Genomic DNA, 115,343 nt, shown 5'->3' with positions numbered 1-115,343 from the left:
TCCGACGCCGGCTTGTTGCGGCCACCAGAGGCGTGGACCATGGACATCGAGTCCTCCACCGTGATCGACTGCGGCCCCGACGCCTGTACGTCGATTTCGGTGCGGCCGAGGCACGGCAGGATCAGGGCGGCACGGCCATGGATGAGATGGCTGCGGTTGAGCTTGGTGGAGACGTGGACGGTCAGGTCGAGCTCACGCAGCGCGGCCTGTGTCGCCTGCCAGTCAGGAATGGCCGCGGCGAAATTGCCGCCCATCGCGAAGAAGACCTTCACTTCGCCACCGATCATCGCCTCCAATGCGGTCACGACGTTATGTCCCGGCGCAGATGGCGGCTTGAACCCGAAACGGTGTTCCAGGCGTTCGAGGAAGTCCGCTTTGGGGACTTCCGTGATGCCGACGGTACGGTCGCCCTGCACGTTGGAATGACCGCGAACCGGGCAAACGCCAGCGCCTTCACGTCCCACATTGCCCCGCAGCAGGGCCAGATTGGCGATCTGCTGCACGTTATGCGCGCCGCGCTGGTGCTGCGTGATGCCCATGCCATAGACGAGGATGGCACGCTCCGACTTCATGTAGGCATTGGCCGCATATTCCATGTCCTCGCGCGTCAGGCCGGACTGACGTTCGATCGCGGGCCATTGCGTGCGCTTGAGATCGTCGATCAGCGCTTCGATGCCGACGGTATGCCCGCGGATGAAATCCCAGTCGAGGATCTCCGGCTGATCGGCGGCACGCGCGGCCTCGTCCGCTTCCACCAGGATCTTCATGATCCCCTTCAGCACCGCGACGTCGCCGCCGATCCGCACCTGGAAGAGTTTTGAGCTGATCGTCGTCGAGCTCAGCGTAATCATCTCGACAGGACTCTGGGGTGCCTGGAAGCGTTCCAGCGCGCGCTCGCGGAATGGATTGAACGAGATGATCGAGGCGCCGCGGCGCGCCGCATTGCGCAGGCTCGTCATCATCCGCGGGCTATTGGTGCCGGGATTCTGGCCGAAGATGAAGATGCAGTCGGCCTTGTCGAAATCCTCCAGCAGCACGGTGCCTTTGCCGACGCCGATCGATTGCGGCAGGCCGACGCTGGTCGCCTCGTGGCACATGTTCGAGCAGTCGGGAAAATTGTTGGTGCCGTATTCGCGCACGAAGAGCTGGTAGAGAAAGGCGGCTTCGTTCGACGTCCGCCCGGACGTATAGAACTCCGCCATGTTCGGATCCGGCAGCGCCCTGAGCTGGCGGCCGATCATGTCGAACGCATCGCTCCACTCCACCGGAAGATAGCGGTCGGAGGCCTTGTCATAGGCCATCGGATGCGTGAGCCGCCCGACCATTTCGAGATCGTAGTCGCTCCAGCCTGCCAGCTCCGTGACGGTATGCTCGGCGAAGAACTCGGGCGTACAGCGTTTCGACGTCGCTTCCCAGGCGATCGCCTTGCCGCCATTCTCGCAGAACTCGAACGACGAGGTGTGCTTCGGATCGGGCCAGGCGCAGCCGGGACAATCGAATCCCTGCGGTTGGTTCATGCGGCTCAAGGTTGCCGCGCCCTTCACCGGCACCCGCTGCACAAGAAGGGCCTCGCTGAGCGCCTTGAGAGCGCCCCAGCCGCCGGCGGGCTCACGATAGGGACGTACCGATTTCCTGGTCATCTGAGATATCTCTCGACGTGACAATCCTCGTGCCAGTTAAGGAGCGTTGCGGCCAAACCGTCTTTTCAAATCGGATTTCGAATTTCTCAATTGCACAGGTTTGCCCCCAGGCGCGATCGCCGCCCCTCACCAAAACCGGCAGTGCATTCCGGAAAAAGGATCATCGTTCGCGGAAGCTACGCCGGCAGGGCGAAACTAGGTTTGAACCCCGGAGCCTCGACGCGATGAAGGCTCGAGATGCATTTCAGGAGCGACCAACATGATTTCACGACGTGATTTGCTGGCTGTGTCGGCGGCAGGCGCCGCCATGGTCAGCTCCAGCGCGCAAGCCGCAACCTTCGGCAATCCGGACGAGCCGCCGCAGGGCGCCATGAATGCCAAGAGCCCCGGAAGCCTGAGCGATCCCGGACCGCAAAATCCGGCCCTCGCGAAGCAGTTTCCATCGGCGCAAACGCCGCCGGCGACGGACGTCGGCGGTCTGCCGATGAACTGGGCCTCGTTCAACAACGCGCCCAGGCGCATCCAGAATGGCGGCTGGGCCCGCCAGGTCACGGTCGAGGATTTCGCGATCTCGAAGGAGATCTCCGGGGTCAATATGCGGCTGTCCGCCGGCGGCATCCGCGAGCTGCATTGGCACCAGGCGGCCGAATGGGCGATCATGACCTACGGCAGCTGCCGCATCACGGTGCTCGACGTTCAGGGCCGCCCCTATGTGGCCGACCTCAAAGCCGGCGATCTCTGGTACTTCCCGTCGGGCGCGCCGCATTCCCTGCAAGGACTTGGTCCCGACGGCTGCGAGTTCGTGATCTGTTTCGACGACGGCCACGCCAATGAGTTCAATACCCTGCTGGTGACGGACTGGTTTGCCCACACACCTCCGGAGGCGCTGGCCAAGAACTTCGGGGTGCCGGCGGAAACCTTCGCCAAAATTCCCCTGCACAATCTCTGGATCTTCCAGGGCACGGTGCCCGGCGATCTCGCCGCGGATCGCGCTGCTGTTGCCAAGCATGCCGAGGCACCGCCCTACCCGTTCGTCTACTCGCTGGGCAGTTCCGCTCCGGTCAAGGAGAGTTCCGCCGGGAGCATCCGCGTCGCCGACAGCACCAACTTCAAGGTGGCGACCACCGTCGCGGCAGCGCTGGTGACGATGCCTCCGGGGGCTGTCCGGGAGATGCACTGGCATCCGAACGCGGATGAGTGGCAGTACTACATCAAGGGCAAGGCGCGGATGACGGTGTTCGATACCGGTCCCAACGCGCGGACGACGGATTTTTCCGCGGGCGACATCGGCTATGTTCCGCGCAATCTCGGACACTACGTCGAGAACGTCGGCGATACCGATGTACAGTTCGTCGGCGTATTCCGCGCGCCGCGTTACGAGGAGGTATCGCTCTCCAACTGGTTGGCACACACCCCGCCCGGGCTGGTCGCCCAGCACCTCAATATCGATGAGAAGCTGATCGCGCAGTGGCCGGACACCAGTCCAGGCGTCATGCCGAAGTCCTGAACGACAAAGGCGCCGAAACCGGCGCCTTTCCTTTTGCTGTCAGTAGTGCGCCGACTCGGACGTAAACTTGCCCTTGAAGACGCGGAAACCGGTCGCGACGTAGATCAGCATCAGGGGAAAGATGAAGAGGCCTTCGCCCCAGAACATGAAGGCCAGGCTGGCATGAGGCGCGGCAGCCTCATCGATGGTGATAGCGAATGGCACCATGTAAGGCCAGAACGAGAGCGCCAGCGTCCCAAATGCCGATACGAAGATCAGCGAGACCATGTGGAACGGCCAATAGTCGTCATGCCGCAGGATGCTCGAGGCGAGCATGCAGGCGGCCCCCGCGCCGATCGCTGGAAAAACGAACAGATAAGGCCGCTCGATCCAGCGCTGCAAAATCGGCAGGTGATGCAACAACGCGTGGCTGAAGACGATGATCAGGAACAGCAGAACTCCGGTCGCCAGCACGGGGATCTGGCTCCGCGCCAGGTCGCGAACAGCGCGACCGCGCTTTCTCACCAGCCAGCACGCCCCAAGCAGCGAATAGCCGAGACATAGGCCGACACCGCACAAGGCCGAGAACACGCTCAACCAACCGAACACCCCGCCGGCATAGTGGCCATCCGCGACGGGCAGTCCCTGTACGAGCGCGCCAACCATCACGCCCTGCATGAAGCTTGCGACCAGGGAGCCGACGCCGAAGCTGAGATCCCAGATCCAGCGCGAGCGCTGCGACTTGGTCCGGAACTCGAAAGCGACCCCGCGCAGGATCAAGCCCAGCAGCATGAAGATCACCGGAAGGTAGAAGGCCGAGAGCACGGTCGCATACACGAGCGGGAACGCCCCCCACAGGATCACACCCGTCACGACAAGCCAGGTCTCGTTGCCATCCCAGAACGGCGCGATCGCACCCAGCATGGCCTGCCGCCGCGGCTCGCTGTTCGGCAGCAGGAACAATATTCCGACGCCGAGATCGAAGCCGTCGAGCAGGAGGTAGATCAGGATGCTGATTGCCAGTAGAGCAACCCAGAACGTCACCATCGTCATTCTCCTGCCGGCGCATAGTTGCGGCCCGCGAGCGGCGGCCGATCGGCGAGCGACATCGGCCGATTGGGCGCGGGGATGTGCAGGGGCTTACCGCCGAGCCCCGCCGGACCGGCACGCAGCAGCCGGTAGATGTAATGGGTCCCGAACGAGAAGATGAAGGCATAGACCGCAACAAACAGGATCAGCGAAGCCGTCGCGGCAGACGCGGTCAGGAACGGCGTCACCGCATCGGCGGTCCGCAACACGCCGTAGACCGTCCATGGCTGGCGCCCTACTTCCGCGGTGTACCAGCCCGTGAGGATCGCGACCCACGGCAGCGGAAAGCTGAGGAAGATACCCCAAAGCAGCAGACGGCTCCGCTCCAGACGGTGCTTGCGGCCGAGATAGGTCCCGAGCCAGGCCAGCCCCAGCATCACGAAACCGCAGCCGACCATGACGCGGAAGGCGAAGAACGGGATCACAACCGGCGGCCGGTCCTGCGGCACGAAGCTGGTCAGACCCACCTCCTTCGAGGTCAGACTCATGCTACCGATGATGCTCCCGAGGACCGGAATCGATATGTCGTATTTGTTCGATTCGGTGCCGGGATCCGGAATCGCGATCAGCACCTCCGAGGCCGGCTGCTCGTCATGCCAGCGGGCCTCGATCGCGGCGAACTTGGCCGGTTGATAATTGTGGACGTAGTCACCGACGAGATGACCGATGAACAGCTGGACCGGTAGCAGGACGGCCGCAAGTGCAAGGCCCATGCGCAGCATCACATGCGCCTCGGCGTGATAGGTGCCCCTCAGAAGATACCACGCGCCGGTTGCCGCTACGCAGAATGCGCCGGTCAGATACGAGGCGAGCAGCATGTGCGGAAACCTGACCCAGACCACCCGGTTGAAGATGATCGCCATCCAGTCGTCGGGTACGAACTGGCCATTCTGCAAGACGTATCCGGTCGGTACCTGCATCCAGCTGTTGTTCACCATGATCCAGAACGCCGAAAGCGTCGTTCCGAGCGCCACCATGGCGGTGGAGAACAGATAGAACCAGGGTGGCACTCGGCTCCGCCCAAAGACGAGAATGCCGAAGAAGCTGGCCTCCAGCATAAACGCGGTGAATGTCTCGTACGACAGAAGCGGCCCCTGGATCGGCCCTGACATCTTCGACAGAACGCTCCAGTTTGTTCCGAACTGGAACGCCATCACCACTCCCGATACGACGCCCATGCCGAAGGCGACGCCGAATATCTTGAGCCAGAACTCGAACAGGGTCCGGTAGACGGGCTTGCCGCTGTACAGGCGCAGCGCCTCGAGCACTGTGAGCCAGGCGGCAAGGCCGATGGTGAACGCCGGAAAAATGATGTGGAAGGAAATGGTGAAGGCGAATTGTATCCGCGACAGGAGAAGGGCCGTGGGATCCATCGGAAGCTCTCCTGTCCGCTCAGGCCCGCTTCGCAGCCAACGACACCCCTGCAGCGGGGATCTTGTCGACCTTGAGAACCTCGGCGGTCGCTGCACGAATCTGGCGACACAGATCCGCGTCATCGATCAGCGACACGCCGTAGGACGGGATGATCTGCTTCAGCTTCGGCAGCCAGGCGCTTGCCGTCAGCTCACCGGCGAAGCACTTCTCCAGGACGTTGATTGCGATGAACGCCGCGGTGGAAGCTCCCGGCGAGGCACCGAGAAGCGCGACCAGGGACCGATCATCGGCACCAATGAGCTCGGTGCCGAACTCGAGCAGTCCGCCACGCTTGACGTCCGGCTTGATGATCTGAACGCGCTGGCCCGCGACTTGCAACCGCCAGTCCTTCGGATCTGCGTTCGGGAAATACTCGTCGAGCGTCGCCAGGCGGTGACCTTCGGACTGCAGCACCTGACCTATCAGATATTCGGTGAGATCGAAATTGTCGCGTGCCACCGAAAGCAGCGGCTCGACGTTGGCGGGGCGAATGGACTCGAACAGGTCGAGCAGCGAGCCGTGCTTGAGAAACTTGCTCGAGAAGCCCGCATAGGGGCCGAACAGCAGCGAGTGCTGACCTCCGATCACGCGCGTATCGAGATGCGGCACCGACATCGGCGGTGAGCCGACCGCGGCCTTGCCGTAGACCTTGGCATGGTGACGCTTGTTGATCTCTGGATCGTCGCACCGCAGCCAGATCCCGCTGACCGGAAAGCCCGCGTAACCGCGCCCTTCAGGAATGCCGGATTTCTGCAGCAGCGGCAGCGCACCGCCGCCGGCGCCGATGAAGATGAACTTCGCACGGACCGAGCGCGTCTCGCCGCTGCTGGTGTCGCGCACCTCGATCCGCCAGCGGCCATCCTGCTCGCGGACAAAATCGGTGACGCAGCTCTTGTAGTGAACGGCGCAGCCGGACTGGCTGACCAGATGACGAACCAGAAGATGAGTTAGCGAACCGTAGTCGACGTCGGTGCCGGTGATGATGCGCGTCGCGGCTACGGGATCGTCGCCGGTCCGGTCCTCCATTACCAGCGGCACCCATTCTGCGATCTTCTTCGGATCCTCGCTGTATTCCATACCCTCATAGCAATGATGGGCAGTCATCGCCTTGAATCGCTTCCGGAGGAAGGCAACGTTGTCGGCGCCGTGTACGAAGCTCATGTGCGGCACCGGATGAATGAAGGACCGCGGATCGGCGATCGCTCCCTTCCCGACCAGATAGGACCAGAACTGCCGGGACAGATCGAATTCAACATTGACCTGGAGCGCCTTGGAGATGTCGATGCTGCCATCAGCCCGTTCCGGCGTGTAGTTCATCTCGCAATTTGCAGCGTGCCCGGTACCGGCATTGTTCCAGGCGTCCGAGCTTTCGAGGGCGCAATCCTCCAGAACCTCAAACATCTGGATCGCGAGCGACGGCTCCAGCTCCTTGAGAAGGACGCCGAGCGTGGCGCTCATGATACCTGCGCCAATGAGTGCGACGTCGAGTTCGCGATCGGAAGTGCCTTGCATGGGAATTCTCCTCGTTCGATGTCCCTGTGATTGTTCGATCAGGCCTGGGGCTGCTGCCGCTCCTTTGCGCGGAACGGCACGGGCGCGCCCGGTCGCAACACCGCGTAGGCGCGGCGCCATGACGAATCGTCGGTCAGCGTCCAGCTGTGCCCAGAGCCCGCGGTATCTTCCGCAAGCAGGATGTTGCCGGGGTGAAGCAGGAAGTGCTCGCCATCACGCGTCTGGAAATCGAGCGTTCCACTTAGCGTAATCACCAGCTGGCGGACCGGCGCTGTGTGCCAGGAGAAGGCGCCGCCGGATGCCGTCTCCTGAAAGGAGATGGTGACGACATCGGCCTTGTTGCTGAGCGCGTCGCCCCGCGCGCCGGGCTCCAGCTCGATGACCCCTTCCTCGAAATGAGAGTTATTGTCCTCTCCGGTCCATAACCGCACACAACGGATCATGAATTCTCTCCTGCCGCTCTTGCTGTACTGCTCGCGCGCGGACGCATCGCATCCACGTGTCAGCTTGCCGGTGTGCCGATTGCGCGAGGCGCCTCTACTTCGGCGACATAGGGTTTGACCATCTTCGCAGGATCGACGACGCGGTCGAACTCCGGCTCGGTCACGAAACCGAGCTTCAGCGCCGCCGATTTCAGCGTGAGATCGTTGTCCATGGCGTAGTGCGCGATCTTTGACGCCTTGTCGTAGCCGATCACCGGCGCCAGTGCGGTGACAAGCATCAGCGACCTCTCCACATACTCCTTGATCTTCCTGAGGTTCGGTCTCGTGCCCTCGACCAGGAATTTCCGGAAATTCGTGCAGCCGTCCGTGAGAATGGTGATCGATTGCGCGATGTTATGGATGATCAGCGGCTTGTAGACATTCATCTCCAGATAACCGCCGGCGCCGCCGAACCCGACGGCGACGTCGTTCGCCATCACTTGCACCGCAATCATCGTCAACGCTTCGGCTTGCGTCGGGTTGACCTTGCCCGGCATGATCGACGAGCCGGGCTCGTTCTCCGGAATGAGCAGCTCAGCAAATCCCGCGCGCGGGCCGCAGGACATCAAGCGGACATCGTTCCCGATCTTGTACAGCGAGCCTGCGAGCGTGCGCAGCGTACCCGACAGCTGCACCAGTGCGTCATGCGCGCCCTGTACGGCGAACTTGTTCGGTGCGCTGACGAATGGCAGTTTCGTGAGCCGCGCGATTTCAGCCGCGACGGCCTCGGCAAAGCCCGGGGCTGCGTTTATGCCTGTGCCGACGGCTGTACCGCCGAGCGCTAGCCGGAATACGCCTTCGAGCGCGTGATCGATCCGTGCCAAACCGTCCTTGAGCATGCCGGCGTATCCCGACCACTCCTGCCCCAATGTCAGCGGGGTGGCATCCTGCATGTGGGTGCGGCCGATCTTGACGATGCCGTCCCACTCACCTGCTTTCGCCGCGATCGCATCGTGCAGCGCCTTGACCGCTGGAATGAGGCGCTGCGTCACGTTTACGGCGGCTGCGATGTACATCGCGGAGGGAAAGCTGTCGTTCGACGACTGCGACATGTTGACGTGATCATTCGGATGGACCGGGTGCTTGCTGCCGAGCGGAGTGCCGGCAAGCTGGCAGCACCGGTTCGAGATCACCTCGTTCACGTTCATGTTGAACTGCGTGCCGCTGCCGGTCATCCAGACATGCAGCGGGAACATGTCATGATGCTGTCCTGCAAGAATCTCGTCGCAGACGTGAACGATCAGCTTGTGAAGCTTGCCGTCGAGACGGCCGCCTACGCAGTTGGCATTTGCGGCCGCCTTCTTCAGGATCGCGTAGGACGTGATCATCTCGCGCGGCATCAGATCCTTTCCGATGCTGAAATGCTCGAGCGAACGTTGGGTCTGCGCTCCCCAGAGCTTGTCGGCAGAAACACTAACTTCGCCCAAACTGTCCGTTTCTGTGCGGAGGTCGTTCATGCTTGCCTCTCTTGGCAGTTGATGCGGGAGACGCGCTCTGCGCCGCTGGCGAACTTACGCGCCGCGCTTGGCACACGCTTCCGCGAACGAACGTCGTTTTGTCGAATGGAATGGTGGCGCCCCACAGGGCGATGGTGAAGGCCGGATGGCTCAGTTCCTGCGGCACCGGCGGCGGCAGAGCCCGAGCACATAGGTCGACGATGCGATCGGCAGCACGAGACTCACCGCCTCAAACCGCATCGTGACCCAGCCTCCGGCCGCGGCCCCCAGCAGGAACATCAGGCAGAGCGTGAGCATTGCCGGGCCGCCACGCGTCGCTTCGCTGCGCGGCATCGCAGCGAACTGGTCGATTGCGCGCAGCATATTTCCGGTAACAGTGACCGAAAGATATTTCCAGCGCTCGACGTGCCGGAAGCTCGCAGACTGCAGCGCGGCGCCGAAAGCAATCCCGACGATGGCAACCGGCTCGGCGACGCAGTGCAGCACGAGCATCACCATCATCACGCCCAGGCAGACGATCTCCCCCGCAAGACAAAGCAGCGGCGCCCGGAGCCGGGTCGCCAGCAATGCGCCTGCGAGAAAGGCGAGTATCGGGAGTGCGTGGTGAGCAGCCTGGTGCCATTGTCCCGACGCGGCATACATTCCGAAGAAAACCACATTGCCGGTCTGCGAGCTCGCGAACACACCGCCCAGCGAAAGCCAGGTATAGGCGTCGAGGAAGCCGCCCGACAGGCTCAGAAAAGACGCGACGAGAAGCGACTGCTCGGGACCGTAGCTGCCGACCAGCGCTTCGGATTCCGGCTCCGGAGACGTGGCTTCCATCGCCATTTGTGTGAGCTCACCAGATCAGCAGTCCGCGCCGGGTGCGACGTTCTCAGGCAGGAGGATGCGATGCGGGTGCGTGAAGACGCCATATCCATCGTCGCGCGCGATCGCGAGCAGTGTGATTCCCGCCTCATCCGCGGTTCGGATCGCGAGCGTGGTGGGCGCCGACACCGCGATCACGACCGGCACCCCGATCATCGCCGCTTTTTGCACCATCTCGACCGAGACGCGGCTCGTCAGCAGCACGGCGCCTGCGGAGGCCGATTTCCGATAGCGCACGATCGCCCCAGCGAGCTTGTCGAGCGCGTTGTGCCGGCCGACGTCTTCCCTGACAGGACCGATGCCGGTGCGAGGATGCCAAAATGCCGCCGCATGCACCGATCGCGTCTGCTGGTTCAGGATCTGGAGCGGAGCCAGCGCCTGCATGGCAGCCAGCATGTCGCGGGCGTGAAACGCAATACCCCCCTCAGTCACGCGCGACGGCGCCCGGCGAGCCTGTTCGAGACTTTCGATGCCGCACAGCCCGCACCCAACCGGGCCGCTCATGGCCCGGCGCCGTGCCGCCAGCGACGCGGCGCGGTCGCCATCGAGCCACATCCGCACTTCCAGGCCGATCTCGCTCGGGATCACCTCGATGCTTCTGATCTCGCTCGCATGCTCCACGATGCCCTCTGTCAGGGTGAAGCCAATGCCGAAATCCTCGAGGTTGTCGGGCGTCGCCATCATCACGGCGTGGGTCGATCCGTTGTAGCTGAGCGCAATGGCCGTCTCCTCCGCGACCAGTCGCGACGTCGCGACGGCGCGGCCGTCCCGCCAGGCGATCTCCTGATGCGGCGCAAATGTCGTTCCCGTCATCATGGCTCACACCGTCGCCGGCTGGCCCGAATGCCTGGTGGCACGCATCCTGAGTGCCAGTCCGAATGCGATCAGCCCCCACCCCTGGAAGATCAAGTCGACCACCAGCATCGCGCCGAGCAGCCACAGGCCGATCGCGGGCCAGGTGGCGACCAGCAGGATGCCGACGCAGAACGTCAAAACGCCGGCGGCCACGATCCAGGGCCAGCCCGTGGCAGGCCTCATGTGGAAGCCCGCCCATGTCCGCATCACACCGGCAGCAATCAGGAAGGCGCAGACCACGAGGGACAACGTGAACGAGGCCAGCAGCGGGTCATAGAGAATGATGACGCCGGCAGCCGCATAGACGATACCCGCGAGCAGCCAAAACAGAAAGCCGCGCAGGCCACGCACCGAAAAGGCATGCACGATCTGAAAGAGGCCGGCGGCCGCCATGGTGGCCCCGATGACCAGTACGGAAGCCAGAGTGGCTGCCATCAGATTTGTGGATGCGATGCCGCCGAGGATGAGTTCGCCTACTCCCAGCGCAACGAACCAGCCCCATTTCCCGGTGATGGCGTGGATGGCGCGTCCGAGCGACGCCTTCGTGTTCGACGTGTCCGTCATGGCTTGACCCTCATTTCGCACGACCGGTTCTTCGGGCCGCGAATGGGGCCAGCCTAGGAAACCCGGCTCCAGTCATCTTTCGCGTAAGCGATCGATATTGCCCATCTGCACGATGCCGCGCCGGGTGCGACCGAGAATTGCTTGAGTACGACGGGCAGCCCGTTTGCCGCGCGTCATCGGCGCGCTTGCGGGCTGCCTCGGCGTCGATGCCATCTGTTGAAGTCCGCTTACGCCTCACGCGGGATATTCACGACAGTACGCGTCCCGTTCGTTCCGCCGCCGAAGTCGATCGTTCCATTCAAACTGGCGGCAAGCGCCTCGACGATGGAGCCGTTCCTTTCCGGATACGTGCTGTCGGATGATCCGCTATCCGCGATGCAACACACGATCGACGTGGCCGTTGGCCACACTTCGAGATGAATGGCGCCCACTCCCTCGTGGAAAGCGTTCCGCGCAGCGTTTGTGGTCAATTCAAAGATGATCATACCGAGAAGCCGGCATCGTTCGGAGCTCATCCTCACCGGATGGAGCAGCAACGACAGCACAATGCCCTCACGCTCGAGCCTCGAACGGCTGATCGACCGGCACAAATGGTGGAGATAGGCGGCCAGATCGATCGTCGTGGTGTATTCCGGCATCTGGAGTGAGCGGCAAACTTGCGCATGGCTCTGCAACCGCTCCTGCACCGAAGCGAGGCTCGCCCTCGCTTCGGCGCTGTCGCAGCTGTTTGCCGCAACCGAGACCAGGTTGATCGCGGATGCCAGCTCATCGTCGAGCTCGTGCGAGAGCTCGCGCAACACCAGGCCGTTCTGCCACGATGCCGCCATCCGGCAACAGGTCCGACGGGCCGCTCATCCTTCACTCGTCTCCCTGCCGGACGACACACCTCGCATTCAGGGGTTCGGGCCTGTCCGGCCAGCCTCGTAGAGGAACCAAATGCGCCGCTCCGCCTCATCGATCCAGTTTTCCAGGAGGCTCGCGGTCGCGACGTCACCATATTCGTCGCACAGCTCATGGACGCGGCGCATTTCCCGCGTCAGTTGCTGATTGTCGCCGCGCAGCTCCGCCAGCATGTCCTGCGGCTCGACATATTCCGCATCGTTGTCGAGAATACGTTGCTCGCGCGCGATATGACCGATCGAGCGAAGCGTCGTCCCGCCGATCTTTCGCGCGCGCTCGGCGATGTCGTCGGTCATCGCGAATATCTGCTCGGCCTGCTCGTCCAGCATGAGGTGATAGTCGCGAAAGTGGCTGCCCGACACATGCCAGTGGAAATTCTTGGTCTTCAGGTACAGTGCGAAAACGTCCGCCAGCAACGCGCGCAGCGCGGCGGGAACGTCGCGGTTCGCATTCGGTCCCAGATCTGTCGGACTTTGGAGTTCTGCTCTGGTCATTGTCGGTATCCTTGTTGGTGGTTTGGAAACTCTAGCGGCGTGCCGGACGTATGGTCTTTCGGAGCCGAAAGGTCATTTCCAGATTGCACGCGCGATCGCCAACCGGCGCGCGCAGCGCTCTCATTCCGCGGGCGTCGTCTCCTGCAGCGGTAGCAGGGCCATCTTCTCGAAGATCCCATCGCGCCGGACCAACGCATGGAACATCCCTGCTGCGAGGTGCAGCAGCACCAGCGCGAAAAACGCAAATGCCAGATAGAAGTGAGCGTTCCAGAGCAGCGTGTGCAGGCCGTCGCTCAGCGGCAGCAGTGCGGGAATTTGTATCCCGCCATACAGGACGACCGGATAGGCCGCCGCCCACAGCATTCCAAGGCCGAGCAACGGCATGATGATCATGAGCGCGTAGAGCGCCTGATGCGACAGTGCCGCGCCGAACTTCGTCGCTCTCGGCAGATCGGCCGGCAATGGCGGGGCGCCGTAATACAGCCGCAGCGCCAGACGGATCAGGACGAGGACCAGGAGAGCAACGCCAAGCGTCTTATGGATGAGGATCAGCGGCAGGTATTTCGGCGTGACGGTCGACACCATGCCCACGCCGATGAAGAGCATGGTGAAGATACCGACCGCCATCAACCAGTGCAGCAGCCGCTGGAGCAAGGCGAAGCGATGGGGCTCGTTGGTCATGGCTTGACGACCTCGTTTCGTGGATAGTCTTCGGCTTCCGCCGTGCGCAGATCATAGGACTTGCGGTAGACCGATGAACGCGCGGCGGGGAACGGGTCGTCCGATACCCGGATGCCCGGCGGCAGGACGGTCGGATCGAAGTTGATGTCACGGCAAGGGCCATCCCGCTCAGGTTCGATCCGTTGCACGACCAGCGTTCCGACCTGAACCGTGCGGCGGCCCTGCGGCCACGCCTTGCTTGGATCGGCCGTCGGATCGCCCGGATCGGCCACGGTGATGAGCATGGTCCAACGCTGCGAGCCGGCTGTCCGAACCCGCTCCGTGATCTCTTGCTCGAGAAAATCCGGACCGCGCTCGTCAAGCTCGGCTTTCGAGATCGGAACCGGCTCGGCCGACGGCAGCAGCGACCATCGCACGGCGTGCTCGGCGCCGCTCGCATTGGTGAAGATGAAGCTGTTGAGGCCGTTATACGGCTCCTCCGCATAGCTGCCGGTCCAGGGCGCCGTCTTGGCCCAGCTCGCGAACGCGGCAAACTCGGGATTTGCGCGGGCAAACGCCTTCATCGCCTCGGGATCCTTGCTGCCGGAGGCCAGCAGCAGATCGTGAAAGGCCTGGGGCGTGGAAACCGCGAAGACCGGCGGGNNNCCGCCACTCCTCGCCTTCTGCGGGCGAGATCATGAGCCCCAGGCCACGCACCCGGACCGTCGCATCCACCGCATTAGGGTCGGCCGTACCGAGATTGAAGCGCCCAAGGGCCGGGTACCGGCCCTGCGCGAAGACCTTGGCGCGGGAAAGCTCCACCCCGTTTCCATTCGCCTCGAACACGCCGGTAAAGCAGATTCCCTTTGCATGATTTCGCCGGTGCCCGAGCGGCGCGAGCGCCTCAATCATCCGTTCCGGCGTGAGACGCCCAGGTGAAAGCCAACCAGCCGTGTATGCAAAGGCGACAGCGCCACCCCCGAGGACAGCTGCGATCAGGACGAGCAATCCAAGGCTTGACCGCGGTAGATTGCCTAACTGCTTCATTCTGTCTCCTTATGATGCACGTACCGCCCGTGATCGGATGCGCGCCCGATGTTCGAAAGGCATGGTCTCGCTGTAGCCCGCTTCCACGGCGACTATCTTCCCAAACCTGTCGCCGATTTCGGGAAGGCACGGCGGGCATATGCGAGCCGCGGTTCGAGCCCGTGGTAGGCAGGTTATTCCCCGTGGGTCGGGCCTTCTCGAAAAGATTCGTGCGTTTTGGAAATCGCTCGCGACGAGCGAAAGACCCGCCCTGCCCCGCGTCTTATTCCGACGACTCCTGGCTCAACGCGGCGCGGACAACCGCGAGGCGAGGCGGTTGTGCCATACCGCACAACTATTTCCAGAGGGTTTGGAATGCGATTGGGAATCGAATGGGCAAAGTGATCATCGTCACGGGGGCTGCGAACGGAATCGGAAGAAGCGCCTGCACGGAACTGGCGCGGGCGGGCCACACGGTCTACGTCTCAATGCGGGAAACGAACGGGCGCAACGCGCATCACGTCGAGGAAATCAGAGCCGATGCCATCAAGGATGGCATCGATCTGCGCACGATCGAGCTCGACGTGTCTTCCGAGACGTCTGTCAATTCGGCCATTGACACCATCATCGACGAAAATGGCCGGCTCGACGTGGTCGTGCACAACGCCGGTCAAGTCGTCTACGGACCGGCAGAGGCCTTTACGCCGGAGCAGCTCGCCGAGCTTTACGATACCAACGTGCTTAGCACGCAGCGCGTCAATCGCGCGGCATTGCCGCAGTTGCGTAAGCAGGGCCAAGGCTTGCTGATATGGATTACGTCCAGCAGCGCGCGAGGTGGCTCGGTGCCCTTCCTGGGCGCTTATGCTTCATCAAAGGCGGCCGTGGACGCATTGGCATTGAGCTACGCCGGTGAGCTCGCGCGCTGGGGCATCGAAACGACGATCGTCGTTCCCGGCGCTCTCGGTCCCGGCCACTATGTTCGCTCAGGCAGACCGCTCGATACCATCCGGGCGGAAGAGTACGCGGACGGTCCGACCGCCGATGTGAGCGAAATCGCACTCTCGGGCCTCGCGGAGCTTTCGCCCCGGGATCCGGCCCCGCAAGACGTCGCACGCGCAATAGCGAACGTCGTGGATACGCCGTTCGGGCAGCGACCGCTACGGGTTCATTTTGGACCGGACGATGACGGGGCTGCAGTCGTCGATGTCGTTGCGGATCGGGTGCGAACGGAACTGCTCCGCCGGATCGGGTTAGCGGATATTCTCAAACCGGCAGACATCGGATAGACTGAGGCAAGCGCTCCTCTCAGTCACTGAACTGCAGTTCAACAACCGATCGAGCAGAGTGTCTCGCTCGGATATGACGATACATTCCTCGCGCCTGAGCTCTCGGATCTGCGGACAAATGTGGCACGCGCGTCACATGCGGGTGATCTTTACCGCCGTAATGTCGGCTGCTATGTTTGAGACTGCCGCTACGTTCTCACGTCTTGGCGTGCTCCCAAGCCTTTGAACGTTACAGGTCGGCCGTCGGCTCGATATGCCCCAAATGGACTCTCGCGATCAGAGCAGCAGCATCTCGGCTGTGGCTGGATCATCCGCCGGCGAAGTCTTCGCGTTTGGGCCGTTTCATCTGGATGCAACGCAGAGGCGGGTCGAAAGGAATGGCAGACCCGTTCAATTGTCGGCGCGCGCGTTCGACATTCTGCTTGTCCTGATCAAGCAGGCAGGCACTGTCATCAGCAAGAGCGATCTGATGACCCGAGCATGGCCTGGCGCCGGAATCGATGAAGGCAGCCTGCGCGTACATGTTGCGGCACTTCGCAAGGCGCTAGGAGACGGCAATGGGGGAGCCAAGTATCTGAGCACGGTGTCCGGGCAAGGCTACTGCTTCACCGGATCGGTCTCGCGACTGGAGCCAGTACGGCCCACGCCGGTCAAATCCACTCACGTGCACCACCTGCCGACGCTTTCCCAGCAGGTGGTGGGACGCGAACAAACCATTCAGGAGATATCCGAGAAGCTGGGTATCCAGCGTTTCGTCACCATCGTTGGTCCCGGTGGCATCGGCAAGACAACGGTCGCTGTCTCCGTTGGCCGCGCCCTGATCGAGCAATTCGCCGGTCAGGTTCACTTTCTGAGCCTCGGCGAGATCGGCGATGCGGCTCTCGTGCCGGGCATGGCGGCATCGGCCTTTGGGCTGCCGGCGCGATCGAATGATCCCTCGGGCAGTCTGGCGGCATTCCTGCGCGACAGGCGAATGCTGCTGATCCTGGATTGCTGTGAGCATGTCATCGAAACGACGGCGGCGCTGGCCGAACGGCTCTACAAAGAGGCGCCCGAGCTGCACATCCTGGCCACGAGCCGTGAGCTGCTGCGGGTCGAGGGCGAGCACATCCATCGCCTGCTGCCCTTGACGATCCCGCCGGAAAACGCCGCACTGACCGCTGCGAGCGCACTCACCTACCCCGCCGTTCAGCTCTTCGTGGAACGCGCAATTGCCGCAGGCGGCGAGTTCGAGTTGACCGATGCGGACGCTTCCGACGTCGGCAATCTCTGCCGCCGTCTCGACGGCATCCCGCACGCCATCGGGCTTATCGCCGGCCATGTGTCCGCATATGGCGCCAAAGCCATGACACAACTGCTCGACGGCCACTTCAATCTGCTGTGGGAAGGGCGACGCACCGCGTTGCCCCGACACCGGTCGCTGCGCGCGACCATCGAATGGAGCTACAACCTTCTATCCGAGCGCGAACGGGTGGCTCTCAGTCGGCTATCTGTTTTCGTTGGCGGCTTCACCCTGGAGGCTGCCCGAGCGATCGCCGGCACCGAGGAGACCGGCGACGAGACGACCATGGCTTGTCTCGACAACCTCCTCGCTAAGTCGATGCTTGCCTTCGACCAAGGCTCGCAATCGAATCGCTACAGGCTTCTGGACGCAACGCGGGCCTATGCGCAGGAGAAACTCATTGTCAGCGCCGACGCCGAGATGGCGTCACGATGCCACGCCTCCTACTTTCTGAATCTACTCGAAAAGATGACCGGCGATCCGGGCGGCAACCTTTCGTCGATTGCTGATCAGTTCGGCAACATACGAAGTGCGCTGACGTGGTGCTTCTCGGATCAAGGAGACCGCAAGACCGGCGTCGCGCTTGCTGTGGCATCAATACCGCTGTTCTTCAAGCTGTCACTCTTCGGTGAATGCCAGCTCTGGGTCACCCGTGGGATCGAAGCTCTCCATGACACGGGGGGAAGTGTCAGGCACGATCTCGCACTTCACGTCGCGCTCGCGTCGGCCCGGATGGTCACAGGACAAATCGACGAATCGGGCGTCAATTGTCTCAACCGGGCGGTCGAGTTGGCCGAAAAACTCGGCGATGTTCCCCGGCAACTTCGTCTGATTGGCCGGTTGCATTTGCTCGAATTGCTTGTCGGCAATTTTGACGATGCACTGGGCACCGCGAGGCGTGGCGAAACGATTGCCATCGCCAGCAAGGATTCAGCTTCGGTGGCGCGCATGCGTCTATTGCTCGGCACTTCCTGCCACTATCTTGGCGACGTTGCTGCGTCTCGCTCGCACATCGAAGCGGCGTTGTTGCATCCGAGCCTAGAAGGCGACGTCCGTGGTGGGCCTACGCCTGAGTATCCGGGGCGTCCCCAAATCACGCTTGCTCGCATCCTATGGCTTCAGGGATATCCCGATCAGGCCACAGCAACGGCGCGCCGGGCCATATCCGATGTGATCGCCATCAATCATCCGGTCATGCTGTGCACGGCCCTGCCCTGGGCATTCGGCGTTTTCATTTGGAATGGAGAGGTGGATGTGTGCGAAGAATACATCGACCGGCTCCTCGTCGAGACCCGCAGGAATAATCTCGCTGCCCTCCAGATGGTAGGCGAGGCCATGAAGGGGATTGCGCTGCTGGCTCGCGGCGAAACAAGCATTGGGTTGGCTACGCTGAACGGCTCAGTCAAGAAGCTGCAGAGCCAGCGTTACGGCTCGGCGGCCGGACTTTGCGTGCCGCTCACGGAAGCTCTGGCGGCGGCAGATCGTGCAGATGAAGCGCTCGATACAATTGACGTGGCGATTACCCGGGCTCGGCATCGCAACTTCATGGTAGAGATGCCCGACATGTTGCGGGCAAGGGCGGAAGCGCTGATGCGCAAGGACAAGCCGGATCTTTTGCAAGCGGAACGGAGCTTCGTGCAATCGGTTGACTTGGCCCGACAACAGGGGGCGCTCGGTTTTGAGCTGGGTGCGGCGATCGGCCTTGCAAAACTCTGGCAGCGACAAGGCCGCCGCGACGAAGCACACGACATGCTTGCGCCAATCTATGGGCGGTTTACCGAAGGCTTCCAGACGCGCAGCCTGGCAGAGGCCAGGGAATTGCTCACCGAGTTGGACGCACCGCGTCAGGGCTCGCTCGCCGCCAAATGATCCACTTCGTCCTCACCGATCCGACCGCGCTCGCTGCCTTACCTACTCGCGCGTGAGCCCCATCGACTTGATGACGGGCGCCAGGCGCGCCAGTTCATCCTCCGCCAATTGCTGGAATTTCTCCGGACTGGAATCGACATCCGGCTCCATGCCCTGCGAGCGGTAGGTCTCCTGCAGCGCCGGATCGGCCATCGCGGTGCGGGTTGCCGCGGATATGCGATTGACAATTTCGTCCGGGGTCGCTTTGGGCGCAAAGAGGCCGAACCATCCGGCGTATCCGAGGTCCGGCATGCCAGCCTCGAAGACAGTCGGAATGTCCGGCGCGCCGCTCAACCGCTTCTGGCTCGTCACGGCGAGCATGCGCAGCTTGCCGACACGGTGCAATTGCACGAGGTGACTCGATACGACGGCGATCATGGCCGGGATCTGACCGCTGATGAGGTCGTTGGTCGCGGGCGCCATGCCCCGGTAGGGAACGTGGACGATATCCAGAGCGTTGCCCGATCGCCGCTTGAACATCTCGCCGACGAGATGATTGCCGGTGCCGACGCCCGGAGTGCCGTAGGAAAGCGTGCTGGGATTGGCCTTCGCATAAGCGGCCAGCCCTTGCAGGTCCCTGACCGGCAGCGATGGATGCACGACGAAAGCAAGCGTGCTGGTGATCAGGCGATAGACGGCCCGGAAATCACGAACCGGATCATAGGCAGGACGCGCCGAGGACAACGGAATCATGACCTGGGTGCTGCCATTACCGAGCAGGAGCGAATAGCCGTCGGGTGCGCTCTGGGCCACCATGGCGGCGCCGACCGCGCCGCCCGCGCCACCTATGTTCTCGACATAGATCGGCCCGAGCAGCGATGCGACCCTGTCGGCCCAGGGCCGGCCGATCTGGTCGCCCGAGGCACCCGCCGCATACGGGATCACCAGGCGGATGGGACGGGAGGGATAGTCATCGGCGCTTGCGCCGCCGGGCCATGCGACCAAGGCAGCAAGGCGCGTGGCCGTTGCGAGAAGTTCTCGCCGTGACAGAGGATTCATTTCGCGCATTATTCAGGGACCTGCGCTGACGATCTTACAGCAACGCCGCGCGAGGAGATATCGCTCAGGGGGCGAACTGCATTGCATCGATCGGACGACAAGAGCCGTCGAGCAGTCCGCCGCAATCCGATATCCGTGACATCGCTCCTGGATTTCCCGCCACAACAGTTGCTGACCTGTCGGACGCATCGGGATGGGGCGCATGGGACGGTGCGCGCGCGGCGGCGAAGAAGATGGAGATCGCGATCGCGACCCCGCAATTGCGTATGACGGCAAGGAAGAAGCGGGACACTGGTGCCTCCATGTCGCTTCACTGATACGCCGAAACAACAAGCAGGTCGTTCGAAAGCGCAGCATTTGTTGTCTGTACGCATGGAATTGGCGCCTGGATTCGCAATCCGTCCGAGGTCGCTCCTGCGCGTGGGTCGTTTCGCATCTGGCAGCGGGACGCCGTGCAATCCGGATAGAAGGGCGCGGAATCGAAAGACCCGGCCAGCAAGCCAAGGCATTCTGATCCCGGCAATGAGACACCCGGGCCAACGCGCCCACCGCGGCGCGGCCAGGATACAAGGAGCGGCACGGTGAACAAGTTGCGGAACGTTCTGGAGCACGGGGGGATGCGGCGCTCGACGAGGCCGCACGCGCATCCGATTGCATGGGTCGGATGCTGCCCCCGGGGCATCCGCCGTTCCAACCTACCCGGACGATAACTGCTTCATCATCGCTCGCGCGCGTCTTAGATCTGATGTCTCGAAACCTTCGGTGAATTGACCATATACGGACGTGAGTATGCGGTGAGCCTCGTCAGGACGATCCTGGCTGATCCTCAACCCTGCAAGACTGATCGCAGTCCTCAGTTCCCAAGACAGCGCACCTTGGCCGCGCGCAACCTCGGACGCCTTGTCGAGGGCCTGTTCGGCGGCCGCGACGGAGCGATGTGCGCCGGCCCGCAGCAGCAAGTCACCCTTGATGCGCAGAAGCTCGGCTTCGTACCAGCGCTCGTCCCTCGCATCGCATCGCGAAAGTGCCTCGTCGATTGTGGCAAGTCCCTGTGACACCTCGCCGGCCTCGCCGAGGCATGCCGCCAGTTCGCCAAGAGGAAGCAGGAAGCGCGGCAGGTAGCGAGCCTCGCCCGCCAGTTCAAGAGCCTTGCGCAGCGCGGCGAGTCCAGCGGCGACGGCGCCGCGTCGTGCTATCACGACCCCCCTGAAGGCGTGCGCCCAAACATTCCAGAGGCGGATCGGATGACGCTCGGTGTGCTCGATCAGCAAGGTACAATAGCTCTCCGCCGCGTCGAGATCACCGGCAAGGAAAGTGATCGGGCAAGCGCCCTGGCCCAGCACGCTGCAGAATGTCAGAGCATGACCGCTCGCACGGCCTTCCTCGACGTTGCGCGCGACGACGCCCAATGCCCGATCCGCGAGCCCGAGCAGCCAGAGGATGCGCGCGTGGAAGTAATGCGCCGAGGATCGCAGGTCGAACCGAAAACGGACGACCTGCGGCTTCGGCGCCAGATCCGAGAGACGGGACAGGGTCTGCCCGATATGATGGTGCGCGAGCTTCTGGTCGCCGAGATAATGCAGTGTGGTCGCGAGCAGCCGGTCGGCCATCATGCGATCGACGGAATTGCTGGAATCGGCCACGACGTCCGCGAAACGGTGCGCGAATTCGAGCGCCTTGCGGAACTCGCCATTGTTGAACTGATCGATGCACTGTCCCCAAAGCGCACGCAACCGGTAGTCGCTGTCGCCAAGCTGCTCGGCGAGCCGCAGCGTCGTCGCCCAGGCAGGACCAGCCTCGCGAGCCCGACCAACGCCATACATCAGCGACCAGCCACGCGCGGCGGACAATTGCATGCGCAACCGCGACGCGTTGGCGGCCGCATCGTCGAGGCTCGCCAACGCCAGCTCGGTACGCTCGCGGCATTCGGCAAGCAGCGACATTTGCACCCATAGCGGGATGGCCACGGCCGTCAACGCCGCTCCGATCTGCCCGTCTCCGCCGGGCGAAAATGCCCAATCGAGGCTGGTGCGCACATTGTCGATGTGCCGGCCATAGATGGCGAGCCACTCGGGCTGCGGTTTGAGTTCGCTTTCGCTCTCCGCACCGGCGAAGAACCTGCAATAATACTCAGCCTGGCGGCGGGCTGCGTCGGGATATTCTCCACTGGCTCGCAACTTCTCCAATGCATAGGCGCGCGTCGTATCCAGCAACCGATAGTATGGATGGTCGCCGCGAATGTCGGCGACGACGAGCGACTTGGCCACCAGATTCGCAAGCTGGCCGGTGACGTCGCTCACGTGCTCGCCGGAAACCGCAATCGCGGCGTCCAGCAGAAACTCTCCGGCGAATATGCTTAGCTGGCGCAGAACCCGGGCCTCGTCCTTCGGCAGCAGGTCGTAGCTCCAGTCGAGTGTCGCACGAAGCGTTTGCTGCCTGGGCAGCGCGGTGCGCCGACCGGTCGTCAGGAACTTGAACCTGTCGTCGAGAATCGCGGCAATCTTCGGCGGAGTGAGCATCACCGCGCGCGCGGCGGCAAACTCGATCGCGAGCGGAATACCGTCCAGCCGCCGGCAAATGGCCGCAACAGCTGCAAGGTTTTCCTCGTCCATCGCGAAGCTGGAGCCCAGTGCCCTCGCCCTGGTCAAGAACAAATCCGCCGCGGTGTACTCGCATATGGCCTCGGGTGCGAGGCGAGGTTCGGGCGGCACGCTCAACGTAGGCACACGATAGACATGCTCACCATCAATGCGCAGCGCTTCGCGACTGGTCGCAATGACGGTCGTCTGGGGGCAGCGACTGACGATCGTCTCGGCGAGCTTTGCCACTTCATCGACGACATGCTCGCAATTGTCGAGGATGAGCAGAAGTTGCCGGGCGCCGATGGCGCGCGCGACTGATTCCGACGAAATCTCCTCCCCTTCCAGCTTGATCCCCAGCACACCTGCAACGGCCGAAGGGACGAATGCGGGATCGGAGAGCGAGGCCAGTTCGATCAGCAATCTATCGGCGGCGAACCCGGCCGGCAGCGACCTGGCCGCCTGTAGCGCAAGCGCCGTCTTGCCGATCCCGCCAGGCCCGACGAGGCTCACAACGCGATAGGCTGAGACGAGCTCGCACAGATGCGCAATCGCTGTGCTGCGGCCGATAAGATCGAATGATGCCGTTGGAATGTTGGTCGACGGCAGCAGATCGGGTGCGGCAGATTGTAGCGGCGCACCCATCTGCCGAACCCGCCATGCTCCGTTCAGCCGGTAGCCACGTCCGACCGTTGTTCCCAGCATGTCACGATCGGCTCCAAGGGCCTTGCGGATGGCTGCAACATGCACGCGAAGGGCGCTGTCCTCGACGAAAACGCCGCGCCACACCCTTTCCGTCAGGTCGTTCTTGGAGACCAGCTCGCCCCCCGCTTGAACCAATTCCGCAAGGATTTCAAAGGCTCGCCCGCCCAGCGGAACGGGCTCACCCATGGAGCGCAACTCTCGTCTGGCAAGATCGATTTCCCATCCCGCGCTAGCGTAGACAGGACGCTGGCTTGACCCAGCTATCATGGGATAGCCCCAAGTCGTTTCTAGATTTTGCACGTAGTTTACCACCAAGCCTTTCAACAAGCGCAAGTCGCCCAAAAGACGGAGACGACGGACAAATTCGGGCCGATTTGCCCGGCGACGACATCGCCGAGCCGAGTGTGATCCCCGAACGGAAGCCGCTGCGTTGGAATGCGCGACGCAACAATCAGCGGTTGTGCTCATGATCGGGGGGCAGAACGTCAACGAGTGTGACGGGTGGATCAAGGCGGGGCGGTCGCCTCAACAGCCGCGACAGATCGATCCGTCCAGCATCTTATCGAGCCGCGCGTCGTCGCCGTCGATGGTCGGGTCCGTACCGAGCGGCGGCCCACGCATGGCGTGTCCACCAATGCCAGACGACGGCAGCGCGGTGCCCAGCGAATTCGTTCCCGGCGTAGCTGCACTCGTCCCGAGCGTCCCTCCGCTTTCCATCGACATGTGTGATCCTGAGCCGCCGCGGGCGAACGCAACGCCAGAAACCGCAAGACAGGAGACGATGCAGAAAATCCTAAGCGGCCTCATGGCTCAAACTCCGGGTGCTACGGCTTGCTGCAGCTAGAGCCGGCTGCGCGCTTTGGCCATGCACAATCGCGCGAGCAATCATGACAACCGCGACACGATCCAGGGCTCGACGCTGCACAACGCAACCTTCATGTCGCTGCGACTCCTGCCTTCGAAATTATTCCCCGATCTCGCAACAGTGATGAAGGTCCTGGTCGCGCAACAGTGACGAAGACCCACCGGCGATCGGTCCACGAATGCCTATATAGCCAGTGATAGACAACAACCCTGCGAAACGCCACCGACCGAGCAGCGATCATCGCCACGGCGACTCTCCGCACACAGCAAGCAATGGAGAATCGCTATGAGTGCATTCAATATCCTGATCACCGCGACTTTGATCTCAACTGCAACGATCTCGTCCGCTTCAGCCGCATGGTCTTTCGCGGATCAGGAGCCCGCAGCTTTTGCATCGATGTATCCCGATCGCGACGTGCTGAACGGCGGTGCGTTGACGCCGGCGGGCCGGATGGGCCTCGAGCGCCCCGGTGGCGCCGCACCGGTGTTCACCCGGCAACACGCCTACCACAGCCACCAACGCCGCTGACCAGGGGTGCCGCAGTGATCGGTCCGCTGCTCGATGGACACGCGGATGGGACAACGCTCTCATCCGACTAGCTGCAAGCCAGGCACAACTTCGTGCAAAGACGAAAATGATCGTTCGATTGATACTGCCGATCCGACGCGTGCGTACACACCTTCGTCGAGCAAGCCGCGACTATTTCCCGGCTTCACTTTGTCAAGGAGACGTTCGATGACTACACTGAAGCTCTTGTCCGCCGGACTGATCGTTGCCGCCACGCTCGCATCCCCCGCGATGGCTCGCGAAAGCAGCAAGCACCTGCGGCACACCACGGCCAACGCCTACGCGTCGGCTCAGCGCACTCCAACCGCTTCCAAGAGCGGCTGCGTCCGGGCGCCCGACGTCGGCTCGTATGCAAGTGCCCCCTGGCGCCGGCCGCCCTGCGAGCCCACCTCCGGCTACTGAGCTCGCAAGGCTGGAAAAGCCTCCTGGGGCGCAACGCAGACGTTGCCACGATCGGACCAGGAACGTTCGACGGACTGAAGGCTCTTCTGTCCTGCGCATGGAAGGGAGAATGGCAGCTTCCTCTCAAGCAACCATTCTTCCGACCAGGCAACAAAGTGCCCCACTCATGCGACGGCTTGCCTAACCGAGGCCTCCGTCGACCTGGAAGCACTGGCGCGTGATGCGCTGGCTCTCGTCGGATGCGAGGAACAGCGCCATGCGGGCGATGTCGTCGGGCGTCAACGCGTCGGGGATGGCCTGGCGCGACCGAAGCTCGCCGATCTTCTGCTCGTCCGGAAACCAGAGCCGGCGCTGGCGCTCCGTGATCACCATGCCGGGCGCGATCGCGTTGACGCGGATGCGGTCGGGCCCGACCAGCCGGGCAAGCGAGTTGGTGAAACCAACGATCGCCGCCTTCGCCGCCGCATAGGCAGGCAGCGCCGGCGCGCCGCGCATCCATGCCACCGACGACATGTTGATGATCGAGCCGCCGCCGCGCGCCTGCATCTGCGGCACGATCGCCTGCGCCGCGAAGAACACATGCTTGAGGTTGACGCCGATCATCCAGTCGAATTCGGCTGGCGTCACCTCCGAGAGAACCTGGCGTTGATCGTTGGCGGCGTTGTTGACGAGAACCGCGGCATCGCCAAGAGTTCCCCGGACCTGCGCCATCGCGGCGCGCAAGGCATCGATGTCCAGGAGGTCGCACGGCACGAACAGCGGCGCAGAGCCGGATGCGTCTGCCACCTCCTCTACCAGAGCCTCGCCTGCCTCGGTATCGATGTCGACGAAGGCGATGCGGGCCCCTTGCGCCGCGAAGGCGTGCACGAAGGCCGCACCAATGCCGCTGGCGCCTCCGGTGATCAACACCACACGGCCCGCTAGGCCGGAATAACTCGTCTCAGTCATGCGATCAGCCGCTCAGTCTCGGGGTCGAACAGGCAAATTCGGCGCGTGTCGAGCGCGAAGGCCGCGGACGCACCGGGCGTGGGCCGGATATCCGGCGTGATGCGCGCCATCGCAGGCTCACCGCCAAGGCGCAGCAACACGATCGTCTCGGCACCGGTTGGCTCAACCATCTCCACTGGCGCATTGACGATGATGGGGGCATCGCCGGCAAAGACCCGGCTGCCCTCGGCAATGCATTCGGGCCTGATCCCAAGCACCACCTCACGGCCGACAAACGGGGCCGCCGCATCGTATCCCCGCAAGCGAAGCCGAACTTCATCCGGCCGCCCCGCGCCGATCACGACCACCGGCCCGCCATTCTCGGCCTCGAGTCGTGCCCGCATCGTGTTCATCGGCGGCGAGCCCATGAACCGCGCGACGAACAGATTGGCCGGATAGCGGTACACGGTGTCGGGATCGGCGAATTGCTGCACCTCGCCCTGATGCATCACCGCGATCCGCGTCGCCATCGTCATCGCCTCAACCTGATCATGGGTGACATAGACGATGGTGGCGCCGATGCGCTGATGCAGCCGCTTGATTTCCATCCGCATCTCGACGCGCAGCTTGGCGTCGAGATTGGACAGCGGCTCATCGAACAGGAACAACAGGGGATCGCGCACCAGCGCACGCCCCATCGCAACGCGCTGACGCTGGCCACCGGAGAGCTGCGACGGCTTGCGGCCGAGCAGCGGCTCGATCTGAAGCAGCTTGGCTACATTCGCGACCGCCTTCTCCTGCTCGGCTTTCGGCACATGACGGCATTCCATGCCGAAGGTGATGTTCTGGCGCACTGTCATCGACGGATAGAGCGCGTAGGACTGGAACACCATGGCGATGTCGCGGTCCTTGGGCGGGACATCGTTGACGATGCGTCCGCCGATCTCGATCGTTCCGTCGCTGGCGCGATCGAGCCCGGCGACGATGTTGAGCAGCGTGGATTTGCCGCAGCCGGATGGCCCGACCAGCACGGTGAACTCGCCGCTCTCGATGTCGAGATCGATCCCCTTCAGCACCTCCAGATTGGCGTAACGCTTCGACAGGGCGCGAATGCTTAGTGCTGCCATGACAATCCCATCATTTTACGGCCCCGGCAGTAAGGCCGCGCACGAAGTACCTGCCGCCGAGGAGATAGATCAACAAAGTGGGCAGAGCTGCGATGATCACCGCAGCGCTCTGCACGCCGTGCTGCGGGATATCTGCGATTGCGGCGGATAGCGCGATCAGCGCGGCCGTGACGGGCTGCTGTTGGCCGGTCGTAAATGTCACGCCATAGAGGAACTCGTTCCAGATGTGCGTGAACTGCCAGATCACGGTGACGATCAAGATGGGAGACGAGAGCGGCAGAATGATACGCCAGAAAATACGAAAGAACCCGGCACCATCGATGCGCGCGGCCCTGATCAATTCATGCGGAATGGCGACATAGTAGTTTCGGCAGAACAGTGTGGTGAAGGAGAGCCCCTGGATCGTGTGAATCAGCACGAGACCCGCGAGCGTGTTGATGAGACCGATGTCGCGCAGCACGATGGTCCAGGGAAGCAGGCGCATCTGCTGGGGAAGGAAGAGGCCAAGCGTCACGATGCCGTAGATCCAGCTATCGCCGCGAAAACGCCAGAGCGACACGGCGTAACCGGCAATCGCACCAAGCATGGTGGAGATGATCGTCGCGGGAATCGTGACGAGCGCGGAGTTCAACATGTACGGCCGGATGCCGGCGCAGGTCTCAGCGACGCAGAAACCGCTCCAGGCAGCGGCGTAGTTACTCCAGGCCCATTGTTTCGGCCAGCCGATCATCGAGGCCTGCGCGATCTCCTCGTTGGTACGGAGCGAGTTCAGCACGACAACAGCCAGTGGCGCGAGATAAGCCGCCGCGATCAATGAAACGACGAGATAGATCAAAATTCGGCTCGGCGCGAAGGTTCGGTCACGCATGGGTTGCCCGCCGGAAATAACGCCACGCCGCATACGGCAGCAGCACCGCGAGAAGGATAAGCAACATGAGCACAGCCGCCGCCGCCCCCCGTCCGAGCAGGCCGCGCTGGAACATAAGGTCGTAGACGACAAGGGCCGGCAGCTGGGTCGCGATTCCGGGCCCGCCGTTGGTGAGCGCGCGGACGAGGTCGAAGGCCGAAATCGCGAACTGCAGCTGGACGACGACGACGGTTATGGTGATCGGCCACAGCGTCGGCAAAATGACGCGCCGGTAGATTCGGATCGGTCCAGCGCCGTCGATCTGCGCGGCCTTGATAATGTCGGCGTCGACGGACCGAAGGCCGGCAAGGAAGAGCGCCATGGCAAAGCCCGAAGATTGCCAGATCGCAGCGATAACGATCGTCCAGATTGCCATGTCGCGGTTGACCAGCCAGTCGAACCGGAAGGAGGTCCAGCCGAGGTCATGGACGAGCTTCTGGATCCCAATGCCAGGATTGAGCAGCCAGCTCCAGACCGTGCCGGTGACGACGAACGACACCGCCAGGGGGTATAGGAAGATGGATCGCAGCACGTTCTCGCCGCGAATGCGCTGATCGAGCAGGATCGCAAGCACCAGGCCGGTCACCAAGCTTAGCAGCACGAAAGCACTGCCGAACAGCAGCAGATTGTCGAAGGCGATCTGCCAGTTCCGCGACGCCATGACCGCAGTGTAGTTGCGCAAACCCACCCAGCCCGAGACCGGAACAAGAGTGGACGGCGTGAACGAAATCCAGATCGTCCACAGCGAAAACGAAACGAGATGCGCGGCGGAGAATAGCAGCGGCACCCAGATCATCAGATACTCGGGCAGCCGGCGCACCACGCCGGAAATCGCCGGCCGGCCCGGCCGCGTTGCTGTAGAGACGGCGTCGGTCAACGCGCGCCCTCGACGGCTTCGGCGAGGCGGGTGACCGCCTGCTCCGGCGTAATCGTCTTGTTCTTCACGTACTCGGTGATCACGTCGATCATCGCTGCGGTCAGGCCGTTTTCCTGCGCCATGTTGTGCGCGAGGCTCAGCACGGCCTGATTGTTGGCGACAGCGTCCTTGAGCGCGCTTGCGGTTCGCCGTTGACCGTCCGACCAGCCGGCACCAGAGAGGTCGACATCAGTGCGAACGGGTATCGATCCCGTGATCTGCGAATACATTGTCTGGATCGCCGGATCCATGACGAGCTGGGCCATCAACGTCTGACCGGCCTGCAGGTCGGGCTCGCTGCGCTGCCAGAATATGAAGGCATCGGCATTCAACAGGAAGACCGGCTTGGTATTGTCGCTGGGGCCCGGCGCGATCATGAAGTCGTCGAACTTGAAACCGGCGTTGCGTAATACGCCTTGCGCCCAGCCGCCCATGATCATCATGCCCATGTCGCCGTCGACGAAGCGCTTCAGGTTGGTGGCGTAGGGTTGGGCGCCGACGTTGGGGTCCATCCAGTCGGCGATCTTGCGCACCTGTGCGAAGGCAGCTTTTATCTCGGGGCCTTCCAAGGCCTTCTTGTCGAGATCCATGATGGCTGCGCGGTATGAAGCGGGACTGATGCCGGCGAAAGAGGCCTCGAATTTTTGCCCATCGTCGGGGCGGGTGCCGCCGTTGGCGATGGGATAAGTGATTCCGCCCGCCTTCATCTTTTCGGCAAGGTCATTGAAGTCAGCCCAAGTGACGGGGATCTTGTCGGCCTTGGCTTTGTCCATCGCGCGTTTGGAGAGAAACAGCATGTTGGTGCTGTAGATCTGCAATGGCAGCGCAATCCACTTGCCCCCCGGCTTATGCAATCGTGCAAGGTCTGGAGCGACAACCTTTTCGTAGCCGGCGGAAGCGACAACAGCGTCGAGATTGACGGTTGGGGCAATCTTCGACCAGGCCGCAATCTCGGGGCCCTTGAGTTGCGAACATGCCGGCGGATCGCCGGCTATGATCTGAGCGCGTAGCTTGTTCATCATCTCGGTGGTGAACCCGGGGACGGGCGAGTGCTGCCAAATCCCGCCCTTCTCCTCGAATTTCTTCCCGAGCGCCGTGATGGCCGCCCCATCGCTGCCTGCGGACCATTGCGAGATCGCGGTCAGGCGCGGCTTGACTGCTCCTTGCGCACGGGCAAAGGCCGGCAGTGCGAGCGCGGCAACAGATCCAGCGAGCAGACGGCGCCTTGTTGTTGTGATCGGCATGACAAGTTCCTCCCGGGTATGAACTTCGCAACGCGAAACCGCACAGCTTCAGGGCATCTCAGGCAGCCTCCGTCGAGGCGGCCGGCATGCCGCCGCGGCAGGCAAAACAGAACGCGGCGAACGCCAGCGCGGCTCTCGGATCGTTGCCGTTCGACGGCGGCACGAAAGCGAGCGACACCTGCGCGAGCTTGCGGCCGCCGAGCAGGCAGGCATCGATGCCGTCGACGAGCGCCTTGCGATCGTCGTCCGCGAGAAGCGACGGCCAGCCGGAGATGGCAACGCCACCACAGGGCTTTACGTTCAGCGTGTTCCCGATCGCAAGGCCAAGCCGGTACAGGCGGTGCCGCAACTCCTGCCGCACGCGGGGCGAAATCGGAATCGCCATGACCCAATCGCTGCCGAGCTGGAGCAACTCCGGCTCGGGCACGCCGAGAAGCCCGGCCAGTGCGGGAAGAGACGTATAGGCCTCGACACAGCCGTCATGGCCGCAGCGGCAACGCGGCCCTCCCTCGCCGAACACCATGTGGCCGAGCTCAACGGGCTGCAAGGCGTCAGCCTCGATCGCATCGTCCACCCAGGCGCCAGCAACGCCCTGGCCGACGAAGACGAACAGATGCGTACCGCTGAACGGATAATCTTCCGTGCGGCAGCGATGAAACGTGGCATGGGCTACGACCGAATTGGTGAACGTGACCGGCACGCCCGCTAACAACTCGCCAAACATGCTGCGCATGCGCCCGACATCGCAGGGAATGATGGGATTTCCAGATACGCTCAACCGGCCAAGGCCGGGGACGGAGACACCGATCTGCGACAACCTGATCCGGCGTCGCCGCGTCCAGTCGTGCAGCAATGTCAGCGCCTCGAGAAACACGCGGCCGACGGATTCGATGGTCGGTGCTTTCGGCAGCGGCAAACGCTCGGTGTAGTGCAGTTCGCCCGACATGCTGCCGACACCCACACTCAACCGCTGACCGTTGAGCTCAATGGCCGCCAGCGCCACGGAACCGTCGAGGGATACGAGACCTGTCGGGCCGCCGAAGTATGGCGCAGGCCGCCGGACCTCCTCGATCAGCCCTTCGGCCTTCAGGTCAAACAGGATGCGCGACAGGCTTGCCTCGGACAGGCGCACTGCCTTGGCCAAAGGTGGCCGAAACATGCCGCCCGATTGAAGCAGATGCCCCAGGATGGCCGCACGCGTCTGCCGCCGACTTCTCGGCTGCTCAGACATTTCCGTCCCCGTCATCATTCTTACTTAGTGTAAGAATGTGCGCGCAGAGCATTTCGCCTGTCAAGGCATTTGCAGGCTCAATGCAGGAACCTGTTATTGTGCGCGGCAGCAAGATCTGGGCGCGGACTCATCAGTCAAAGCCGCCGCCTCGTTGCGCTCGATTCCGCGGCCTGTTTCGCCAGCTTCGAGAGCGGCCGCCGATGCAGGCGACGTGGCATTCGGCCAGCTGAGTGCGCAGGCATAGCCGGCTCCCTCAAGGATAGAGCTTTCCCGGGTTCATGATCCCGTTTGGATCGAGCGCGTTCTTCACAGCCTTCATCAGGTCAACGCCCTCGCCATGTTCCGTCTGCATGTGCACGATCTTGTGCAGCCCCACGCCGTGTTCGCCCGAGCAGGTTCCGCCCATGGCGATGGCGCGGCGCGCGGTGCGGAAGGCGAGCGCCTCGGCACGTTCGGTCTCGTCGGCGTCGCTGGGATCAAAGAGGATGCCGAGGTGGAAATTTCCGTCGCCAACATGGCCCACGATCGGCGCGGTTAATCCGGACGCGACGATGTCCGCCTTGGTCTCCAGCAGGCAGGCCGGCAGGGCCGAGATCGGCACGCAGGCATCGGTTCCCATGTTGGCCTTGCCGGGCGCGAGCGCCCTCACCGCCTGATAAGAATTGTGGCGCGCCTTCCACAGCCGGGTCCGGTCTTCGGGCCGCTCGGCGAATTGAAACGCGCCGCCACCGTGATCTGCGGTGATCGCCTGCATCGTCTCGACGTCCTCGCGCACGCCGTTCGGCGATCCCTGGAATTCGAGGAACAGCGTCGGCGTCTCCTCGTAGTCGAGCTTCGAGTAGCGGATTGCGGCACGCATCTGAACTTCGTCAAGCAGTTCGATGCGCGCCATCTTCAGATTGGACTGGAGCGCCATCACCACGGCCGCGACGGCCCCCTCGAGCGAAGCGAACTGGCAGACGGCGGCGACGGTCGACTCCGGCACGCCGTAAAGCTTGAGCTGAATTTCCGTGATGACGCCGAGCGTGCCCTCGCTGCCGACGTAGAGATGCGTGAGATCGAGACCGGCGGAGGTTTTGCGCGCGCGGCTCCCGGTTCGCACGATACGGCCGTCGGGCGTGACGACGGTGAGGCCAAGAACGTTCTCGCGCATCGTGCCATAGCGCACCGCATTGGTGCCGGAGGCCCGCGTCGAGGCCATGCCGCCGATCGAGGCGTTGGCGCCGGGATCGACCGGAAAGAACAGGCCGGTGTCGCGGATATGCGCGTTCAGGGCCTCGCGCGTCACACCTGCCTGGACACGGCAGTCGAGCGAGTCCGGCGAAACCTCTAGGATCTCGTCGAACCGGGTCATGTCGAGCGACACGCCACCGGCAAGCGCGGCGAGTTGGCCCTCCAGTGAGGACCCTGCGCCAAAGGGCGTGACCGGCACCCGATGCTCGTTGCACAGCGCGAGAACGAATGCGACCTCTTCATTGGTCTCGGGGAAGACCACGAGATCTGGCATGCCGACCGCCGGCAGGCCTTCGCCATGGCTGTGCTGATCAAGAACGGCCTGCGAGACCGTCACGCGCGCACCCAAGCGTTCGGCGAGCCGCGCGCGCACATTGGCGATGGTTTTGGGTTTCGGGCGCGGCAGGGCGTGGACGTTCATGTCGGCCTCCGTTGTAAGCCTGCCTCCATCTGCACCACGGCAGTCCGTCTTTCAAGCGGCGACGGCGGCAAGCAGGCGGGAAAAGGCGAGCATGCCGGGATCATCAAGGCCGACCGTCTTGTCGCCGAACATGCGCGCGCGGCCAAGCTTGTTGGGCCGGTCGCGGTACGCATCAAGCGTGTCGCGCGCCTCCTTCCGCGCGGCCGCGACGACCTCCTCGCGCGTCCTACAAGGCATCACAGCAACGGCCACGGCATCGATGATGTCGACGATGGTCTTGTCCCCGAGCTTCGCGCCCCCGCGCGCCATCATCTGGTCGCGGACAGATGCCAACAACCCGCCGAGCTCGTCCCATCCGATCTCCCCTCGTCCCTTCGTTGCCTTGGCGAGCGTCATCATTGCAACCGTGACCAGGGTTCCCAGGCTCGATCCGGTGCCGCTGGCGCACGCTTTTGCGCAGGCCTGGAAGACGAGGCCAATGTCATTCTCCCGCGCGGGAATGGCGGCAGCAATGGCCTCGAACAGGCGGCGCAGCATGACGCCGGTGTCGCCGTCGCCCATCCTGCCGTCCGCAGCGTTTAGCTCGTCCTGTGCGAGCGCGGCCGCGTCCCTGGCGCGGAGCGCGGCATGGCGCAACGTATTCGCCGTGATCGACACGTCACACCCTCCAGAACGGACAGGCGCAGGGCGCAGCCAACAGCTTTTCGCGCTCGGCATCGAGGTGGATCAGGCTGATCGAAAGCCCAGCCATCTCCATCGACGTGACGTAATGCCCGACCAGCGGTCGCACGATGGTCAATCCCTCCTTCTTGAGGAGCGCTGCGACACGGCGATAGACGATGAACAATTCCTCGAGCGGCGTCGCGCCGAGGCTGTTCACCAGCACCGAGACGCGCCCCGACGGGCTGGCGACCGGATCCGCAAGCAGACGCCTGACCATTTCGTCGGCGACGTCATCAGCCGAGCGAAGCTTGTCGCGCCAGATGCCGGGCTCGCCATGGATGCCCATGCCCATCTCGATTTCATCAGGTCCGATCTCGAAGGTCGCCTTAGCCGCGCCGGGAATCTGGCAGGGTGACAGTGCAACCCCGATCGTTCGGGCGGCATCAACGGCAGCCTGAGCCGTCGCGGTCACCTCTGCAAGGTCGGCGCCCGTCTCAGCCTTCGCGCCTGCGATCTTGTAGGCATAAATGATTCCCGCAACGCCACGCCGCCTGGTGCCCTCCTCCGGAGCCGCCGAGGCGATATCGTCGGTGCCAAGCACGGTCGTGGTTTTGATTCCATCCATCTCGACCATTTCGCCTGCGAGGTCGAAATTCATGCGGTCGCCGCCGTAGTTGCCGTAGAGCCGCAGCACCCCGCGCTCACCGTCGGCGGTATGGATCGCCTGCACGCAGGAATCGACGGATGGTCCTGCGAAGACATCGCCGACGGCGCAAGCGTCGAGCAGCCCCTCGCCGACATAGCCGGTAAACAGCGGCAGATGCCCGGCCCCGCCGCCCGAGACGATGCCGACCTTGCCTTTCCTCGCTCCACCGGCGCGGCACACGACGCGTCCCTCGTGAACCAGCGAGGGATGGGCCGCGACGAGCCCGGCGAGCATCTCATCGACGAAGGCGTCGGGTGAATTCATCAGCTTCTTCATTGCAGAACTCCAGCGACTAAAACGCCAATGCCGTGCCTGCCCGCGACGTCGCCTGCGATCGGGGGCATTGAATTGGTCGGCCGGACTACTCCGCGGCCTCGCCATGACCGAGATAGGCGCCCATCAGCCGCGGATCGCGCGCAACCTCGGCGGCGCTTCCCTCCGCGACGATGCGTCCCGAGCTCAGCACATACCCGCGATGCGCGACGGAGAGCGCCATCCGAGCGTTCTGCTCCACCAGCAGGATCGCAGTCCCCTGGCGGTTGACCTCGACGAGCTTGCCGAACATCTGCTCGACCAGGAGCGGCGCCAATCCAAGCGAGGGCTCGTCGAGCAGCAGCAGGCGCGGGCGGCTCATCAGCGCGCGCGCAATCGCGAGCATCTGCTGCTCGCCACCAGAGAGGGAGAAGGCGAGCGATGCCGACAGACGCTTGAGGTTGGGAAAGAGTTCGAGCATCTCCTCGATCAACCCCGCGAGCTCGGCGTGCGACCGTCCATAGGCGCCGATCTTGAGGTTCTCGATAACGGTCAGGCCGCCGAACAGCCGCCGCCGTTCGGGAACGAGCGCAAGGCCCATTCCAACGAGACGCTCGGTCGGCTCCCTGATCACCTCATGACCGCTGAACCGCACCGAGCCGGATGCCTGCGCCAGGCGCGAGATCGCCTTCAGCGTCGAAGACTTCCCGGCCCCGTTGTTGCCGAGCAGCGTCACGAACTCGCCGACGCCGACCTTGAGCGACACCTGTCGCACCGCTTCGATGTCGCCATAGCGGACGAGAAGATCGACGACCTCGAGCAATGGCGCGCCGGTGCCCTCACTGGCGCGGCCAACCTGCTCATGCAGCCCCTCCTCGCGATCGGCGCGGCCGAGATAGGCCTCGATGACGGCGCCGTTGCTCTGGATCTCGGCCGGCGCGCCCTTGGCCAGGACCTTGCCGAAATTGAGCACAGTGATGCGGTCGGCGAGTGTCATCACCACTTCCATCTCGTGCTCGATCAGGAGGATCGTCATGCCGCGCGCATGCATCTGGCGGATCACCTCGATGAGGCGCGCTGTCTCGGCGTGGTTGAGGCCGCCATGCGGCTCATCCAGCAGCACCAGACGTGGCTCCAGCGCGAGCGCCTTGGCGATTTCCAATAGACGCCTTTGCCCCTGCGGCAGCGAGGCGGCATTCGCGTCGGCAACATCGGCGAGCCCGACGAACCCGATGATCTCCTCGACCCGACGCGCGTTGTCCTGGTCAAAGCGCCAGGGATGCGCCCGTCCGTGTCGCGCGGCGAGGACATTCTGGCGCACCGTCATCGAGCCGAACAGGCGGGTGTTCTGGAACGTGCGTGCCAGCCCCATCGCCGCGAGCTGATGCAGCGGCTTGGAGGTGACGACAGTGCCTTCGAAGCGCACCTCGCCAGCGGTCGGGGCGTAGATGCCGCTGATGACGTTGAACAGCGTGGTCTTGCCCGACCCGTTGGGACCGATCACGGCATGGATCGTGCCCCGCGCGACCGCGAGCGACACGTCGTCAAGCGCGGTCAGGCCGCCGAAGCGCTTGGTGACACCCGAGAGCTCAAGCAGCGCGTTCATGATGCGTCACATCCGATCGTGCATAAGATTGGCCGCGCCGCCGCAGACTGCGAAACGCGGAGAGAACGAGTCCGGAGAGACCGGCGGGAAAGAAGGTGATCACAAGGATGACCATGACGCCGAAGACGGCGAAGTAGTATTCCTGCATGAAGCGCAAGAGCTCGGGCACGAAAGTGTAGAGGATCGCGCCGAGCACGGCGCCAAGGGAGCTGCCGAGGCCGCCGACCACAGCCATCGCAAGATAGGAGAAAGTCGACTGCCAGGAGAACACGTCCGGGCTGATATAGCCGCGCAGCAGAACGTAGCAGATGCCGGCGAGACCGCCATAAGCCGCCGAAATCACGAACAGCATGATCTTCAGCCGCGAGATGTCGACGCCGATGGCCTGAGCAGCGAGGGGATCGTCGCGCAGCGCGCGGATGCGCAAGCCCAGCGGTCCGTTGGCTATCCAGACCTGGAGCAGATAGGCGCAGGCGACGATCGCGAGCAACACCCACAGCATCTTGTCGTTTTCACCGGCGAGCCCGATGCCCGGGATCGCGGTGATGCCGTTGGCACCGTTGGTCAGCCCCTCCCAGTTCACCAGCAGCCGTTCGACGATCAGTGCGAAGGCAAGCGTGCACAGCGCGAGATAATGGCCCTTCAGGCGCAAAGTCGGCCAGCCCAGCGCCATCCCCACCATGGCGGAGAGTGCGATGGCGCCCACCGCCGCGACCGGCACTGGCAAGCCGGCGGCCTGGAGCAGCGTGAAGCCATATGCCCCGATACCGAAAAACGCGCATTGCGCGAGCGACATCTGACCGCCGAAGCCAAGAATGAAATTGAGCCCGAGCACCAGGAGGATATTGATCAGGGTCACATCGGCGACCTGGAGATAGTACAACGACAAGGACCGCGGCAGGATCAGGCCACAGAGGATCGCAGCACCAATCACCACGATGGCGAGTGTGCGCATCGTCAACATGCTTCCGTCGGCAGTCATCACGGACGCTCCAGTTCGAGTTCGCCAAAGATCCCCTGCGGACGGAACATCAGGACCGCGATCAGCACGCCGAACGCGATGACGTCGATATATTCCGACGAGATGTAGAAAGAGCCCGCCGACTCGATGACGCCGAAGATCAAGCCGCCGACGAGCGCGCCGGGAATCGAGCCGAAGCCGCCGAGGATGGTCGCGGCGAAGGCACGGAGCGAAAGATTGACGCCCATATCGGAGGACACATACGACAGCGGAGCGATCAGCCAGCCCGCCAGAGCCGCCAGCATGGTGGCGTAGGCAAAGATGAAGGCGATGATGCGGGCGGTGGGAATGCCCATCAGCCGCGCGGCCTCGGCATCCTGCGCGGTGGCGCGCATCGCGCGGCCGAGCGCGGTATGCTGGAAGAGCGCATGCTGGATCGCCATCATGACCGCGAGCGCCGCCAGGATGACGAGATACTGCGCGTAGATCGTGGAGCCGAACAGATGCACGGACGTCGTGCCCAGGGGGCCGGCGAAATTCAGCGGCTGCGGTCCCCAGATGATCACGGCGATGTTCTGGAGTGCCATTGAGAGGCCGAGCGTCGCCACGATCGCCGACAATTGCGGCGCGTTGCGCAAGGGGTGGTAGATGCCCCAGGCGAGCGCGGCGCCGAAGATGCCGAGGATCACGAGCATTGTGATGAGGTTCAGCCACAGCGGCATCCCGAGCCGGTTGGCGAGCCAGCCGACCGAGACGAAGGCTCCGAGCATCACCAGGTCGCCCTGGGCAAAATTGACCAGGGAGACCGCGTTCCAGATCAACGTATAACCGAGCGCCACAAGCGAGTAGGCCGCGCCGACCGCCAATCCCACCAGCACGATCTGAACAAACGTCTGCAACATCGCATGATCCCGTCAGGCTGCCCGCCGCCGGAAGTCCGGCGGCGCGGCGCGCTCATGAGCTGCTGATGACCTTGACGATCTCCGGCTTGCCGCGGGTGACCTTGGTGATGATGCCGGAATGAGTCATGTCGCCGTTGTCCGTCCAGCCGTAGCGCGTGACGATACCCTGGAAGTCGCGGATCGCGGTCAGCGCGCGCTGAATTCCCTCGCCTGTTATCGGATCGGCCTGCTGCATCGCCGCAATGATCAGCTTGGCCGCATCGTGATAGACCGTGGCGTAGAGCTCGGGCTCATCGCCCGGATAGGCCGCGGCATAGAGCTTCTTCCAGCTCTGCACGCGCTCGTCCGGATTGTCCTTCACGAACTCGCCGATCGCCATGCATCCGTCGGCGCCCTCGCCGGCAAGGCCGAGGAAGATCGGCTGCGAGAACGCCGTATTGCCGGCGATGCCGAATTTGACACCGAGCGTCTTGCTCTGCTTGGCGATCAGCCCTGCCGGCTGATCGTCGGTCCAGACGATGATGCCGTCGACGCCAGCCTGCTGGAAGGCCAGGATCTGTGAGGTGTAGTCCTTGGTCGCATCGGTGTGGGCCTGCACCAGCACCGGCTCGACATTGCGCTTGGTCAAGGACGCTTTGACCACCGCAATCCCGGACTGCCCGAAGGCGGTGTTGACGTAGCCGAGCCCGATTTTCTTCCATTGCAGATCTTCGGTGACGTATTTGACCAGGAGGTCCGCACCGATCGCGTCGTTCAGGCGCACGCGAAACACCCACGGGCTGCCCTGCTGGGTGACGACCGGTCCGGTCGCACCGGTCAGGCACGGGATCTTGTATTTGGCCAGCAACGGCACGTTCGGCAGGATGCCGGGCGTGTAGTGCGGCCCCACCAGCGCCACGACCTCGTCCTGCGTCGCGAGCTTGGTGACGGCATTGGCCGCCGCGGTCGGGTTCGGTCCGAGATCGTCGGCGATGCGCACTTCGATCATGCGTCCCTTGATGCCGCCCTTGTCGTTGACCTGCTTCACCGCGATCGCAACGCCGCTCTTCATCCACTGGCCGTTCTGGGCGAACTGGCCCGTCATCGGCCCGGATATGCCGATGCGGATGGGATCGGCCGCCCGTGCACGGCTAAGGATCGCAGGCGTGGCAAGTGGCGCGAGCGCAATGCCTTTGATCAAACTGCGTCGAGAGAAGCGCAAGGGATGGAGCATGGCTGTTTCCTCTGTGAGTTTTGCGATACCGCCTCATCTCGGGCGACTGGTTGTGCGAGCAGGATCGGCTCAGTCGTCGGAGCCGAGCGGACGGAGACCGAAGACGCAGGCGGTCGAGAGGAGCGCCATGGCAACCATGTAGCCAGCGACCCAGGAGGCTGAGCCGTACTCGGCGAGCAGCGCGGTCGCGATCAGCGGCGAGAGGCCGCCGCCGAGGATCGGGCCGAGCTGTTGCACCAGCGAGAGGCCGCTGTAGCGGATGCGCGCCGGGAAGAGCTCGGAGAAGTAGGCGCCTTGCGCGCCATAGACCGAGCCGTGGCCCAGCGCGAGGCCGAGGGCGATCGCAAGCCAGATCATCCCGGTGTGACCGGTGTTCAGCATCTGGAAGAACACGAGCGCGAGCGCGACCTGGAAGAGCATGCCGCCGAGATAGACCGCACGACGCCCGATGCGGTCCGACAGAGCACCGAACAGCGGCAACGTCAGACACTCGAGCGCGCAGCCGACGAGCACGCCGTTCAGGATGGTCTGGCTGGGCAGCCCGAGCTTGGTCTTGCAATAGGTGATCGCGAACACGGCATAGATATTGAACAAACCGCTCTCGGCGACCTTGGCACCAATGCCGAAGAGGATGTTACCCGCATGATTGCGGACCGCCTCGACCACCGGCACGCTGGCAGCCCCCTCCTCGTTGAGCACGCGCTTGAAGGCCGGCGTCTCCGATATCCTGAAGCGGATGAAGACACCGATGCCAACGAGAACGATCGAAAACAGGAACGGAATCCGCCAGCCCCAGGCGAGGAAGTCCGGCTCGCTCATTGAGGTGGACAGGATGCCCAAGAGAGCAATCGGGATCAGGAATCCGCCGGGCACGCCAATATGGACGAGCGAGCTGAAGAAGCCGCGGCGGTCGGCGGGCGCATGCTCGACCGTCATCACCATGCCGCCGCCATACTCGCCGCCGATTCCAATTCCCTGCAACAGCCGCAGCCCGATAAGGCAGATCGGCGCGAGCACGCCGACCTGCTCGTAGGTCGGCATCAGCCCGATGAGGAAGGTGCCGAGGCCCATGATCAGGATGGTGAGGAGCAACGCTGTCTTGCGGCCGACCCGATCTCCGAAGTGACCGAACAGAACGCCACCGAGCGGCCGCGCGCAATAGCCCACGAAGAAGGTCGCGAAGGCAAGCAGCGATCCGACCAGAGGATCAGTGCTCGGAAAGAAGATCTTGTTGAACACGAGCGCGGTCGCGGTCGCGTAGAGCGTGAAGTCGTAATACTCGATCATGTTGCCGATGGCACTCGCCACCGCAACCTTTCGGATGTCGCTCGACTCCTGAATCCTGTCCCGGCCCTTCGCCTGCCCCTCGATCGAAGCGGCCGCCCGGTCCGCCGCTCCACCGGCCCCGATAGACCCAACCATTCCACTCATGACGCCGTCCTCCGCTTGGGCAGGGCGAGACCCCTGCCTCGGACTTTTGTCCGTATTGCGGACAACAAGATCAGCGCATCATCCCATCTGTCAAGAAGATTCTTCGAGCCATCCATCGTCTCGGCTACTGAATCCATAGGACTTGGTAGCGCGTTTCGTCGATCGCGCTTGACGTCGCTCGCGCATTTGTCGTATCCAATGTTCACATTACGGACAATCAAAGGAGGATAACGTGCCAGCAAAGATCACCGGGATCATTCCGCCCCTCACGACCCCGTTCGATCAGAACGGCGACATCGACGAGAAGGCCTTCCGTCGCCAGGTGAAGTTTCTGATCGACAAGGGCGTTCATGGCGTCTGCGTCGGCGGCAGCACCGGTGAGGGCCACACGCTGACGGCCGACGAATTCCGTCGTCTGATCGAAGCCTGCGCGGAGGAGCTGAACGGCAAGATTCCGCTCGTCGCCGGCATCATCGCCAATTCGACTCGCGAGGCGATCGCCCGCGCCCGCGCCATCGAGTCGGTCGACGTCGCCGCGCTCCAGATCACGCCGGTGCACTATCTCTTCAAGCCGGACGAGGATGCGACGGTCGGCCACTTCAGGACGCTCTCCGAGTCGGTCAAGCAGCCGGTCATCATCTACAACGTCGTGCCCTGGAACTATCTGAGCCCGGCGCTGCTCCTGCGCATCATGAACGAGCTGCCGGGCGTGATCGGCGTCAAGCAGAGCGCCGGCGACCTCAAGCTGATGGCCGATCTCCTGCTCGACGTGCCGGCAGGCAAGGTGGTGCTGACCGCAGTCGACGCGCTGCTCTATCCGTCCTTCGCGCTCGGCGCGCATGGGACGATCGCCGCCAATCCGGCTGCGGTGCCCGGTGCCTGCGTCGCGCTCTGGAATGCCGTCCAGCGCGGCGACCACGCGACCGCGCTCGAGATCCACAAGCGCCTGTTGCGGTTCTGGAACACGATCGTCGGCGACAACCTCCCGGCCTGCGTGAAGCACGCCCTGACCCTCCAGGGATCGCCGAGCGGCCTGCCGCGGCAACCGATGCCGGCGCCGACCAGCCGGCAGAAGGAGGCCATCGCGGCGGCACTCGAGCCTCTNCTCGAGGTCGAAGGCGGCGAGAGGCTGGTCGCGGCCGAGTGAGCATCCGACGATGGGCGCGGCCGCATTGCCGCCGCGCCCGATTCCGTCTAAGTCGGGTCTGGATCGCGTCCCGCGCCTCGCGCGGACGCGTCACCCGGAAGGTTCCGACATGACGAGCGCCGACGGCAGTCGACAGAGCGTGAAGTCACTCTTCAAGATGCTCGAGGTCCTCGAGGCTTTCTCCTCGGCCGACCCCGAGCTGAGCGTCGTTGAGATCGCGCGGCGCACCAGCCTGCCCCGCACCACGGTCCATCGCATCGTCGACAGCCTGCGCAGCGTCGGCTTTCTGGAGCAGGACGCCAGCCGGGACCGCTACCGTCTTGGCCTGAAGCTGTTCGAGCTCGGCGGCAACGCGCTGACCAATCTGCCGCTCTATCGGGAGGCCCCGCCCTTCGTCGACACGCTTGCCAAGCTCAGCGGTGAGGACGTGCATCTCTGCATCTTCGACGGCGCGCAGATGGTCTTCGTCAATCGCTTCAACCAGGTCGCCCGCCCCCACAACACCGTCATCACGATGGAGGCCTCGCCCTGCCACTCGACTGGCGTGGGCAAGGCAGCGCTCGCCTTCCAGAGCGAGGCGGTGATCGACCGCGTCATCCGCGCCGGCCTCGCCCGCTTCACACCCAATACGATCGTCGACCCAAAGCGCCTGAAGGCCGAGCTCGCCGCAATCAGGTCTCGCGGATATTCCGTCGATGATTGCGAGCACGAACCAGAGCTGCGCTGCGTCGGCGCGCCGATCCGCAACAGCGCGGGCCGAGTCTTCGCTGCGATCAGTGCGAGTGGACCAAGCCGGCGGGTGACGCCCGAGCGGGTGCCGGAGCTGGCACGGACCGTGATGACCCATGCCGAGCAGTTATCGATCCGGCTTGGCTATCAACCTGGTCCACAAGGTCGACCGGCCGAGCCTGCGCCCGAGCGCCAGGTCCGTTCCGGCCGTCGACGAACGGCTCGCCCCGTGCGGGGTGAAGAACGCGCTCGATCATAGGCTGCGCGCAAACGCGTCCATTTGCATGCAAAGTGTTGCGGCTCGGCGGTGAGGCCGAGGATGCCGCTCGCTGTTTAAGCGAAGGTTCGCGCTAACCGCTCTTCAGGGCCGTCTCGCTCAGCACGCGCGCGATCTTCAGCACTTCGGGAAGACCGGTCTTCTCGAAGGACTTGATGTCCATGCGATTGGCATCGACGGTCAGACTGATGCCCGCGACCACCGACCTGCCCTTGTCGAAGACCGGCGCTGCGATGGTCCGCAAACCATAGGCATTCTCGCCATCCGATACCGCGAAGCCCTGCTTGCGGACCTGCTCCAGCCGCGCGAGCAGCGGCTTCAACCCCGTCAAGGTACGCTCCGACAGCTTGATCCGTTCGCTGGCCTCGAGACGCCTGATCTGCTCCTCCTTCGGCAGGCCGGCCAGCATCACGTGCCCCAATGCCGAAGCGTAGGCCTTGATCCGGCTGCCGGGCCGGCGATCGATCTTGTGCCGGTCGAGCCCGGCGGTCACTCGCGCGAGATAGACGACGTCGCTGCCATCAAGCACACCGAGCGAAGCGGCATCGCCGAAGGTAGGCACCAGCTCGCGCAGCAGCGGCTCCGCCTGCCCCCGCAGATTGCCGGCGGAGAGCGCCGTGTAGCCGAGATCAAGGCAGGCCAGGCTCAGGCGGTAGCGGCGCGTCTCTTCGATCGCATGGAGGTAGCCGAGCTTGACCAGTGTCTGCACCAGGCGGAACGTGGTGCCGCGGTCCATACCGGCGCGCGATGCAATCTCGGTGATGGTCAGCTCAAACTCCTCGGGCGTGAAGCTCTTGAGGACCGCAAAAGCCTTGCCCACCGAATTGACGAAGTTCTTGGGATTGTCGGCCGGAGCCGCGGTCTTGGCCAATTCTGCAAACTCACGTTGTTCGGGCGGAGCTCTGGGGCTAGGCGCGAGGCAGATCCCGCATTGCCGCCGCGGCCGGCATTGGTAGCAGACGCGACGATTCCTGCGAAACGGAATTCCCCCTCGCTTGACGCAAGCCGGCGATCGCCCTACAAACCAAGAAATCAGCAACAAATGTTCGCATTCCGATCAAATTGGGCGGAATGGCTCATCGGAGGAGCCCGTGGACCTTCATCCCAAAGGCGTGTTCTGTGCGGCGCTGACGCCGCTCAATGCGGATCTGACCCCGGACCTCGGCGCTTTCGCCGGTCATTGCCGCCATCTGCTCGACGAAGGGTGCGACGGCATCGCGCTGCTCGGCACCACCGGAGAGGCCAATTCATTCTCGGGCGCGGAACGGAGGGCGCTGCTCGAAAGCGCCATCAAGGCCGGGGTCGCGCCCTCGCAGCTGCTGCCCGGGACCGGCGTCACGGCGCTGACCGAGACCATCGAACTGACCCGCCACGCCTTGTCGCTCGGGGTCACAACCGTGGTGATGCTGCCGCCCTTCTACTACAAGGACATTTCCGACGACGGCGTCTATGCCTGCTACAGCGAGATCGTGCAGCGCATCGCCGATCCGCGCCTCAAGGTCGTGCTCTATCACATTCCGCAGATGTCGCATCAGCCGATCTCGCACGCGGTGATCGCGCGGCTGCGCGCGCAGTATCCGGAGGTCTTCGTCGGCATCAAGGACTCCTCCGGTGACTTCGCCAACATGACGGCGATGATCGAGAAGTTCCCGGGTCTTGCCGTCCTCGCCGGCGCGGATCCGCTGCTGCTGCCGCTGCTCAAGAAGGGCGGCGCAGGCTGCATCACCGCGACTTCGAACCTGGTCGCGCGCGATCTCGCCTATGTGTTCCGTCATTTCAACGGCAGCGATCCGGCCCTCGAGGCAGCGCAAAACCGTATCATCAAGGCGCGCGAACGCGCATCGCTGTTCCCGCAGATCGCATCGCTCAAGGTGCTTCTCGCCCATCAAACCGGCCATAATGGTTGGCGCAGGGTGCGGCCGCCGCTGTTGCCGCTGCCGCAGGAGAATATCGACAGACTGCTCACGGCCGGCCCCGCACTTAAGGAAACCGCCTGATGGATGCGACCGACGATCGCTTGCTGGACAATCTCGCAGCGGTGGTCGGCGACCGTCACGTCATCGCGCCCGGCCACGACCAGGACGCCTATGTCGTCGACTGGCGCGGCCGCTATCGCGGCCAGGCCCGCGCCGTGGTCAAGCCCGGCTCGACGCAGGAAGTCGCCGGCGTCGTGAAGCTTTGCGCCGAGCGCGACATCGCCGTCGTCCCGCAGGGCGGCAATACCGGCATGTGCGGCGCCGCGACGCCGGATTCCGGCCCGCGTAACGTCGTGATCAGGCTCGACCGGATGCGCCGCATCCGCAACGTCAGCCCGCTCGCCAATTCCATTACGGTCGAAGCCGGCTGCATTCTTGCGGAGATTCAGGCCGCGGCGGCCGCGGCCGACCGCTACTTTCCCTTGAGCCTCGGCGCGGAAGGCAGTTGCCAGATCGGAGGCAACATCTCGACCAATGCCGGCGGCACCGCGGTGCTGCGCTATGGCCCGACCCGCGAGCTGGTGCTCGGGCTCGAAGCCGTGCTGCCCGATGGCCGGGTGTTCAACGGCCTGCGCGCGCTGCGCAAGGACAATACCGGCTACGATCTCAAGCAGCTCTTCATCGGGGCGGAAGGCACCCTCGGCATCATCACCGCGGCCGTGCTGAAACTGTTCGCGCCGCGGCGCAGCTCGGCGCTGGCGCTTTTGAAGTTGCAGGACGTCGAGCAGGCGTTGCAGATAATGCAACGGCTACGGGGCACCGTCGGCGACCGGCTCGCCAGCCTCGAGATCATGTCGCGCGGCCAGATAGAGGTGATCGCCGAGACCATACCGCATGTCACGATCCCGTTCGCGCTCGACACACCCTGGTATCTCATCGTCGAGCTCACCGACGCGCTCGCAGGCGTTGACCTGCACGCGCCGCTAGAGGCCGTCCTGGCGCAGGCGTTCGAAGACGGCGTGGTCCAGGATGCGATCGTGGCGTCGAGCGAAGCGCAGGCCAAGGCGATCTGGGCCGTACGCCACAGCGTCTCCGAGGGCAACAAGCGGAGCGGTTACGTGGTGTCGCATGACAGCGCCGTTCCGCTGGAACGGCAGGCCGCATTTGCCAGCAATGTCGAGCGTAGGATCATGGCAGCGGTGCCACACGCGCGCGTCGTCATGCACGGCCATATCGGCGACGGCAACATCCACATCGTTGCGATCCTCGATCACGCCCGCTGCCGGGATGCCAAGCAGACGGCGGCGCTGGTGCGCGAGATCAACGAGATCGTCGACGACGAAACCGCCGCGCAAGGCGGCGCGATCAGCGCCGAGCACGGCATTGGCATCACCAATCGCGGCCGGCTCGCGCGGGTGACTGATCCCCTCGAGATCAAGCTGATGATGCAGATCAAGGCCCTGCTCGACCCCGCTGACATCATGAACCCTGGCAAGATCTTCGCGGACGATTAGAATCGCCAAGATGACATCCCTACGCCTCCTTGCCGACGATCTCACCGGCGCGCTGGACACGGCCGCCGAGTTCGTCGGCCTGTGCGGGCCGTTCGATGTGATTTGGGCCGAGGCGCTGTCGTGCGCCCCACCCTCATGCCTCGCGATCGATAGCGGAACCCGCGAACGCAGCCCCGCCGACAGCGTCGCCATCGTGGAACGGCNCTCGCGCCGCTGCTTGGCGGCGCCGGGATCGCCTACAAGAAGGTCGACAGCCTCTTGCGCGGTGCATGGGCGGCGGAACTCGCCGCAACCTTGCGCGCTGGAAGCTGGAAAGCCTGCATCGTTGCGCCCGCCTTCGCCTATCAGGGACGGCGCACGAGGGGCGGCCAGCAATACGCGCTGGAGCAGGATGGCCGCTGGTCCCCCGTCGGCGACACGCTTGCCGCGCAGCTCGCCGCACAAGGCCTTGAGGCGCGCACCGGACGCTTCGATGCGCCTCTGACGGAAGGCATCCATGTCTTCGACGCCGAGAGCAACGCCGATCTCGAGCGTGTGGTCGGGATCGGCCGACAGGCACCCTTCCCGGTCCTCTGGTGCGGCAGCGGCGGTCTCGCCGGCGCCCTCACCCGCGGCCATTCCGCAATCGCACCGCAGACACTGCGCGCGCCGGTGCTGGGCTTGTTCGGCTCGGATCAGGCAGCGACCGCGGCGCAGCTCGACGCCTGCGGTCCCGCCGTCGTGACGCTGAAGGACCAGGACACCGACAATGCCGCCATCGTCCGCCGCAAGCTGACGCATGATGGTGTGGCAATGGTGCGATATGAACTCGCGGCCGGCCTGTCCCGCGGCGAAGCGGCAAACCGAATTGCGCGTGAACTCAACTCGCTGACATCGGCGCTCGACCCGCCGGGCACGCTGATCGTGGCGGGTGGCGAGACCTTGAAGGCGGCCTGCCTCGCGCTCGGCGCGAACGCGCTCAAGGTCACCGGGCGCATCGTCCCCGGCCTTCCCCGCTCGCTCCTGCAAGGCGGGCGCTGGGACGGCGTCGAGGTCATATCGAAATCAGGCGCCTTCGGCGCGCCAGACCTCTGGCGACATCTGCTCCAGGAAAATCATCTGCTCATCGAGAGACACGCCTCATGACCGCTGCTCGCCATCTTGCCATCACCATGGGCGACCCCGCCGGGATCGGTCCGGAAATCATCGTCAAGGCCTGCCAGCGCCTTCGCTCGCGCATCGATGCCGGCGACTTGCGCCTCATCATCATCGGCAGCGGCGGCGCGCTGAAGGATGCAGCTGCGCATCTGCAGACCGCGATCGACATTCCCGAGGTTCACGCCGACGATGCCGACTGGCCCAATCTCTGCTTCCTCCAGGCCGACGCCGAGGGCGAGCCGATCCGCCCCGGCGTGCTGTCGGCGGACGGCGGCCGTTTCGCGTTCAAGGCGGTCGAGCATGGCGTGCGGTTTGCGCAGGCCGGCCGCATCGGTGGCATCGTCACCGCGCCGCTGAACAAGGAAGCACTCAACAAGGCGGGCTATCACTATCCGGGTCACACCGAGATGCTGGCCGAGCTGACCGGCGTGAAGGGTTCGGTGATGATGCTGGCCCACGGCAACATGCGCGTCAGCCATGTCTCCACCCACGTCGCGTTGCAGGACGTGCCGAAGCGGCTGACGCCGGAGCGGCTGCGCTACGTTATCGATCTCACCGACAAGGCGCTCCGCGGACTCGGCCTCAAGCAGCCGAAGATCGCCGTCGCCGCCCTCAATCCGCACGCCGGCGAAGGCGGGCTGTTCGGCCGGCAGGACATCGACGTCTCCGAGCCGACCATCGCGAAAGCCGTTGCCGATGGGCTCAATGTGCTCGGGCCCATTCCCGGCGACACCGTTTTCGTCAAGCTGCGCGCCGGCCAGTATGACGCGGTCATCGCGATGTATCACGACCAGGGCCACATCCCGGTCAAGCTGCTCGGCTTCGAGGTCGATCCCGCGACTGGCCGCTGGCAGGAATTGTCGGGCGTCAACATTACGCTCGGCCTGCCGATCATCCGCACCTCCGTCGATCATGGCACCGCCTTCGACATCGCCGGCAAGGGCATCGCCAATGAGCGCAGCCTCATCGAGGCAATCGAATATGCCGAGCGGCTTGCCGCTGGCGCTCCGCGGGCGTGATCGCACGCAGCCATCATCACACCTTCGGAACAAGACAGCATGAACACCCTCGCTGCCCGCATCGAACTCATCCAGCCCGAGATCGTCGCATTCGGCTCCGGAACGATCGCGCGCGTGGCGCAGTTCGCGCGTGAGAAGGGCGCCAGGCGTCCGCTCGTCATCGCCGACGCCTTCAACGCCGCGCGTGTCGACCTGCTCGGCCTGCCCGGCGACATCAGCGTGTTCGGTGAGGTCAAGCCGGAGCCGGACATTCCGAACCTCGAGAAGGCGCTGGCGGTCGCGAAGGCGGCCGGCCCCGATCTCGTCGTCGGCTTCGGCGGCGGCAGCGCCATGGACCTTGCCAAGCTCGTCGCCGTGCTTGGCAGCGGCCGGCAGAAGCTTGTCGATGTCGTCGGTCCCGACAAGGTCGAGGGGCGTGACGTGTTTCTGGTGCAGGTGCCGACCACGTCGGGCACCGGCAGCGAGGGCGGCATCCGCGCGCTGGTCACCGACCCCGCCACCGAGAACAAGCTTGCGGTGCAAAGCCGCTTCATGCTCGCCGATCTCGCCGTGGTCGATCCCGACCTCACCATGACCGTCCCGCCACAGGTCACCGCGGCAACCGGCGTCGACGCACTTGCGCATTGCGTCGAGGCCTTCACCAGCCGCAAGGCGCATCCCGCCATCGATCTCTATGCCGTCGAAGGCATCCGCCTCGTCGGCCGTTATCTCCGCCGCGCCGTGGTGGACGGTTCGGATCGCGAGGCGCGCGCGGGCCTGTCACTGGCCTCGCTTTATGGCGGCTTTTGCCTCGGTCCGGTGAACACCACTGCGGGGCACGCGGTCGCCTATCCGCTCGGGACGCGCCACCATATCGCCCATGGCCTCGCCTGTGCGCTGATCTTTCCGCACACGCTTGCTTTCAACATGCCTGCGGTGCGCGACAAGACCCGCGAGGTGCTGAAGGCGCTCGGGCTCGAGGCGCCCGACGATCCGCGCGCAGCATTCGATACCACCTACCGCTACTGCGCAGATCTCGGCGTCGAGATGCGGCTCTCCGCGCTCGGCGTGCCGCGCGAGGACCTTGCAACGATGGCAACCGAAGCGCACGCCATTCGCCGCCTGCTCGACAACAATCCGCGCGATCTCGGCAAGGACGAGATCCTTGCCATGTACGAAGCCGCGTTCTGAACGGCTTGCGCGATTATCCAAGCGATCATAACAAGGGAGAGATCATGAAGCTCAGGGCTATTCTGGCGGCAGCGTCGCTATGCGTGATGACGGCGATCGCGCCGGTGCAGGCGCAGGACACTTATCCGAGCAAGCCGGTGTCGGTCATCGTGCCGTTTTCCGCGGGCGGAACCGCAGACATCTTCGCGCGGATGGTGTCATCCCACCTGCAAAAGAGCTGGGGCGGCACGTTCGTGGTCGAGAACGTCGGCGGCGCCGGCAGCATTCTCGGCGTGACGCGGCTGGCGCGCGCGGCGCCTGACGGCGCGACGATCGGTCTTGCCAGCACCTCGGCACTGTCGATCAACCCGACCCTGTATGGCGAGAAGCTGTCGTACCGGCCCGACAAGGACCTGATCCCGGTCGTGCAGATCAGCGTCGTGCCCAACGTTTTGGTCGTCAACCCGAACAAGCTCAAGGTGAAGTCGGTGCCGGAATTGATCGCCTATCTCAAGGCCAATCCGAACAAGGTCTCGTTCGGTTCGGCCGGTGTGGGCACCTCGCAGCATCTCGCCGGCGAGCTGTTCCAGCAGATGACGGGAACGCAGATGGTTCACGTGCCCTACAAGGGATCGAGCCAGATGCTGACCGATCTATTGAGCGGCCAGATCGACCTCGCCTTCGACAACGTGCCGCTGCTGCTGCCGCAGGCGAAGGAAGGACATCTCGTCATGCTGGCGACCGCAACGCCGGAGCGCGCCGCCTTCGATCCGCAGCTACCCGCGATGAGCGAATTCCTTCCGGGCTTCGAGGCCGTAGCCTGGCACGGCTTCCTGGTGCCGGCAGGCACTCCAAGGCCGATTGTCGACAAGCTCGCGGACGAAATCCGCAGCTTCATGAAGCAGCCGGAGACGGTGCAGAAGATGGCCGAACTCGGCGCCATCGCGGTCGCGAAGGACCCTCAGGAATTCTCCGCCTACATCGCCTCGGAAACGCAGCGCTGGAAGAGCGTAATCGACAAGGCCGCAATCAAGCTCGACTGACCGGAGCGTACCGGGTTGCCCGCATCTTGCAGCGTCGCAGCAACGTCAACCCGGTACGCACCAGGACGCGCAATTGCGCAGACTTATGCCATTGGTCACTTCGAGAGAGCGGCAACGATGGCGTTCAGCCGATCAAGTGTCGGATGCTGCTTTGATCGCAGCAGATTGAAGTCGAGGTGCTCCTTCTGAAACATCGAGAACAGCGTGACACCGGCTGCATTTGTTGCGAGCGCGTAATCCACAAGAAAAGCGGCGGCAATTTCAGTGAGGTTGCCACGGTACCCCACCTCGTGAAGACCACTTAGGATCTCCTTTTGCGCATTAATTTTCGTGGCTAGCCGTTCCAGGCTAGAAAATGATCCGTATGTTACGAAGGTTCTTCGGCGAGCATGCTCCTTCGACTTCTGAAGATTCGGCTCGAGTGGGTTATTGGCGATCTGCACCAGCCGATATGGCAGTGATTCATCGAGATCTCCTATTGCGGCCTCGCAATTTCCCGCGATCGAAATGGCTCGGGCCTTCCCATCCCGGACAACGCGCTCGACCGCCCGAACGATATCCTCGCGCACAATTTCCTCGATCGCAGGTCGATGTAGAGCAAGCACATCGACATAGTCCGTGCGAAGGCGCCTTAGACTCTCCTCGACACTTGTCCTTATCAGCTCCGCTGACAGCGGTACCTTGATTGGTTTTGGTCGCACTCCCGAGACCTGCTTTTGGAGCCCAGGAAATATCGCAAGGGAGGCTCGCGCGATCGGCTTCAGTAATCGCATGGCGGCAGAGGTATTGGCCGGGCGCATGCCAACCTTTGTGCAGATGTAAACGCTGTCGCGTTTCTTGGATGCAAATTGGCCCCAGATCGACTCAGCCATCCCATCGCCATATGAAGGCGCCACATCGTACCAGGTTATTCCAGCTTCGTACGCGCGCTCGAGCGCTTCAATGCCCTTGCGAGCTCCAATACGCCCACCAAGCGAAGCGCAGCCAAACCCGATGCTGGATACGCTTGTGCCGAGAGCTTCAACACAGACCTGCTTCATCGCAAACACCCGCAACCATGCTGGCTTGCGTCCGATTGGACGACGCCGGACCTCACACTCATCAATTTCTACCCCGAGCCGTCAAGTTGGATGAAGTTGCCCTGAAAACCGTCATGCAAATGCATGATGACGGCGTTCGTTCGAGCATCATACGTTGCTGCGCGGCACAAAGTCCTTCAAGGGACACTTGTCATATTACGGCGAGACTCTGTGTTCGCGAACGCAACTGCGCAGAGAGCCGGCGCTGGGAACCTCGGCGATAGGGCTTACTGTCGAGGAGCGCACTTTAGATGAAAATAACAGGGTTCGCGATCGCCGGGGCAACGCTTGTATCCGCAGGCAAAGGAGCGCCCGCTTGCAAAGCCTGGTCAGAAGCGCACTGAACGGTTTGGTTCCGCCCGACCGCCGATATCGTCTTCGCAAGGCGCTGGGTCTGACGGAGATCTGGTGCCGGGTCGTGATGAATCAGGAGGTCAAGAAGTTCATCCAATCGCTCGATTGCTCTCGATTGGATGTGCTCGAAATCAGCGGCAAACGCGAGGATGATTTCAATTTCCGTTCTTACCATGTGGCCGAATATCCCGAATACGATATTTGTGCCGGCCCGCTCGCGTCGGAAAGCTTCGACCTGGTGATTGCCGAGCAAGTGTTCGAGCACATCAAGCATCCGGATCGAGCTGCGGTTCACGTGTTTCAGATGTTGAGGCCGGGCGGAACTTTTGTGATCACCACTCCGTTTCTCGTGAAGATTCACCCGACTCCGCTGGATTGCTTCCGCTGGTCTCAGGACGGGCTCCGGATTCTTCTGGAAACCGCCGGGTTCTCGGTATTGCAGACTGGCTCCTGGGGCAATCGTCAGTGCCTGATGACAGACCTCAAGCCAGACATACGATGGGCCTACTACATTCCGGCGATCCACAGCTTGAAGAATGATCCCCAGTTGCCGATTTCGGTTTGGGCTTTTGGAAGGAAGCCTTCACTCCAGGGATCAACTGGTTACAACCCCAGAGCGGACGAGAGCTAGGCGAGCAGTGAGGTCGGCATACCAACAAGATCCCGTGCGCCCTTCGGGTGGAAACGGCTTCACAGGGTGGCTTCGAACGATTTCCGCTGCTCGCACGTCAGGTCCAACCCGTGCTTTGTCAGCTCTCCGGAGGCACGGCGACCAAGTCACCCATTCGGTTTCCGTGCAATAGGGTTTCGCGCTCATGGAAGTTCCTCCAGTCATCGCGCTCTTTTGTCCAATGGCGTAGTGGCTGGGCCAAGCTAGTTTACAGTGATTGGTCGCACCTCCTCTGTCTCAACACATTTTTGATTGGAACTACCGGTGTCACTGCGCACGGAATCAATTGCGAGCGATGTTCTGGTGACGGGAGCAGCTGGATTCATCGGCTTCCATGTTGTGCGTCAGCTACTCGACGAGGGGCGGCGGGTCATCGGCTTGGATAGCATCAACAGCTACTACGACCCCGCGCTGAAGCGCGCTCGCCTCAGAACCCTGCGCGACCAGCCGGGCTTCTCCTTTGTGCAAATCGATCTCGCTCACCGGTCGGCAACGGCCGAGTTGTTCGCAAAACATCGTTTCGCGACGGTAATCCATCTTGCCGCACAGGCTGGCGTTCGGCATTCGATCGACCAGCCGCACGCTTATGTCGATGCCAACCTCGAGGGATTCATCAACGTCCTGGAAGGCTGCCGACGTCACGGCTGTCGTCATTTGATCTACGCGTCATCGTCGTCCGTTTACGGCGCCAATACCCAATTGCCATTCTCGACGCGGCACAGGACCGACCATCCCATGAGCTTCTACGCCGCGACAAAAAAAGCCAACGAACTGATGGCCCATTCCTACAGCCACCTGTACCGACTTCCGGTTACCGGCTTGCGATTCTTTACGATCTACGGCCCATGGGGCCGGCCCGACATGGCCATGTTCCTGTTTGCCGATGCGATCGTCAAAGCCCGGCCGATCAAGCTGTTCAACGATGGCAGGATGCGTCGCGATTTCACCTATATCGACGACGTCACCCGCGTCGTCTCCCGGTTGATTGACCGTGTTCCGGACGATAACCGGAATGCCGCGAATGCGCCGGCCAAGATTTACAATGTCGGCAATCATCGCCCGGAAGAGCTGATGCACGTCGTCGCCTTGCTTGAGAAGGAGCTGGGACGAACGGCTGCGAAAGAGATGCTGCCGATGCAGCCCGGAGATGTTCCGGAGACATTTGCCGACGTAAGCGACCTGATGCAGGATACCGGGTTTTCACCGTCCACACCGATCGAGACTGGCATCCACAATTTCGTCGCCTGGTATCGGAACCACTATAAGGTTTGACTGCCAAGAGATGACGGCGTCCCGCATATGCGCTTCGACATCCGGCTACGCTTCACACGTGGTCTTCAAAGCAGACCGCGCAGCCCGCTCTGAGCCAACATCACACTCGCGACTTCGAAGGGCGACCTGTGCGGAAGAAGACCGCGGCCCCGGCGGGGGCAATGGGATTGGCAAGGCCGGGGCCGCAATGGTGCGCCGAAGTGGGCTCCGTCGGCGCAACACGATCGTAGTCATTGAGAAGCAACTGTCCATTTCATTTCGTGATCGTGCACGTCAACGTCGGAGTACCCAACAATGATGACGGCCCTCCCTACAATAGCGGCTTGCTGTGCGCCCCACTGTGATGCGATGACACGATCGTGATCCATAGGGACTCGCTGCAGTCATCGGAATGTTGCGTTATCCGGAGACGTCAATGCCGCGGTATTTCTTTCACATTCACGACGGCGGTTCAGTGCTCGATGACGTCGGACTGGAGCTGCCTGACATTTCCGCCGCACGGACGGCTGCGATTGAACTGAGCGGCGAGATCCTCAAGAGCGACCTGATGGGGCCATTCTTCGATCATCTAAGCTGGCAGGTGCAGGTCAGCGACAGCCCCGACCTGGGCGGCCGATCACTGTTCGTCCTTCAGTTCTCGGTCGCGCAATAAACGGAAGCGAACGCTGCTTTGCCGGCATCGGCGAACACCCAATACGTCAAAGACGGTTGAGCGAGCGTGGTGACGACGACGGACGCGCGTATTGCGCTGCAATCTGGCGCGCGATGATCTCAAGGCTCCCCGTCTGCCGGACTCACTCCAGTCTGCGACGGTTTGTCCTCATTCTGCGAGATGGCGAGGGCCGCGAGCGCCGTACGATTGCTGATTTCCAGCTTCTGGAAGATGTTGTGCAGATGCACCTTGATGGTGCCGTCCGCGATGCTGAGCCGGCGCCCGATTTCCTTGTTGGACAACCCCCGAGCGACCAGCCGCATGATCTGCCGCTCACGCTCCGTCAGCACCGTCAGCGCGCTTTCCGAGTTCGTGTTGTGCTCGCGAGGAGCGGCCTGATCCGTGGACAGCGGCGGAACAACCTTATGACCGCTCGCGATCTGTCGCAGGGATTGCACCAGGACTTGGCCCGTTGCTTCCTTCAGAAGGACACTGTGACCCGCAGGGGAGCCTGGCAAGACGAGATCACAATCTTCGGTAGCAGCGAAGAATACCAAATGCGTCGACCGATTTTCCGAATTCCCGAGCGGAGCATTCTTCAGCGCAGTCAGCTCGGGCATCGCTGGATCGAGGATTGCAATGTCGGGCGCTAGAGTCCGAATTGCCTCGATGCAGCTGGCTGCATCGCCACAGGATGCAACGATCTCGAAATCGGATTCCGCACCGAGCAAATTCGCGAGACCTTGCAGAACCACCGGATGCCGGTCTGCAATCACTACCCTCGCACGACGCATCGGGCGCTCCTCAACCTGCCGCCCCCAATTATCGAAACTCCCAGCGTCCGCCCCTGCTGCTCCAATATCGAGGGACTACCACAATTTTCCAACAACTCAAAAGAAGTCAATTCCGCGAGCAGAACACGTGTGAGGCAAATGAACGCACTCTTGCACTACAATATACGCCAAGTCCGCCGGACCGAAGCGTCCGTATGAATCCGGTCCTCAGAGGCCATTATCGGCAATGAGCCGAGTAGCCGAACGAGCGCTCCCATCGCCATTTCCGAAATATGAGAATGGCGACGCGACAAGGGTCCCGCAGAGGGCGCGGGAAGGTTCCCGCATAGATTGTGCCAACTGGCGCACAAAGAGCAACAGGGCCGGCAACGTAAGGTTAAAATTGCGAGCTCACCTCGCTCAACGGTGTGCATACACCACTGGCAAGAGCCCCCCCTTTGCCGAGCTCATCACCCGGACGGCCTATAACGAAAGGTATATAGGGAGATCGAAAAATCGAATCTAACATTCGGCAAACGTTAAGAAAATATTAACCCCTGGAATCCTGCCAATTGACCGTTGCTCGCCAAAGGAGTTGCGATCGAGCCAGTCGCTTTTTGACTCCTGAGGCATTGAGGAAACAAGACCAGCCGGACAACGAACGCTCGTCGTTCTTCGATGCAGCCAATTGGAAGACTCGTTCTTTTTCACTGAGTTGTTCATTCATGTAGTGTCATTTGCGTTGGTCGCGGAGGGTGAAATGAGGAGGCGGCAATCTAGCGAAACCGTTCTTATTGGAAAAAATATTCTGATTAGAGAAGGAATTTCACGAATACTGCATGCGGCAAATTTCCATATCCTGACATCCGTCTCAAGCACAGATGAACTGCCAAGCACACTCCAAGCGCATCAGCTTCTGTTTTTGATCGTGCACAACGGCGACGAGTTCGATGTGGCGCTTAAACACGTCGGATTTGTGAAGGAGCGCTATCCTGACGCCCGCATAGCGATCGTCTCGGACCACTATCGGCCAGACGAACTGGTCTCGGCATATCGAGCCGGCGCCAGTGGCTATTTCGTCAACGTCAATTCCTGCGATGCCTTCATCAAGTCCATCGAGCTCGTGACGATGGGCGAGACGGTCTTCCCGCCGGCATTTCTGTCCTTCGTGCTTGGTAGCAATCGCGATCATGAGCATGAGATTGCGGCCTTGAACGAGGACCGACCCGACATCCTCCTCGCGCCGGAGGAACGGATAGCGCCTCATCTGTCACCGCGCGAGAAGGCAATCCTGTCCTGCCTGATCGAGGGCAATTCCAACAAGTGCATCGCGCGAAAAATCGATATCGCCGAGGCCACAGTGAAGGTTCACGTCAAGGCGATCCTGCGTAAAATACGGGTCCAGAACCGGACACAGGCCGCGATTTGGGGAATGAACAACGGATCGCTGGTACGGGCGGCCAATGGGCACGCCCTGGCCTTGGCCGTCGATCCGACTGGTCTCAAGCTTTCGCGAGATGATGGCCGGAATCATCAACCAGCTGGCGTCTCCGAATTGGATCAGCCTGGCTGAGTACCTCGAGTGCTGAGAATCGCGGGGCCTCTATTTACTTGCGATCTCTGATCGATCGTGCGGGGCACGCGCGACCGGCATCAATCCAACGACTTGCGTTCGTTGTCATTGATGTGGTGGTCGGCGCGTTGCACTTGACCGCTCCACCGCGCCCGATCGAGCCGTGCTGGAATGTTGGTCAATCAAGATCACAACTCATTCGGCAAACTCACTAATGTGTCACGAGGCATCTCCTTCATTCAGATGATGCGCGTTTGGAGCCAGCAGTTAGAAAGCACTGTCGCAAAAAAGCTCCTTGGTCCCAGCAAGAGCTCGGCAGCCGGCCAGGTGCGAACATCACCTCAGCTGTTCGCTGGTGGGACGACGTCAGCCGCCTGGCTTGGTGTGGAACGTGATGAAGATGCCCCTATCCATCTACAGTCGAATTGCCTTGGCTTGCAGCGCGCTTGCCATGCTTGCATTGGCAGGCATTGTCGCCGCAGAGACGCTTGCCAAATCCAAGCTCACTCCAGCCAGCAACATGAACCTACCCGACTATCTGGTCCCGGTCATCGACCCCGACACGGGCGCCACGATCGTCCGGGTGACGACCCCAGGCCCATTGGGCGCCGGCTTGGCTTGTCAACGTGCCTACTGCACTCACCGATATTCGAGTGCACAGGCATGGAACGCGGACCAAAGCCTGCTTCTGATCGCCAACGGCTGCAACGGACTTTGCTTTCTCGATGGGCAGACCTACGCCCCGCTGTTCCGTCGGCAGCGCGAGGATGAGTGCGAGTGGCACCCGCGGGACCCTGATCGGATGATCTGCGTGATCGGGCGCAAGATCTCGCTCTGGACGCCGCGAACCAACGCCGAAGAGGTCGTCTTGATAGCCGAGGGCTATCGCGGTCTTCAGTTCGGACCAGGCAAGGGTAATCCCTCCCGGGATGGTCGGCGCATCGCTGTGCGAGGCACCAGGGCGGACGGCGCCGTCGTCGCATTCGCGTTTGACCTCGTGAGCCGACAGAAGTTTCCGGATATCGAGGTCGGGAAACTGCCTGGGCGAGATGGTGTGTGCGAGATATCTGCGTTGGGCAACTACGTCAGGTGCAGCCGGTGGGTAGACGGAAAGGATGAAGCATTCATCTTTACTGTCGCGGGCGATCTGGTGCAGAGCTGGACCGAGCATCATCGTCCCAGCCATGGCGACATGACCGTCGATTCCGACGGACGCGAGGTCTATGTCGGAATCAGCAAATCCGATCCTGACATATACCACGTGATCAAGCGCCGGCTGGATGACGGGGTCGTTACCGCCCTTGCTCCGCGCGGTGAGGCCTCACACGCGTCGACACGCGCGATCCACCAGCCCGGCTGGGTATTTCTGAGCTATGGCGGCGACCCCGCTGAGATAGCGCAGCTACCCACGTTTGCGCAGTTCGCTCGGGAAGTCATTGCCCTGCGCATCGACGGCAGCGGCGAGTTCCGGCGCATTGCGTACACACGCAACGTGCCGCACAATTATTGGAGCGAGACGCACGCTTCGCCGTCTCCGGATGGATCGCAGGTCATATGGTCAAGCAATTGGGGCGTAGCGGGCGGCCCCGTGTTCGACTTTGTAACGCGTCTTGATCGGCCCGGTCAGACCAGCGCGCTATCCAGATAGCCGCCGGCGATGGCTTCCTATTACAAGTGACCGGCCCGAGCCAGTGAGGTTGCCCCCGGTGAACTTGTCCGAGCCCGGATGGCTAGGTTGGCTGCCCTTATAACCGACGGGCGCAGGATCTGCATCGCGTCCCGGACCGTCGCTCCCAAGGGCTGCTGACGGAACCTTCCGCGCAGCCGGGCAACCCGCAATGCACGCACCACCGTCTCGGGATCGGGAAGGCCTTGCTTGTCCTCGACAAGGCTCCAGGTGAGTTGCTTGAGATCCAGGGTCTCCTGGTCAATTTGCGGGAACGATTTGGAAGCCGTGATGCTCGCGTGGCTCGTCATGTCGTAAAAGATCAGACCGTCGTCTATCGCCACCATGTCGCCGTGACAGGCCAGGTCAACGAAGAACAGCTGGTCGACGCCCCACCTGATCGACTTGTAGTTTCGCATCAGACAACCGGCTTGGATGACCCTGCTGTTGACCAGGAGGGTCGACGGGACAATCCCAAGCAATCGTGTCTTGCCTACCAAATAGAGATCAGTGAGGCATTGCTGGCTCGAATACAGCGTAACCTGCCCTCCCCGCCGGTATCTTATANNGTCCTGGACCAGGTGGGATGTGGAGGTCATGAACGCAGCGGCGGGGTACGTCCTCGCCATTTCCGCGAAAGTCTCGAGCGATCCCGGCGTGAGCCAGTCGTCGTCATGCAGCACTTTGATCCAGTGCCCACGGCCTGCGAGCATTGCGTTGTTTGTGTTCTCCACCTGACCTCGGCCTCGGCGGTTCTCGACAATTCGAATGCGCGGGTCAGTGCGCGCATATTCGGACAGGATCGGCCAACTCGCGCCTTCCGGGCCTTCGTCATCGCTGATTACCAGCTCCCAGTCGGAGAATTCCTGCTGCAGTACGCTTTCGACGGTACGGCCCACCGTATCCGGACGGCGAAAGGTTGGTACCGCCACCGAAATAAAGGGACGGGATTCCGACTTTCGGAGGCTGCCTGACTGGTCAATCTGCAACAGTTCCATTCGCTCTTCCCTCGGATTTCGAAGCAACCGTACCCAGGGCCGGCATACCCGGCCGGCAAAGAACGGACCGCAGGCGCTTTTCAATGGAACACCCGGCTCTCGTGAACGCGGCATTGTTTTGGCTCGACGAAAAGGCCCGAACCCCGTCGCGTTGCATCGGCTCCTTTTCTATAGGCGTGATGAAGGTTCTCAACACCGAGCGAACCATGCAAAACGAACGCTAGGAGCCCGACTCGGCATGGTCATCCTTCATTTACATGACGTTGGTCGCCGCAGAGCGCGACGTTTCGAAGCGGTCGGACCGATTTGGCCACATCCGAGTCCAGGTCACCGGCCTGTTAGCGTTTCTATCGAGTCATGTCATGCAAACGGAGGATGGCGAGACCTTCTGTTCAGCCTACGATCTGTCGGATAGCAAAGTCGCTTACATCGGTGACAAGCCGTTGCAGAGATTCCATCAAATGCTCAATCGCGTTCGGGAGGAGCCTGACAAGGCCCGTTTCCTGCTATCGCGCGCACTGTGGGTGACCGGATTGTGCCGGTTCATTACCTTTGGCTTTCCGGCCGGATACAGAATGCGCTTCTATCCCAGCTCCATGTCCGCGGGGCTCTGGCGAAGGCGATCTCTTCGTTCCGAGGACGCCGATTTCGTCGGAGCCTACCTGCGGCCTGGGGAAACCTTCGTCGACGTAGGTGCGAATGTGGGCCAGCTGAGCCTGGCCGCCGCCATGAGCGTTACCAGATCCGGACGAGTCATTGCCATCGAAGCGCATCCGCGCACTTGCAAATACCTGCAGGGCAACGTTCGCCTCAATGATTTGACCATTGAGATCCACAACACGGCGATTGGAAGCACGCATGGAGAGCTGTTCTTTACGGACTTTCGCAGCGATGACATGAACTTTGCGTCCGCTACTCCGCTGCCAGGCAGCGCAACATTGCGAGTTCCAGTACACACCCTTGATTCGGTTGTCGGAGATCGGCCGGTGGATCTTCTCAAGGTCGATGTCGAGGGGTTCGAGGTCGATCTGCTCAAGGGCGCCGCGCGGACCATTGCCAATTGCAGATGTCTCTACATAGAGGATTCCGAGCTCAACCTGCGGCGTGCCGGCACGTCCCGCGCAGAGCTGTATGACCGGCTGATCAGCCACGGGTTCGCACTCTTCCATCTCAGGGCTGGGAAGCTGGAGCCGGCCTCGCCCCACGTACCGGGCCCCGACGACGACAACATGATCGCCGTTAATGCCTCCAATCTGCCGGACTTGCTCACTCGGACCGGTCTTCAGCTGGCACAGACCCCATCCCTATCGTCTGCCGTCAGCCACGCTCCATCCGCCCGACTTGCATGAGCGATGCCTCCCAGGGCCACGAGCGATGGATAAGGATGCCGGGGTTTCGTGAAATCACCGACCAGGCTTTGGGCGCAAACATCTCGCGAAGAGCAGCCCTGTTCATGCAGACAGCGTAGCGAGTGCTGCCGATATCATGCGAACGAATGATGGCGCGCGCGCCACTCCATCCTACGATTGAGACCAAGCAAGTCGCTCGCGCGTTGCGATATTGCCCTGTTCCGCAATGAATTCTGCGCCAAGGAAGCCTGTCATGGTCGCGAAAAAGGTCTCTGGTCCAACCCGGACGGGAAACCTTGTTCGCGCTGCGGCAGGCGTCTCGGCCCTCGCGATCACCGGTCAGCTCACGCTCGTCGCGACCATCCCCGTCCTCACTCGGCTTTATTCGCCTGAGGATTTCGGGATCTTCACGATCTATCTCTCAATAGTGAACATCCTCGGCTCAATAGCCGGGCTTCGCTTTGGGACCTCTCTCTACGTCGTCGAGGACAAGGCTCGCGCGCTGGTCGCGCTGAAGCTCACGCTGCTCGCAGTCTGCGCTACGGCCTCCCTTGTGCTTGGTGCAGGATACCTGTTGTCGGAAGCAACGCCAGCGCAGCTGCGACATCTTGCCTACCTCGTACCGGTCGGAATGGCTGCGGTCGGTCTTGCCGATGCAATGAATTGCTGGTGCCTGCGCTTCAATCATATCCGCGACTTCGGCATGGGCCGCCTGATCCTGCCGGCGTCGATGGCAGTGCTACAAGTGAGCTTCGGCCTCGCTCATCTCGGCGGCGATGCAATGATCCGGGCCCACATCCTGAGCCAGGTCGTACTGATCGCATTTCTCGGCACTCGCCTCCTGAAATGGGAGGACATCTGCGCCATCACGCAAGCCCCGTGGCGGGCTGTCGTGGCGACGGCGCGGCGAGAGTACAAATTTCCGCTGTTCGAGCTCCCTTCGGCCCTTGCAGGGTTCGCGATCATCAATCTCCCGGCGATCTTCATTGGTTCGCTGTTCGGCACCGCATTCGCAGGACATTTTGGCGTTGCCGCGCGTCTCGTGACCGGGCCCGTCACCTTGATCGCCTTGCCGCTCAGCAATGTCTTCGTCGCCGAGGCAAGCAAAGGCTTCGATCATCGGCATCTTCTCGGTACCGCGCACGGCCTGTTGCTTGTTGCCGCCGGATTGATCTCCATGCCGGTACTTGTCCTTGGATTTGTCTCTCCTCACCTTGTCGTTCCGCTCCTGGGACCGTCGTGGATGCCTACGGGCCAGATCATGACCGCCCTCGCGTTCATGTGTGCCGCTCAGGCCTTGTCGACGCCTATCCAGGAAGTGCCGACTCTTTTCCGCCGCCAGGAGCTGCGGCTTCTGGTCGATATATCGCGGGCCTTGCTTGTATTTGGTCCGCTCCTCATCGGCGCCCACCTTGGTCACGATCCGTTGCAGGTGATCTACATGATGGCGGCTGGGGGGGCTACCGGCTATGCCTTGGGAATTGCCGCGTCCCTGTTTCTCCTGAATGGTCGAGGCGCCCAACGAACGTCGGGCGCCACGATCAAGGAGCCTGTTTAACCCATACGCCCAAGGGAGCACGCACCGAGCTTCGCGTCCGAATTGCCAGTATTGCCAAGGCGGGTCTTGTTCGAACGCTGTCACTTCGAGGTTCGCTTGTACCGGCAGCCGGAAGGGACGTTGGACGACCTGCTCACCGGCGTCTCACGAGGACGCTTTCGAAAGACCGGATAAAATAGAGACCGAACTACATCTGGAGGACAGAAGCAGTGGCAGCGACACGATCCGAGGCAAAACAAACAGCCTCTGCGCCGCGACGAACTGCTTCATCCAAATGAATGATGAGAGGATCCTCCACGGCCTCATACTGTGCTTTTTTGACGGTTGCTCGGATGTACTCTAATGAACTTGCAGCCATTGATTGACACAAGCCAGGGTACCGCTTCTCCGCTTTCTCAGACGCCTGAGGCGGGACTTCCCGTCCTTTTCCTGCTCCCCGGGTCACTTGGTTACGGGGCCAGCCTCGCTGCTCTAACGGCCTCCCTGCGCGAGGTCGCTCGTGTCGTCCCGATCAGGTATCCGGATCTCGGGATGATACTGAAGGGACAGAACAACGTCTCTGATATGGCCGTTGCAGCGGTGGAGCAGATCAGTCGAGTCCAGCCGCGGGGTCACATACGGCTTCTCGGTCATTCTCTCGGCGGTGCCGTCGCTTTCGAGGTCGCGACGCGGCTGCTAGCCTCGGGGCGATCGGTAAAGTTCTTCGGAATTCTCGATACCAGCCTCATGGGCGAGCACAGCTCTTCCTGGGAGACGCTGACTCGTACGGTCCATCGGATCCGGAACAACCGCATCACCGCTTCGCGGATGGTCTGCCGCGCCCTCGCCAAAGTGACCGTCGCAATGGGCCGCGAAGCTGTTCTCGCCAGGATGATCGATCGCCATGCGAAGAGGCAATTCAACCTTACGCTCTTCCGGCTCAAGCAGGAACTGCAGGAAGTTCTTCGCGCGAAGGCCTACTTCCGCTGGTTGGCGGAGCCGAGGTCAATGCTGCCGATTCCTGCCATTCTGTTCCGTTGCAAGCGGAAGAAGATGCCGCAGGATCTAGGGTGGAGCCACGCATTTGCTCAAGTTGACGTCGTCCCAAGCGCAGGCAGCCACACCGATCTCGTCATGCAACCTCACCTCGCAATAAACGGTCCTCTCATTGAGATGGCCTTGTCGCAAACCTACTCGCCAGCCGAATTACCCGAACGAGAGGCGGATTGTTCCCGTGACCGCGCCAGCAACTCACAGCCGAACCGAACCAGCGTTCAGTAACGACCCGTTGGTCCTGGATGCAGCCGCGGAAGTCGCCCGCATTGTCGCGTTCTTGCGGGATCGAGTTCTTGGCGTGCTTGGCCGTCGCGGAGCAATTGTCGGTCTTTCCGGAGGAATCGACAGCTCCGTAGTCGCAGCGCTTTGTGCGCGCGCATTTGGACATACGAAAGTCCTCGGGCTGCTCATGCCGGAGCGCGACTCGTCCGCGGATGCACTAAGGCTCGGGAGCGCTGTCGCGGTGCAGCTTCGCCTTACCACGGTTGTCGAGGATATCGCGCCGGCTCTCGACGCATTGGGTGCGTACCGCCGGCAAGCAGAAGCGATTCAAGCCGTCGTGCCCGAATACGGCCCCGACTGGAAATGCAAGCTGGTACTTGGTCCGGTGCTGGAGCGCGATGGCATCAACATCACTCGCTTGACCGTGCAAGACCCGGACGGCGCAACCTCGACCGTGCGCCTTCCGCCCGACGTCTACCTGCAGATCGTCGCGGCGACCAATTACAAGCAACGTGTCCGCAAGATGACGGAATACTATCACGCGGATCGTCTCAAATACGCTGTCATAGGTACGCAAAACCGACTGGAGCATGATCAGGGCTTCTTCGTGAAGCAGGGCGATGGTGATGCGGATATCATGCCAATTGCTCACCTGTACAAGAGCCAGGTCTACCAACTAGCCGAGTACCTCGGCATCGACGAGGAGATCAGGCGACGTCCGCCGACCTCCGACACTTTCTCGATGCCGCAGAGCCAGGAGGAATTCTATTTCGCGGCCCCCTATCGATTGGCCGACATTTGCATGTACGCGGTAAACCACGGCATCTCCGCCGATGCCGTCGCCGAGGCTGTCGGTATTGCCGCAACGCAAGTGCAGAAAGTTTTCAGGGACATCAATTCCAAGCGCCGGGCAACGCGCTACCTTCATACGAGACCTCTACTCGTCGATGCAGTGATCGAGGACTAGGCGCCATGTGCGGCATTGCTGGTATCGTGGCGCTGAGTCCACACGCTGCCAGTCCCTCACGGGAAGCGCTCCTGCGGATGGTCGGGGCGCTTGCACATCGCGGGCCGGACGAACGAGGCCTGTATCGGGATGAACGCGCGGGGCTGGCGCACGCTCGGCTTTCGATTATTGACATTGCGAGCGGACAGCAGCCTCTCACCGACATCAGCGGCTCGACTTGGATCGTATTCAACGGCGAGATTTTCAATTACATCGAGTTGCGCGAACAGTTGCTCGCGCTGGGCTATCGCTTCCATACCCGCAGCGACACCGAGGTCGTCATTCAGGCCTATCGAGCCTGGGGCGAAGCGGCGTTCGAACGGATGAACGGGCAATGGGCGCTCGCCATATGGGACGCCCCTGCCCGCCGCCTGGTGTTGTCGCGTGATCAGACGGGAATCTGTCCGCTGCATGTCTGCGAGCACCGAGGCCAGCTTTACTTTGCCAGTGAGATCAAGGCGATTTTCGCAGCAAATCGGGCGATCCCTCGAGCCTTCGATCAGGTAGGCATTGACCAGACCTTTACCTTCTGGAGCGTCGTGCCGCCGCAAGGCGTGTTTCAGGGAATCAGCGAAATTGAGCCGGGCCATATCCGCACCTACGCCCGCGGCGAGGTTCGAGACCGTGCATTCTGGACGCCCCGCTATCCCAGCGGTCCCGACGGGCATTGCATTCCGTTCACCGGCTCCGTTGCGGATGCCGAAGATGCAGTGCGTAACGCACTGGAATCGGCAACGGCGTTACGAATGGTTCGGTCCGACGTGCCCGTGGGAAGCTATCTCTCCGGTGGGCTTGACAGTTCGCTTGTTGCGGCGCTCGGGAGCCGATTTGCAGGCAAGCGCTTCCAGACCTTTTCCCTGCGTTTCACCGACACCGAGTACGACGAGACCGTTTATCAGCGCCTGATGGCTCGCACGATCGGAAGCGAACACCACGAGCTCATGGTCTCGCACCAGGACATCGCCGAGGCGTTTCCCAAAGTCATCTATCACGCCGAACGTCCGATCCTGAGGACCGCCCCTGTGCCGCTGTTCCTGCTTTCAAAGCTTGTGCGCGAGCGCGGCATCAAGGTCGTTCTGACCGGCGAAGGCGCCGATGAGATGTTCGCCGGCTACGATCTGTTTCGCGAGGGCAAGATTCGTCGTTTCTGGGGACGCCAGCCAGGCTCGACACGGCGGGCCGGCCTCCTGAAGCGGCTTTATCCCTACCTCTCGCGATCGCCAGTCCATACGCAAGCGATCGCACTCAAGTTCTTCGGCCACGGCATTTCGATGCCTGATATGCCCGGCTTTGCCCATCACCCGCGCTGGCGCAGTACCAGCGCGATCAAGCGGCTGTTCTCCAACGACATGCGTGCCGCATGCTCGGGCGCGGACCCCGTCACCGAATTGCTCGATCATCTGCCGTCGGAATTCGGCCGCTGGACGCCGCTTGCGCAGGATCAGTATCTCGAGACCAGGACACTCCTTGTGGGGTACCTGCTCTCCTCCCAGGGGGACAGGATGCTTATGGCGCACTCGGTCGAGGGACGCTTTCCATTCCTCGACGGCGATGTTGTGGAACTCGCGAACTCGCTTCCAGATGCTCATAAGCTTCGCCTTCTCGACGAGAAGCACGTCCTGAAGCGTGTCACACTTCCCCTCGTTCCACCCGAGATCGTCGCCCGCAAGAAGCAGGCATACCGGGCGCCCAACGCGCTCTGCTTCGTCGGCAGCGATGCCCCATCTTATGTCAATGAAGCACTGTCTGGCACGAGCGTCCGCGCGGCCAACATCTTCGATCCGACAGCGGTCGAACGGCTGCGCACGAAGTGCCGGGCGCAGGCGGAAGCTGGCGATGGCGATCTGTCCAATTTCGACAACATGGCGCTGGTCGGCGTGTTGTCCACCCAGCTCCTGTTCGAACAGTTCGTCGCGAGCCGCCCGGAGGGGGCGCACCGCCTCAATCTCCGCGTGGATGTCGACGCTCAACATTCATCGGAGGCTTACAGCTGATGGACGACGATCCTGTGCCACTCCTGCACGATTACCTGGTCCACTCGGCACGCAGCAGAGGCGAAAAGGTCGGACTCGTGTGCGACGGTCACCGGGTCACCTACGGCCAACTCGAGGCGTGGTCGAACGCGCTCGCGCACCACTTGGCCGAGGCTGGCGTGGAACGCGGCGACCGCGTGATGATTTTCGCCGACAACACCGTTGAGGCGGTCGTCAGCTTCTGGGCCGTACTCAAGGCCAACGCGGTGGTATGCCTCATCAACCCGCTCACCAAGCGTGACAAGCTCAGCTATCTCCTCGATGACTGCCAGCCAACTGCCCTTATCACGCAGAAGCGCCTGTATGCGACGTTCAACGAACCCGCACGACACTGCTCGTCGCTGCGCCGTGTGATCGTTTCCGGGACGATCGACGACGCCGATCTGACGGCATTGCCACACGCGGTGCGATGGAACGCGACAATGGCAACCGAGCACAACGCACCGCCCGCGCGCCGCTGTATCGATATCGATCTCGCTGCCATCGTATATACCTCGGGTTCGACTGGCGAGCCCAAAGGGGTGATGCTGACGCACAGGAACATGATGGCAGCGTGTGCGTCGGTTGCTTCATACCTGAGCGTGCGCGATGATGAGGTTATCCTCAACGTTCTGCCGCTCGCCTTCGACTACGGCCTCTATCAGATGATCATGGCGGTTCGTGCCGGAGCGCGCCTCGTTCTCGAGCGCTCGTTTGCCTTTCCGGCGCAGGTTCTTCGGCGCATCGCAGAGGAGAAGATTACAGGTTTTCCCGGTGTGCCGACGATCTTCTCGACGCTGCTGCAGCTTGAGTCCCTAACGACTTACGATCTTTCGAGCATCCGCTACGTCACGAGCACCGGCGCCGCCCTACCGGTCCAGCACCTGCTGCTGCTGAAAGCTGTATTTTCCGGCGCGCGCATCTACTCCATGTACGGTCTTACCGAATGCAAACGCTGCACTTATTTGCCGCCGGAGGATCTCGACCGGAAGCCCACGAGCGTCGGGATCGCCATCCCCAATACAGAAATGTGGATCGTCGACGAGCGTGGCCAGCGGCTGGGTCCTGGCGTCGCCGGACAGCTCGTGATCCGCGGCGCGACGGTCATGAAGGGTTATTGGCGAAAGCCGGACGCCACGGCGAGAAAGCTCAAGCCAGGACCGCTTCCCGGCGAGCAGGTTCTGTACACTGGCGACTACTGTCAAATGGACGCGGAAGGCTACCTCTATTTTATCAGCCGGAGTGACGAGGTCATCAAATCCCGTGGGGAGAAAGTTGCGCCGAAGGAAGTGGAGAGCGCGTTGCTGGATATTCCAGGGGTAAGAGAAGCAGCGGTCGTTGGCGTTCCTGACGAGGTGCTTGGCCACGCGATAAAGGCGTTCGTCGTGGTCGATCAGGGACGGGCCTTCGATGAGAAGCAGATTCAGCGAGAGTGCCAGGAGCGCCTCGAAAGTTTTATGGTGCCCAAATACATCGTTATCGTGCCGGACCTGCCGAGGACGGATACCGGCAAGATCAGCAAGAGAGAGCTTATTGCCAGCTAACTCGCGGGCAGGATTTGATTGGCCTATCACCAATTCATCGGAGTACGAATACAATGACACTGGTCGTAGCACTGGACCACTGCAAGGAACAGATCCGCGCTTTTCTGGGATCGAATTTCTATATCAGCGACATGGGAGCGTTGAGCGACGATACTTCCCTGCTCGACCATGGCATCATCGACTCCACTGGAGTGCTCGAGGTCGTCGGCTTCATCGAGACGACCTTCGACATCACCGTCGACGACAGCGAGATCCTTCCTGAGAACCTTGATTCCATCCAGGGCATAGGCCACTACGTCGTTCGAAAAATTAGCTCGGCCGCCGATGCCTGACCGAACAATGGGCTCGGGGATTCCGGGCCTTTTCGCCGATGTGTCGTCCGACACGCAGGCTTCACACGATCGCCTGGCGCGACGCCCTTTTTGCGAGCCGCGCGCGCAGCATTGTTCTGCACGCCAACAGGCTTTTGCGAGTGTCTCCCCGAAAGGGGTAATCCGGCTTGCGCGGCTTTCGCATGCACCGGCGCGACAATCTTCCGTGGGCTGCCCCGCACAGCTCTCATGCAAACGCACGAAGACGCACGCGCGGTTTGCCCCTAGCTTTTTTAAAGATCGCGCATAGCGCATCCACGGTTTCGTTCAGAAGTTTAGAACACGGCATATTTTTTTCGTAACAGGAGGGTGCAGATGAAAGCAGTGGTTCAGTGCGGCGGCAAAGGAACTCGACTGCGTCCCCATACTTCCATTTTGCCGAAACCGCTCATGCCGATCGGAGCGCGCCCCGTGCTCGAGCTCGTGCTCAAGTGGCTGAGACGTAACGGAGTCAGGGAGGTCTACGTTACGACTGGATACCTGGGCCATCTGATCCGCAGCGTCTGCGGCGACGGCAACCAGTGGAATATGCGGATCACCTACACGCAGGAAGTTGAGCCTCTTGGAACGATCGGTCCGTTGTCGTTGCTGCGCGAACAGCTCGACGAGCCATTCCTGGTTCTCAACGGCGACGTGCTGACGGACCTCAATCTCAATCAATTCATCCACAATCATCGGGAAAGCGGCTCCGGTATCACCATTGCCACTTCCGTTCGAACCACGAAGATGGACTTCGGTGTGATTGACGAGACGCATGGCCGAGTGACCGGCTTTCGCGAGAAGCCCGAGCTGGCGAACCTCGTCAGCATGGGAATCTACTGTATGAATCCCACCATCCTTGAGCGCATTCCGTCCGGCGTGCCATTCGGCTTTGACGATCTGATGTTCCAGATGATCGAGGAAAAGGCTCCTGTAAGTGTATTCAAGCACAGCGGCCTATGGCTCGACATCGGCCGTGTCGAAGACTTCCTCAAGGCCCAGGATATTGCATGGGACGAGCAGTCGCCTGCGTTCGCGACCGCCGCCGCGTGACGCCCGGAACCAAGAGGAAGACAAGACATGCTGTTGGTATCAGAGCCGGCCCTGGGAGCTGAGGAGAAGGAAGCTCTCGCCGCTGTCATCGATAGCGGCTGGATCACCATGGGCGATCGAGTACGGGAGTTCGAGCAAACCTTCGCTCGCATGCATGACGCCGACGACTCAATCGCCGTCGGCTCCTGCACGGCGGCACTTCACCTCATCCTGCACGCCCTCGGGATCGGCCCTGGCGATGAAGTGCTCGTTCCGTCTCTGACGTTCGTGGCTACCGCCAACGCCGCCCTCTACGTAGGAGCACGGCCCGTGTTCGTCGATGTCGAATCGACGGCAGTTCCCTTGATGTCCTTGGCTGACGCTCACGCCAAGTGCACCTCGCGAACCAAGGCTGTGATCCTCATGCACTTTGCAGGCTACCTGGCTGATCGTGAGGCATGGCAGGCCTTCGCTCGCAGGAAGAACCTGCTCCTGATCGAGGACGCCGCGCATGCCCCTGGGGTCGAGGGGGTCGGGACGTTTGGCGATGCAGCCGCGTTTTCCTTCTACGGCAACAAGAACATGACGACCGCTGAGGGCGGCGCAATCATCACGCGAAACCGGGCTTTGAACGAAACGATCAGGCGCGCCAGATCCCATGGAATGACGAGCAACACTCGCCAGCGCCTCATCAGCCGTAGCCCGGAATACGACGTGACTCTCCTTGGGTTCAATTATCGCATGGACGAGCTGCGCGCCGCGGTTGGCCTTGTGCAGCTGCGAAAGTTGCCGGCATGGAATGACATCAGACGGCAGCTGTCGCTGCACTATCGGCAACGCCTTGCCGAGCTCTGCCCGTCGGTCTTGGTCCCCTTCGATGCTTCGTGGGTGTCAGCACACCATCTGTTGCCGGCCGTCTTGCCCGCGGCAACCGCCCGGCAGCCCCTCATTGAACAGCTCAGCAAGCACGGTATCCAGACGACCATTCACTATCCACCGGTGCACCGACTGACGTTCTACAACGATCTGTATCCGGGCACGAGCCTGCCGACCACTGAGGACTTTTCCCGACGCGAGCTCACCTTGCCGCTCCACCCGGCAATGACCGCGGCCGACGTCGATCATGTGGCGAGCCGTCTGGCCGTTGGACTTCGTGCAGGCTGTCCGGCGGAGGTCGTACAGGCATGAGCGAGATGGCGACTCCGGAATTCGCGCGAGCTGCAGCTGCACCCGTGCGCTTACGCCGCTTTGTCGACATCCTCTGTGCCGGCACGGCAGGACTCGTTCTAATGCCTGTCCTTTTGATCATAGCGCTCGCAATCTGGATCGAGGGTGGACGGCCGATTCTGTATTCGCAACTTCGTCTCGGACGGAATGGATCGCCCTTCCGCATGTACAAATTCCGGAAATTCAGAGCCGACTGCGACGATCGCGGAAGTCCCCTCACGATGATGAACGATGATCGAATGACGACGATCGGCCACGTCCTGGCTGGGTTCAAGCTGGACGAGCTGCCGCAGCTCTGGAATATCTTGCGCGGGGATATGTCCTTCGTCGGCCCAAGACCCGAGTCGCTCGCATTTGCCGACTGCTTCAAAAACGGGTTCGAAAAGATCCTCGAACATCGACCGGGTCTCATTGGACCATGTCAGGTTCTCTTTCGACACGAGAACACGCTCTTCCCACCGGGCGGCAATGTGGCAGATTTCTATCGAGACGTCCTGTTCCCCGCCAAGGCGAAGATCGACCTGGCATATTACTCGAGACGGACCGTCGCGTCCGACCTTTGGTGGGTCCTTCGTGCCGGTTGGATCAGTGTGGGAGAGCCTCTTCTCAGACGGATACGAAAGCGCCGACCAGACGATCAGACAGTGCAACACCAACAATCAGCTATTTCAGCCCGAAAGTTCTCGTGACAGAAGTGGACGGATGTTCAAATGGCTACTGACAAACGAAAAGTATTGCTCGTAGGCGGTGCAGGTTACGTCGGCTCGGTGATGACGGGCCATCTCCTCGGAAAAGGGTGGAGCGTTCGCTGCCTGGATCAGCTGATCTACAAGAACGAGAGCTGTGCCTGGCCCTATCTGATCAACCCGCAGTACGAGTTTATGCGCGGCGATGTTCGCGATCCGCGTATCGTCACTCAAGCTTTGAAGGACGTGGATGACGTCGTTATCCTGGCTGGCCTTGTCGGCGACCCGATCACAAGCAAGTTTCCGGACGAAAGTCATGCCATCAATCGCGCCGGCATCGGGTCCCTTATCGATACCCTCCGAAATCATCCCGTCGACCGCCTGATCTTTGTGTCCACTTGCTCGAACTACGGCCTCGTGGAGGAAGACACGGCAGTCGATGAAAACTACCCCCTTGCGCCACTCTCCCTTTACGCCAAACACAAAGTGGAGATGGAGCAGAAGATCCTGAGCCTGAAGGGAAAGGTTGGATTTCATCCAACGGTGCTCCGCTTTGCAACCGCCTTCGGCCTTTCCTCGCGCATGCGCTTCGATCTCACGGTGAATGAGTTTGTGCGTGAGCTCCACCTGGGAAATGAGCTTCTGGTCTTCGATCCCAAGACCTGGCGTCCTTACTGCCATGTCAGCGATTTTTCACGTGCCGTCGAGCAGGTGCTCGGCGCTCCTACCGACAAGGTCGCCTTCGAAGTCTTCAACGTGGGTTGTGAGGAGAATAACTTCACGAAATTGATGGTCGTCGAAGAGATCCTGAAGCACATTCCACGATCGAAAGTGACTTATCAGGAACGTGGTGCAGATCCTCGGAACTACCGCGTGAATTTCGAGAAGATTCGTCGAGTCCTGAATTTCACTCCTGAAGTCAGCGTTCCGCAAGGGGTGAACGAAATCCTGGCTGCACTCCGGCAAGGGCTTTTCGATCACGTCGAAGAGCAAAGGCACTTCTTCGGAAATTACGAGATCTTCCTTCCAGCCCCTCACGTTTCAGATTTGAAGAGGGCCATCTGAAAAGGTCGCAATTAGATGTCCCCGAACCGAAAAGCCACCAAGACTTGGTCACATTGAGAGTTCGTCCATGAAGAGCAAAAAGCGAGGCAAGCTCTCCGCCGTCGTCCTGCCCGGCCTATGGACGGGACTTCTTTGTCTCACGACAAGTGGATCATGCCTCGCAGCTCCTTATAAGCTCGCACCGGGCGATACCATCGAGATTGCCATCGGCGGCCTACCCGATCAACGCAATCGCACGCAGATTCAAATCGACGGCACCATTCCGCTTCCGGGAGGTGGCACTGTGGAAGTTGCGGGCCTGACTCCGGCGGAAATGCAGAGCCGCATCGAGGCGCTGCTGCAGGCCAGGATACTGCGTCAACGCCTGACTGACGGACGCGACCAGGCGTTCGTGGTCAAGCCTGGTGACGTCATGGCAAGCGTGGTGGAGTATCGGCCGGTCTATGTTTCCGGCGACGTGCTCACGCCGGGACAGCAGGTCTATCGGGCGTCAATGACCGTGCGCCAGGCCGTCGCCGTTGCCGGCGGCTTCAGCCTGCTGCGCTCTCGCGGCATGCAACCCGGCGCCACCGATCCGGCGGATCTCGTTCGGGACTATCAGTCCCTGGCCACGGAATACACCAAGGAATACTTCCACATCGTCCGAACCAGCGCCGAACTTGATGGCCGCGACACGTTCGACGCCACCCCACCGAGCGACATTTCGCTGCCCGCGAACGTGATCGCCTCGGTTGTTCAAGCTGAGAAAGATTCTCTGAAAACCTCGCAGACCGACTATCGTACGGAAGAGCGTTTTCTGGACGACGCCATAAAGCAAACGGACGCCCAGTTCGCGACCCTCAAAAAGCAGCAGGAAGGTGAAGAAAAGGGCGTGCAGGCCGACGAAGAGGAGCTCGAGCGAGTTATGAAGGCGTTCGGCTCGGGACTGCTGGCAAGTCCCCGCGTCAGCGAAAGCCGGCGCGCCCTGTTGCTGTCCTCGACCCGACGCCTGCAGACGAGCGTCGAGCTCATGCGGCTTCAACGTCAGCGCGAGGACTTCTTGAGGCAAACGGAGCGAGTTACCAGCCAGCGCACAATCAATCTGCTTAAGGAGCAGAAAGACTCGAACGTTCGGTTGGCGGACCTGCGTGTGCGAATGCAGGCTCTGAGTCAAAAGCTGCAGCCGATCGGAGGCTCGGGCGCGATCCCCGTCAATTCAGGCGAGCTGAATCCCGACGTGGTTGTCGTGCGGCGGCTCGGTCAGCAGTGGGACAGGATACCCGCATCCGTCGATTTCGACGTGGAGCCGGGTGACGTTATCGAAGTCACGCTGCGCCCGGCGGCTGCCAGACTCTCGAATTGACGGCGAATAGGGGTACTCCCTTAAGGGTAGCCTCCGCGCGCCCTTGTGCACGTAGCGCAGCAATCGCTGCACGCTAAAGGCGTAGATCACCCTTCCCTTCCACTTAGACTTAATCAGGCAAGCGGGCGCACGGATCGGCTGCTTTCAGCCGCTAAAGGGCGACGGAGGTACCCCCCCTTGAACGTTTACACGCTCTGGATGGTCTTGGCACATTCAGCCCATCGGAAAAAGCACGGCCGGGGGTTCGACATGTTGAACTTGAGCCAGAGTGCCACATTGCCAAGGACCATTGCATTGCAACACCAGTCTACTGAATCAATATTCAATATTTCAAATCGTGTTCTACCGGTTCAATCTGAAGCCACTAACTGTCAAAAACACGACGGCCTGCGCGGGGTGCTCGCGCGCATTGGCTGCGGACAAGTCTTGCTCAGGCGCGGCCGCCTCGTTGAACTCAGTCCAACCGGCCGCGCAATACTGGAGCGCGAATCCGAAGCTAGTGCGAGCCACGACACGCTCTACGGGGCCGTGAAGCAGCTCGTGAACCGGGCAGGCGCACAGTTTCCGGCGGGCTCCACATCGTGGCTGGCGACATCGACCAAGGAAGGTTTCACCGCGCTTGTAAATCAGGTGGCGAACGCGTGGACCGACGAGACTATCGCGCTGATCTTGCTGGATCTCGACGCACATCCGGAGCCCTCCCCCCGGACGCTGCAGCGCCTGTTTGGATTCACCGCTGCAGAAACTCAGCTTGCCCTTGAGTTGGCACGAGGCCACAACCTGCTCGATATTGCTCGTGCTCGACGACTAAGCCGAACGACAGTCCGCTCTCAGTTGGCCTCCTTGTTCGTCAAGACACAGACGCGCCGACAGGCGGACCTGATCGCGTTGCTCGGACGCGTCGCCATCCTGCCGTAGCGGAACTTCGCAATGCGGCATCGCCTTGTCGAATGGGCCAGCTTCGAACTGCCCGCGGCACGGGTGCAGAGCATGCTTCCGCGCCGCTTTGTCGCTTCAAATGTCTTGTTCGAATGAGGGACGCGACCTGCTTCCACCGGAGTCATTCGAATGAATGAAGACAGGTCCTGAACTCCTCCTAAGCTATCCCGATCCGTACCTTCGCCGAAAAGGCGAACGTCGTTTGTGTAAACTATGGTCTTGGCGAGACTGCGCAAAAGACCGAAAGGAAACAGCATGGCACTGCACTTGCTTTGCGTAGGAGGTGAGGATCACGCTCTGCGAATCCCCTTCCTCACGGCTCTGCAGAACCGCGGCTTGCGAGTGAGCGCTGCCGGGACTGGCGCGGTGTCTCCGTTCACGAAGAACGGCATCCAGTATCATCAGTATCAGTTCGACAGATTCGGCGTGGGCCTTTCCGATCGCGCCGCCATGGGTCAACTTTCACAGTTCGTGAAGCACCTTCGTCCAGACGTCATCCAGACATTCGATACCAAGCCGAACTTGTTCGCACCTTTGGCGCTCCGGGGTGCGGTGCCCGTTGTGCGCACGATTAACGGGATGGGATGGGTCTTCTCTTCTACGGAACTGAAGGCCCTGGCGTTTCGACCTGTCTATCTGGCGACACAGCGCCTGGCCGCTTGCTGGACTGCCGCGACGGTATTCCAGAACAAGGCCGACAGCAGATTCTTCCACCGCCACCATCTGCTTGGAAAGAGCTCCGCTGCCGTCATCGGAAGCTCAGGGATCGATGTCGACGCGTTCGAGACAGCACGAGCACGAACGGCTCCCCCTTCCGAGCTACGTGCCGAGCTTGGGCTGGACGACGCCGAAATCGTCCTTACGGTGAGCCGATTGACCGTACAGAAGGGCATACCGACGCTTCTTGAAGCGGCGAAGATCGTTCACCAGGTACGCCCACAAGTTCGCTTTCTGCTCGTCGGTCCTCGCGACAGCGAGGGTCCGTTCGCCGTGGATCAGGCGCTGATCGAGCAGCATGCACCCTATGTGATTGCGACCGGCGCCAGGTCGGATATTCCGGCCCTTCTTGGAATTGCCGATCTCTTTGCCTTTCCAACTGAGTATCGCGAAGGCATTCCGCGCGTTCTGCTGGAGGCCGGTCTGGCGGGTGTGCCAATCGTCGCCTCCCGCATGCCCGGGTGCGACGATGTGGTGGTTGAGGACTGGAATGGCCACCTCGTTCCGCCGCGCGACCCACGCGCGCTCGCAGCCGGAATTCTTGACCTTCTTCAGGATCCCACTCGCGCAAAAACAATGGGGCAGCGCTCGATCGGCCTGGTGCGCCGCGAGTTTGATCTGAACGTCGTGGCCGACCGCTATGCGGCGCTCTACAGGCAGCTGCTTTCCTGCGGCGGTCCAAATGATGGGCGGGCGGTGCGGCAGAGCAGCAGTAAAATACAATGATTGGCAGTGCCCTCCTTGCTCTTGGCCTCGTACTTGGGACGGCTTCACAGCTGCGGCTCCCGGGCGTCCCCTTGGGAGTTGGCGAGGCCTGCCTCGTCTTGTGGCTCGGTCTCGCATCCTTGCATCTCCTGGCCGGTTCAGGGGTCCGCAATCCCAGAGCTCTGCTCTGGATCGGCACGTTCTGGGTCTGCTTCATCTTTATCCAGAGCGTCGGCGCATTCCTGGCACTGCTGCGCCCCGAGATCGTCGACCCCGAGCTGGTGGCGCACGACATCTTCGCATATCTGCTTGTGGCGGCTGTCAGTTGCATGGTGGCCGCGACACTGAGGCCCGAAGGTACTCTCCGCCAAACGCTATGGTTCCTGATCGGATTCTGGATCATCGCCGTGGCCATACAGCTAGCACTGGGCTGGGGCTACATCAGCATATCGTCGGTTGATCCATGGTATTGGGATCGGTTTCGCGGCTGGTCGGAGAATCCAAATCAGCTGGCAATTTACTGTGCAGTTTTGACGCCACTGTCGCTCCACATGGTCCTTTCGGCCCAGGGGTTTGGCCGTCTCGTGGCAGCGTTGAGCTGCGCCGCAACCTTCTTCGTCGGCCGGTTGACCAAGAGCGATACGTTCCTCATTTCAATGTCTCTGTCGATACCCCTGTTTGCTGCGCTGCGCTTGCGGAGTTGGCTGACCTCACCCGAGCATCGATTGAGCCTCCGGTTTGCAGCAGCGGCGCTTCTCGTCATCGCGATCACTCCCCTCTCGCTGTCGCTGGTACCCTATGGAGTGGCAACTGCCGATGACGTCGAAGGGCTAGCCGCGGGCATGATGAAGGATCATGGCGGCGAGGCAACGAAGGCGACGGCGAATCTGCGGCTGAGCCTTTGGCAGGACGCCTGGCAAGCCGGACTGGAGTCCGGATCGATCGGACTTGGGCCCGGGCCGCATTTGGAGAAACCGAGCGGCATCACAGATAAGGGTGTTGCGCTCCCCGTGGAGGCTCACAGCACCCTGCTGGACGTGTTCACCCAAGGCGGCCTGCTCGGCGTGCTTGCCGTTGTCAGCCTGTTCGCGGCCACTCTTGCGCTCCTGCTTCGTGCGCGGCTCGACGCCCTGGCCGTTCTGATCGTTGCGCTCGCCATTTTCAGTATCAGCCATTTCATCCTGCGACATCCGACCGTGTGGTTCGCGGTCGCCCTGGGACTTGTCCTGGGCTCGGATCGCCGCCCATCGCTGCATGCGCGCATTGGAAGTTGAGCCATGTGTGGGATTACCGGAATACTTCAGACGCTGCACGCCGCTAGATCCGCCGACTTGGCCGCGATCGGGCCGATGACGGCGCGCCTGCGCCACCGCGGTCCGGATGCCGACGGGTTCTGGTGTGATCGAGAAGCCGGAATAGCGTTCGGGCATCGCAGGCTCGCTATCATCGACCTGACCGATGCGGGCCGGCAACCGATGCTTTCGCGCAGCGGACGCTTCGTCATTACGTTCAACGGCGAGATCTACAACTACAAGTCATTGCGGCGAGGGCTCGAGCGCGAAGGCCAACACTTCACCGGTAATAGCGATACCGAAGTCCTGCTGGCGATGGTCGAGAGATGGGGGCTCGAGGCGGCCCTGCAGCGCAGCAATGGAATGTTCGCCATCGGCCTGTGGGATCGCCGGAACCGCAAGCTGCATTTGGCCCGCGATCGAATGGGAAAAAAGCCCCTCTACGTCGCGCGAACGCCAAGTGCCGTTGTCTTTGCGTCGGAGCTGAAGGCGATCGCTGCATTCCCCGACTTTCGTCAGGAGATTGATCCGCACGCGGTCGCGGAGTTTCTCACTCGCGGATGGTTGCCGGAGGACCATTGCATTTGGCGAGGCGTCTTCAAGATTCCACCCGGTGGTGTTCTATCTATCGATGCCGACGACCTCTCGGCGTTGCGCGACACCGCAGCGCTCCGAGCGAGAGCACGTTCCTGGTGGTCGCTGCTCGACGTCGCGCAAACGGGTCGCGCAGAGCCGGCCGCCGGCGATGATCGCCAGTTGGCATCCCGCGCTCACGATCTGCTTCAGGCTGCTGTCGCCGACCGAATGGTCGCCGACGTGCCGATCGGGCTATTCCTGTCGGGCGGCATTGACAGTTCGACAGTCGTCGCTCTGATGCAATCCCAGTCGAGCCGACCCGTGCGCACGTACACGATCGGCTTCGGCGAACGCACCTTCGACGAGACGGCCAACGCTGCAGCCGTGGCGCGGCATCTCGGCACCAGTCACACCGAGCTACGTCTCACGCCCGCAGAAGCGAGGGCGGTTATTCCGGAACTTCCAACCGTCTGGGACGAGCCGTTTGCCGATGAATCGCAAATTCCGACGCTGCTTCTGTCTCGGCTCGCGCGGCGGGAAGTCACTGTTGCGCTATCCGGCGATGGCGGTGACGAATGCTTTGGCGGATATTCCAGGCATGTTCTGTCCGTCCGCCTGGCTGCTCTGCTGAACGCTAACCGATCGCTCCGGACGATGGCGGCAACCGGTGTTGCGCTGCTCGGACGCGGCCTCCGCGAAAGCGTCGCGGACGCGCTTCGCATTCCAGATCGGCTGCAGCGGATGATCCACGGCGACCGGATCAACCGTCTGGCAGACGTTATCGGCGGCAATGACGTCGATGAAATGTACCGCCGATCGACGCGACTGTCCGAGCTACGGTTGACGCGAGTGCAAGCGGACGCCGGTTCGGGATCGGTGCCGCCGCTCAACGATCTTCTGTCCGACTTCATCGTCCGGGATATGCTCCAATATCTCCCCAGCGATATTCTGGTGAAGCTCGATCGCGCCAGCATGGCGACGAGCCTGGAGGCCCGTTGCCCGATTCTCGACCCTCGGATTGTCGAGTTCTGCTGGACATTACCGAACTCCGCGAAGGTGCGCCATGGTCAGGGAAAATGGCTCTTGCGCGAGGTTCTCGGTCGCCACCTGCCGCGCCACCTCTTCGAGCGCCCGAAACAAGGATTTGACGTACCCATCGGCGCCTGGCTGAAGGGACCTCTTCGCTCCTGGGCGTCAGACCTTATTTCCGAGTCGCGTCTTCGCAACCAGCATTTGCTGGACGCCACTCAGGTACAGGACTGCTGGCTCCAGCATCTTAGCGGCCGCCGCGATCACTCGCGAACGCTCTGGGCTGTCCTGATGCTGCAGTCCTGGCTCGAGACATCAGTTGGCTACGGAACGTCCCAAACAACGGACGTCATGGAAGCTGCGCAGTAGAGGAGCGCGCAATGGAAGCGTTTACAGGTAAACGGATTCTGCCGGTGACCGTTCTGTCCCAGACACGGCCAAAAGCCGATCCGCCTCCCAAGGATGACGCCGTAGCAACGTTCAAGCACGTCCTGGATAGCATCAGGCGGTACAAGCACTTCGTAGTCAGGATGATTGCTCTCGGTGCCCTGCTCGCCGTGCTTGGCAGCCTTCTTATGTCCCCCTCCTACATCGCAACAGCACAGCTCGTCGTGAATGCGCGAGGCGGCGGAGCAGCCGACAATGCCGGTGCGGCCGGCAATGCCTCCGCACCGGCTGGCGGTTCCGACGATTCGACCATCGACACGCATGTGACGGTCATGTCGTCCGACGCCTACCTGCGGCGGCTTTTGCCGGCACTGAGGATGCTCGACAAGCCGGCGCAGGGCAGAGTAACGGATTCCGCCGCGCGAGCCCTGATCCGCACTGCATGGTCAAAGACCAAGGGGGTTCTCTCTTTCGGTAGACACCAGCCGAGCGACGGCGCGGCAGTGGCAGCATTGAAAGGTCGCTTGAAGATCAGTCAGGAGCGCCGATCCAGAGTTATCAGCGTAATATTCAACGACGCCAATCCGCAGCGGGCCGCGGAAGTCGCGAATCTTGTGGCTCGGTCCTATGTCGACGAGCTGACCCGACAAAAACAGGCCGTGGAGCTCCAGGCTCTGGATACCATCGCGGAACAATCGGCCGCCGTTCAGCGCGACTTGTCGAAGGCAAAGGCTGAATTGGATTCAAGTCACTCTGGTCCGACTTCGTCATCGCAGAGCGTGGCCGCCTTGGAATGGCAGATCACTACCTTGGCACAGCAGTACGAAACACTGCTGCGAAGGCGGCAAGAACTGACCACGAAGGGCGTCGTCACCGAGCCGGAGGTGACCGTGATCGCGGACGCCTCGCCGCCGGACCTTCCCAGTTCGTTGAACCCGTTCCTTCTTGTCCCCCCAATCACGATTATCTTCGCCCTCTTGGCATGCCTTGTCGCAGTCATCCTGAATCACTTTGATCGAAGCCTGCACACCGAGGCCGAGGCTGCAGAAGCATTGGGCATCCCGTGTGTCGGTTTGATACCGTCGATCCCGCTCGAGTTGAACAGCTCGCCGCGCCGGATCGTGGAACAATCGGCTATCTCGCACACGAGAGCAGTTCGTTCTACTGTCGTATCGCTATTGGCCACTGATCCGGTCTCGCCACGGCCACAGCATGTTGTCCTGGTGACGTCCAGCTTGCACGGTGAAGGTAAGAGCGCGGTTGCGTGGAGTTTCGGCTCTTGCGCTGCGCAACTCGGACAACGCGTTCTGTTCCTGGATTTCGGGCAACTGCCTCGTCGCCCCGGCGGCGATGCTGCAGATCTGTTCAAACTGTTGGCGCACGACGAGGCTGCGGCCAAGGCCGTCCAGCACATCCCGGAGCTCGGCGTTGATTATATATCGGCAGGATTGTCCGAGGGAAATCGCCTATGGCCGCTGGCGGGCCCGAAGGTGTCGTCGCTGTTCGAGCAGCTGAGAAACACCTACGATCTCATCGTCATCAACGCCCCCTCGCTGCATGATGCGCCCGAAGTGAGACTCCTCGCTTCCTGGGCAGATCATGTTCTGCTCGCCGTTCGGGCCGGAAGCACCAGTCGCGATGTGGCACAAAGCGCGCTGAATCGGTTCGCTCGTTCTTCGGACCTTGATGCCGGTGTCAGGTTCTGGTGTGTCCTGACACACGGAATCCAATCCGAGGTTACGCCATCGGATATGGAGCTGTCGTCCAAGTCGCCCCTGATGCTCTACTACCACCGCCTCAAAACAACGGTGGCACGATGGATAAGGATTGAACCCGTCATCGATGTTTCCGACCACGCCGGGGCTGGTCTGAGGCCACCTCAGTGACCCGCAGCGGCCTAGGTCCAGATGTTCATCGACCGACACTCGGAACGTTTTGACACGGGCAAGACACCGTTCGACCAGGCACAGGCTGACCATGCAAACCCTCCTCTTGCATCCGATGCCGGGTATGGCCGTCCGTTCACAACCAAACTTCAAGCGCATCCTTCATTCGGAGTATGCGTGCACAGACCGGATTGACCTACGTTAGGGCGGGAACATGATGGGTACCGTGATGCAACTCCAGACACACAGCGGTGCACATTCGTCTGATGATTCACGGCGCGTTTCGAACATGCACTCGTCCTCGACCGTCCAGGAATTACCCACGACGCTGCGCTGGAAGAGCCCTGCTGAAGTACCTCTCGATTTGCATGGCCCTGTCGACCGGCCATTCGACGCGATGGGACCCGGCTTCGCCGGCGTCCCCACGATCGAACACCTGATTGCGGTAACAGCGAGATTTGCCGACAGAGTCGCCATTAGCGACGGCACCCACAGCTTTACCTACTCGCAGCTGTTGTCCCGGGTTTTGGCGTTGGCCGACGTGATCACGGCAATAATCCCGGAAGGAGATGCCGTCGGGTGGCTGTTGCGCGGCTCGGTCTGGCAGCCAATCGCCATGCTGGCATGCATGGCGGCGGGCCGGATCCTGGTCCCACTCAATCCGCGCGATCCGGTTCAGCGCCTCATGACCATCGCCACAACCGCACGGATTTCCGTGCTGATTGGACAGGACAACGACAACTCCGCCGGCTGGGTCAAAGAGCGGGGTCTGCACTGCCTCGATGTCGCGCGCGCCAGCGAACCTTCAACCACCCCCCCAACGCTTGGGCCGGTTTCAGTCGATGCACCTGCCGTGGTGCTCTATACGTCGGGCAGCACCGGAGCGCCCAAGGGCGTCGTGAACAGCCAACGCAGCCTGCTGCAGCGCGTGCAACAATATGTGGATGCATGCCACATCGGCGCAGCCGACGTCTTCATGCCCCTGAGCGGCCCCACCACGATTGCCGGCTGCCGGGAGATGCTCTCGGCCTTGTTGACTGGTGCAAAATTGCACATTGTTGACGTCGAGGCCCTCGGATTGCGCGGCGTCCTGCGCCAGATCAACTCGCAGCGAGTAACGATTACCTACGTGGTACCGACGCTGCTGCGCGCATTGATCAATTCCAGTCAGCGAGGCGATTTCGATTCACTTCGGATGGTTCGTATCGGTGGGGAGAAAGTGCTGTGGACCGATATCGCGCTTGCCCGAAGAGCAGTACAGCCGGCCTGCTTCATCCAGGTCAGCTATTTGTCGACAGAAACCACCGGGACCCAGTGGTTTCTTCCCAAGGATTGGCGGGAGGACGGCGTCGGCGTTCCGGTTGGCTATTTGCTTCCGGGCATATCGTTTACCGTTGTCGACGAGAACGGGAAATCCGTTCCGTGCGGTGAAGTCGGAGAGCTGGTGATCAAGAGCAGATACGTCATGCTCGGATACTGGGAAGACGGACGGCTTTCGCCGGCGTTGCCCGCCCCGGATGATCCGCACTCTCGCACCTTCCAGACCGGAGACCTCGTTGTCGTCGATACGCATGGACTGATGCGGGTGGTCGGACGGAAAGGACGTCAACTCAAGATCAATGGCCGACGTGTCGAGCCGGCCGAGCTTGAGGAAGTCGTACGGAAGCTCTCCTATGTGAAGGACGCCGTTGCCGTCGTGACGGACGCGAACGAGCTGGTCCTGTTTGCATCGCCATCCAATCCGCCAGGGCCGCATTTCACGACCGACGTTCGGAACGTGATCCGGCAGACGCTCCCTGCGGCATTGCATCCGACCAGGTTGCACGACATATCGGAGATTCCGCGCCTGCCGGGAGGAAAAATCGATCATGCCAAGCTGAAAGTGCTCGATCTCGAGAACAGAAAGAGCTCAGCCGCTCCTGTACCGACGATGCACGGAATGACCAGAGCCAACGAGGCCGTGCAACGGGTGTGGACCAGCATCCTTGGCACGTCCGAAGCTGCCGGTCGTTGGGACGAGGCCGGAGGTGATTCACTGAAGCTCCTGCGCTGCGTCATGGATCTCGAGGAGCTGATCGGCCATGAGCTCAACATGGAAGCGTTCACGGTTGACATGAGCGCTGATGACATGATCCAGGCTGTCGCGATGACGGATCGGCCGGCGCGGCAGTGTCGTGAAGATCAGATCCTTCCTCATCTTGTGATATTGCCTGGCTCGATGGGGTATGGCCCGAGCATGGCGGCATTCGGCGCTCAATTGAACAAGGTGGCGCACGTAATCCCCATTCGTTATCCGGATCTGAACTGGAACCTCACCGGGCGTGGTTCGGTCGAGGAGATGGCCACACTTGCTGTCGAACAGATCAACGCTGCCCAACCTCGCGGCGATATCCGAATGATTGGCTATTCGCTCGGCGGCGGTGTGGCTTTCGAAGTTGCGAGCCGATTGATAGAACAAGGCCGCGCGGTCAAATTCCTGGGCATCCTCGACACCAATGTCGGTCCTCGCGGAGTTAATCATCGTGAGACCTTTGCGCGTACACTGCAGCGGATTCGATCGCACCGCGTGACGATCTACCGCATGCTTTGTCGCACGCTGGCGAAGTTCGCCGCTCGTTTGGGCCGCGAGGTTCAGTTCTGCCGGCTCGTCGACTCCATGACCTGGACGCCCCTGGCAAACACACGCTTTATGCTCAAGCTGGAGCTGGAGGAGATCCTTCGGATGCGGGCGTTCGGGCGCTGGGTGGCGGATGCCAAACGTCGTCTACCCATCAAGGGGACGGTATTCGCCTGCAATCGACCCGGGGTCGCGGCGCGCCTCGGATGGGATTCCTTGTTTGAGGAATTGGACGTCATTCCGATTGCCGGCGGCCATCTTGATCTCGTGGTCGAGCCCCACCTCTCGGTCAATCGACCTGTCATCGAGCGCGCGATCGCGGCGTCCTGCTCCTGATCTACAACAGAGAGCCTTGGGAGCGGCCGGTGCCGGCCGCTGTCTTCCAGGCGAACACGTGGGAAACGGCGCGGAACGCGCTCCAAGCCCGCGCTGACACGGCTTCACGCTTTGCAGGGCGAGGAAATAAAGCCAATCAGGGCCGCAAGTAACTCCAGCCGCGCTCCTGGAGCTCCATCAACCGGACGACACCGGATTTGGTGACCTTCGCCTGCGAGATGAGCGGAACATCCTTGCCCTCATTCTTCGCCATGTTCTCGCGGGTATTGCCGCATGCCGATAACGTAAGCTCCGGCATGGTTTCGCTCATGGCCTTGATACGCCCTTTCACAGGCGAGGTGTCATCTCGCAGCATGTGCAGTCCCGGCCCATACGCGACCACTTCGATTTCGACTTTCTGACCGAGGTCGCTGTAGTGCTGAGCAACATTGCTGACGTTGTTGAGAGCGAGATTCATCACCGCCGGGTCATTGACGTCAACGTGGATAGCGACCCGATGCGGCTGCGTCTTAGGTGCCGCGCTGGTCATCTTGGCATTCGCATTCTTGGTAGAAACACCGGAATGGGAAGAACCGCGGGTTTCGACGCCACTTACGAGAATCAGCCCAACAGCCGTCATGCCGGCAAAAACGACCAATGATCTGTTCATGCTGTGTTACCTGCCTGTGTATTGAGCGCGCAGTCACACAATTGCCTGCTACACGCTAGTTAAGCGCGCCTATGCGGGTCAAGAAACATTCGGCAGCGGCCTGTCCGATCTACTTAATTCCCCATTCCCGGTGCACCTACCCCGTTGTGGCTACCACGACTGCGACATCGACAGAGCACCGACGAAGGCGGTGTCATGAAATGAACGGCCATGAACCCTACAGAATCTGAGTTGTCGCAATGGGGGTGCACGGATTCGAGTCGCAGCAACGAGGAGTCGTCGCGCCCACCACGGCGCGTTGGCCGTCGCACCAGCATGTTCCGTTCCGCGGACGACGAGGAGTCGATATCGTTGACAGCTCATACGCCCGCGTAGGCGCGCGCACGGCCGCTCTGATCACCTGCCTTCTCCCATTCCTGACTGGCGTCGCCGAGGGCCGGCTACGCCGCGACGGTGACCATAGCACTTCCCTCATCGCGACGGCGACACTTGAGCGACGGGGCGTCGAGCGCGGCCGAGAGCCGGGCGACGTCGCACGCAGGCTGATCCTGGCTCAACGCACGGATCAGGCGCAGTCGGCGCTCGCACAGCCCGCTACACCCAGGGCGCAAAAGGCGACCACTGAGAGCGAGCAGCAACGGAACATGGCCGATGCCCTCGCACGCGAAATGACCTCAGCGCCTCGCACCGAGCTCAACGTCGTTCAATCCGCCTCCGAAGGAGAGCGGATCAAGCAGAAACAGGCGCTGGATCAGGAGCGGGAGCGTGGGGACAAGCTTGCGCGTGAATTGGCAGCTGCCCGGGCGGAGCTCGACGCCGCGCGGCAAACCCAGGCGCACACCGTCCGCGCCATCGAGGTTGGAATCCGGCAAACGCAGGCGCTCGAACAGGAGCGGGAACGGGCAAACAATCTGGCGCGTGAGCTCTCCTTCTTGAAGGCGGAGCTCGACATCGCACGGGTCGCGGCTTCGAAGGCGATGCAAACCTCCGAAGCGGAGCTCAAGCAGGAGCCTCCGATTGAACGGCGGAACGGGTCCAAGCGGCTTGCTCTCCAGCTTGTCTCGCTCAAATCGCAACTCGGCGCTGCGCGGACCGCAGAGTCTGAAGCCGCAAAATCCGCCGCTGCAGAGGCCGCACAAAGGCAGGCTCTCGAGCAGGAACTGAAGCAGGAGCAAGATAAGGCAGAAGCCCTTACAAGCGAATTGAGCAACCTCCGCACGACGATGACCGCGACGCAGGCCGCGGCTTCCGTCGCGGCAAAGGCCACTGTTGCGCACGTCGAGGAAAGGCAGGCGCTGGAACGAGAACTTGAGAAGCAGCGGGACAAAGCAGACACCGCGGCGCGCCAGCTAAGCTCTCTGCACGCCGAGCTCAGTGCGGCGAAAACCGCGAGTTCTGAGCTGGCAAACTCCCGCGCGGCAGACGCCAAGCAGAAGCAAGCGCTGGAGCGGGAACTTGGACAGCAGCGCACGCGTGTCGACGCCCTCGCGCGCGAAGCGGCATCATTGAAGAATGAACGCGATGCGGCACGTGCCGCGACCCCGGAGGCGGTGCGAACCGCCGAGGGCGCCGCAAAGGCCGAAGCCAGGCGCGAGATCGAGAAGGAACGAGCCAGAAGCGAAACGCTGACCAGCGAACTTGCCTCGACGCGAAAACAGGTCGAAGAACGCTCCACGCGTCTCGCCGCGGCCGACGCCAAGCTCCTCCAAATGACCGAGGCAAACGCTGCGGCGGCGGAGCAGAAGCTGGCGCTCGACAAAGAGCACGAACGCGCCGATGGTCTTGTGCGTGAGCTCGCCTCCGTGCGGGCTCAGCTCGAGGACGCCAACCGAAAGCTGGCCGCTCGGAATGCTTCTACCGCCGCCGTCCTCCCCTCGCGCGAGGGAGCCGGACGTGCGCCGGGCCACACCGGTACCCAGGCCACCGCTACGCCCCCCGCTCGCCCATCCGCATCTACCGCTACGACACCGAACGCGCCGGTGACGAAACGTCCTGCTCCGCCTGACCCCGATCCCAAGGTCGTCCCGGCGTCGGAGCGCTCCGCGCCTGCGAACGCGTCGCCGCGTCCGCTCGCGAACGAACAGAGGCTCCTTGCCCGCGCTAACGCGTTGCTCCGGCAATCCGACATCAACGGCGCACGCGGTTTGCTGGAATACGTTGTTGGACAAGGCAGCGCGCGAGCCGCCTTCATGCTTGCCGAAACCTACGATCCTCACGTGCTGCAATTGTGGGACGCCCGCGGCGTCGCCGGCGATTCCGCGAAGGCGCGCGAGCTGTATGAACGAGCACAGGCCGGCGGCATTGACGATGCGGAAGGACGGATCAAGGGGCTCAAATAGCCACTAGAGAGAATCGGAACCTAGCCCAGAGAGTGGAGAGACCCATGTCCTTGAGCAAGCTCGCATTTGCCTTTGTACTGGCAATGCTCGGCCTACAGCTTGCTGCCAACGCTCAATCTCGTTCGTCGCGCGAGACGACAGCATCAACCGCGGCACGAAACGCTGACATGGCCGCGAAGGAGCGCATCAACGCATGGACGGTCGGGCTCGCCGGAGGCCTCATCGAGGGCGCGCCGCTCCGGCTGGCCGCAGAAATCGCCCGCGTCGTCAATGAGGACGACAAGCTTCACGTCATTCCGATCGTGACGACCGGCGCGACGGAGAACGTCAACTCGCTGCTCTATCTCAGGGGCGTCGATGCCGCGATTATCAACACGGATGCCCTTGACGAGTACAAGGCGCAGGTCCCATCGATCGAACGGCGCATCGTCTATGTTCTCAACCTCTTCCCGGCCGAACTGCATGTCTTCGTGCGTCCCGAGATCAAGTCGCTCGATGACCTCAAGGGAAAGAAGGTCAACTTCAACACTCAGGGCACGGCAGCCGCTTATTCCGGTCCGCTGATTTTCAGCCGGCTGGGGTTGAATGTCGAAAAGATGTTCATTCCCCACCAGGTCGCGTTGCAGCAGATGAAGAGCGGGGAAATCGCGGCCGTTGTCTTCATCACATCAAAGCCGATCGACGCCTTCTTGAAAGGGCGCTGGGATGACGGCTTCAAGTTCCTGCCGATCGAATACGACACCAGATTCGAAGACTACTATCTTCCGTCGTCCATCGACTCAAAGGACTATCCAAACCTCGTACCAAAGGGCGAGCGGATCGCGACCATCGCCGTCCCCACGGTTCTTGCGGCCTACAACTGGCAGCCGCAGACCGATCGCTATCGGCGCATGGCGCGCTTCGTGGAGCACCTGTTCGGGCGGCTGGACCGGCTGCAGTCCGCCGGTTTCGATGCGAAATGGAAAGACGTGAACCTCCGCGCCAGCGTGCCCAGTCTGGCGCGATTTGGTCCGGCGCAGGAATGGCTGGATCGCTCGCCAAGCGCGACCGTCGGACTGTCACGATGAGGCGACTCGGTGCCCTCGCGGCGTCCGTGCTCGCGGGTATCAGTTATCTAAGCTGCGCGCATGCCGACGATGCGCTCGATCGCGTGAAGGCTTGCGCGCGGTTCGAAGGAATGGAACGCCTGAAATGCGTCGACGAACAACTCGGGGAAGCACCTGAACAATCCGCCCAACTGCCACCTCAAGGTCCGAACTGGATCATGAGCGAAACGACCTCGCCGGTGGACTACAAGCCGCAGATCGCGGCGCAGACCACGGCGCGAGCCACCTCGAAGGATGGGCCCTCCTCGCTCGCCATCCATTGTCGCGCCAATCGGACCGAACTGATGCTCTCCACGACGGGCTCCTGGAGTAAAACTCCGGCCACCGGGGTGAAGGTCGTGTACCAGATCGATGATCAACCGCCTGTCGACCAGCGGTGGAGGGTTGCGGAAGGCGGACGAAGTCTTGCGTTTCCGGGCGACGCCGTCCGCCTCATACGCTCCATGCCGGATGGAGGCCGGCTTCTGGTCAAAGTGTATGCTGGAACGGCTTCACCTTACGAGAACACATTTGAACTGGCCGGCCTGGATGCCGTTCGTCGGCGTTTTGCACAGGTCTGCACCTGGCCGCCGCACTGAATAGCCATGAGCAGGCTCAACGGTTGGCGGAGAATACGTCACGCGTGAGGTTTGGATGCGATGAGCGAAACAATCAACGTTGCCGAGGCATACGGGAGAGGCCGTACCTGGTTCATGGGAGTCGAGCTGCTGGTTACTCCTGGTGCGCTGGTGCCGCGGCCCGAAACGGAATTGCTTGGCAGGACCGCCGTTGACGCGCTGCGCCGAACAGGCCTCCCCGCGTCGCGGATCATCGACATGTGCTGCGGCTCCGGCAATCTAGCCTGCGCGATCTCGCTCAATATTCCCGGCGCTCGCGTCTGGGCAAGCGATCTGACCGGCGAATGTGTCGAGCTCGCGCGCCGCAATGTTGCCTGTCACAGCCTTGAGTCCTGCGTCGCCGTGCTCCAGGGCGATCTGTTCGAGGCCCTGTCAGGCCTGCAACTCGAGCGAACGATCGACATGATCGTCTGCAACCCACCCTACATCTCGGAATCCCGGCTCAAAGGTGATCGCGCTTCTCTGCTCACAGCCGAGCCGCGCGAAGCATTCGCCGCCGGGCCTTACGGACTGAGCATCCATATGCGTGTTACGAAGAACGCGCCTCGATACTTGCGGCCAGGAGGACTTCTCTTGTTCGAGGTCGGCCTCGGCCAGGATCGGCAAGTGGCAACCCTGCTCGAACGCAACGACGCTTACGAAAATGTCCGCGTCGTCACGAACGAGACAGGTGCGGGTCGCGTTGTCATGGCATGCGCGAGGGGATAGCGAGGTTCGCCTGATTCCCCGCAATGACCGGTTGACGTAGCGGGGAAACACCTGCTCCGGTGCAGCAGCCCTTGCGCGGGCCGGCCGGCTAAAACCAACGCCTCCTCAGCTCTCCCGCATACCGCGGCGGATCGCGTCCGTAATCGGCTGGGTCAGATAGGCAAGAACCGTCCGTTCCCCGGTTGCGATCAGGACGTCGGCCATCATGCCCGGCTTGAGCTTTTCACGGACTTGCTCGGGGAACTGCGTCACCTGTACCGAGACTTTCACTTCGTAATAGGGTTGATGCGTGGCATCGTCGCGAGTGGCATCTGCAGCGATCGAAAGGACCTCGCCGACAGCGATCGGCGTGGAGCGTGCCTTGAACGAGGGAAGCCGTACCTCGGTGGGCAAGCCGAGCTGTACGTGGTTGATATCAAGCGACGACACCTTTGCAGCCACCACGAGGACGTCGTTGTCTGGCACGATCTCCATCAACACGTCGCCCGCCTTGATCACTGCACCGATCGTGTGGACCTTGAGGTTCACGATCCGCCCAGCTCGCGGGGCGCGCACTTCCATCCGGGCCAGGACGTCGACCGCGACACGCAGCTTCTCGCGCGCATCGGCAAGCTGGGCGCGCGTGTCGGCGAGCTTGCCGGTGGCTTCCTCCAGCACTTTCTGCCCGACCTGGTCGATCTGGAGCCGCGACTCGTCGATGACGCGGCCGTAACGGGCGATATCCGCCTCGTAGGCGCCGATCTTGCCTTCGAGATCGGCCTTGGAGCGCTCCAGCGTAGCGACGCGCGCGAACGGCACGATGCCCTGGTCGGCGAGCGGCTTGAGCTTGGTGTATTCCTGGCTCATGCTGTCGAACTGCGCCCGCGACGCCTTGCTTTGTGCGGTGTTTCCCTGGATCTGCCGCTGCGCCTGCGCGATACGTTCCTCGAGGATCGAGATCTCGATCTTTCGCGCAGCCCGACGTTCATCGAAGCGCCGCTTCTGGTCACCCATTGCGCGTATCGCGCTTGGATCGGAGGTCTTCTGGAGCAGTTCGGTCGGAAACGTGACGCTGTCTTTTCCTTCGGCTTCCGCCTGCAGGCGAGCTTCCTCGGCAATCGCCGAATACACCGCCGAGCGGGCGATCTCCTCCTTGGCCCGCTCCTGGGTTGGATCGAGCCGCAACAGGACTTGGCCTTCGGCGACATGGGCATCGCCTTTCACCAACAGGTCCTGGACGATTCCGCCCTCGAGGTGCTGCACCACCTTGCGGTCGCTTTCGACAACCACCGAGCCCGTCGCCACCACGGCACCGTCGATCGATGCGAGGGCGGTCCAGCCGCCAAATACACCGAAGGTAAGGAAGACGATGGCAAAGCCGCGCCGCGCGGGTGTCTGCCAATCGCCCGACGGGCCGTCATTGTCGCCCTGCGCCCCTCGATCCAACAAGGTCGGCAGCCTTGTCCTTGCAAAACGGACCAACGACTTTGTCATCGCCCCCGCCTTCGCAAAGAGCTCGCGCGGAGCTTGCGGCGCGCGCACCACCTCGCCGGTTCTGGTGAACTGCTTGAGGATCTGCGCCAGTTCGTCTTGAAGAGCGTCGGCTCCCTGCTGCAACAGCTTGTCCATCATTGCCTCGTCGCGTGCGCCGGACGCGCTTGATTTGAAAGGTGTGCGTGGCGATGAGCGCCGTCGGCACGGTTGTGACCATCAGCACGGTGATGTTCAGCGGGTCCGCGCACGTCGCGGCGCATCGGCGCGACGGTCTGGCCAAGCAGCGCGGGAAGCATTTCCTCGCGCGTGCCGATGCGCCCGAGCCGACCTTCGTGCATGAACACGATCTTGTCTACCGCCGCGAGCAGGTTGGGCCGATGATTGATGATCACGATCGTCACCTTGTGCTGCCGCAGTCGTTGGATCGCATCGGCCAGCGCGCGGTCGCCGTCGCCATCCAGATTGGCGTTCGGCTCGTCGAGCACGACCAGCACGGGCTTGCCGAATAGCGCGCGAGCGAGCCCGATGCGCTGCCGCTGACCGCCGGAAAGACCGGCGCCGTTGTCCCCGATGACGGTGTCATAGCCCTTCGGAAGCCGCTGGATCATGGCGTGCGCCGATGCCAGTTGCGCCGCCTCGACCACCGCCTCGTCGGAGGCGTCGTCGCGGAAGCGGGCGATGTTGTCGCGCACGGTACCGGCGAACAATTCGACGTCCTGCGGAAGGTAGCCAAGGCTCTGCCCAAGGAAATTGGAATCGAAATGCCTGATGTCGTTGCCGTCGATGCGCACGCAGCCGCGCACCAGCGGCCAGGCGCCGACCAGGGCCCGCGCCAGCGACGATTTGCCGGAGCCGGACTGGCCGACCACGGCGACAACTTCGCCGGGCGCTAGGCGGAACGAGACGTCGGCGATAGCCGGCAATTGCGATCCCGGAACGAGCACCGTCGCGGCCTCGATCGAGACCTCGCCCACCAACGACGGCAGCCGCGTCGGCCGCCCCTCCGCCGTGCGGGCCTCAAGCGCGCGGTTGAGCCGGGCATATGACGTGCGCGCGGCAACCAGTGCCTTCCATTGCGACACCGCCGCCTCGACCGGCGCGAGCGCGCGTCCCATGATCAGCGAAGCAGCAAACAGAACGCCTCCCGAGATCTCCTGCTGGATCGCGAGATAAGCGCCCACTCCCATGATGGCCACCTGAATCGCCATGCGCAGGAATTTGGAGATGGCAAGCAACGTGCCGCCGCGCTCCCCGGCCGTTGCGCTTTCCAGCAGCGCCTGACCATGGGTTGCCGCCCAGGCCGCGCGCACCGCCGGTCCCATTCCAAGCGCGCGGATCGCTTCTGCGTTGCGCAGCGACGACGTCAAGCGGTCCAGAGCATGAAGATTCTTCGACGCAGCCGCATTCAGCGGCGCCTTCGTAAGGCGCTCGTTGAGGAAGGCGAGCGTCAGGATGACGACTGCGCCAATCAGGGCGACCAGGCCGATCAGCGGATGGAGCAGGAAGCACATCGCGAGGAAGATCGGCGTCCACGGCACGTCCATCAGCGACGTGATGACGCCGCCCGACAGCACCTCACGCAAGGTGTCGACGTCGCGCAGCAGCTGAACGTGATGCGAGCTGCTTGTGCTCAGCGCCTGTCCGAGCGCGGTCTCGAACGTCTCCCCCGAGAGGAGCCGATCGAAGTGAAGTCCGGTTTGCACGAGAACCCGGCTGCGAAAATGCTCGAGCGCCGCGTAGCTGACGAAAAGCGCGAGCGCGATCAGCGAGAGCAGCAACAGCGTCATGCCGTTTCGGCTCGTCAGCACCCGATCGTAGATCTGCATGGTGTAGAGCGGCGACACGAACACCAGCAGATTGATGAAGATGGACAGTCCGCCGGCGGCGAGCAGGCCGGGACGTATCCGACGGAAAGCGTCCGCGAGCGCAGACCGTTTTGCCGAAGCGTGCATGTGCATATCCGGGCCGCCCTTGGTCGGGCGGCGGTAAGCGGTTGAAAATTGCGTGCGATCGAGCGTCAAGACGCCCGCATTTCCACATTCCGCAGTGCGCGGAATGGCACCCCGCCTCACAGCCACTGCGGCCGCGAGGAACTCCCCCAGACTGGACATACGCGCGGCGCACCGCGCGTATGTCCTTGTTGATGCAGACGACCTTACGAGCTTACCAGTGCCACGCGTGATGATCGTTGTGGTGATTCACCAGATCAGCCAGATGCCCGGCGAAAGATCCTGTGTCCGACGTGGCCGTCGGATCAGAACTTGCGTCCGCAGTCGCGGTCGGCGTCGTGGTCTGACCTTGCCACCAGGAATGCCCCCCGGAGCCGGACGACGTGATGCCGTTGATCCACTGCGAGAAATCGAAGCTACCGCCGTGGTGATTGTGGCCGCCGGTGTCGACGGTCGTCGACCCAGACGAACCGTCCGCGGTCGTCACCCCGGACGAACCGTCCGCGGTCGTCGAGCCGGACGTACCGCCCGACCAGCTACCGTGGCCGTGGCCATGGCCACCCCAGCCGCCAGTGCCCGTCGTGCCGCCGGTCGACGGGTCCGTGGTACCGCCGGTCGACGGATCCGTCGTTCCGTCCGAGCCCGACACGGGGGTCGTGCTTCCGGTCGAGCCGGTCGCGGTGCTTCCCGTCGAGCTGCCGACTGTCGTGCTTCCGCCGGTGGTGCTTCCATCGGTGGTGCTTCCGCCGGTGGTGCTTCCGTCGGTGGTGCTTCCGACGGTGGTGCTTCCGCCAGCGCCGGCAACGTGAGTCGTGCTGCCATCCGTGCCCGTGCTTCCGCCAGTGTCGGAAACCGGCGTGGTCACCGGATCGGTAACGGGCGGGACGGTCGTGCCACCGGTCGATGTGCTCCCGCTCGTATTGTGCGCAAGGAACACCTTCTGCAGTTCCGGCGAGTTTTCGAGGGCCGTATCACCATTCTGCGAACCCCACGCGTAGGCATAGTCAAAGGCCGGATTGGGAACATCCTGTGCCCAACGATCCATCATTGCCTGCTCTTGCGCGGCCGTCGGCATCGCGACCTGGCTGCCGGTTTCGGTGGTCCAGCCGCCGCCCCCGAACGCCTGGTAGACCGGAACGATGGAGTCGTGCGGAATGCCGGCCTGCTCTGCGGCAGCGACGTATTTGTCGATCGTGCTGACATCGACATTCGGACGGTCCGACCACACCGGATACCAATCGAGACCGAAGTAATCGATGTGGGTGTTCGCCTGGTTATAGCTGTTCATATAGCTCGGATCGTCCGATGAGCCCATGTTATTCAGGACGGTAAACGTCTTCGCTCCAGGATCATGCTGGTGGATCCAGTCGGATTCCGCCTTCAGGTCCGCGGCGCTGGCCTGCGGTCCCGACTGTCCGGTCGGATCGGGCTCATCCACGAGGTAGAAGCCGAACACCTTCGGGTTGTTGAGGAAGGGCGTCACCTGGTTGATGAAGTCCTGAGTCACGCCTTGGTACTGATCGAGCCAGACCAGACCCTGCACGCCACTGGGCAGTGCATTCACCTGGTCGACATACTGGACGTCTGCGAGATTGAAGCCAGCTTCGGCTGGCGTGTAGTTACCTTGCGAGTCCAGACCCCCGCCCGCAGCGTAGTGTAAGGTTGCCAATGATATTCCCCTTGTCTGTGTTGTAACCCCCAGTGACCTGTAGGTCTGAGCGCCCGACAACCGATCGCGCGTCCCACCGAGATGAACGTATGTTTACGTTTGAGGCAGCAGTTTCCGTTCCATTGGGCCGAACCAAGGGATTATTGTGCCGAAATCTAGGGCGCCCAATTGCACGATAGTCAGCCCGCCAAATTTCCCTTCAAGGCATTTCGAGAAGCGATCTCAAGGGCATCAAAACGGGTGACGTGGTAGAATCTACCTGCAACCTGCGGCAAAAGGCCGACCAAGTCGCCTATTATGGCGAGCGGCTTGCAGTAGGCCCAAAACGGGCACTTCGATTCGGAGCGAATGGAGTAGCCCTGACGAAGGGTGTTCCCTTGGGAGGATGCTTCGATTACCTAAGTCGAACTCGTTGCTCCCTCGCGCTCCTACCACTCGCGGCGGCTGCGATAGCGATCGCCGACGCGCGAGGTGTTAGATTTGACTAATTCGCACGACGAGACTTTCGTACGGTGAGAGTTACGACCAAGAATTTCGGGGAATGGAGGAATTCTGTCTTAAGGGGGAGTAGCGTGTACAGTTCGCTGCATTTGAATTCACACAGCGTCGCGCTGTCTATTTCACGACCAAATTCCTATTTCCGCCTGAGCGCAAATACGGCCGCGTCGTTCCCTGATTTTGATCTCCTCTGCATTGTCCGGGATTGTTGTTGTCGAAGAGCTGACGCTGCTAGATTTCCTACCGCGCGCAAGCCGCCTCGCGGCCCGAACTTCGTACCCTTCCCTTAAGCTCAACAACCGTCGGAGAATTTCTCGAGTACAACGGCCTCATGCACTGATGAGGAAGCCATGTCAGGATCAGCGCAAACCAACCTCAGGTTTCCACTGGGCTCGCGTATTCAGGTAAAGCCCGCAGCTGGTCCTCGCTTGGCAGGCAAGACCGGGATTGTGACTGGCGTTGGATATTATCCCAAGAGCCTCCGTGTCGTTCTGGACGGATCGAAAGCACCAATCACTCTGCATGTAGACTATGTAGCGGCGATCGATGGGTGAATCGCGCATCTGCGGTCGGATTGATCAACTCGCGTCGTTATCGACGCCGTCGATAATCTCCTCGTTACGGATTGCCGTGCCCGCTCGGCTACAGACCGCAACCCGACCGGAACCCGCCTGGAGCTTCTCTAGGCCGGCTTGGGCCCATCGCCGTCCTTCGCTGTCCTCTGCTTTCGTGCGCCCGTTTCCGGAGCTTCAGCCGGCTTCGCATCGGCAGCCGCCGCAGGGCTTGCAAAGATGTCGTGCCCGGAGCGTTCCTGTGTCTTTCTCCACTGCGCCGGCGTGACACCCATGTGGCTCTTGAAGGCACGCTGAAACGCCGCCTCCGATTGATATCCCACCGCGTCCCCAACGGCTCCGGTCGAGATCGACGATTTCCTCAATTCGTTCGCTGCAAGGGTCATGCGGATGTCGGTCAGGAGATCACTTGGCGAACGCCCGAGCTTCTCCTGAAATTGACGGGCGAGTGTCGCACGCGACATGTTGGAGAGGCGCGCAAGCTCGGGCAGCGTCCACGCGCGTGCCGGCTCGTTGAACAAGGCGGCGACCACAGGCGCCAGGCGGGGGTGACCTGCGAGCGCAAGCAGCCCCCGTGGCGCGTCTTCGGTCTCGCTGGCGAGCCGCAGCACAAGTGTGAACATCGCCGTCGATAGCGCGTTCAGCATCGCGCGGCCCCCCAACTGGTCGTCCGCCGTCTCGCCGCGCATCAGAGCAACGAGGCTCACGAGCTGCCCCGCAGTGTCCCGCTCTCCGGGGTGAGCGCCGGCATTCACGACGAGGATCGGCGGCAAATAGCTGCGCAGCAACCGGTCGTGCGGCGGGGCGATCGCGAAGTGCCCGCACAACAAATCGAGCCGCTCGCCCGAGCCGGGATTTTCGCTGATCGTGAAATTGAGAGATGCGCGGTTACGGGCCTTGAGCGGCGCGGCTCCGCTGCCGTCATGCATGACGTGTCGTGGATTGCCGGGCAGCAGGAGGATGTCGCCAATCTTCAGCGGCAGCGACCGGCCTCCTGCCGGATTCTCCAGCATCGCAGAACCGGCAAGCACCGCATGGTACGGAATCTCGTTCGCCTCGCCCGGCCCCTGCTCGATCCGCCAGGGCGCGCCGTAGGAGCAGCGCAGGTCCAGACGACCGCGTACCGGCATCATCTCGAACAGCCGGCTCAGCCAATCCATGGTGGGCGCCCCGACGAATGAGACGATTGAGCATATATCAGAGATGTTCTGACATTCAAGATCTCACGTCGCGGCCATATCGTCACTCCGCAATCGTTCATCACCCCAACCACGGAGTGCCACCATGTCTCGTCTTTCCGTCCCGAATCTCGAAACCGACGCCGGTCCGTCTGGTCAGGTCTACGCCCAGATCAAAAAGGCCATCGGCAGCGTGCCGAACACATTTGCCGCCATTGCCGCCCATAGCCCCGCTGCGCTCAAGGCTGTGCTTGCTGCCGATACGGTGCTCGCTTCCGGCACCCTGACCAAGCCGGACAAAGAGGTCATCAAGCTCGTCATCAGCGAAGCCGCCGGCTGTGACTACTGTGTCGCAGCCCACAGCCATCTCGCCAAGCTCGCCGGCATCAGGCCCGAGCTGCTCAAGCAGATCCGCGACGGCCAGCCCACCGGCGATGCCAAGCGCGACGCGCTGGTCAGCTTCGTCCGCAAGCTCGCGCGGACGAGCGGCACGGTAAGCGACGAGGATTTCGCTGCGATCAAGGCCGCCGGTTACACCGACACGCAGCTCGTGGAGATCAGCCTGGCCTTCGCGACCACCGTCTTCACCAATGTCTTCAACCGCATCAACGACAGCGAGATCGATTTTCCGGCGGTCGCGTAACGCGCGCCTCGTCGATCTTCTTGAATGAAGGGATCACGACCATGACCACGCTTGCCAATACCGCTCAACACCCTCTCGTCCGCGTGCTGTACAGATCCGGCCTGCTCGCTGAGGATCTCGACTACCACGCCGTCCGCGCCGCGATGGTGATCATGTTCTTCTTCTTCGGTTACCAGAAGTGGTTTCCGTATGAATTCGAAAGACTGGTCCCATTCATCAGCAACGGTCCGCTGATCTGGTGGCTCTATCCCGTGTTCGGCCATGCCGGCGCGAGTTACTTCCTCGGCGTCTCGGAATGGACCTTCGGCTCGCTGCTGCTCGCGGGCTTCTGGGACAAGCGCCTCGGCGTTCTCGGCGCCCTGGGCTCGACCGGCACCTTCATTGCGACCGTCACCATCATTCCCTTCATGCCGGAGGGCTGGGACGTCGCCGCGGGAGGCTTCCCTGCGATGACGGGAAACGTGCCCTTCCTGATGAAGGACGTCGTTCTGCTCGCAGTCTCCTTCTACCTGCTGCGACAGGACGTGGTTCGCCTGATGCGGCAATAGGGTGGCACCCTGCTGAGGGCGATGTGTCGCCGGCGAGCTTTCCCAGCTCGCCGGCGATCGCGCATCTAGCGCTCCGAAGACCTAGCGAGAGTGGCTGAACAGATCCGTCGTGGCGTCGTCGACTGCGAGATCGACCAGCATCGGGCCGTGTGATGCCAATGCTTCAGTCAGAATGCGATCGAGATCGTCGACGTCGGTCACCCGCCGGCCCGGGCAGCCAAGTCCCTTGGCGAGCGCCACGAAGTCGAGTCCGGGCAGGACGATCCCGGGCGGGCGATGCGCCTGTATGAGCTGGCTGAAGGCGCGCATCGCGCCATAGCCCGAATTGTTCATGACCACGAACGTGATCGGCAACTTGCGTTGCGCCGCGGTCCAGATCGCCTGCACGCAGTACATCGCCGATCCATCACCGATCAGCCCCACGATGCGGCGGCCCGGCCGCGCCAGCGCCACGCCGACCGAGGCCGGCAGGCTGTAGCCAAGCCCGCCGCTCGCCATGGTGTAGAAGCTGTCCGCTCCCGGCCGCGGCAGGAACTGCTGAATGGCGGGACGATGCGGCGGTGCCTCCTCCACCACGATCGCATCGCGCGGCATCAGTTCCGACAGCCGGCTCAGCGCATAGGCGGGCGGGATTGGATTTTTCGCGGAGGGAACGGCGGGCCGCGTGCGGGCAGCCGGCGCCTCGCGCTGCGCGACATCCGGCAGCGCCGAGCGAAGCGCGACGAGCGCCTTTGGGAGCGTGCTGATGATGGTGTCGCCGACAGCCGCGGATGCGGCCTCAGTCGGATCGTCGGTGATCTGCCAGACCGGTGTTCCGTCGTCGAGCAGTTCGCATTGCCCCTCGACATGGAAGGTGAATACGGGCGCCCCGACCACGACGATCAGATCGGCCCCGCGCAAGGCGCGGGCGAGGCCTCCCGGCGCAGCCGGAAGGAAGCCCGCGAATTGCGGGTGCAATTCCGGAAAGCTCGCCCGACTCGACATTGGGCTTGCCCAGACGGCCGCCCTCGCTCGCTCCGCGACGGCGACCATCGCCTCGACACAGCCGTTGCGGTCGACTTCGGGTCCAACGACGAAAGCAGGCCTCTTTGCCGCTCCGATCGCCGCGCCCAGTCGAATGATTGCAGCCGCATCAGGAGCAAACTCCGTCGCGATACGTCGAACGGGCGGAGGCGACGCAGGACGCGCCCAGTCGTCCGACGGAATTGAAACGAATGTCGGGCCACGCGGATGCTGCATGGCGGTGAGAAAGGCTTGCACAATGGCTGCAGGGACATCCTCCGCCCGCGCGGGTTCCGAACTCCATTTCACGTAGGGTTTTGGAAACTGTTCGGCATCCTCGGCGAAGAGATAGGGCCGCATCCGGAGCAGGCTGCGCGCCTGCTGCCCCGCAGTCACGACCATCGGCGTCTTGTTGCGGAACGCGGTGAAGAGATTGCCGAGCGCGTGACCGAGCCCGGCCGCCGAGTGCAGGTTGACGAAGGTCGCGCGTCCGGTCGCCTGCGCATAACCATCGGCCATGCCGATGACGCAGCCTTCCTGCAAACCGAGCACATAGTCGATGTCGTCGGGCCAATCATGCAGAAAGGCAAGCTCCGTCGAACCCGGATTGCCGAAGACACGATCAACACCGAAGGAACGAAGCACACCGAGGGTCGCTTCCCGAACCGTCAAGACTTTCGAATTCATGGAGTGATTTTCTGGCATGCTTCGCGTCGTATCGTTGTGCAATCAGAAGGGATAGTGCTGCGGCTGCGTCTCGATGGTGATCCAGCGCAGATCGGTGAACTCTGCGATGCCGGCCTGGCCGCCGAAGCGGCCGTAGCCCGATCCCTTCACGCCGCCGAACGGCATCTGCGCCTCGTCATGCACGGTCGGTCCGTTGACATGGCAAATGCCGCTTTCGATGCGCTGCGCCACTGTGAGCGCACGCGCGACGTCGCGGCCGAACACGGCAGCCGAGAGGCCGTACTCGGTGTCATTGGCGAGACGCACCGCATCATCCACCCCGCGCGCACGGATGACCGAGACGACGGGACCAAAACTCTCTTCGATGTAGATGCGCATGCCGGGCGCGACACGATCGAGCACCGTTGCCGGCACAACCGTGCCGGCGCGCTCTCCGCCCGCGAGCTTGACGGCGCCCTTGCCGATCGCGTCTTCGATCAGCGTGACGACGTGCTTGGCCGGGGCCTCGTCGATCATCGAGCCGATCACCACCGGGCCGGAGCGCGGGTCGCCGGCCGGAAGCGCGCCAGCCTTCTTGGCGAGCTTCGCGACGAACTGATCGGCCACCGTTTCATCGACAATCACCCGCTCCGTCGACATGCAGACCTGGCCCTGGTTGATGAAGGCGCCGAACGCCACGGCCGCCACCGCGGCATCAAGGTCGGCATCGTCGAGCACAACCAGAGGCGCCTTGCCGCCGAGCTCGAGCAGCACGGGCTTGAGGTGACGTCCGGCGAGCTCGGCAATGACGCGGCCGACGCGGGTCGAGCCGGTGAAATTGATCCGCCGCACGGCGCGATTTGCAATGAGGCGTTCGACCACGGCCGGTGCGTCTGCCGGCGCATTAGTCACGACGTTCACAACACCCGGCAGGAAGCCGGCATCCCTGAACACTTCTCCGATCAACCGGTGCGTTCCGGGGCAGATCTCGGATGCCTTCAGCACCACGGTGTTACCGCAGGCGAGCGGCGTCGCTACCGCGCGGACGCCGAGAATAATCGGGGCATTCCAGGGCGCAATACCGAGGCATACACCGGCCGGCTGGCGAACAGCCATCGCGAGGCATCCCGGCTTGTCGGACGGGATCACCTCACCCGCAACCTGCGTGGTCAGCGATGCCGCTTCGCGCAGCATGCCGGTCGCAAGCTTCACGTTGAAGGATGACCAGACTTCCGTGGTGCCGATCTCGGCCATCATGATCCGGATGAAGGCATCGCGCTTGGCCTCGAGCGCATCGGCCGCCTTCAAGAGCAGACCGCGCCGCGCGTTCGGCCCGAGTACCGACCACTGCACCAGCGCGGCAGAGGCAGTCGCCACGGCGGCGTCGGCATCCGAAACCGTCGCAGCGGCGGCTCGGCTCGCGACCTCCTGCGACAGCGGATTGCGCCGTTCGAACACCTTGCCGCTGGAAGCGGCCTGATCGTGCCCGTTGATCAGAAGACTGACGTCCATGAGAACCTCACTTGTGTTGGTGATGGCACTGGCCTAGCCGAGCAGCCGCGATTTGCTGGTTTCCCGCGAGAAGCCGAGCGCGATCATCGCCGCGAGCGCGAGAGCGACGTAATATCCGGTGATGGCGTAGGTCGAGCCCGTCTGCGCAAACAGGCTGGTGGCGACCAGCGGCGCGATGCCGCCGCCGAGCACCGTCCCGAGCTGCTTTCCGATCGACACGCCGGTGAAGCGGATCCGGGTCGGAAACAGCTCGGGGAAATAGCTCCCCTCGGTGCTGAACATCAGGGGATGGATCACACCTGCGGCCAATATCACCGCGGCCATCACGAGCAGCGTGTCACGGCTTGCGACCACGCCGTAGAACGCAAACATCGAGATGGTCGCGAGCGCGACGCCGGCGAGGAACAGCCGTTTGCGTCCGATCCGGTCGGACCAGGCGCCGATGAGCGGCATCGCAACGAGGCCGACGAGATTGGCGAACAGCACGGCCTGCGTAATCACGTCCTTCTGGACGCCGAGCTGGCGCGTTGCGAAGGAGATGGTGAAGATTGCCGTCAGGTAGAAATAGGATGTCTGCGCCATCTCGGCAAAGAATACGATGAGGATCGGTCGCCAGTGTCCCCTGACCGCCTCGACCGCAGGTACAGCTTCGGCCTCTCCCGCCTCGCGGAACGTCGCGCTCTCCTCGATGCGCAGGCGCATATAGACGCCGAGCGCGACGAGGACCGCGCTAATCAGGAACGGAACGCGCCAGCCCCATGACAGCAGGTCCGCCTCCGGCAGCCGCGAGATCGCGAGCGCGGCGAACGAGGCGAGCACGACGCCGACGGGCCCTGCGGCCTGGATCACGGCGGCAGATAAGCCGCGCTGGTGGCCGGGAGCCGTTTCGATCGCCATGAGGATCGCCGCGGTCGACTCGCCACCGAGCGCAAAACCCTGAAGGAAGCGCAGCACGACGAGCGCGATGGTGGCAGTCAGGCCCGCGCTGGCGTAGGTCGGCAATAGTCCGATCGACATGGTCGCAAGTCCCATCATGAGCAACGTGCACAACAGGACGGATTTGCGGCCCAAGCGATCACCGAAATGTCCGAACACGATTCCACCGAGCGGCCGTGCCAAAAATCCGACGGCAAACGTTGCGAAGACCGCGATGGTGGCCGTGAGCTGGTCGAATTTCGGAAAGAAGAGCTGGTCGAACACCAGCGGCGCGATCAGGCCGTAGATGAAGAAATCGTACCATTCGATCGCGGTGCCGATCGTGCCGGCGATCAGAATGCGCCGCCAGCTGCTTGCCGTTTTCTCGGCGCCGATGACGGCGGCCGCGTGATCGTCGTAGTCCTCGAGTGTCCTTGTCGTCACGTTATCCTCCTCCGGTGTCATTGTCGTTTTGTTGTTATTGCCGCACAGCCGCAGGTCGGACGCGGCGACGGGATTGGATCAGCTTGCCAGACGCGCGCCGTTGCTCGCGCTGTGCCCGAGCGCGCGGGCAAAGACGCGCCCGATCATCCCGGCCTGCGATGCGCTGCCGCGCCAGGCGATGATTTGATCGGGACGTATGAGAGCGAGGTCCGCTTCGTAGAGATCGCGCAAGGACCTCGGCAGCGTGACGAGTTTCACATCGCCCCCGAGCGCACGCACGGCCTCGCCGAGCGGAGCGTGAGCGGATGCCACCTCACCGAACTGGAGCAGCGTCCACTCAAATCCGAACAGGTCGTACAAGGACAGGCCGCCTTCCAGCCACGCATGGGGTGCACGACCGCCAGGACAGGCGCTCGGCTCGTAGACATTCGCAGCATCGGCCGGCGGCAGGCTGCCGTCGGACACGATGACCGGCGAGCCGTCGTAACGTCCACCGAAGGTGACGCCGGGAATGTTGAACTCGGCGCGGGCGTGCTGTTCGAGATAGATACCTGCCGTCCGCCGCGCCTCGCTGCCGACTTCCGTCGCATCCTCGATCTCAGGCGCGGGCGCGAAGAGCCCGAGGGAGTCGGCGAAGCGGCGTGCATAATCGGTGTTGCGGAGCGCCACCGGACGCCGCTCGATCTCGTAGCTGTCGAGGAGCGCAGCCGGGCTCACACCCTTGACGACACTTGCGAGCTTCCAACCGAGATTGACCGCATCCTCGATCGCGGTGTTGTAGCCGAGGCCACCGGTCGGCGTGAACAGATGCGCCGCGTCGCCGCCAAGGAAAACCCTGCCCCGCTGCATTCCATTCGCGACCAGCGCGTGACCTGCGGTCCAGGTCAGGAACGAGAGCACCTCGCATGCGATCGGCGCGCCGCAGGCGCGCTGGAACGCCGCCTTGGCCTCATTGATCGTGATCGCGCTCTCGTCTTCGCCTGGCCGTAGCTGCGTGTGGAACGCGAATTCGTCGCGCCCGTTCACGGATGCCATGAAGGCGCGGCGATCGCCGTTGAAGCAGTTGTACATCCACGCCTTGGCGTGCGGGATGCTCGCGTAGAAATCGGACGAACGGAGATAGACCGCCAGCATCCGCCCGCCCATGAAATCACGCTGCGTCCCGGTCTCGCCGCCGTAGACGATCCCAAGCGATTGCCGGACCATCGAACGCGGCCCGTCGGCACCGACCAGGAAATCGGCACGGACCTGAAAGCGGCGGCCATCGCCGAGGCATTCGATCTCGCCGACAATGCCGTCATTGCTCGCGGAGTAGCTGACCAGCCGGTGACCATAGTTGAGCTGGATTCCGGGGAGCCGTTCAGCATGCCGGCGCAGCACCGCCTCGACATATTTCTGCGAGACGCGATGCGGCAGCTCGGCGGCGCTCCAGGAGCCCGACAAGCCCTTGATGAGCTCGCTCGCACGTGACGATGAGGGCAATTGAAACCGCGCCAGCTCATAACCGGTGTAGCGGGTGAAGTAGGCGACGTCGGTCGGATAATCGGCGGGCAGGCCTTCGCGCCTGATCTCGTCCGCAAATCCCAGCCGCCGATAATGCTCCATCGAGCGGGCCTGCGTCGCATTGGCTTGCGGATTGAACGCCGTCCCCGGCTTTTCATCGACGAGGACCGCGGACACACCGCGGCGGCCGAGCTCATTGGCCAGCATCAGCCCGCATGGGCCCCCGCCCACGATGAGCACCGAGGCCGTCAGACGTGTCTCCAAGACGCTTCTCCCTACCAGCATTATCCTGCATGGTAAGGTAGCCTGACGATATCGTCAAGTAACCTGACTAATCCTTGTCATCTGAGCGTGTCGAACTTCGCGCCATAGACCGCAAGTCCCTTCAGGATTGCGTCCATCGTCGCCTTGCCGAGCTCGGCACGCATCTCCTGTTCGGCGATGTCGACGGCATCGCGGAACGCGTCGAGCCATTCGAGCCCGGCCGGCGTGAACATGACGATGCGGGCGCGTCGGTCGGTCGGATCGGCAATGCGATCGACCAATCCGAGCTCGGCGCATTGATCGACCAGCTCGCCCATCGCCTGCTTGCTCATCGACGCACGGCGGGCGAGCTCTGTGAGCCTCGTCCCCTCCACGTCGAGATTGCGGGTCAGGCTCACATGCGCGATTCGCGTTTCGTCGTGCCCCCGGTCGCTCATCAATTCGAGCACACGGCCTTCGAAACGTCGCACGGCGTTGTTGAGCAGGCGACCGATGTTGGCATGCCGCCACGCGGTCCCGGATGTCCTGGCTTTCAATGGATATGCCTTCTCGGAAGCAATCAGAATTCCAAACTGTATCACTTACTTCGTTGCATCCATCCAGATCCCCGGCTCTGAGTGCTCGCGGATGTAGGTCACCAGGAAGTCTGAGAAGACCCTGATCTTGGCTGGCAGCCCGGCACGGTTCTGATACGCGATGTTCATGGTGAGCAGAGGCAGCTCCCAGTCCATCAGCACCGGGACGAGACGGCCCGCCGCGATGTCGCTCTGAACGATGTAGAGCGGCTGGATCAGAATGCCGAGGCCTGCCAGCGCCGCGCCGCGGATGACCTGGCCGTCATTGCTGTCGAGCGTCGGCGTGATGCGGATGGTCTGCGCTCCATTGCCTTTGCGCAGGCGCAGGGAATAGGGATCGTTGGCAAGGTTGTAGACAAGCATGTTGTGACGCGCGAGATCGGCGGGCTGTTCTGGCCGGCCGCAGCTTGCGAGATAAGAGGGCGCGGCCGCCAGCACGCGGCGCATCTGGCCGATACGGCGTACGACGATGTTCGAATCCGGCTCGTGCTCGCGGGTTCGGATCGCCACGTCGATGCCGGCCTCGATGAAATCCGGATACCGGTTCGCGGTGGTGATCTGTAGATTGAGCTTGGGGTAACGCGTGCGAAACGCCGGCAGCATCGGCGCCAGATAGATCACCGCAAAGGACAGCGAGCTCGTGACCCGCAGCACGCCCTGAGGCGACAATGCGCGATCGCTGACGATATCCTCGGCTTCCGCCAGTTCGTTCAGAACCGGGCCGCAACGTTCCAAAAGCTCCTGCCCCGCCTCCGTCAACCACAATCGGCGGGTGTTGCGCTCGATCAGCCGCACCGCGAGGCGCTCCTCCAGCGCGCTCAGGTAACGGCTCGCGGCCGCGTTCGACATCCGCAGCGCCTCGGCCGCTTTGGAGAGGCTGCCGAGCTCGGCCGTCTTGGAGAACACCTCCAGTTGAAGCAAGCGGTCCATTTTTGCACGGATCGAAAAAGAGACTTACAAATATTGGCCTTTATTTCCGTGTTCTGCAAGGCAAAATGCCGCGCAAACAAGCAAGGCGGCAGGCGAGGAAACAGGAAAATGTCGGGCCCGATCAGGCACATCGTGATGTGGCGGCTGCGTGGGGAAACCTCCGAGGAGCGCTCCGCCGCCCGGCTGAAGGTCAAGACCCTGTTCGAGGGCCTCAAGGGCCGGATCGACGGCCTCACCCACATCGAGGTCGGCCTCGACGTCAGCGATGTCGATTACGCCTGCGACGTGGTGCTGTTCTCCGAATTCACCAACCAGGCCGCGCTCGCGGCCTACGCCACCCACCCGGAGCATCTGCGCGTGCGCGAGGCGCTCGGCGACTTGCGGACCGGACGCTTCCAGGTCGATTATCCCATCAAAGAGACCGGCGCATGATCGGTTCGTTCACCTTTGAAAACCTGCCCTGCCGCGTCGTGTTCGGCAGCGGCACGATTGCTGCGGCCAAAGCCGAGGTCGAACGGCTCGGCGGCAAGCGCGCGCTCGTGCTGACGACGCCGCAGCAGGAGGCGCAAGGCAAGAGCTTAGGCGCGGCCCTCGGACCGTTCTATGCCGGACTGTTCCCCGGCGCGACCATGCATACGCCGGTCGACGTCACGGAGCGGGCCCTCACCGCGATGAAAGCGTGCGATGCGGACTGCGTCGTGTCGCTCGGCGGCGGATCGACCACGGGCCTCGGCAAGGCGCTGGCCTTGCGCACCGGCGTCAACCAGCTCTGCATTCCCACCACCTATGCCGGCTCGGAGATGACGCCGATCGTCGGCCAGACCGAGAACGGCCTGAAGACCACGGTGCGCGACGCGGCGGTGCTGCCGGAGACCGTGATCTACGATGTCGATCTCACCTTGACGCTAGCGGTGGGTCTGGCTGCGACCTCCGGCATCAACGCGATCGCGCATGCGGTGGAAGCGCTTTACGCGCGCGACATAAATCCTGTCACCTCGCTCATGGCGGAGGAAGGCATCCGCGCGTTGGCACGCGCCCTGCCCGCCATCGCCGCGAAGAGCGACGACCGCGACGCCCGCACCGAAGCGCTCTATGGCGCCTGGCTGTGTGGCGTCTGCCTCGGCACTGTCGGCATGGCGCTGCATCACAAGCTCTGCCACACGCTCGGCGGCACCTTTGATCTGCCGCACGCCGAGACCCACACCATCGTGCTGCCGCATGCGCTGGCCTACAACGCACCCGCCGTGCCCGATGCGATGGCGCGCATCTCGCGCGCGATCGGCGCTGCCGATGCATCGCGGGGTCTCTACGATCTCGCGAAGCGGCTGAATGCAAAGCTTGCGCTGCGCGACGTCGGCATGCCCGAGAACGGCATTGACAAGGCGGCCGATCTCGCGGTCACCAACGCCTACTGGAATCCGCGCCCGCTCGAGCGCAGTGCCATCCGCGACGTGATCGCGCGCGCCTGGGCCGGCGAGCCGCCGGGCGCGACCAAAGCGGCGGCCTGAGGCGATGCGGCGCACGCTGATCAAATCCGCCACGGTCATCAGCATGGATGATGCGATTGGCGATCTCCGCACCGGCGATGTGCTGATCGAGGGCAACCGTATTGTCGACGTACGCCCTGGCATCGACCTCGGCAGCGGCGCAGCTGAGACCGAGGTCGTCGACGGGACGGGGCGCATCGTCGTCCCCGGCCTGATCAACGCGCATATGCACACCTGGCAGACGGCACTGCGCGGCTATGCGGCGAACTGGACGCTGCTCGAATATTTCCGCCGCATGCATGCCGGCTTGGCCACCGTGTTCCGGCCCGACGACATCTACATCGCGACGCTGGTCGGCGCGCTGAATCAGATCAATTGCGGCACTACCACGCTGGTCGACTGGTGCCACAACAATCCGACGCCTGACCATACCGACGCCGCCGTGCGCGGCCTGATCGAGAGCGGCATTCGTGCAGCCTTCTTCCACGGCTCGCCGAAGCCGGAGCCGAAGCCTGGCGAGCCGCATTTCTCGGAGATCCCGCATCCGCGCCGTGAAGTCGAGCGGCTGCTCGCGGGCCCCCTCGCCGATCGCGACGGCCTCGTCACGCTTGGCCTCGCCATTCTCGGCCCGCATTATTCGACGCTCGACGTCGCCAAGCACGACTTCCGCCTGGCGCGGGAACTCAAGCTGATCGCATCGATGCACCAGGGTGGTGGTCCGGCGAAGACGCCGGACGGCTGGGAAAAGCTGATCCAGGCCGACCTCGTCGGCGCCGGCGTCAACATCGTCCACGGCAACGATCTGCCCGACGATCTCCTCGACCGTCTCGTCGATCTCGGCGTGTCCTTCGCTGTGACGCCGGAAAACGAGATGATCCAGGGTCACGGCTTCCCGATCACCGGGCGGCTCCTGAAGCGCGGCGTGCGCCCGACAGTCGGCATTGATCTCGAATCCGTGCTGGCCGGCGATCTCCTCTCGGCCGCCCGCGTCGCGCTCTCGATGCAGCGGGCGCTCGACAATGCAGAGACGCGCAAGGCTAGCGGCACCATTCCGGCGACGACCACGATTCCCGTGCGCGAGGCGCTGCGCTGGATCACGACAGAGGGCGCGCGCATGCTTGGTCGCGAGGACCAGATCGGCTCCCTGACGCCGGGAAAACTCGCCGACCTCGTCATCATCAACGCCTCCGAGCTCAACCTCTTCCCGGTGCACGATCCCGTCGCGACCGTCGTCATGCAGACGAGTCTCGCCAATATTGAGGCTGTCATGATCAGCGGCGCTTGGAAGAAGCGGAATGGCCGCCTGCTCGTCGAGGGGCTGGAGACGAAGAAAGAACTGCTCGCGCAATCCGGCCGGCGGCTGGTGCAGGACATCGAACGACAGGGACGCGCCGCCTAAAGGCGCCAACGGACAACAACAATGACAGATGCTTCGAAGAATGTAGCCTTCATCGGGATCGGCAAGATGGGCCTGCCGATGTCGGTGCTTGTTGCCAAAGCCGGCTATGCGATCACCGCCTTCGATCAGAGCGCCGCGCGACTCGACGACGCGCGCGCGCAAGGCATTTCAACTGCCGCTTCGCCCGCCGAGGCCGTGAACGGCAGGGCCGCAGTCGTCACTTCCCTGCCCGATGACACGGCCTTGCGCGCCGTGTTGCTCGGCCCCACCGGCCTCATCGGCGCGATGGCGCCTGGCGCCGTGCTGATCGAGACCAGCACCGTGAGCGCCGAGGCCTCCGCCGAAGTCGATGCTGCCGCGCAGGCGCGCGGCGTGCTTTATCTGCGCGCGCCGGTCTCCGGCAATGCCAGCATCGTTCACACCGGCGCGCTGACTTGCTTCGTCTCGGGCCCCAAGGACGCGTTCGAAAGCGCAAAACCGCTGTTCGCCGCCTTCACCCGCGCGCAGACCTATCTCGGGCCCGGCGAGGAGGCGCGCTACGCCAAGCTCGCCGTCAATCTGATGATCGCAGTATCGGCGGCCATGATGGCGGAGAGCCTTGCGCTAGCACGCAAGGGTGGCATCGCCTGGCAGGACATTTTGAAGGTGCTCGACGACAGCGCGATCGCTTCGCCCATGGTGAAGTACAAGACCGCCCCTCTTCGGACGCGCGATTTCGAGTCCACCTTTTCGTGCAAGCAGATGGCCAAGGACCTCGATTTGATCCTCGGCGCCGGCCACGCCGTCGGCGTGCCGCTGCAGCTCGCCGCGCAGGTGCGCGAGACCTATGGCTCGCTGGTCGCGCAAGGCGACGGCGAGACCGACTTCATCGCGACCGTCAAGCATCTCGAGCGGCTGTCCGGCCTCGGCGAGCCCAAACTCTGATCAACGGAGCCACATATGCGTAACTTCAACGAGAACACGATCACGGACGCAGTGCTGGAGCGGATCAAGGGCGCGACGGATTCGCGGATCAAGGAGGTTAGCGAGGCGCTGGTGCGCCATCTTCATGCCTTCGTTCGCGAGGTGCGTCCGACCCAGAAGGAATGGGAATACGGCATCGATTTCCTGACCCGTACCGGACACATGTGCGACGACAAGCGCCAGGAATTCATCCTGCTGTCGGACACACTCGGCGTCTCCATGCTGGTCGACGCGATCAACCATCCGGTGCCGGAAGGCGCGACCGAGACCACGGTGCTGGGGCCGTTCTTCGTGCAGGCAGCACCGGAGAAGGACATCGGGGCGGATATCTCGGGCCCGATGGAGGGCGATCCGATGCTGGTCACGGGCTCGGTCTCGACCGTCGACGGCCGTCCGCTCGCGGGCGCCGTTGTGGACGTCTGGCATTCCGACGATGACGGCTATTACGATGTGCAGCAGCTCGACGAGATCGGCGATCTCGCGATGCGCGCACGCTTCCACACCGACCCAAACGGCCACTTCAATTTCTGGTCGGTCAAGCCCGCCGCCTATCGGATCCCGCATGACGGCCCGGTGGGCGAAATGCTGGAGGTGCAGGGCCGCCATCCCTGGCGTCCGGCGCATGTCCATTTCATGATCTCGGCGCCCGGCTTCGAGCAGCTCGTGACCCACGTGTTCGTCGCAGGCGACAAGTACCTCGACTCCGACGTGGTGTTCGGCGTCAAGGACAGCCTGATCCGCGAGTTTGTCCGCTGCCCGCCCGGCCGTGCGCCGGATGGTCGCATAGTGGACAGCGAGTATTTTCATCTCAACTATGACTTCGGCTTGAAGCAGGTTGCGAGCAACGCGCAAGCGGCCTAAGCCGGACGGCGACATAGCGGACCGACAAGAGTCCGGCGGCGTCAGCAGACAGGGAGCAAGGATGGGACCACGGGTCAGCACAGCAGCAATGGCCGATCGCCTCACAGGCCTGATCGGCCCGCGCGCGAGCATTGCGCGCGGCGTGCTCGATCAGCATGGGCAAAGCGAATCCCATTATCGCAACCTGCCGCCTGATATCGTCGTCTTCCCCGAGACGACGCAGGAGGTCGCCGAGATCGTCAAGCTCTGCGCGCATGCGGGCATGCCGATCGTGCCCTTTGGCGCCGGAACCTCGCTTGAAGGCAACGCGGCAGCCGTCGCGGGCGGCGTCTGCTTCGACTTCGCACGCATGAACAAGGTGCTGGCCGTGCACGAGAGCGACATGGACGCAGTCGTGCAGCCCGGTATCACCCGAAAGCAGCTCAATGCCGAGCTGCGCGGCACCGGCCTGTTCTTCCCGATCGATCCCGGCGCCGATGCCTCGATCGGCGGCATGACGTCGACCCGCGCCTCCGGCACCATGGCGGTGCGCTACGGCACCATGAAGGACAATGTCATGGCGCTCGAGGTGGTGCTGGCCGACGGCCGCGTGATCCGCACCTCCCAGCGCGCACGTAAATCCGCCGCCGGCTATGATCTGACGCGGATGTTCGTCGGTGCGGAAGGCACGCTCGGTGTCATCACCGAGATCACGCTAAAACTGCATCCTGTACCGCAGGCGATTTCAGCCGCGGTCTGCAGCTTCGACACCCTGTACAATGCCGTCGACACGGCGATCTCCGTGATCCAGTCGGCCATTCCCGTGGCGCGCATCGAGCTGCTCGACGATGTCATGATGCGGGGCATCAATGCCTATGCAAAGCTCGGCTATCGCGAGGCCCCGACCCTGTTCTTCGAATTCCATGGCTCCGAGACCTCCGTCGCCGAGCAGGCCGAGGCGGCGCAGGCGATCGCCGCCGACCACGGCGGTCATGGCTTCGCCTGGGCGAAGGCGCCGGAGGACCGCAGCCGGCTCTGGCACGCCCGCGACAACACGCTCTATGCCGGCCTTGGCCTGCGCCCAGGAGCTCGCGCCGTGATCACGGATGTCTGTGTGCCGATCTCGCGCCTCGCGGAGTGCCTGACCGAGACGCGACGCGACGCCGACGAGCACGGTTTCACGGCCCCGATCGTCGGCCATGTCGGCGACGGCAATTTCCACATGCTGATCCTGATCGATCCTGCAAAGCCGGATGAGGTCGAAGGCGCCAAGTCCCTCCAGGCCCGCATGGTCGCCCGCGCCATTGCCATGGACGGCACCTGTACCGGCGAGCACGGCATCGGCCTCGGCAAGATCGACTATCTCACCGATGAGCTTGGCGGGGCCGTCGATGTGATGCGATCGATCAAGAGCGCGTTGGACCCGGATGGACTGATGAATCCCGGAAAGATCTTTGCAACTGGAGCCCAGGCATGAGCACGGCGGCATTGCCCATCGAGGCCTCCTCGCCCACGCCGCTGTTCGAGCTGCGCGGCATCTGCAAGGAGTTTCCGGGCGTCAAGGCGCTGGACGACGTGTCCTTTGCCGTCCTGCCCGGCGAGGTCCACATGCTGCTCGGCGAGAACGGCGCCGGCAAGTCGAGCCTGATGAAGGTGCTGTGCGGCGCCTATCGCGCCGATGCAGGCGAATTCTTCTACAAGGGCGAAAAGGTCGCGATCGCCTCGACCGCCGACGCGCAGAAGCTCGGCATTGCCGTGATCTTTCAGGAATTCTCGCTCGTCCCCTATCTCGATATCGCGCAGAACATCTTTCTCGGCCGCGAGCCGAAGGGCCGCATTCCCGGCACGATCGACCGCCGCAAGATCCTGGCCGATGCCAGGCGCGTGCTCGACACGATCGGCTTCGACATCGATCCCTCCATCACCGTCGACAAGCTCGGCGTTGCCCAGCAGCAGATGGTCGAAATCGCCAAGGCGATCAGCCAGAACGCGCGCATCCTGGTCATGGACGAGCCGACCGCGGCACTATCCGATCGCGAGACCGAGCTCCTCTTTGCGCTGATCGCCCGGCTGAAGGCCGATGGCGTTTCCATCGTCTACATCTCGCACCGCATGGCCGAGGTATTTGCGCTCGGCGACCGCATTACGGTGCTGCGCGACGGCCGCCGCATCGACGGCGTCCGTCCCGCGGACGTCACGCCGGATCAGCTCGTCCGCATGATGGTCGGCCGCAATGTCGACATGACCTATCCGCGTAATTTTGCCGACAAGCCCGGCGAGGTGCTGCTGCAGGTCAAGGATCTGACCTCGCCGACCGGCATTTCCGACATCAACATTGAGGTCCGCCAGGGCGAGATCGTCGGCCTGTGCGGGCTGGTCGGCTCGGGGCGCAGCGAGGTGGCACGCGCCATCTTCGGCGCGGATCCCGTGACCTCCGGCGAGATCATCTTCGACGGCAAGACCATCTCCGGAGAGCCCGACGTCGCCGCCCGCCGCGGCATCGCCCTGATCCCGGAAAGCCGCAAGAGCGAGGGGCTCGCGCTGTTGCGCTCGGTCGGCGACAATCTCGTCGTGTCGGCGCTGCGGAAGCTGTTCCCGAGTGGCCTGTTCGATCAGCGTAGCGCGCAACGCACCTCCGATAGCCTGATCCGGAAACTCCGCATCGCGACGCCCAGCGCGCGCCAGACTGTCGGCCTGCTGTCCGGTGGCAATCAGCAGAAGGTCGTGATCGGCAAATGGCTGGCTGCGGGTGCCAAGCTCTTCATCTTCGACGAGCCGACCCGCGGCATCGATATCGGCGCCAAGTCCGAGATCTTCGCCCTGATCGACCGTCTGGTCGCAGAAGGCGCAGCGGCGCTGATGATCTCGTCCGAGCAGGTCGAGATTTGCCACGTCTGCGACCGCGCCTATGTGATGCGCGAGGGACGCATCGCCGGGCACCTGACGCGTAGTGAACTAACGGAGGAAAACATCGTGCGACTGGGGATGCACCATGCGTGAGGCCGCGGTCGTTTCGCAACCAAATCCGCTGCAACGTATTCCCGGCGTCGCCATCGTGCTGGTGCTCCTGATCGCGCTATTCGGGGTGCTCGCGCCGGGCTTCCTGTCGGTTGCCAACCTCTCAAACGTGCTGGTGCAGTCGACGATCCTGACCATGCTCGCGCTGCCGATGACGCTGATCATCATGACCGAGGGGCTGGACCTGTCGATGGGCGCGGTGCTGACGCTGACCTCGCTCTGCGTCGCGATCGTATCGCTCGCGACCAAGTCGATGCTGCTCGGACTCTGCGCCGGCATCGCGGTCGGCGCGGCCTTCGGTACCGTCAACGGCTGGCTGGTCGCGATCCTCGGCATTCCGCCCTTCGTCGCGACGCTCGGCACGCTTGGCATGGCGCAAGGCCTGTCGCTGATCGTCAGCGACGGCCAGAGCGTGGTCGGCATCCCCCACAACGTGCGCGACATTTATTCGGCAACACTGCTGGGCGTGCCCGTCCCGATCGTGATGGCACTCGTCACTTATGCGGCCTTTCACGCCCTGCTCTATCACACCCGCTTCGGCACCTACATCTTTGCCCTCGGCGGCAATCGCGAGGCACTGCGCTATGCCGGCCTCTCGGCGAACCGGCTCCTGATCGCGGTCTATGCGATCGGCGGCGCCATGGCCGGCATCGCCGGCCTGCTGATGACCGCGCGCATGAATTCCGGCCATCCGACCGCGGGCCTCGGCCTCGAATTCGACGCCATCGCGGCGGTGGCGGTTGGCGGCACCTCTTTCGAGCGGGGCAATGGCTGGCTGCTCGGCACCGTGCTCGGCGTGATCGCGGTGGGCGTGCTGCGCAACGGGCTGAACCTGATCTCGCTGCCGTCCTCGGTGCAGGTCGCGAGCGTCGGCGTCCTCGTGATCGTCGCGCTGTTCCTGGATGGCCTTCGGAGCCGGTCATGACCGACATCACCAAAGAAACCATCGCGCCGCCCCGCTCCTTCCTGTCGCAGGACGCGATCCAGGTGTTCTATCGCCTGCTCGCCGCGTTCCTGATCTGCGCGGTACTCGCGGTGCTCAGCGATTCCTTCCTGAGCCTCGGCAATATCCTCAACGTGCTGCGGCAGGCGAGCCTGACCTTCTTCATCGCCTCGGGTCTGACGCTGGTGGTGTTGACCGCCGGTCTCGATCTCTCCGTCGGCGCCAATGTCGCGCTATCCGCCTGCCTAGCCGGCACCGTGATCCATCAGAGCGGC

General features: G+C 62.6%; 94 protein-coding genes and 5 pseudogenes (1 of these 99 running past the window's edge). 52 read left to right on the top strand and 47 right to left on the bottom strand.

What is annotated here, in order from left to right; all coding sequences use genetic code 11:
- Positions 1-1,640, bottom strand: partial view of an FdhF/YdeP family oxidoreductase gene (locus AYJ54_RS15280; RefSeq protein ID WP_063699705.1) — the 5' portion only. 664 nt of this gene lie to the left of the window's left edge; only the first 1,640 of its 2,304 coding nucleotides appear in the window; its start codon is at positions 1,638-1,640; its stop codon lies beyond the left edge, outside the window.
- A gap of 259 nt (positions 1,641-1,899) precedes the next feature.
- Here AYJ54_RS15280 and AYJ54_RS15275 point away from each other — a divergent pair, with 259 nt between their 5' ends.
- A complete protein-coding gene (locus tag AYJ54_RS15275) occupies positions 1,900-3,147 on the top strand; it encodes an oxalate decarboxylase family bicupin (RefSeq protein WP_063699704.1) in 1,248 nt (415 codons plus the stop codon).
- 39 nt (positions 3,148-3,186) lie between these two features.
- On the opposite strand, the gene cydB is transcribed toward AYJ54_RS15275, so the two are convergent.
- From cydB to AYJ54_RS52325, 13 genes and pseudogenes are all read right to left on the bottom strand, one after another.
- Positions 3,187-4,173, bottom strand: coding sequence for a cytochrome d ubiquinol oxidase subunit II (cydB, locus tag AYJ54_RS15270; RefSeq protein ID WP_063699703.1), 987 nt, complete (start codon positions 4,171-4,173; stop codon positions 3,187-3,189).
- Positions 4,174-4,175: 2 nt separating this feature from the next.
- Positions 4,176-5,588 (bottom strand): cytochrome ubiquinol oxidase subunit I, encoded by a 1,413-nt coding sequence (locus tag AYJ54_RS15265; protein WP_063699702.1) that lies wholly within the window; start codon positions 5,586-5,588, stop codon positions 4,176-4,178.
- A 19-nt stretch (positions 5,589-5,607) separates the two neighbouring features.
- On the bottom strand, positions 5,608-7,140 hold the full coding sequence (gene mqo / locus AYJ54_RS15260) for a malate dehydrogenase (quinone) (RefSeq protein ID WP_063699701.1): 1,533 nt from the start codon (positions 7,138-7,140) through the stop codon (positions 5,608-5,610).
- A 38-nt stretch (positions 7,141-7,178) separates the two neighbouring features.
- The gene (locus AYJ54_RS15255; protein ID WP_063699700.1) at positions 7,179-7,583 is read right to left on the bottom strand and encodes a cupin domain-containing protein; all 405 of its coding nucleotides are present in this window, start codon (positions 7,581-7,583) and stop codon (positions 7,179-7,181) included.
- Between the two features lie 59 nt (positions 7,584-7,642).
- Positions 7,643-9,079 carry a class II fumarate hydratase gene (fumC, locus tag AYJ54_RS15250; RefSeq protein WP_063699699.1) on the bottom strand — a complete coding sequence of 479 codons (1,437 nt, stop codon included), beginning with the start codon at positions 9,077-9,079 and terminating at the stop codon, positions 7,643-7,645.
- 150 nt (positions 9,080-9,229) lie between these two features.
- A complete protein-coding gene (locus AYJ54_RS15245; RefSeq protein ID WP_063699698.1) occupies positions 9,230-9,907 on the bottom strand; it encodes a YoaK family protein in 678 nt (225 codons plus the stop codon).
- Between the two features lie 18 nt (positions 9,908-9,925).
- Positions 9,926-10,762, bottom strand: coding sequence for a formate dehydrogenase accessory sulfurtransferase FdhD (gene fdhD / locus AYJ54_RS15240; protein ID WP_063699697.1), 837 nt, complete (start codon positions 10,760-10,762; stop codon positions 9,926-9,928).
- A gap of 3 nt (positions 10,763-10,765) precedes the next feature.
- Positions 10,766-11,365, bottom strand: coding sequence for an HdeD family acid-resistance protein (locus AYJ54_RS15235; RefSeq protein WP_063699696.1), 600 nt, complete (start codon positions 11,363-11,365; stop codon positions 10,766-10,768).
- Between the two features lie 227 nt (positions 11,366-11,592).
- Positions 11,593-12,192: a histidine kinase dimerization/phosphoacceptor domain -containing protein gene (locus tag AYJ54_RS15230; protein WP_063699695.1), complete on the bottom strand. Its 600-nt coding sequence runs from the start codon at positions 12,190-12,192 to the stop codon at positions 11,593-11,595.
- A 66-nt stretch (positions 12,193-12,258) separates the two neighbouring features.
- Entirely contained in the window at positions 12,259-12,759 is a 501-nt protein-coding gene (locus AYJ54_RS15225) for a Dps family protein (RefSeq protein WP_063699694.1), read from the bottom strand.
- A 120-nt stretch (positions 12,760-12,879) separates the two neighbouring features.
- Positions 12,880-13,440 carry a cytochrome b gene (locus tag AYJ54_RS15220; RefSeq protein WP_063699693.1) on the bottom strand — a complete coding sequence of 187 codons (561 nt, stop codon included), beginning with the start codon at positions 13,438-13,440 and terminating at the stop codon, positions 12,880-12,882.
- Positions 13,437-14,082 (bottom strand): annotated as a pseudogene (locus AYJ54_RS52330) (catalase); the annotation flags it as partial. The pseudogene AYJ54_RS52330 and the gene AYJ54_RS15220, both read right to left, overlap by 4 nt.
- A gap of 3 nt (positions 14,083-14,085) precedes the next feature.
- Positions 14,086-14,466: pseudogene (locus AYJ54_RS52325) on the bottom strand (catalase family peroxidase); the annotation flags it as partial.
- A 371-nt stretch (positions 14,467-14,837) separates the two neighbouring features.
- Between AYJ54_RS52325 and AYJ54_RS15210 the strand changes: the two are divergent.
- Positions 14,838-15,731 (top strand): SDR family oxidoreductase, encoded by an 894-nt coding sequence (locus AYJ54_RS15210; protein WP_063699692.1) that lies wholly within the window; start codon positions 14,838-14,840, stop codon positions 15,729-15,731.
- A 262-nt stretch (positions 15,732-15,993) separates the two neighbouring features.
- Positions 15,994-18,882: an ATP-binding protein gene (locus AYJ54_RS15205; RefSeq protein ID WP_082905650.1), complete on the top strand. Its 2,889-nt coding sequence runs from the start codon at positions 15,994-15,996 to the stop codon at positions 18,880-18,882.
- Positions 18,883-18,924: 42 nt separating this feature from the next.
- Here the strand turns inward: AYJ54_RS15205 and AYJ54_RS15200 are convergent, their stop codons facing one another.
- The 3 genes from AYJ54_RS15200 to AYJ54_RS15190 form a co-directional block, all read right to left on the bottom strand.
- The gene (locus AYJ54_RS15200) at positions 18,925-19,920 is read right to left on the bottom strand and encodes a Bug family tripartite tricarboxylate transporter substrate binding protein (RefSeq protein ID WP_063699745.1); all 996 of its coding nucleotides are present in this window, start codon (positions 19,918-19,920) and stop codon (positions 18,925-18,927) included.
- A 695-nt stretch (positions 19,921-20,615) separates the two neighbouring features.
- The gene (locus tag AYJ54_RS15195) at positions 20,616-23,531 is read right to left on the bottom strand and encodes an ATP-binding protein (RefSeq protein WP_245329019.1); all 2,916 of its coding nucleotides are present in this window, start codon (positions 23,529-23,531) and stop codon (positions 20,616-20,618) included.
- Positions 23,532-23,729: 198 nt separating this feature from the next.
- Positions 23,730-23,927 carry a hypothetical protein gene (locus AYJ54_RS15190; protein WP_245329018.1) on the bottom strand — a complete coding sequence of 66 codons (198 nt, stop codon included), beginning with the start codon at positions 23,925-23,927 and terminating at the stop codon, positions 23,730-23,732.
- A 142-nt stretch (positions 23,928-24,069) separates the two neighbouring features.
- On the opposite strand from AYJ54_RS15190, the gene AYJ54_RS50670 reads away from it, so the two are divergent.
- From AYJ54_RS50670 to AYJ54_RS15180, 3 genes are all read left to right on the top strand, one after another.
- A complete protein-coding gene (locus AYJ54_RS50670; RefSeq protein WP_161491857.1) occupies positions 24,070-24,219 on the top strand; it encodes a hypothetical protein in 150 nt (49 codons plus the stop codon).
- Between the two features lie 135 nt (positions 24,220-24,354).
- Positions 24,355-24,597, top strand: a complete 243-nt coding sequence (locus AYJ54_RS15185) for a hypothetical protein (protein ID WP_063699688.1) — start codon at positions 24,355-24,357, stop codon at positions 24,595-24,597.
- A 207-nt stretch (positions 24,598-24,804) separates the two neighbouring features.
- Positions 24,805-25,038 carry a hypothetical protein gene (locus AYJ54_RS15180; protein ID WP_063699687.1) on the top strand — a complete coding sequence of 78 codons (234 nt, stop codon included), beginning with the start codon at positions 24,805-24,807 and terminating at the stop codon, positions 25,036-25,038.
- A gap of 180 nt (positions 25,039-25,218) precedes the next feature.
- Here AYJ54_RS15180 and AYJ54_RS15175 read toward each other — a convergent pair whose 3' ends face one another.
- The 14 genes from AYJ54_RS15175 to AYJ54_RS15110 all read right to left on the bottom strand — a co-directional run bounded on the left by AYJ54_RS15175 (position 25,219) and on the right by AYJ54_RS15110 (position 40,778).
- Positions 25,219-25,986 carry an SDR family NAD(P)-dependent oxidoreductase gene (locus tag AYJ54_RS15175; RefSeq protein WP_063699686.1) on the bottom strand — a complete coding sequence of 256 codons (768 nt, stop codon included), beginning with the start codon at positions 25,984-25,986 and terminating at the stop codon, positions 25,219-25,221.
- Positions 25,983-27,092, bottom strand: a complete 1,110-nt coding sequence (locus AYJ54_RS15170; RefSeq protein WP_063699685.1) for an ABC transporter ATP-binding protein — start codon at positions 27,090-27,092, stop codon at positions 25,983-25,985. The genes AYJ54_RS15175 and AYJ54_RS15170 overlap by 4 nt, the downstream gene beginning before the upstream one ends.
- Before the next feature lie 10 nt (positions 27,093-27,102).
- Positions 27,103-27,960 carry a carbohydrate ABC transporter permease gene (locus AYJ54_RS15165; RefSeq protein WP_063699684.1) on the bottom strand — a complete coding sequence of 286 codons (858 nt, stop codon included), beginning with the start codon at positions 27,958-27,960 and terminating at the stop codon, positions 27,103-27,105.
- On the bottom strand, positions 27,953-28,876 hold the full coding sequence (locus AYJ54_RS15160) for a carbohydrate ABC transporter permease (RefSeq protein WP_063699683.1): 924 nt from the start codon (positions 28,874-28,876) through the stop codon (positions 27,953-27,955). Before AYJ54_RS15160 ends, AYJ54_RS15165 begins: the two co-directional genes overlap by 8 nt.
- Complete coding sequence (locus AYJ54_RS15155) at positions 28,873-30,159, bottom strand: ABC transporter substrate-binding protein (RefSeq protein WP_063699682.1); 1,287 nt, start codon at positions 30,157-30,159, stop codon at positions 28,873-28,875. Before AYJ54_RS15155 ends, AYJ54_RS15160 begins: the two co-directional genes overlap by 4 nt.
- A 58-nt stretch (positions 30,160-30,217) precedes the next feature.
- On the bottom strand, positions 30,218-31,390 hold the full coding sequence (locus AYJ54_RS15150; RefSeq protein WP_063699681.1) for an ROK family transcriptional regulator: 1,173 nt from the start codon (positions 31,388-31,390) through the stop codon (positions 30,218-30,220).
- Positions 31,391-31,643: 253 nt separating this feature from the next.
- Positions 31,644-33,044, bottom strand: coding sequence for an FAD-binding oxidoreductase (locus AYJ54_RS15145; RefSeq protein WP_063699680.1), 1,401 nt, complete (start codon positions 33,042-33,044; stop codon positions 31,644-31,646).
- Between the two features lie 51 nt (positions 33,045-33,095).
- Positions 33,096-33,605 carry a dihydroxyacetone kinase subunit L gene (locus tag AYJ54_RS15140; RefSeq protein WP_245329017.1) on the bottom strand — a complete coding sequence of 170 codons (510 nt, stop codon included), beginning with the start codon at positions 33,603-33,605 and terminating at the stop codon, positions 33,096-33,098.
- Between the two features lie 97 nt (positions 33,606-33,702).
- Positions 33,703-34,689, bottom strand: coding sequence for a dihydroxyacetone kinase subunit DhaK (locus AYJ54_RS15135; RefSeq protein ID WP_063699678.1), 987 nt, complete (start codon positions 34,687-34,689; stop codon positions 33,703-33,705).
- Between the two features lie 85 nt (positions 34,690-34,774).
- Positions 34,775-36,271 (bottom strand): ATP-binding cassette domain-containing protein, encoded by a 1,497-nt coding sequence (locus AYJ54_RS15130; protein WP_063699677.1) that lies wholly within the window; start codon positions 36,269-36,271, stop codon positions 34,775-34,777.
- A complete protein-coding gene (locus AYJ54_RS15125) occupies positions 36,255-37,253 on the bottom strand; it encodes a branched-chain amino acid ABC transporter permease (RefSeq protein WP_063699676.1) in 999 nt (332 codons plus the stop codon). The genes AYJ54_RS15130 and AYJ54_RS15125 overlap by 17 nt, the downstream gene beginning before the upstream one ends.
- A complete protein-coding gene (locus AYJ54_RS15120) occupies positions 37,253-38,134 on the bottom strand; it encodes a branched-chain amino acid ABC transporter permease (RefSeq protein ID WP_063699675.1) in 882 nt (293 codons plus the stop codon). The genes AYJ54_RS15125 and AYJ54_RS15120 overlap by 1 nt, the downstream gene beginning before the upstream one ends.
- A gap of 52 nt (positions 38,135-38,186) precedes the next feature.
- Positions 38,187-39,347 (bottom strand): ABC transporter substrate-binding protein, encoded by a 1,161-nt coding sequence (locus AYJ54_RS15115; protein ID WP_082905649.1) that lies wholly within the window; start codon positions 39,345-39,347, stop codon positions 38,187-38,189.
- Between the two features lie 69 nt (positions 39,348-39,416).
- Positions 39,417-40,778 carry an MFS transporter gene (locus AYJ54_RS15110; RefSeq protein ID WP_245329016.1) on the bottom strand — a complete coding sequence of 454 codons (1,362 nt, stop codon included), beginning with the start codon at positions 40,776-40,778 and terminating at the stop codon, positions 39,417-39,419.
- 232 nt (positions 40,779-41,010) lie between these two features.
- Between AYJ54_RS15110 and AYJ54_RS15105 the strand changes: the two are divergent.
- Positions 41,011-41,882, top strand: a pseudogene (locus AYJ54_RS15105) (dihydrodipicolinate synthase family protein); the annotation flags it as partial.
- Between the two features lie 152 nt (positions 41,883-42,034).
- Positions 42,035-42,913, top strand: coding sequence for an IclR family transcriptional regulator (locus AYJ54_RS15100; protein WP_082905661.1), 879 nt, complete (start codon positions 42,035-42,037; stop codon positions 42,911-42,913).
- Positions 42,914-43,004: 91 nt separating this feature from the next.
- On the opposite strand, the gene AYJ54_RS15095 is transcribed toward AYJ54_RS15100, so the two are convergent.
- A complete protein-coding gene (locus AYJ54_RS15095; protein ID WP_063699671.1) occupies positions 43,005-43,802 on the bottom strand; it encodes an IclR family transcriptional regulator in 798 nt (265 codons plus the stop codon).
- Between the two features lie 220 nt (positions 43,803-44,022).
- Between AYJ54_RS15095 and AYJ54_RS15090 the strand changes: the two genes are divergently transcribed.
- From AYJ54_RS15090 to AYJ54_RS15065, 6 genes are all read left to right on the top strand, one after another.
- Positions 44,023-44,928 carry a dihydrodipicolinate synthase family protein gene (locus tag AYJ54_RS15090; RefSeq protein WP_063699670.1) on the top strand — a complete coding sequence of 302 codons (906 nt, stop codon included), beginning with the start codon at positions 44,023-44,025 and terminating at the stop codon, positions 44,926-44,928.
- The gene (locus AYJ54_RS15085) at positions 44,928-46,361 is read left to right on the top strand and encodes an FAD-binding oxidoreductase (protein WP_136623698.1); all 1,434 of its coding nucleotides are present in this window, start codon (positions 44,928-44,930) and stop codon (positions 46,359-46,361) included. The genes AYJ54_RS15090 and AYJ54_RS15085 overlap by 1 nt, the downstream gene beginning before the upstream one ends.
- Before the next feature lie 204 nt (positions 46,362-46,565).
- Positions 46,566-47,486 (top strand): nucleotide-binding domain containing protein (locus tag AYJ54_RS15080; protein ID WP_245329015.1); only part of this gene is annotated, 921 nt, incomplete at its 5' end.
- A complete protein-coding gene (gene pdxA / locus AYJ54_RS15075) occupies positions 47,483-48,517 on the top strand; it encodes a 4-hydroxythreonine-4-phosphate dehydrogenase PdxA (protein WP_063699668.1) in 1,035 nt (344 codons plus the stop codon). The genes AYJ54_RS15080 and pdxA, both read left to right, overlap by 4 nt.
- A gap of 39 nt (positions 48,518-48,556) precedes the next feature.
- Complete coding sequence (locus AYJ54_RS15070) at positions 48,557-49,687, top strand: iron-containing alcohol dehydrogenase (RefSeq protein WP_063699667.1); 1,131 nt, start codon at positions 48,557-48,559, stop codon at positions 49,685-49,687.
- A gap of 44 nt (positions 49,688-49,731) precedes the next feature.
- Positions 49,732-50,709 (top strand): Bug family tripartite tricarboxylate transporter substrate binding protein, encoded by a 978-nt coding sequence (locus tag AYJ54_RS15065; protein ID WP_063699743.1) that lies wholly within the window; start codon positions 49,732-49,734, stop codon positions 50,707-50,709.
- Positions 50,710-50,804: 95 nt separating this feature from the next.
- Here the strand turns inward: AYJ54_RS15065 and AYJ54_RS15060 are convergent, their stop codons facing one another.
- Complete coding sequence (locus AYJ54_RS15060) at positions 50,805-51,749, bottom strand: aldo/keto reductase (protein ID WP_063699666.1); 945 nt, start codon at positions 51,747-51,749, stop codon at positions 50,805-50,807.
- A gap of 355 nt (positions 51,750-52,104) precedes the next feature.
- On the opposite strand from AYJ54_RS15060, the gene AYJ54_RS15055 reads away from it, so the two are divergent.
- From AYJ54_RS15055 to AYJ54_RS15045, 3 genes are all read left to right on the top strand, one after another.
- Entirely contained in the window at positions 52,105-52,773 is a 669-nt protein-coding gene (locus AYJ54_RS15055; RefSeq protein WP_063699742.1) for a class I SAM-dependent methyltransferase, read from the top strand.
- 324 nt (positions 52,774-53,097) lie between these two features.
- Positions 53,098-54,084 carry an SDR family NAD(P)-dependent oxidoreductase gene (locus AYJ54_RS15050; RefSeq protein WP_063699741.1) on the top strand — a complete coding sequence of 329 codons (987 nt, stop codon included), beginning with the start codon at positions 53,098-53,100 and terminating at the stop codon, positions 54,082-54,084.
- Between the two features lie 415 nt (positions 54,085-54,499).
- The gene (locus tag AYJ54_RS15045) at positions 54,500-54,736 is read left to right on the top strand and encodes a DUF6894 family protein (RefSeq protein ID WP_063699665.1); all 237 of its coding nucleotides are present in this window, start codon (positions 54,500-54,502) and stop codon (positions 54,734-54,736) included.
- Positions 54,737-54,855: 119 nt separating this feature from the next.
- On the opposite strand, the gene AYJ54_RS15040 is transcribed toward AYJ54_RS15045, so the two are convergent.
- Positions 54,856-55,530, bottom strand: coding sequence for a LuxR C-terminal-related transcriptional regulator (locus AYJ54_RS15040; protein WP_063699664.1), 675 nt, complete (start codon positions 55,528-55,530; stop codon positions 54,856-54,858).
- 739 nt (positions 55,531-56,269) lie between these two features.
- Here AYJ54_RS15040 and AYJ54_RS15035 point away from each other — a divergent pair.
- Together AYJ54_RS15035 and AYJ54_RS15030 are read left to right on the top strand one after the other, a co-directional pair.
- On the top strand, positions 56,270-57,082 hold the full coding sequence (locus AYJ54_RS15035) for a LuxR C-terminal-related transcriptional regulator (RefSeq protein WP_082905647.1): 813 nt from the start codon (positions 56,270-56,272) through the stop codon (positions 57,080-57,082).
- 400 nt (positions 57,083-57,482) lie between these two features.
- Positions 57,483-58,730 (top strand): hypothetical protein, encoded by a 1,248-nt coding sequence (locus AYJ54_RS15030; protein ID WP_063699740.1) that lies wholly within the window; start codon positions 57,483-57,485, stop codon positions 58,728-58,730.
- A 20-nt stretch (positions 58,731-58,750) separates the two neighbouring features.
- Here AYJ54_RS15030 and AYJ54_RS53485 read toward each other — a convergent pair.
- A pseudogene (locus AYJ54_RS53485) lies at positions 58,751-59,315 on the bottom strand (glycosyltransferase family 2 protein); the annotation flags it as partial.
- A 2-nt stretch (positions 59,316-59,317) separates the two neighbouring features.
- Positions 59,318-59,746, bottom strand: a 429-nt coding sequence (locus AYJ54_RS52320) for a glycosyltransferase family 2 protein (protein WP_245329014.1), incomplete at its 3' end; no start/stop codon positions are given.
- 362 nt (positions 59,747-60,108) lie between these two features.
- Here AYJ54_RS52320 and AYJ54_RS15020 point away from each other — a divergent pair.
- The 18 genes from AYJ54_RS15020 to AYJ54_RS14935 all read left to right on the top strand — a co-directional run bounded on the left by AYJ54_RS15020 (position 60,109) and on the right by AYJ54_RS14935 (position 84,658).
- Positions 60,109-61,095 carry an FkbM family methyltransferase gene (locus AYJ54_RS15020; protein WP_245329013.1) on the top strand — a complete coding sequence of 329 codons (987 nt, stop codon included), beginning with the start codon at positions 60,109-60,111 and terminating at the stop codon, positions 61,093-61,095.
- A 226-nt stretch (positions 61,096-61,321) separates the two neighbouring features.
- Positions 61,322-62,653 (top strand): lipopolysaccharide biosynthesis protein, encoded by a 1,332-nt coding sequence (locus AYJ54_RS15015; protein WP_347337216.1) that lies wholly within the window; start codon positions 61,322-61,324, stop codon positions 62,651-62,653.
- 342 nt (positions 62,654-62,995) lie between these two features.
- Complete coding sequence (locus AYJ54_RS15010) at positions 62,996-63,913, top strand: thioesterase domain-containing protein (RefSeq protein ID WP_063699660.1); 918 nt, start codon at positions 62,996-62,998, stop codon at positions 63,911-63,913.
- The gene (nadE, locus tag AYJ54_RS15005; RefSeq protein WP_063699659.1) at positions 63,867-64,877 is read left to right on the top strand and encodes an NAD(+) synthase; all 1,011 of its coding nucleotides are present in this window, start codon (positions 63,867-63,869) and stop codon (positions 64,875-64,877) included. The genes AYJ54_RS15010 and nadE overlap by 47 nt, the downstream gene beginning before the upstream one ends.
- Positions 64,878-64,882: 5 nt before the next feature.
- A complete protein-coding gene (asnB, locus tag AYJ54_RS15000; protein WP_063699658.1) occupies positions 64,883-66,910 on the top strand; it encodes an asparagine synthase (glutamine-hydrolyzing) in 2,028 nt (675 codons plus the stop codon).
- Positions 66,910-68,472 (top strand): class I adenylate-forming enzyme family protein, encoded by a 1,563-nt coding sequence (locus tag AYJ54_RS14995; protein WP_063699657.1) that lies wholly within the window; start codon positions 66,910-66,912, stop codon positions 68,470-68,472. The genes asnB (AYJ54_RS15000) and AYJ54_RS14995 overlap by 1 nt, the downstream gene beginning before the upstream one ends.
- A 53-nt stretch (positions 68,473-68,525) precedes the next feature.
- Positions 68,526-68,804 carry an acyl carrier protein gene (locus AYJ54_RS14990; RefSeq protein WP_063699656.1) on the top strand — a complete coding sequence of 93 codons (279 nt, stop codon included), beginning with the start codon at positions 68,526-68,528 and terminating at the stop codon, positions 68,802-68,804.
- 354 nt (positions 68,805-69,158) lie between these two features.
- Positions 69,159-69,875, top strand: a complete 717-nt coding sequence (locus tag AYJ54_RS14985; RefSeq protein ID WP_063699655.1) for a nucleotidyltransferase family protein — start codon at positions 69,159-69,161, stop codon at positions 69,873-69,875.
- Between the two features lie 27 nt (positions 69,876-69,902).
- Positions 69,903-71,042, top strand: a complete 1,140-nt coding sequence (locus AYJ54_RS14980; RefSeq protein WP_063699654.1) for a DegT/DnrJ/EryC1/StrS family aminotransferase — start codon at positions 69,903-69,905, stop codon at positions 71,040-71,042.
- On the top strand, positions 71,039-71,770 hold the full coding sequence (locus tag AYJ54_RS14975) for a sugar transferase (protein WP_063699653.1): 732 nt from the start codon (positions 71,039-71,041) through the stop codon (positions 71,768-71,770). Before AYJ54_RS14980 ends, AYJ54_RS14975 begins: the two co-directional genes overlap by 4 nt.
- Before the next feature lie 21 nt (positions 71,771-71,791).
- Positions 71,792-72,832 (top strand): NAD-dependent epimerase/dehydratase family protein, encoded by a 1,041-nt coding sequence (locus tag AYJ54_RS14970; protein ID WP_063699652.1) that lies wholly within the window; start codon positions 71,792-71,794, stop codon positions 72,830-72,832.
- A 67-nt stretch (positions 72,833-72,899) separates the two neighbouring features.
- A complete protein-coding gene (locus tag AYJ54_RS14965) occupies positions 72,900-74,174 on the top strand; it encodes a polysaccharide biosynthesis/export family protein (protein ID WP_063699651.1) in 1,275 nt (424 codons plus the stop codon).
- 177 nt (positions 74,175-74,351) lie between these two features.
- Positions 74,352-75,092, top strand: coding sequence for a helix-turn-helix transcriptional regulator (locus AYJ54_RS14960; RefSeq protein WP_136623697.1), 741 nt, complete (start codon positions 74,352-74,354; stop codon positions 75,090-75,092).
- Between the two features lie 276 nt (positions 75,093-75,368).
- Complete coding sequence (locus AYJ54_RS14955; protein ID WP_063699649.1) at positions 75,369-76,556, top strand: glycosyltransferase; 1,188 nt, start codon at positions 75,369-75,371, stop codon at positions 76,554-76,556.
- A gap of 98 nt (positions 76,557-76,654) precedes the next feature.
- Positions 76,655-77,809, top strand: a complete 1,155-nt coding sequence (locus tag AYJ54_RS14950; RefSeq protein WP_161491856.1) for an O-antigen ligase family protein — start codon at positions 76,655-76,657, stop codon at positions 77,807-77,809.
- Between the two features lie 3 nt (positions 77,810-77,812).
- Positions 77,813-79,801, top strand: a complete 1,989-nt coding sequence (asnB, locus tag AYJ54_RS14945; protein ID WP_063699647.1) for an asparagine synthase (glutamine-hydrolyzing) — start codon at positions 77,813-77,815, stop codon at positions 79,799-79,801.
- 11 nt (positions 79,802-79,812) lie between these two features.
- Positions 79,813-81,705 carry a GumC domain-containing protein gene (locus AYJ54_RS14940; RefSeq protein WP_063699646.1) on the top strand — a complete coding sequence of 631 codons (1,893 nt, stop codon included), beginning with the start codon at positions 79,813-79,815 and terminating at the stop codon, positions 81,703-81,705.
- 214 nt (positions 81,706-81,919) lie between these two features.
- Entirely contained in the window at positions 81,920-84,658 is a 2,739-nt protein-coding gene (locus AYJ54_RS14935) for a non-ribosomal peptide synthetase (protein ID WP_082905646.1), read from the top strand.
- Between the two features lie 136 nt (positions 84,659-84,794).
- On the opposite strand, the gene AYJ54_RS14930 is transcribed toward AYJ54_RS14935, so the two are convergent.
- Positions 84,795-85,307 carry a DsrE family protein gene (locus AYJ54_RS14930; RefSeq protein WP_063699644.1) on the bottom strand — a complete coding sequence of 171 codons (513 nt, stop codon included), beginning with the start codon at positions 85,305-85,307 and terminating at the stop codon, positions 84,795-84,797.
- 644 nt (positions 85,308-85,951) lie between these two features.
- On the opposite strand from AYJ54_RS14930, the gene AYJ54_RS14925 reads away from it, so the two are divergent.
- Genes AYJ54_RS14925 through AYJ54_RS14910 form a run of 4 tightly spaced genes read left to right on the top strand, consistent with a single transcriptional unit; the run spans position 85,952 to position 90,077 of the window.
- Entirely contained in the window at positions 85,952-87,646 is a 1,695-nt protein-coding gene (locus AYJ54_RS14925) for a coiled-coil domain-containing protein (protein WP_136623696.1), read from the top strand.
- A 44-nt stretch (positions 87,647-87,690) separates the two neighbouring features.
- Positions 87,691-88,713, top strand: a complete 1,023-nt coding sequence (locus AYJ54_RS14920; protein WP_063699642.1) for a TAXI family TRAP transporter solute-binding subunit — start codon at positions 87,691-87,693, stop codon at positions 88,711-88,713.
- Positions 88,714-88,739: 26 nt separating this feature from the next.
- Positions 88,740-89,330, top strand: a complete 591-nt coding sequence (locus tag AYJ54_RS47175) for a type VI secretion system-associated protein TagO (RefSeq protein WP_161491855.1) — start codon at positions 88,740-88,742, stop codon at positions 89,328-89,330.
- Positions 89,331-89,390: 60 nt separating this feature from the next.
- The gene (locus tag AYJ54_RS14910; RefSeq protein ID WP_063699640.1) at positions 89,391-90,077 is read left to right on the top strand and encodes a N5-glutamine methyltransferase family protein; all 687 of its coding nucleotides are present in this window, start codon (positions 89,391-89,393) and stop codon (positions 90,075-90,077) included.
- 105 nt (positions 90,078-90,182) lie between these two features.
- On the opposite strand, the gene AYJ54_RS14905 is transcribed toward AYJ54_RS14910, so the two are convergent.
- The 4 genes from AYJ54_RS14905 to AYJ54_RS14890 all read right to left on the bottom strand — a co-directional run bounded on the left by AYJ54_RS14905 (position 90,183) and on the right by AYJ54_RS14890 (position 97,398).
- Positions 90,183-91,685 (bottom strand): HlyD family type I secretion periplasmic adaptor subunit, encoded by a 1,503-nt coding sequence (locus AYJ54_RS14905; RefSeq protein WP_245329012.1) that lies wholly within the window; start codon positions 91,683-91,685, stop codon positions 90,183-90,185.
- Entirely contained in the window at positions 91,685-93,508 is a 1,824-nt protein-coding gene (locus tag AYJ54_RS14900) for a type I secretion system permease/ATPase (protein ID WP_063699738.1), read from the bottom strand. The genes AYJ54_RS14905 and AYJ54_RS14900 overlap by 1 nt, the downstream gene beginning before the upstream one ends.
- A gap of 205 nt (positions 93,509-93,713) precedes the next feature.
- Positions 93,714-95,168, bottom strand: coding sequence for a calcium-binding protein (locus tag AYJ54_RS51290; RefSeq protein ID WP_201724190.1), 1,455 nt, complete (start codon positions 95,166-95,168; stop codon positions 93,714-93,716).
- A gap of 1,180 nt (positions 95,169-96,348) precedes the next feature.
- Positions 96,349-97,398, bottom strand: a complete 1,050-nt coding sequence (locus AYJ54_RS14890) for an AraC family transcriptional regulator (protein WP_063699638.1) — start codon at positions 97,396-97,398, stop codon at positions 96,349-96,351.
- Positions 97,399-97,522: 124 nt separating this feature from the next.
- Here AYJ54_RS14890 and AYJ54_RS14885 point away from each other — a divergent pair, with 124 nt between their 5' ends.
- Together AYJ54_RS14885 and AYJ54_RS14880 are read left to right on the top strand one after the other, a co-directional pair.
- Positions 97,523-98,059 carry a carboxymuconolactone decarboxylase family protein gene (locus AYJ54_RS14885; RefSeq protein ID WP_063699637.1) on the top strand — a complete coding sequence of 179 codons (537 nt, stop codon included), beginning with the start codon at positions 97,523-97,525 and terminating at the stop codon, positions 98,057-98,059.
- Positions 98,060-98,100: 41 nt separating this feature from the next.
- On the top strand, positions 98,101-98,607 hold the full coding sequence (locus AYJ54_RS14880; RefSeq protein ID WP_063699737.1) for a YkgB family protein: 507 nt from the start codon (positions 98,101-98,103) through the stop codon (positions 98,605-98,607).
- Positions 98,608-98,688: 81 nt separating this feature from the next.
- Here the strand turns inward: AYJ54_RS14880 and mdlC are convergent, their stop codons facing one another.
- The 6 genes from mdlC to AYJ54_RS14850 all read right to left on the bottom strand — a co-directional run bounded on the left by mdlC (position 98,689) and on the right by AYJ54_RS14850 (position 106,418).
- Positions 98,689-100,314 carry a benzoylformate decarboxylase gene (mdlC, locus tag AYJ54_RS14875; protein ID WP_063699636.1) on the bottom strand — a complete coding sequence of 542 codons (1,626 nt, stop codon included), beginning with the start codon at positions 100,312-100,314 and terminating at the stop codon, positions 98,689-98,691.
- A 24-nt stretch (positions 100,315-100,338) separates the two neighbouring features.
- Positions 100,339-101,787: an aldehyde dehydrogenase gene (locus AYJ54_RS14870; protein ID WP_063699635.1), complete on the bottom strand. Its 1,449-nt coding sequence runs from the start codon at positions 101,785-101,787 to the stop codon at positions 100,339-100,341.
- Positions 101,788-101,820: 33 nt separating this feature from the next.
- Entirely contained in the window at positions 101,821-103,146 is a 1,326-nt protein-coding gene (locus AYJ54_RS14865) for an MFS transporter (RefSeq protein ID WP_063699736.1), read from the bottom strand.
- A gap of 78 nt (positions 103,147-103,224) precedes the next feature.
- Positions 103,225-104,934 (bottom strand): FAD-dependent oxidoreductase, encoded by a 1,710-nt coding sequence (locus AYJ54_RS14860; protein WP_063699634.1) that lies wholly within the window; start codon positions 104,932-104,934, stop codon positions 103,225-103,227.
- A 56-nt stretch (positions 104,935-104,990) separates the two neighbouring features.
- Positions 104,991-105,449 carry a MarR family winged helix-turn-helix transcriptional regulator gene (locus AYJ54_RS14855; RefSeq protein ID WP_063699633.1) on the bottom strand — a complete coding sequence of 153 codons (459 nt, stop codon included), beginning with the start codon at positions 105,447-105,449 and terminating at the stop codon, positions 104,991-104,993.
- Between the two features lie 45 nt (positions 105,450-105,494).
- Complete coding sequence (locus AYJ54_RS14850; RefSeq protein ID WP_063699632.1) at positions 105,495-106,418, bottom strand: LysR family transcriptional regulator; 924 nt, start codon at positions 106,416-106,418, stop codon at positions 105,495-105,497.
- Positions 106,419-106,526: 108 nt separating this feature from the next.
- On the opposite strand from AYJ54_RS14850, the gene AYJ54_RS14845 reads away from it, so the two are divergent.
- From AYJ54_RS14845 to AYJ54_RS52315, 9 genes and pseudogenes are all read left to right on the top strand, one after another.
- On the top strand, positions 106,527-106,850 hold the full coding sequence (locus AYJ54_RS14845; protein ID WP_063699735.1) for a Dabb family protein: 324 nt from the start codon (positions 106,527-106,529) through the stop codon (positions 106,848-106,850).
- Positions 106,847-107,926 carry a maleylacetate reductase gene (locus tag AYJ54_RS14840; protein ID WP_063699631.1) on the top strand — a complete coding sequence of 360 codons (1,080 nt, stop codon included), beginning with the start codon at positions 106,847-106,849 and terminating at the stop codon, positions 107,924-107,926. Before AYJ54_RS14845 ends, AYJ54_RS14840 begins: the two co-directional genes overlap by 4 nt.
- Positions 107,927-107,930: 4 nt before the next feature.
- Entirely contained in the window at positions 107,931-109,304 is a 1,374-nt protein-coding gene (locus AYJ54_RS14835; protein ID WP_063699630.1) for an amidohydrolase family protein, read from the top strand.
- 21 nt (positions 109,305-109,325) lie between these two features.
- Positions 109,326-110,228 (top strand): NAD(P)-dependent oxidoreductase, encoded by a 903-nt coding sequence (locus tag AYJ54_RS14830; RefSeq protein WP_063699629.1) that lies wholly within the window; start codon positions 109,326-109,328, stop codon positions 110,226-110,228.
- A gap of 15 nt (positions 110,229-110,243) precedes the next feature.
- Positions 110,244-111,128 (top strand): intradiol ring-cleavage dioxygenase, encoded by an 885-nt coding sequence (locus AYJ54_RS14825; RefSeq protein ID WP_063699628.1) that lies wholly within the window; start codon positions 110,244-110,246, stop codon positions 111,126-111,128.
- A gap of 61 nt (positions 111,129-111,189) precedes the next feature.
- A complete protein-coding gene (locus AYJ54_RS14820) occupies positions 111,190-112,584 on the top strand; it encodes an FAD-linked oxidase C-terminal domain-containing protein (RefSeq protein ID WP_063699627.1) in 1,395 nt (464 codons plus the stop codon).
- Entirely contained in the window at positions 112,581-114,107 is a 1,527-nt protein-coding gene (locus AYJ54_RS14815; RefSeq protein WP_063699626.1) for a sugar ABC transporter ATP-binding protein, read from the top strand. The genes AYJ54_RS14820 and AYJ54_RS14815 overlap by 4 nt, the downstream gene beginning before the upstream one ends.
- Positions 114,100-115,050 (top strand): ABC transporter permease, encoded by a 951-nt coding sequence (locus AYJ54_RS14810; RefSeq protein ID WP_063699625.1) that lies wholly within the window; start codon positions 114,100-114,102, stop codon positions 115,048-115,050. Before AYJ54_RS14815 ends, AYJ54_RS14810 begins: the two co-directional genes overlap by 8 nt.
- Positions 115,047-115,343, top strand: a pseudogene (locus AYJ54_RS52315) (ABC transporter permease); the annotation flags it as partial. The gene AYJ54_RS14810 and the pseudogene AYJ54_RS52315, both read left to right, overlap by 4 nt.

Source organism: Bradyrhizobium centrolobii, assembly GCF_001641635.1.
GTDB lineage: Bacteria > Pseudomonadota > Alphaproteobacteria > Rhizobiales > Xanthobacteraceae > Bradyrhizobium > Bradyrhizobium centrolobii.
Note: the sequence above shows the minus strand (reverse complement) of the source record. Positions and strands in the feature narration are given on the sequence as shown.

What these genes read in the sequence shown, in the direction of transcription:
- AYJ54_RS15275 (WP_063699704.1), top strand. Translation starts at nt 1,900, where the DNA reads ATGATTTCACGACGTGATTTGCTGGCTGTGTCGGCGGCAGGCGCCGCC.
- cydB (WP_063699703.1), bottom strand. Translation starts at nt 4,173, where the DNA reads ATGGTGACGTTCTGGGTTGCTCTACTGGCAATCAGCATCCTGATCTAC.
- AYJ54_RS15265 (WP_063699702.1), bottom strand. Translation starts at nt 5,588, where the DNA reads ATGGATCCCACGGCCCTTCTCCTGTCGCGGATACAATTCGCCTTCACC.
- mqo (WP_063699701.1), bottom strand. Translation starts at nt 7,140, where the DNA reads ATGCAAGGCACTTCCGATCGCGAACTCGACGTCGCACTCATTGGCGCA.
- AYJ54_RS15255 (WP_063699700.1), bottom strand. Translation starts at nt 7,583, where the DNA reads ATGATCCGTTGTGTGCGGTTATGGACCGGAGAGGACAATAACTCTCAT.
- fumC (WP_063699699.1), bottom strand. Translation starts at nt 9,079, where the DNA reads ATGAACGACCTCCGCACAGAAACGGACAGTTTGGGCGAAGTTAGTGTT.
- AYJ54_RS15245 (WP_063699698.1), bottom strand. Translation starts at nt 9,907, where the DNA reads ATGGCGATGGAAGCCACGTCTCCGGAGCCGGAATCCGAAGCGCTGGTC.
- fdhD (WP_063699697.1), bottom strand. Translation starts at nt 10,762, where the DNA reads ATGATGACGGGAACGACATTTGCGCCGCATCAGGAGATCGCCTGGCGG.
- AYJ54_RS15235 (WP_063699696.1), bottom strand. Translation starts at nt 11,365, where the DNA reads ATGACGGACACGTCGAACACGAAGGCGTCGCTCGGACGCGCCATCCAC.
- AYJ54_RS15230 (WP_063699695.1), bottom strand. Translation starts at nt 12,192, where the DNA reads ATGGCGGCATCGTGGCAGAACGGCCTGGTGTTGCGCGAGCTCTCGCAC.
- AYJ54_RS15225 (WP_063699694.1), bottom strand. Translation starts at nt 12,759, where the DNA reads ATGACCAGAGCAGAACTCCAAAGTCCGACAGATCTGGGACCGAATGCG.
- AYJ54_RS15220 (WP_063699693.1), bottom strand. Translation starts at nt 13,440, where the DNA reads ATGACCAACGAGCCCCATCGCTTCGCCTTGCTCCAGCGGCTGCTGCAC.
- AYJ54_RS15210 (WP_063699692.1), top strand. Translation starts at nt 14,838, where the DNA reads ATGGGCAAAGTGATCATCGTCACGGGGGCTGCGAACGGAATCGGAAGA.
- AYJ54_RS15205 (WP_082905650.1), top strand. Translation starts at nt 15,994, where the DNA reads ATGGACTCTCGCGATCAGAGCAGCAGCATCTCGGCTGTGGCTGGATCA.
- AYJ54_RS15200 (WP_063699745.1), bottom strand. Translation starts at nt 19,920, where the DNA reads ATGAATCCTCTGTCACGGCGAGAACTTCTCGCAACGGCCACGCGCCTT.
- AYJ54_RS15190 (WP_245329018.1), bottom strand. Translation starts at nt 23,927, where the DNA reads ATGTCGATGGAAAGCGGAGGGACGCTCGGGACGAGTGCAGCTACGCCG.
- AYJ54_RS50670 (WP_161491857.1), top strand. Translation starts at nt 24,070, where the DNA reads ATGCACAATCGCGCGAGCAATCATGACAACCGCGACACGATCCAGGGC.
- AYJ54_RS15185 (WP_063699688.1), top strand. Translation starts at nt 24,355, where the DNA reads ATGAGTGCATTCAATATCCTGATCACCGCGACTTTGATCTCAACTGCA.
- AYJ54_RS15180 (WP_063699687.1), top strand. Translation starts at nt 24,805, where the DNA reads ATGACTACACTGAAGCTCTTGTCCGCCGGACTGATCGTTGCCGCCACG.
- AYJ54_RS15175 (WP_063699686.1), bottom strand. Translation starts at nt 25,986, where the DNA reads ATGACTGAGACGAGTTATTCCGGCCTAGCGGGCCGTGTGGTGTTGATC.
- AYJ54_RS15170 (WP_063699685.1), bottom strand. Translation starts at nt 27,092, where the DNA reads ATGGCAGCACTAAGCATTCGCGCCCTGTCGAAGCGTTACGCCAATCTG.
- AYJ54_RS15165 (WP_063699684.1), bottom strand. Translation starts at nt 27,960, where the DNA reads ATGCGTGACCGAACCTTCGCGCCGAGCCGAATTTTGATCTATCTCGTC.
- AYJ54_RS15155 (WP_063699682.1), bottom strand. Translation starts at nt 30,159, where the DNA reads ATGCCGATCACAACAACAAGGCGCCGTCTGCTCGCTGGATCTGTTGCC.
- AYJ54_RS15150 (WP_063699681.1), bottom strand. Translation starts at nt 31,390, where the DNA reads ATGTCTGAGCAGCCGAGAAGTCGGCGGCAGACGCGTGCGGCCATCCTG.
- AYJ54_RS15145 (WP_063699680.1), bottom strand. Translation starts at nt 33,044, where the DNA reads ATGAACGTCCACGCCCTGCCGCGCCCGAAACCCAAAACCATCGCCAAT.
- AYJ54_RS15140 (WP_245329017.1), bottom strand. Translation starts at nt 33,605, where the DNA reads ATGGGCGACGGCGACACCGGCGTCATGCTGCGCCGCCTGTTCGAGGCC.
- AYJ54_RS15135 (WP_063699678.1), bottom strand. Translation starts at nt 34,689, where the DNA reads ATGAAGAAGCTGATGAATTCACCCGACGCCTTCGTCGATGAGATGCTC.
- AYJ54_RS15130 (WP_063699677.1), bottom strand. Translation starts at nt 36,271, where the DNA reads ATGAACGCGCTGCTTGAGCTCTCGGGTGTCACCAAGCGCTTCGGCGGC.
- AYJ54_RS15125 (WP_063699676.1), bottom strand. Translation starts at nt 37,253, where the DNA reads ATGACTGCCGACGGAAGCATGTTGACGATGCGCACACTCGCCATCGTG.
- AYJ54_RS15120 (WP_063699675.1), bottom strand. Translation starts at nt 38,134, where the DNA reads ATGTTGCAGACGTTTGTTCAGATCGTGCTGGTGGGATTGGCGGTCGGC.
- AYJ54_RS15115 (WP_082905649.1), bottom strand. Translation starts at nt 39,347, where the DNA reads ATGCTCCATCCCTTGCGCTTCTCTCGACGCAGTTTGATCAAAGGCATT.
- AYJ54_RS15110 (WP_245329016.1), bottom strand. Translation starts at nt 40,778, where the DNA reads ATGAGTGGAATGGTTGGGTCTATCGGGGCCGGTGGAGCGGCGGACCGG.
- AYJ54_RS15100 (WP_082905661.1), top strand. Translation starts at nt 42,035, where the DNA reads ATGACGAGCGCCGACGGCAGTCGACAGAGCGTGAAGTCACTCTTCAAG.
- AYJ54_RS15085 (WP_136623698.1), top strand. Translation starts at nt 44,928, where the DNA reads ATGGATGCGACCGACGATCGCTTGCTGGACAATCTCGCAGCGGTGGTC.
- pdxA (WP_063699668.1), top strand. Translation starts at nt 47,483, where the DNA reads ATGACCGCTGCTCGCCATCTTGCCATCACCATGGGCGACCCCGCCGGG.
- AYJ54_RS15070 (WP_063699667.1), top strand. Translation starts at nt 48,557, where the DNA reads ATGAACACCCTCGCTGCCCGCATCGAACTCATCCAGCCCGAGATCGTC.
- AYJ54_RS15065 (WP_063699743.1), top strand. Translation starts at nt 49,732, where the DNA reads ATGAAGCTCAGGGCTATTCTGGCGGCAGCGTCGCTATGCGTGATGACG.
- AYJ54_RS15060 (WP_063699666.1), bottom strand. Translation starts at nt 51,749, where the DNA reads ATGAAGCAGGTCTGTGTTGAAGCTCTCGGCACAAGCGTATCCAGCATC.
- AYJ54_RS15045 (WP_063699665.1), top strand. Translation starts at nt 54,500, where the DNA reads ATGCCGCGGTATTTCTTTCACATTCACGACGGCGGTTCAGTGCTCGAT.
- AYJ54_RS15040 (WP_063699664.1), bottom strand. Translation starts at nt 55,530, where the DNA reads ATGCGTCGTGCGAGGGTAGTGATTGCAGACCGGCATCCGGTGGTTCTG.
- AYJ54_RS15035 (WP_082905647.1), top strand. Translation starts at nt 56,270, where the DNA reads ATGAGGAGGCGGCAATCTAGCGAAACCGTTCTTATTGGAAAAAATATT.
- AYJ54_RS15030 (WP_063699740.1), top strand. Translation starts at nt 57,483, where the DNA reads ATGCCCCTATCCATCTACAGTCGAATTGCCTTGGCTTGCAGCGCGCTT.
- AYJ54_RS15020 (WP_245329013.1), top strand. Translation starts at nt 60,109, where the DNA reads ATGCAAACGGAGGATGGCGAGACCTTCTGTTCAGCCTACGATCTGTCG.
- AYJ54_RS15015 (WP_347337216.1), top strand. Translation starts at nt 61,322, where the DNA reads ATGAATTCTGCGCCAAGGAAGCCTGTCATGGTCGCGAAAAAGGTCTCT.
- AYJ54_RS15010 (WP_063699660.1), top strand. Translation starts at nt 62,996, where the DNA reads ATGAACTTGCAGCCATTGATTGACACAAGCCAGGGTACCGCTTCTCCG.
- asnB (WP_063699658.1), top strand. Translation starts at nt 64,883, where the DNA reads ATGTGCGGCATTGCTGGTATCGTGGCGCTGAGTCCACACGCTGCCAGT.
- AYJ54_RS14995 (WP_063699657.1), top strand. Translation starts at nt 66,910, where the DNA reads ATGGACGACGATCCTGTGCCACTCCTGCACGATTACCTGGTCCACTCG.
- AYJ54_RS14990 (WP_063699656.1), top strand. Translation starts at nt 68,526, where the DNA reads ATGACACTGGTCGTAGCACTGGACCACTGCAAGGAACAGATCCGCGCT.
- AYJ54_RS14985 (WP_063699655.1), top strand. Translation starts at nt 69,159, where the DNA reads ATGAAAGCAGTGGTTCAGTGCGGCGGCAAAGGAACTCGACTGCGTCCC.
- AYJ54_RS14980 (WP_063699654.1), top strand. Translation starts at nt 69,903, where the DNA reads ATGCTGTTGGTATCAGAGCCGGCCCTGGGAGCTGAGGAGAAGGAAGCT.
- AYJ54_RS14975 (WP_063699653.1), top strand. Translation starts at nt 71,039, where the DNA reads ATGAGCGAGATGGCGACTCCGGAATTCGCGCGAGCTGCAGCTGCACCC.
- AYJ54_RS14970 (WP_063699652.1), top strand. Translation starts at nt 71,792, where the DNA reads ATGGCTACTGACAAACGAAAAGTATTGCTCGTAGGCGGTGCAGGTTAC.
- AYJ54_RS14965 (WP_063699651.1), top strand. Translation starts at nt 72,900, where the DNA reads ATGAAGAGCAAAAAGCGAGGCAAGCTCTCCGCCGTCGTCCTGCCCGGC.
- AYJ54_RS14955 (WP_063699649.1), top strand. Translation starts at nt 75,369, where the DNA reads ATGGCACTGCACTTGCTTTGCGTAGGAGGTGAGGATCACGCTCTGCGA.
- asnB (WP_063699647.1), top strand. Translation starts at nt 77,813, where the DNA reads ATGTGTGGGATTACCGGAATACTTCAGACGCTGCACGCCGCTAGATCC.
- AYJ54_RS14940 (WP_063699646.1), top strand. Translation starts at nt 79,813, where the DNA reads ATGGAAGCGTTTACAGGTAAACGGATTCTGCCGGTGACCGTTCTGTCC.
- AYJ54_RS14935 (WP_082905646.1), top strand. Translation starts at nt 81,920, where the DNA reads ATGATGGGTACCGTGATGCAACTCCAGACACACAGCGGTGCACATTCG.
- AYJ54_RS14930 (WP_063699644.1), bottom strand. Translation starts at nt 85,307, where the DNA reads ATGAACAGATCATTGGTCGTTTTTGCCGGCATGACGGCTGTTGGGCTG.
- AYJ54_RS14925 (WP_136623696.1), top strand. Translation starts at nt 85,952, where the DNA reads ATGGCCGATGCCCTCGCACGCGAAATGACCTCAGCGCCTCGCACCGAG.
- AYJ54_RS14920 (WP_063699642.1), top strand. Translation starts at nt 87,691, where the DNA reads ATGTCCTTGAGCAAGCTCGCATTTGCCTTTGTACTGGCAATGCTCGGC.
- AYJ54_RS14910 (WP_063699640.1), top strand. Translation starts at nt 89,391, where the DNA reads ATGAGCGAAACAATCAACGTTGCCGAGGCATACGGGAGAGGCCGTACC.
- AYJ54_RS14905 (WP_245329012.1), bottom strand. Translation starts at nt 91,685, where the DNA reads ATGGACAAGCTGTTGCAGCAGGGAGCCGACGCTCTTCAAGACGAACTG.
- AYJ54_RS14900 (WP_063699738.1), bottom strand. Translation starts at nt 93,508, where the DNA reads ATGCACATGCACGCTTCGGCAAAACGGTCTGCGCTCGCGGACGCTTTC.
- AYJ54_RS14890 (WP_063699638.1), bottom strand. Translation starts at nt 97,398, where the DNA reads ATGGATTGGCTGAGCCGGCTGTTCGAGATGATGCCGGTACGCGGTCGT.
- AYJ54_RS14885 (WP_063699637.1), top strand. Translation starts at nt 97,523, where the DNA reads ATGTCTCGTCTTTCCGTCCCGAATCTCGAAACCGACGCCGGTCCGTCT.
- AYJ54_RS14880 (WP_063699737.1), top strand. Translation starts at nt 98,101, where the DNA reads ATGACCACGCTTGCCAATACCGCTCAACACCCTCTCGTCCGCGTGCTG.
- mdlC (WP_063699636.1), bottom strand. Translation starts at nt 100,314, where the DNA reads ATGCCAGAAAATCACTCCATGAATTCGAAAGTCTTGACGGTTCGGGAA.
- AYJ54_RS14870 (WP_063699635.1), bottom strand. Translation starts at nt 101,787, where the DNA reads ATGGACGTCAGTCTTCTGATCAACGGGCACGATCAGGCCGCTTCCAGC.
- AYJ54_RS14860 (WP_063699634.1), bottom strand. Translation starts at nt 104,934, where the DNA reads ATGCTGGTAGGGAGAAGCGTCTTGGAGACACGTCTGACGGCCTCGGTG.
- AYJ54_RS14850 (WP_063699632.1), bottom strand. Translation starts at nt 106,418, where the DNA reads ATGGACCGCTTGCTTCAACTGGAGGTGTTCTCCAAGACGGCCGAGCTC.
- AYJ54_RS14845 (WP_063699735.1), top strand. Translation starts at nt 106,527, where the DNA reads ATGTCGGGCCCGATCAGGCACATCGTGATGTGGCGGCTGCGTGGGGAA.
- AYJ54_RS14840 (WP_063699631.1), top strand. Translation starts at nt 106,847, where the DNA reads ATGATCGGTTCGTTCACCTTTGAAAACCTGCCCTGCCGCGTCGTGTTC.
- AYJ54_RS14835 (WP_063699630.1), top strand. Translation starts at nt 107,931, where the DNA reads ATGCGGCGCACGCTGATCAAATCCGCCACGGTCATCAGCATGGATGAT.
- AYJ54_RS14830 (WP_063699629.1), top strand. Translation starts at nt 109,326, where the DNA reads ATGACAGATGCTTCGAAGAATGTAGCCTTCATCGGGATCGGCAAGATG.
- AYJ54_RS14825 (WP_063699628.1), top strand. Translation starts at nt 110,244, where the DNA reads ATGCGTAACTTCAACGAGAACACGATCACGGACGCAGTGCTGGAGCGG.
- AYJ54_RS14820 (WP_063699627.1), top strand. Translation starts at nt 111,190, where the DNA reads ATGGGACCACGGGTCAGCACAGCAGCAATGGCCGATCGCCTCACAGGC.
- AYJ54_RS14815 (WP_063699626.1), top strand. Translation starts at nt 112,581, where the DNA reads ATGAGCACGGCGGCATTGCCCATCGAGGCCTCCTCGCCCACGCCGCTG.
- AYJ54_RS14810 (WP_063699625.1), top strand. Translation starts at nt 114,100, where the DNA reads ATGCGTGAGGCCGCGGTCGTTTCGCAACCAAATCCGCTGCAACGTATT.